Annotated in this window: 74 protein-coding genes and 2 pseudogenes; 43 read left to right on the forward strand and 33 right to left on the reverse strand. The window is 47.7% G+C overall.

The window, feature by feature from the left end; genetic code table 11:
- Positions 1-222 precede the first annotated feature (222 nt).
- The 6 genes from ACQ76X_RS25930 (at position 223) to ACQ76X_RS25955 (ending at position 4,404) form a co-directional block, all read left to right on the forward strand.
- Positions 223-537 (forward strand): PadR family transcriptional regulator, encoded by a 315-nt coding sequence (locus ACQ76X_RS25930; protein ID WP_076114578.1) that lies wholly within the window; start codon positions 223-225, stop codon positions 535-537.
- Positions 538-550: 13 nt separating this feature from the next.
- Positions 551-1,183, forward strand: coding sequence for a DUF2812 domain-containing protein (locus ACQ76X_RS25935; RefSeq protein WP_438496640.1), 633 nt, complete (start codon positions 551-553; stop codon positions 1,181-1,183).
- A gap of 245 nt (positions 1,184-1,428) precedes the next feature.
- Complete coding sequence (locus tag ACQ76X_RS25940; RefSeq protein WP_438496641.1) at positions 1,429-2,310, forward strand: hypothetical protein; 882 nt, start codon at positions 1,429-1,431, stop codon at positions 2,308-2,310.
- Between the two features lie 399 nt (positions 2,311-2,709).
- The gene (locus tag ACQ76X_RS25945) at positions 2,710-3,216 is read left to right on the forward strand and encodes a VOC family protein (RefSeq protein ID WP_438496642.1); all 507 of its coding nucleotides are present in this window, start codon (positions 2,710-2,712) and stop codon (positions 3,214-3,216) included.
- A 305-nt stretch (positions 3,217-3,521) separates the two neighbouring features.
- Positions 3,522-4,070, forward strand: a complete 549-nt coding sequence (locus ACQ76X_RS25950) for a histidine phosphatase family protein (RefSeq protein ID WP_438496643.1) — start codon at positions 3,522-3,524, stop codon at positions 4,068-4,070.
- Positions 4,071-4,143: 73 nt separating this feature from the next.
- Positions 4,144-4,404 carry a hypothetical protein gene (locus ACQ76X_RS25955; RefSeq protein ID WP_438496645.1) on the forward strand — a complete coding sequence of 87 codons (261 nt, stop codon included), beginning with the start codon at positions 4,144-4,146 and terminating at the stop codon, positions 4,402-4,404.
- Between the two features lie 200 nt (positions 4,405-4,604).
- Here ACQ76X_RS25955 and ACQ76X_RS25960 read toward each other — a convergent pair whose 3' ends face one another.
- Together ACQ76X_RS25960 and ACQ76X_RS25965 are read right to left on the reverse strand one after the other, a co-directional pair.
- The gene (locus ACQ76X_RS25960; protein ID WP_438496647.1) at positions 4,605-6,827 is read right to left on the reverse strand and encodes an alpha-galactosidase; all 2,223 of its coding nucleotides are present in this window, start codon (positions 6,825-6,827) and stop codon (positions 4,605-4,607) included.
- Between the two features lie 57 nt (positions 6,828-6,884).
- A complete protein-coding gene (locus ACQ76X_RS25965) occupies positions 6,885-8,399 on the reverse strand; it encodes a peptide MFS transporter (protein WP_038590228.1) in 1,515 nt (504 codons plus the stop codon).
- A 346-nt stretch (positions 8,400-8,745) separates the two neighbouring features.
- Between ACQ76X_RS25965 and ACQ76X_RS25970 the strand changes: the two genes are divergently transcribed.
- From ACQ76X_RS25970 to ACQ76X_RS25990, 5 genes are all read left to right on the forward strand, one after another.
- Entirely contained in the window at positions 8,746-10,440 is a 1,695-nt protein-coding gene (locus ACQ76X_RS25970) for a methyl-accepting chemotaxis protein (protein WP_438496649.1), read from the forward strand.
- Positions 10,441-10,687: 247 nt separating this feature from the next.
- Entirely contained in the window at positions 10,688-10,978 is a 291-nt protein-coding gene (locus ACQ76X_RS25975) for a hypothetical protein (RefSeq protein WP_438496650.1), read from the forward strand.
- 342 nt (positions 10,979-11,320) lie between these two features.
- Positions 11,321-15,184 carry a galactose-binding domain-containing protein gene (locus tag ACQ76X_RS25980; RefSeq protein WP_438496652.1) on the forward strand — a complete coding sequence of 1,288 codons (3,864 nt, stop codon included), beginning with the start codon at positions 11,321-11,323 and terminating at the stop codon, positions 15,182-15,184.
- 282 nt (positions 15,185-15,466) lie between these two features.
- Positions 15,467-16,387, forward strand: coding sequence for a cysteine synthase A (gene cysK, locus ACQ76X_RS25985; protein ID WP_438496653.1), 921 nt, complete (start codon positions 15,467-15,469; stop codon positions 16,385-16,387).
- A gap of 24 nt (positions 16,388-16,411) precedes the next feature.
- Complete coding sequence (locus ACQ76X_RS25990) at positions 16,412-17,404, forward strand: hypothetical protein (protein WP_438496655.1); 993 nt, start codon at positions 16,412-16,414, stop codon at positions 17,402-17,404.
- Between the two features lie 40 nt (positions 17,405-17,444).
- On the opposite strand, the gene ACQ76X_RS25995 is transcribed toward ACQ76X_RS25990, so the two are convergent.
- The 4 genes from ACQ76X_RS25995 to ACQ76X_RS26010 all read right to left on the reverse strand — a co-directional run bounded on the left by ACQ76X_RS25995 (position 17,445) and on the right by ACQ76X_RS26010 (position 20,775).
- A complete protein-coding gene (locus ACQ76X_RS25995) occupies positions 17,445-17,942 on the reverse strand; it encodes a VanZ family protein (protein WP_438496657.1) in 498 nt (165 codons plus the stop codon).
- 38 nt (positions 17,943-17,980) lie between these two features.
- Complete coding sequence (locus tag ACQ76X_RS26000; protein ID WP_438496658.1) at positions 17,981-18,847, reverse strand: M15 family metallopeptidase; 867 nt, start codon at positions 18,845-18,847, stop codon at positions 17,981-17,983.
- Positions 18,848-18,998: 151 nt separating this feature from the next.
- A complete protein-coding gene (locus tag ACQ76X_RS26005; protein WP_438496660.1) occupies positions 18,999-20,087 on the reverse strand; it encodes an ATP-binding protein in 1,089 nt (362 codons plus the stop codon).
- A complete protein-coding gene (locus tag ACQ76X_RS26010; protein ID WP_038590252.1) occupies positions 20,080-20,775 on the reverse strand; it encodes a response regulator transcription factor in 696 nt (231 codons plus the stop codon). The genes ACQ76X_RS26005 and ACQ76X_RS26010 overlap by 8 nt, the downstream gene beginning before the upstream one ends.
- A gap of 271 nt (positions 20,776-21,046) precedes the next feature.
- Here ACQ76X_RS26010 and ACQ76X_RS26015 point away from each other — a divergent pair, with 271 nt between their 5' ends.
- The 3 genes from ACQ76X_RS26015 (at position 21,047) to ACQ76X_RS26025 (ending at position 23,231) form a co-directional block, all read left to right on the forward strand.
- Positions 21,047-21,844, forward strand: a complete 798-nt coding sequence (locus tag ACQ76X_RS26015) for a sensor histidine kinase (RefSeq protein WP_340899853.1) — start codon at positions 21,047-21,049, stop codon at positions 21,842-21,844.
- The gene (locus ACQ76X_RS26020; RefSeq protein ID WP_438496661.1) at positions 21,841-22,512 is read left to right on the forward strand and encodes a response regulator; all 672 of its coding nucleotides are present in this window, start codon (positions 21,841-21,843) and stop codon (positions 22,510-22,512) included. Before ACQ76X_RS26015 ends, ACQ76X_RS26020 begins: the two co-directional genes overlap by 4 nt.
- Before the next feature lie 62 nt (positions 22,513-22,574).
- Positions 22,575-23,231: a YcnI family copper-binding membrane protein gene (locus ACQ76X_RS26025; protein ID WP_438496663.1), complete on the forward strand. Its 657-nt coding sequence runs from the start codon at positions 22,575-22,577 to the stop codon at positions 23,229-23,231.
- A 715-nt stretch (positions 23,232-23,946) separates the two neighbouring features.
- On the opposite strand, the gene ACQ76X_RS26030 is transcribed toward ACQ76X_RS26025, so the two are convergent.
- The 3 genes from ACQ76X_RS26030 to ACQ76X_RS26040 all read right to left on the reverse strand — a co-directional run bounded on the left by ACQ76X_RS26030 (position 23,947) and on the right by ACQ76X_RS26040 (position 27,653).
- The gene (locus ACQ76X_RS26030) at positions 23,947-26,130 is read right to left on the reverse strand and encodes a CotH kinase family protein (RefSeq protein WP_438496665.1); all 2,184 of its coding nucleotides are present in this window, start codon (positions 26,128-26,130) and stop codon (positions 23,947-23,949) included.
- A 54-nt stretch (positions 26,131-26,184) separates the two neighbouring features.
- Positions 26,185-26,844, reverse strand: a complete 660-nt coding sequence (locus ACQ76X_RS26035) for a DUF4956 domain-containing protein (RefSeq protein ID WP_052092536.1) — start codon at positions 26,842-26,844, stop codon at positions 26,185-26,187.
- 95 nt (positions 26,845-26,939) lie between these two features.
- Positions 26,940-27,653 (reverse strand): polyphosphate polymerase domain-containing protein, encoded by a 714-nt coding sequence (locus ACQ76X_RS26040; RefSeq protein ID WP_438496667.1) that lies wholly within the window; start codon positions 27,651-27,653, stop codon positions 26,940-26,942.
- A gap of 278 nt (positions 27,654-27,931) precedes the next feature.
- On the opposite strand from ACQ76X_RS26040, the gene ACQ76X_RS26045 reads away from it, so the two are divergent.
- A complete protein-coding gene (locus ACQ76X_RS26045) occupies positions 27,932-29,182 on the forward strand; it encodes a purple acid phosphatase family protein (protein ID WP_438496668.1) in 1,251 nt (416 codons plus the stop codon).
- Positions 29,183-29,395: 213 nt separating this feature from the next.
- The gene (locus ACQ76X_RS26050; protein ID WP_438496724.1) at positions 29,396-33,037 is read left to right on the forward strand and encodes a X2-like carbohydrate binding domain-containing protein; all 3,642 of its coding nucleotides are present in this window, start codon (positions 29,396-29,398) and stop codon (positions 33,035-33,037) included.
- A 149-nt stretch (positions 33,038-33,186) separates the two neighbouring features.
- Here the strand turns inward: ACQ76X_RS26050 and ACQ76X_RS26055 are convergent, their stop codons facing one another.
- Complete coding sequence (locus ACQ76X_RS26055) at positions 33,187-33,927, reverse strand: SDR family NAD(P)-dependent oxidoreductase (protein WP_438496669.1); 741 nt, start codon at positions 33,925-33,927, stop codon at positions 33,187-33,189.
- Between the two features lie 127 nt (positions 33,928-34,054).
- Here ACQ76X_RS26055 and ACQ76X_RS26060 point away from each other — a divergent pair, with 127 nt between their 5' ends.
- The 4 genes from ACQ76X_RS26060 to ACQ76X_RS26075 all read left to right on the forward strand — a co-directional run bounded on the left by ACQ76X_RS26060 (position 34,055) and on the right by ACQ76X_RS26075 (position 39,613).
- A complete protein-coding gene (locus tag ACQ76X_RS26060; RefSeq protein ID WP_438496670.1) occupies positions 34,055-34,939 on the forward strand; it encodes a LysR family transcriptional regulator in 885 nt (294 codons plus the stop codon).
- Positions 34,940-35,040: 101 nt separating this feature from the next.
- A complete protein-coding gene (locus ACQ76X_RS26065) occupies positions 35,041-35,751 on the forward strand; it encodes an SAM-dependent methyltransferase (protein WP_438496671.1) in 711 nt (236 codons plus the stop codon).
- A gap of 862 nt (positions 35,752-36,613) precedes the next feature.
- Positions 36,614-37,255, forward strand: a complete 642-nt coding sequence (locus tag ACQ76X_RS26070) for a hypothetical protein (RefSeq protein ID WP_438496673.1) — start codon at positions 36,614-36,616, stop codon at positions 37,253-37,255.
- Positions 37,256-37,423: 168 nt separating this feature from the next.
- The gene (locus ACQ76X_RS26075; RefSeq protein ID WP_438496674.1) at positions 37,424-39,613 is read left to right on the forward strand and encodes an alpha-galactosidase; all 2,190 of its coding nucleotides are present in this window, start codon (positions 37,424-37,426) and stop codon (positions 39,611-39,613) included.
- An 81-nt stretch (positions 39,614-39,694) separates the two neighbouring features.
- Here the strand turns inward: ACQ76X_RS26075 and ACQ76X_RS26080 are convergent, their stop codons facing one another.
- Entirely contained in the window at positions 39,695-40,312 is a 618-nt protein-coding gene (locus ACQ76X_RS26080; RefSeq protein WP_438496675.1) for a nitroreductase family protein, read from the reverse strand.
- 327 nt (positions 40,313-40,639) lie between these two features.
- Between ACQ76X_RS26080 and ACQ76X_RS26085 the strand changes: the two genes are divergently transcribed.
- The 15 genes and pseudogenes from ACQ76X_RS26085 to ACQ76X_RS26155 all read left to right on the forward strand — a co-directional run bounded on the left by ACQ76X_RS26085 (position 40,640) and on the right by ACQ76X_RS26155 (position 52,711).
- A complete protein-coding gene (locus ACQ76X_RS26085) occupies positions 40,640-41,077 on the forward strand; it encodes a DUF1641 domain-containing protein (RefSeq protein WP_438496676.1) in 438 nt (145 codons plus the stop codon).
- Positions 41,078-41,117: 40 nt separating this feature from the next.
- The gene (locus ACQ76X_RS26090) at positions 41,118-42,296 is read left to right on the forward strand and encodes an NAD(P)/FAD-dependent oxidoreductase (RefSeq protein ID WP_438496677.1); all 1,179 of its coding nucleotides are present in this window, start codon (positions 41,118-41,120) and stop codon (positions 42,294-42,296) included.
- 269 nt (positions 42,297-42,565) lie between these two features.
- Entirely contained in the window at positions 42,566-43,195 is a 630-nt protein-coding gene (locus ACQ76X_RS26095) for an SGNH/GDSL hydrolase family protein (protein ID WP_438496678.1), read from the forward strand.
- 385 nt (positions 43,196-43,580) lie between these two features.
- Entirely contained in the window at positions 43,581-44,327 is a 747-nt protein-coding gene (gene map / locus ACQ76X_RS26100) for a type I methionyl aminopeptidase (RefSeq protein ID WP_438496679.1), read from the forward strand.
- Positions 44,328-44,359: 32 nt separating this feature from the next.
- Positions 44,360-44,944, forward strand: a complete 585-nt coding sequence (locus tag ACQ76X_RS26105; RefSeq protein ID WP_038590304.1) for a DJ-1/PfpI family protein — start codon at positions 44,360-44,362, stop codon at positions 44,942-44,944.
- Between the two features lie 27 nt (positions 44,945-44,971).
- On the forward strand, positions 44,972-45,787 hold the full coding sequence (locus tag ACQ76X_RS26110) for a hypothetical protein (protein ID WP_438496680.1): 816 nt from the start codon (positions 44,972-44,974) through the stop codon (positions 45,785-45,787).
- Positions 45,788-45,851: 64 nt separating this feature from the next.
- The gene (locus ACQ76X_RS26115) at positions 45,852-46,274 is read left to right on the forward strand and encodes an Rrf2 family transcriptional regulator (protein WP_438496681.1); all 423 of its coding nucleotides are present in this window, start codon (positions 45,852-45,854) and stop codon (positions 46,272-46,274) included.
- Positions 46,275-46,695: 421 nt separating this feature from the next.
- A complete protein-coding gene (locus ACQ76X_RS26120; RefSeq protein ID WP_038590313.1) occupies positions 46,696-46,875 on the forward strand; it encodes a hypothetical protein in 180 nt (59 codons plus the stop codon).
- A gap of 16 nt (positions 46,876-46,891) precedes the next feature.
- Positions 46,892-47,443 (forward strand): GNAT family N-acetyltransferase, encoded by a 552-nt coding sequence (locus ACQ76X_RS26125; RefSeq protein WP_438496683.1) that lies wholly within the window; start codon positions 46,892-46,894, stop codon positions 47,441-47,443.
- Positions 47,444-47,454: 11 nt separating this feature from the next.
- Positions 47,455-47,841: a hypothetical protein gene (locus tag ACQ76X_RS26130; RefSeq protein WP_438496684.1), complete on the forward strand. Its 387-nt coding sequence runs from the start codon at positions 47,455-47,457 to the stop codon at positions 47,839-47,841.
- Positions 47,842-47,883: 42 nt separating this feature from the next.
- Positions 47,884-48,610 (forward strand): annotated as a pseudogene (locus ACQ76X_RS26135) (metallophosphoesterase family protein).
- A 69-nt stretch (positions 48,611-48,679) separates the two neighbouring features.
- Positions 48,680-49,861 carry a PQQ-binding-like beta-propeller repeat protein gene (locus ACQ76X_RS26140; protein ID WP_438496685.1) on the forward strand — a complete coding sequence of 394 codons (1,182 nt, stop codon included), beginning with the start codon at positions 48,680-48,682 and terminating at the stop codon, positions 49,859-49,861.
- A gap of 130 nt (positions 49,862-49,991) precedes the next feature.
- Positions 49,992-50,597, forward strand: coding sequence for a hypothetical protein (locus ACQ76X_RS26145; protein WP_438496687.1), 606 nt, complete (start codon positions 49,992-49,994; stop codon positions 50,595-50,597).
- Between the two features lie 295 nt (positions 50,598-50,892).
- Complete coding sequence (locus tag ACQ76X_RS26150; RefSeq protein ID WP_438496688.1) at positions 50,893-51,768, forward strand: VOC family protein; 876 nt, start codon at positions 50,893-50,895, stop codon at positions 51,766-51,768.
- An 82-nt stretch (positions 51,769-51,850) separates the two neighbouring features.
- Complete coding sequence (locus tag ACQ76X_RS26155; protein ID WP_438496689.1) at positions 51,851-52,711, forward strand: beta-1,6-N-acetylglucosaminyltransferase; 861 nt, start codon at positions 51,851-51,853, stop codon at positions 52,709-52,711.
- 121 nt (positions 52,712-52,832) lie between these two features.
- Here ACQ76X_RS26155 and ACQ76X_RS26160 read toward each other — a convergent pair whose 3' ends face one another.
- Positions 52,833-53,588: an MBL fold metallo-hydrolase gene (locus ACQ76X_RS26160; protein WP_438496690.1), complete on the reverse strand. Its 756-nt coding sequence runs from the start codon at positions 53,586-53,588 to the stop codon at positions 52,833-52,835.
- A gap of 258 nt (positions 53,589-53,846) precedes the next feature.
- Between ACQ76X_RS26160 and ACQ76X_RS26165 the strand changes: the two genes are divergently transcribed.
- Both ACQ76X_RS26165 and ACQ76X_RS26170 read left to right on the forward strand, forming a co-directional pair.
- Positions 53,847-55,868, forward strand: a complete 2,022-nt coding sequence (locus ACQ76X_RS26165; RefSeq protein ID WP_438496691.1) for a Na+/H+ antiporter — start codon at positions 53,847-53,849, stop codon at positions 55,866-55,868.
- A gap of 2 nt (positions 55,869-55,870) precedes the next feature.
- The gene (locus ACQ76X_RS26170) at positions 55,871-56,392 is read left to right on the forward strand and encodes a GNAT family N-acetyltransferase (protein WP_438496693.1); all 522 of its coding nucleotides are present in this window, start codon (positions 55,871-55,873) and stop codon (positions 56,390-56,392) included.
- Between the two features lie 155 nt (positions 56,393-56,547).
- On the opposite strand, the gene ACQ76X_RS26175 is transcribed toward ACQ76X_RS26170, so the two are convergent.
- The 5 genes from ACQ76X_RS26175 to ACQ76X_RS26195 all read right to left on the reverse strand — a co-directional run bounded on the left by ACQ76X_RS26175 (position 56,548) and on the right by ACQ76X_RS26195 (position 60,470).
- The gene (locus tag ACQ76X_RS26175) at positions 56,548-56,970 is read right to left on the reverse strand and encodes a threonine/serine exporter family protein (RefSeq protein WP_076112120.1); all 423 of its coding nucleotides are present in this window, start codon (positions 56,968-56,970) and stop codon (positions 56,548-56,550) included.
- Between the two features lie 24 nt (positions 56,971-56,994).
- Entirely contained in the window at positions 56,995-57,762 is a 768-nt protein-coding gene (locus ACQ76X_RS26180) for a threonine/serine exporter family protein (protein WP_038590337.1), read from the reverse strand.
- Between the two features lie 130 nt (positions 57,763-57,892).
- Positions 57,893-59,155, reverse strand: coding sequence for a DNA polymerase IV (locus ACQ76X_RS26185; protein WP_438496694.1), 1,263 nt, complete (start codon positions 59,153-59,155; stop codon positions 57,893-57,895).
- A 98-nt stretch (positions 59,156-59,253) separates the two neighbouring features.
- A complete protein-coding gene (locus ACQ76X_RS26190; RefSeq protein ID WP_438496695.1) occupies positions 59,254-59,835 on the reverse strand; it encodes a YitT family protein in 582 nt (193 codons plus the stop codon).
- Positions 59,836-59,951: 116 nt separating this feature from the next.
- On the reverse strand, positions 59,952-60,470 hold the full coding sequence (locus ACQ76X_RS26195) for a DUF3231 family protein (RefSeq protein ID WP_438496696.1): 519 nt from the start codon (positions 60,468-60,470) through the stop codon (positions 59,952-59,954).
- A 185-nt stretch (positions 60,471-60,655) separates the two neighbouring features.
- On the opposite strand from ACQ76X_RS26195, the gene ACQ76X_RS26200 reads away from it, so the two are divergent.
- Positions 60,656-60,868 (forward strand): hypothetical protein, encoded by a 213-nt coding sequence (locus tag ACQ76X_RS26200; RefSeq protein ID WP_038599512.1) that lies wholly within the window; start codon positions 60,656-60,658, stop codon positions 60,866-60,868.
- 6 nt (positions 60,869-60,874) lie between these two features.
- Here the strand turns inward: ACQ76X_RS26200 and ACQ76X_RS26205 are convergent, their stop codons facing one another.
- On the reverse strand, positions 60,875-61,747 hold the full coding sequence (locus tag ACQ76X_RS26205; protein ID WP_438496698.1) for a helix-turn-helix domain-containing protein: 873 nt from the start codon (positions 61,745-61,747) through the stop codon (positions 60,875-60,877).
- 170 nt (positions 61,748-61,917) lie between these two features.
- Here ACQ76X_RS26205 and ACQ76X_RS26210 point away from each other — a divergent pair, with 170 nt between their 5' ends.
- The gene (locus ACQ76X_RS26210) at positions 61,918-63,882 is read left to right on the forward strand and encodes a glycoside hydrolase family 127 protein (RefSeq protein WP_438496700.1); all 1,965 of its coding nucleotides are present in this window, start codon (positions 61,918-61,920) and stop codon (positions 63,880-63,882) included.
- A 228-nt stretch (positions 63,883-64,110) separates the two neighbouring features.
- Here ACQ76X_RS26210 and ACQ76X_RS26215 read toward each other — a convergent pair whose 3' ends face one another.
- Positions 64,111-66,546 (reverse strand): GH36-type glycosyl hydrolase domain-containing protein, encoded by a 2,436-nt coding sequence (locus ACQ76X_RS26215; protein WP_438496702.1) that lies wholly within the window; start codon positions 66,544-66,546, stop codon positions 64,111-64,113.
- Between the two features lie 182 nt (positions 66,547-66,728).
- Positions 66,729-67,874, reverse strand: coding sequence for a LacI family DNA-binding transcriptional regulator (locus ACQ76X_RS26220; RefSeq protein ID WP_438496704.1), 1,146 nt, complete (start codon positions 67,872-67,874; stop codon positions 66,729-66,731).
- Positions 67,875-68,399: 525 nt separating this feature from the next.
- Between ACQ76X_RS26220 and ACQ76X_RS26225 the strand changes: the two are divergent.
- Together ACQ76X_RS26225 and ACQ76X_RS26230 are read left to right on the forward strand one after the other, a co-directional pair.
- Positions 68,400-69,295, forward strand: a pseudogene (locus tag ACQ76X_RS26225) (Rpn family recombination-promoting nuclease/putative transposase).
- A 529-nt stretch (positions 69,296-69,824) separates the two neighbouring features.
- Positions 69,825-70,844 (forward strand): ABC transporter substrate-binding protein, encoded by a 1,020-nt coding sequence (locus tag ACQ76X_RS26230; RefSeq protein ID WP_438496705.1) that lies wholly within the window; start codon positions 69,825-69,827, stop codon positions 70,842-70,844.
- Between the two features lie 106 nt (positions 70,845-70,950).
- Here ACQ76X_RS26230 and ACQ76X_RS26235 read toward each other — a convergent pair whose 3' ends face one another.
- Both ACQ76X_RS26235 and ACQ76X_RS26240 read right to left on the reverse strand, forming a co-directional pair.
- On the reverse strand, positions 70,951-71,340 hold the full coding sequence (locus ACQ76X_RS26235) for a hypothetical protein (protein ID WP_438496706.1): 390 nt from the start codon (positions 71,338-71,340) through the stop codon (positions 70,951-70,953).
- Positions 71,337-71,543 carry a helix-turn-helix transcriptional regulator gene (locus tag ACQ76X_RS26240; RefSeq protein ID WP_438496707.1) on the reverse strand — a complete coding sequence of 69 codons (207 nt, stop codon included), beginning with the start codon at positions 71,541-71,543 and terminating at the stop codon, positions 71,337-71,339. The genes ACQ76X_RS26235 and ACQ76X_RS26240 overlap by 4 nt, the downstream gene beginning before the upstream one ends.
- 174 nt (positions 71,544-71,717) lie before the next feature.
- On the opposite strand from ACQ76X_RS26240, the gene ACQ76X_RS26245 reads away from it, so the two are divergent.
- Together ACQ76X_RS26245 and ACQ76X_RS26250 are read left to right on the forward strand one after the other, a co-directional pair.
- A complete protein-coding gene (locus ACQ76X_RS26245; RefSeq protein ID WP_438496708.1) occupies positions 71,718-73,319 on the forward strand; it encodes a helix-turn-helix domain-containing protein in 1,602 nt (533 codons plus the stop codon).
- A 223-nt stretch (positions 73,320-73,542) separates the two neighbouring features.
- Positions 73,543-73,830, forward strand: coding sequence for a hypothetical protein (locus ACQ76X_RS26250; RefSeq protein ID WP_438496709.1), 288 nt, complete (start codon positions 73,543-73,545; stop codon positions 73,828-73,830).
- Between the two features lie 1,442 nt (positions 73,831-75,272).
- On the opposite strand, the gene ACQ76X_RS26255 is transcribed toward ACQ76X_RS26250, so the two are convergent.
- From ACQ76X_RS26255 to ACQ76X_RS26305, 11 genes are all read right to left on the reverse strand, one after another.
- Positions 75,273-76,223, reverse strand: coding sequence for an Ig-like domain-containing protein (locus tag ACQ76X_RS26255; protein ID WP_438496710.1), 951 nt, complete (start codon positions 76,221-76,223; stop codon positions 75,273-75,275).
- A gap of 18 nt (positions 76,224-76,241) precedes the next feature.
- Positions 76,242-76,589 carry a hypothetical protein gene (locus ACQ76X_RS26260; RefSeq protein ID WP_438496711.1) on the reverse strand — a complete coding sequence of 116 codons (348 nt, stop codon included), beginning with the start codon at positions 76,587-76,589 and terminating at the stop codon, positions 76,242-76,244.
- A gap of 76 nt (positions 76,590-76,665) precedes the next feature.
- On the reverse strand, positions 76,666-77,247 hold the full coding sequence (locus ACQ76X_RS26265; RefSeq protein ID WP_438496713.1) for a hypothetical protein: 582 nt from the start codon (positions 77,245-77,247) through the stop codon (positions 76,666-76,668).
- A 24-nt stretch (positions 77,248-77,271) separates the two neighbouring features.
- The gene (locus ACQ76X_RS26270; RefSeq protein WP_438496715.1) at positions 77,272-77,775 is read right to left on the reverse strand and encodes a hypothetical protein; all 504 of its coding nucleotides are present in this window, start codon (positions 77,773-77,775) and stop codon (positions 77,272-77,274) included.
- A 113-nt stretch (positions 77,776-77,888) separates the two neighbouring features.
- Complete coding sequence (locus tag ACQ76X_RS26275; RefSeq protein ID WP_438496716.1) at positions 77,889-78,548, reverse strand: hypothetical protein; 660 nt, start codon at positions 78,546-78,548, stop codon at positions 77,889-77,891.
- A 561-nt stretch (positions 78,549-79,109) separates the two neighbouring features.
- Complete coding sequence (locus ACQ76X_RS26280) at positions 79,110-80,435, reverse strand: phage portal protein (RefSeq protein ID WP_438496717.1); 1,326 nt, start codon at positions 80,433-80,435, stop codon at positions 79,110-79,112.
- Between the two features lie 18 nt (positions 80,436-80,453).
- A complete protein-coding gene (locus ACQ76X_RS26285) occupies positions 80,454-82,034 on the reverse strand; it encodes a DNA packaging protein (RefSeq protein ID WP_438496718.1) in 1,581 nt (526 codons plus the stop codon).
- A 74-nt stretch (positions 82,035-82,108) separates the two neighbouring features.
- Positions 82,109-82,516, reverse strand: a complete 408-nt coding sequence (locus ACQ76X_RS26290; protein ID WP_438496719.1) for a phage holin family protein — start codon at positions 82,514-82,516, stop codon at positions 82,109-82,111.
- Positions 82,517-82,573: 57 nt separating this feature from the next.
- Positions 82,574-82,969 carry a hypothetical protein gene (locus ACQ76X_RS26295; RefSeq protein WP_438496720.1) on the reverse strand — a complete coding sequence of 132 codons (396 nt, stop codon included), beginning with the start codon at positions 82,967-82,969 and terminating at the stop codon, positions 82,574-82,576.
- Positions 82,970-82,972: 3 nt separating this feature from the next.
- Positions 82,973-83,113 (reverse strand): hypothetical protein, encoded by a 141-nt coding sequence (locus tag ACQ76X_RS26300; protein WP_438496722.1) that lies wholly within the window; start codon positions 83,111-83,113, stop codon positions 82,973-82,975.
- Between the two features lie 127 nt (positions 83,114-83,240).
- Positions 83,241-83,683, reverse strand: a 443-nt coding sequence (locus tag ACQ76X_RS26305) for a hypothetical protein (protein WP_438496723.1), incomplete at its 5' end; no start/stop codon positions are given.

An 83,683-nucleotide genomic window follows, 5' to 3' on the forward strand; every position in this document is an offset into this window, starting at 1 on the left:
ATTTAATATTTCGCTCATTACTGTTATTTTATCATTTACTGTCATGTGGAACCGAAGAATTAGTTTTATTGATAATATCATGCTTATGTTTCTGCTGGTTTACAAAAAAAAGGTATTTTTATATTGACTTATACAGTCTGACTATATATAATGACGATATACAGTCAGACTGTACAAGTGAGTTTTTTTAAATGACTAATTAAAGTAGGAGGGACTACAAAATTGAATAGGAATAAAAATCTACCGCTAACTGAAACAGTATATTATATTTTATTGGCTTTAATTGAACCAGCACACGGATATTTGATTATGCAAAAGGTTGAAGAGTTAAGTGAAGGGGCTGTGAGATTAGCTGCTGGAACGTTATATGGCGCAATTGAAAACCTTCTTAAACTCAAATTTATTAAGCCTGTTAAGAGTGAAGATAGTCGCCGCAAGGTGTATGTCATCACAGAAGAAGGAATTGAAATATTACAACTAGATACTGCAAGAATGAATCGTCTGATTGATACTATGAAGAAAGTTTTAAAAAATTAATGGAGGTGTTGAAATGAAAAAATGGATGTTCTTTACGAATTTTGAAAAAGAAGAAAAGTGGTTGAATGAGATGGCTAAGCAAGGTTATCAAATAATAAAAAAATCATTTTATTCTAATATGTACGAGTTTAAAACTATAGAACCGGAAAACTCTATCATTAAAATTGATTATCGCAAATTTAATAAAATGGAGGAATATAAAAATTATCTTACACTCTTTGAAGACAGCGGATGGGAACATCTCGCTGGAATTAAAAAATCGGGCTATCAGTATTTCAAAAAGGTTGACATCAGCGGTAGCGATGATATTTTTTCCGATGTTGCTTCTAAAGCTGGACGATACAAACGCTTATCGGACATGTCAATTACACAGCTTTCGTTTTTACTACCAATATTCGCTATATTAATTGCAACAGACTTAATAGAACCCCTAGCTATTTTGAATCCCAAAGGACTATATTATACACCAGGATTGTGGGAAAGAAGTGGCGGAGATTTTACCAGAGCTTTTCTATTCGAGACACCCTTTGCTTTATTTAGAGGATTTCTCGTGGCGTTAATTCCTGTTACTATTGTAATGTATTTTGTATTTGCAATTAAAGCAAGTAGCGAATATAAGAAATCGATTAATCGGTGGCTCCATTAAGCTAAAGGGAAACGTTAGTTAAAGAGTTCCACATATTAGTCATGTACAGTATGTAGAACTCTTTATTTTATCTGTATTCTTATATTTAGCTCTTGATAAACTGAGGAAAAAAGTACTAGACTGTTGAGGGCATAATACGAATGGCAGGATAGCTTAATAATTTGATGAATACTCTAAAGTATGGGGTGTTTACGAAACTTCGTAAATAAAACGTTATCTGTGACTATTAAAGAAGAGGTATTTTAATGGATAAATTTAAGTATTATAGATTTAAAAATGATGACGAGAAGCCCGATAATTCGACGATTCTGTCGAATCAATTACATAAAGTAACGGGCCACTATTCTAATGATTATATACAGCCAGTTATAAATCCTGGCGGAGATTTATGTACAATTTTATCAGATGAATCAGAATTTAAGGGGCATTATGGGGTTTGTTTAGTTATGATTCCATTTTTGGAGATAAACTTTTTAGAGCAAATAGAAAGAGAACTTGAAGATCTAACATCACAATTCGGAATTGAGAAAATCCATTTCACGGATATTTATGGTTCTAAACAGCTGAAAAATAGAAGAGATGAGTTTATTGCTAAATACGTTAACATTGTAAATCAGATACCTAAATCTGCGCTGTTCATTGGGAAAAATAAAGAAAAATTATTGCTTGAACTGAATGAAGTGGAGATAAGTAATGAAGAGATATATTTTAATTTATTTTGGAATATCTTAGAAAGAGTAATGGCTATTCCAAATACTCAAAATAATATTTATCATATATCGTTCGAACAAGAATATTCTTTAGACGGTAGTTTGGATAGTATTGCCGATATTACTTTTAGAAAATTATATTCTGGGATTGATCAACTATATGAAAGATTTACGGACAAATATATTTCTATATGTAAGCATCCACATTTTCACTCAAAAACCGCCTTACTTTATAGTTCATTAGCCGATCTTGCTGTATATGTTCCTAATAAAATTCAACAAAAAATCGATTCACGTGTGCCTAAGCAAAAAATAATGAAAAATTTCAAGAGCGAATTGAATCTTATAAAAACTACCTTTCAGAATTTTTCAGGCTTAGGAAGTAATGAATTAATACAAATCATTGATGAGTCGTAAATAGTAAGTTTTTTCAAGAAGATATCAACTACAGATAACATAATATTTAAGCAGCGGCTCCATACGTAGCCTTGGTCTGCTGGATGGGTTTCGTAGAAGCGTATTCATATGGGCTTTTTGATAGATTATTGCACTAACGGGAAACGTTAGTTCAATGAAAACAACGACAGTCAAGGACCTTATTTTCTGCTGACACTGGCTACCTCATTAATTAGTGTTATTTCGAATACAGCGATCCATAAGTGGTATGACGGTGTGTCTGATGTTCCTACGAAGGTCATAACGACAGTTAGTTTAATGATTTCGCGAATACTTCAACTATGTAGAATATGCGAAGTTCGCAGATTAGCTGTTAGGCGAATCTTTCGAAAGCATATATTAAAACATGGGAGGAAAAAATTGATTAAATTCATCTCATCAGTTTTATTTGTTAAAGATATAGCAGTTTCACGGATGTTTTATGAAGAGATTTTAGACCAACAAGTAGAGATAGACTATGGTGTCAACATCGGATACCTTGGTGGCTTTTCAATATGGAGGAAGGACGTAGCACATCAAAACATATTTAGAGATAACAAGGCTGAAATCGAATTAATAGGTAGCGGGAAGCAGCAAATTGAACTGTATTTTGAAGTAGAATACATAGATGAGATCTACAAAAAACTTAAAGATCATCAGATTGAATTCGTTCATGACATATTTGAACAACCTTGGGGACAAAGAGTAGTTAGAGTATATGACCCAGATAAATATATTATTGAATTAGGCGAACCGATGAATGTGGTAATCAAGAGATATTATGAGACTGGTATGACATTGGAAGAGGTAGCAGAGAGGTCTTTAACACCAATTAGTATTGTAAGAAGCGTAATTAATAACAAAATAATTAGCACTACAGATTTTTAATGTGCTTATATCTTCTTGGGAAGTCGAGAGCATCGCTTAACACCATATTCACGCATTGCAGGAGCTCCAGGCAAAGCGTAGGCATTCATAAAACATTCAGATCCGATAGGTGTGTGGATCGTTCCACAAACGGGGAAATGTTAGCTTAAAATGAACCATGATTTGGCTAAAGGAGACCCTTTGTTCAATAAACTAATGAAAGCAGCCGGTAAAAACGGGTTGCTTTCATTACGTTAAGGGGCAGGATTGCGTAGTACAAGGGGCGAATAGATTAATACAAAAAGTGGATATGTGGAGGATTTTTAATGACGCAATTTTATCTCATTCGCCACGGTGAACCTCTATGGGACATAAATGAACATTACAAATTAAAGGGACATGGCCGGGACATGGTTCCTCTTACGAATAAAGGGGTTAACCAAGTATATTTGACAGCAAAGGATGAACGTTTAAAAGAAGCTGAAATTGTTGTCTCTTCTCCTTACCCAAGAGCACTTCAAACGGCCGCTATTTTATCAAAGGAACTTGGTTTAGAAATAATGGTTGAATTCGATTTAAGGGAATGGCAACCTGACTTAACATTTGAATATGATTCATTGGAGAGGCTTAAAGAACTGGGGGATGATTATGATGCTAATCATGGAGTCTATCCTCCTGGGGTAACCAAGCTTTGGGAGTCTAAAGAACTACTGAAGAACCGCATGGAGAAGGTAATTAACAAATATCTCGAATTTCAAAAGGTGATAATTACTGGACACGGCATGGCTTTTCGTACCTTGGTAGGAGAGATAGGCGAAATTCCACATGCTTCAATTATCGAGTATTATAAACAAAGCCATGTCACTTTACGCTAACGGGAAACGATAGTTCAAGCAGTTAAGTTAAGTGAGTGATGGCAACTGTATGAGGCTGAAGGGAGAATGATTAATGAAGGGGCGAGTTTATGTAGAGTATAGGCGTTTAGGATTTTTTGCTGTAGAGACCGAAGACAATGATTTCTCCATAATTGAGGTTCGGAGTGGAATCCCTTCTTTAGGAGACGAACTGATTGGGGGGATTAATTCACTTGGTGAAAAGCAACTATACAATGAGACAACTAAAGAAGAATTAGATGTATCTATTAAATCTATACAATTAACCCTGCCCGAAGCGAAGAGCTATATTAAAGATGCTGCAAGAGGGAAATAGTTAGACGATTTAACTAACGGGATACGATAGCTTAATAAACCAGCGGGAGTTCAGGATTTTATTTTCCAGAACAAGACTGCCGCTGGTTTTATATGGGAGTCAGTCTAATACTTCGGACATGTATATGGAAAATATATAGGAGGTCCGGTAAACCAATGATAAGGTTTACCGGACCTCCTTATTGCAGAAGCGGCTGGCTGCTAGTCTGCCTCCAAAATAAAAATGCGAGACAGAAAATCGCCTCTTGGCACCTTGGAATGGTAATCACCAGATGTATGGTCATTTAAAACAATGCCGATCTCCATCAATTCATCCCCGAAATAGCCGTGTTCTCCCAAATGGGCGATGCGATATTTTTTATGAGGGTCCAGTCCGGCAAGCTTCAATCGCCGATAGCCGTCATTTACCTTCGTAAGAATGCGGTAATAGCCGACGATCGCCTGGCTTCTGTCCTCGGATCGAACCATCCATGCTGTTTCATTGCCCTGGAAGGGACTGGCTAGCCGATAAAACGTCCCCCGCGCCATGAGACTACGGTACTTCTTCATAAAGATGATTTGTTCCTGAACGGTTGTTTTTTCTTCATCGGACAACTGGCTGATATCGAGCTCATAGCCAAAAGTGCCAAAATAGGCGACACTGCCTCGGGTATTCAGCGAAACGCTGCGGGATGTCTGGTGATTGGGCACTGCGGAAACATGGGACCCCATGCTGCTGAGCGGGTATACCATCGAGGTGCCGTATTGTATTTTTAACCGTTCGACGGCGTCTGTATTATCGGAAATCCATCCCTGCGGCGAATAATACAGCATCCCCGGATCAAATCGTCCGCCTCCGCTGGCGCATGACTCGAATAAGACCTCAGGAAATTTAATGGTTAACCGTTCGTACAATTCATATATCCCCAGGATGTATTGATGGTAAACCCTTCCTTGAAAATCAGACTCCCTTCCTTGGGAAAACACTTCTGACATAGAGCGGTTCATATCCCATTTCACATAGGAGATATCAGAGCCGGCTAACAGATTGCTGAGGGTCTCATCCAAGTAATCAATGACCTCGGCCTTCGTCAAGTCCAGGACATATTGATTTCGACCCGGACTCACCGGACGGTAGGGGACGGATAATAACCAGTCCGGGTGCTTCTCATAAAGTTTGCTCGCTTTGCTGATCATTTCCGGTTCAAACCAAAGGCCGAATTTCAGCCCCATTGCGGTAATCTTAGAGGCAAGGCCGGAGATGCCATTGGGCAGCTTGGCCTTGTTGGGAAACCAGTCCCCGAGAGAGGTCGTGTCTGTATTGCGTTCGCCGAACCAGCCATCATCCAGAACAAACAATTCGATTCCAAGCTCAGTGGCCGTGCGGGCAAGCCCAAGTATTTTGTCCTCATCAAAATTCATGTAGGTGGCTTCCCAGTTATTGATTAGGATGGGGCGCTCCCTGTCTCTCCAGAAGCCTCGGACCAACCGTGTTTGATACAGCTCGTGGAACGCTTGGCTCATCCTGTTCAGGCCTTTATCAGAATACACCAACACGGACTCCGGCGTTTGAAAGCTATCTCCAGGTTCCAAAACCCAACTGAAGCCATGTGGATGTATGCCCATCATTATACGTGTCACATCATACGTATCCACTTCCGCCTGAGCCAGAAAATTGCCGCTGTACACTAAACTGAATCCGATTGCTTCGCCGAGAAACTCCGTAGTATCCTTTCGCTTCAACCCGATGAAGGGGTTATAGTTGTGGCTGCTGTGCCCCCGCAGACTGTAAATACTTTGAATACCCTGGTGCAGAGGAACATTCTGAATATGCCGCTCCCTCCCCCAAGCACCGGTCAAGGTCAACATTTCATACTCCTTATCCGGAAGCTCTAGATTGAAGCTCATAGCAGTTTCAAGGCGGATTTTCTCTGTGCCTGAATGAATTATTTTCATAGATCGGGTTAATACAGGCAACTGGTTGAAAAGAGTATATTGCAGTTCTACCTGACAGGAGAGAGTCTTGTCAATTAAACAAATACGCACGGTTTCAGCCTCATTGTCCTCTTCGACATACGTTGCGGGCAGGCCTTCAAGTGATGGCTTGCCCGGGAGGATCTGATGACTCAAATACTCAAAATGAGTGGTGCTGCTGCCATCCTGCTGGACCACATGAAGCCCGCAGTTTCTTAAATCGCCTGCACCATAAACCGAAACTTCCTGTTTGACCTGCTCCAGGGAAAACTTGGGGTTTCCTTCAAAAACGCAGGGAGACATATCGCGAAACCCCCATTCCAGCAGGTGGGAGAAATCCTCCTGGTCCTGAATCCTTTTGCCGTAATACAAATGGCCAAGCTGCTGATTCAGCATTACGCAAAAGATGTAACTGATATCATCATTGTACAAGTGAAATTGCTTGGTTCTTTCATGGTAGATCACAGGCATGGGAAAAACTCCTTTCAAAAAAGTGCTGACAATTGAAATTGTCAACACTGGGGTTTATTAGTCCATATCTTTTTCGATATTTTTGGAAAAGAGGAAGATGAGCAGAGCCGTCATGAACAGAAGTCCCGTCATAATAGGAAACAAGTTGACCTGCTCGTCAGCCGTTTGATAGAAGGTGAACAGAATCAAAGCAATTCCGTTGCCAATCGTGCCCGCCTGACCCCAAGCGGTTTGCATCTGCGTATCGTAAGCATCGGGTGACAACTTAGCTACAAGCGATGAACCGATGGGCCAAACCAGATTGTCGGAGAACGTAAGGAACAGATAGTAGAACACCATCCAAAGCAGGTTGTAGGGGGCCTGATCCTTAAACATAATGATCGGTATGGTCAGCAAGCCGAAGCCGCAAGCAGAGAACAATATACCCAATCCGTATTTATAAGTGGTGCGAATATGGGTTGCGCGTGTTTTGGTCCACAGCCAGACAAAGACGGGGGACAAGGCCAAGCCGAAAATGGTATAAATGGTTCCCACTGATCCTGGAGCAATTTCAATTCCGAAAATATGACGGTTGATTTTCTGATCGATAAAAATCGCCACAGTGGAAGTCAGCATGGTTCCGCAAAGCGCCATCACAATCTGGGCTGAGAATAATTTGAGGAAGGGCTTCAACCGTCTTTTGTCCCGGGCGGTTAAATCTTTTTTCCTCATGAGATTGGTCAAGAAAGCAATCGGAATAATAAAAGTGGCTGAAGTGATGATGTTTAATACTCCCTGGAAGGACATCACACCGTTAATGACTAAAACCACAATGGTGCCTATAAAGATAAGCATAATGATCAGGAAACGGGTCAATAATGTTTTGAACTTCCCTTCCTCAAGAGGTTTGATCGGCTTTTCGCCCAAGGGACCAAAATATTTGTGTTGTGTAAAGAAAATCACCGCACCATACAGGAAGGCAGCCGCAGACGCGATCAAGAATCCCAGATGGAAATTTTTCATTCCGATTTGGCCGACCAGAAGTGGAGCAACCAGACCGGCAATATTGTTGGCAATCGTGTGAATGGTGAAGGCGGCGTCCCGTCTTCCGCTGTCGGATTTGCGGTAGAGCTGGCCGGTCAAAGAAGCGTTGCTTGCCCCCATAATTGGAAGCGACATCAAAAACAATGCGATGAATGCAAATATTCTTCCTTGTGTTAGAGAAAATGCCGGAATGGCCAAAACACCAAATGCCATCCCTTTCACTATGTTGCCAATAATCAAAGCTTTGCGCATGCCCAATACCCGGTCAGCCAACCAGCTTCCCAAAATGCCAAATATGGAGTTGCAGGCGCCCATTGCCGCAATCATAGATGCGGCCTGACCCTGTGTGAAGCCTAACCCTTTCATGTATGGACTGTAGAGATAGAAAATTAAAATCGCGTACAAGGCTCCCCAAGCAAATGAATTAAAAAAGTTCCCTGCTGCCAAAGCGCCTACACCTCTTGGGTGGCCCAAAAATTTCTTGTCGTCCAGTACCTCCTCCAACGATTTATTTCTGGGATTCATGTTCGTATGGCTTTCATCGCTCATGGTTCTTCCTTCTTTCTGCGTATTTCTGAGAACGCTTTCCCTTTTAAAATATAGCAGATTCATTTCTGTAAAACGGTAGCGGATAGTTGGGATAGGTGGACATTTATTACCTATCGCGGAGGTATCCGTTTCTCTCTAAGCGGCTGAATCGCAAAATTCAATCCTCTCCGCACTTTAAGCGAACATTCAGTTCAAACTCAGGTCAGCTTAAGGCTGGGGAGATAGGATAAGGGCAGAGGAAATGTTTAGCAGTACATAGGAAGAGGCAGCCCCGAGCTGCTGGTTACATAACAGATTAGTGTGGTTGCTTCAGCAAAGAATACATACGGATATGGAGGAAACACCTATGTTTACAAAAATTCGCGCAAAAATACTACTTGGCTTCGCAGTGGTCATTCTCGTGTTCATCGCCGCAATCGCCGGAAATACCTTGTTTCAAGGCAAGGTTACCATGCTCACCGAGCAGATTAACCGCAATTACAGCAAGCTGTCGCTCGTTCAGCAGCTGACGGACAAGATCCGCACAGCGGACGGGCTCGGCGCCAGATATGTGATGAGTAATACAGACGAGGAAAGAACCACCTATCTGACCGTTTATGAGGCAATGATTCCGGAGATTACCGAGGCGATAACCGTGCTTAAGAATGCGGTCCTCAATGAAGCGGAGCTTGCCGGGATTACGAATCTCGAAAGTGAATGGAGCAATTATTTGACGGTGTTGGAAGGTGCTTTCGCTTTGGCCAAGGAAGGGAATTTCCCGAATGCGCAAAAGGAGTTCACGAATCTCTCGCTGGATACGATTATTGATTCGCAGCTGGTCTTCGAGAATACGCTGAATGAGGAGATTCAGCATGCGCAAAGTCAGTCCGCGGAGCACCGCAGCTCGGCCATGGGCATCAGCTTTGGCGTGACGGGCTTGTCGGTTCTGCTGGCTATCTTCATCGCACTGCTGCTGTCCAGCAAGATTATTAAACCGATCCGTGATGTAAATAAACAACTGCAGGAGATTGCCGAAGGAGATGCCGACCTGACCCGCAAGCTGACAGTCCGGACCAAGGACGAGATCGGTGATCTGGCTCTTGCTTTCAATAAAATGACGGATAATCTCGGTCTGATCATCGGACAGGTGAGCCAGTCAGCGGATGGTCTGGCGGCTTCTTCCGTCAAGCTTACCTACGACAGCGGGCTGACGGCCGAGGCCACGGAACGGATCGCCGGCATTATGGGTACGGTTGCTTCCGGTTCGGAGAGACAAATGAATGATCTGCAGACCAACATGTCGACGATTGTTGAAATGTCGGCCGGCATCCAGCAGATCGCCGCTAGTGTGCAGGATATTTCCGATGCTTCACTGCGTTCTAATGAATTCGCCATGTCAGGCGACAAGTCGCTGCAGGCGGCCGCCCGCCAGATGGCTTCGATTAACCAGTCGATTGGGTCGCTGTCCGAGCAGGTGCTTGGTTTTGCCAAACGGTCCCGGGAGATCGGCAGCATTGTTGGGGTCATCCAAGGCATCGCCTCGCAGACCAATATGCTGGCGCTCAACGCAACAATTGAAGCGGCGCGTGCCGGGGAACAGGGCAGAGGATTCGCCGTTGTTGCCGATCAGGTACGCAAGCTGGCCGAGCAATCCGGAGAATCGGCCAATCTTATTGCCGAGATGGCGGCAGGGATTCAGTCCGATGCCGATGATGCGGTCCTGGTGATGAAGAGCAGCATTGCCGAGGTGCAGGACGGTACGGAAATCATTGAAGAAGCAGGACATTCCTTCGGAGAGATCCGCATTTCGATCGATTCCCTGGCCGGACAGGTACAGGAGGTATCGGGAGCGGTCGAGGAGATCACGGCGGCTACCGAAGAGATTGTGGAGTCGATCCGCACCGTCACACAAATATCGGAAACCACGGCTGCGAATACACAGCAGGTGTCGGCAGCTTCACAGGAGCAGATGGCATCGGTAGAACAAATCGCTTCCTCGGCAGGTGCGCTGAGCACATTGGCGCAAGGGCTGCAGGGGTTGGTGGCAAGGTTTAATGTGTAGCTTGACTGGAAATACGCTCTTCAGCAAATCTTTACCTTCATTTCATTTGGTTTTAAGCTTCAGGCGGTATATTCATCACATGACCCCCATACAATAGACCTTGACCCTGCCGGATGACGGCGGGGTCGCTTTTTTTATATGCTGCTATATATAAATGGAGAGTTTATTCCAGTATCAGGGTAATTTAGAGTAGGTGTGTTTTGGGCATAAACTAGGATCTTTACTATATAACAGGGGATGATTGAAAATGAATGGATTTACTCAGGAGATCACAGGTAAACTTAATCAGCTATCTCTTAAAGAACGAGAAATGATTACAAGTGTGCTATCCACACATTTTGGCAAAGTCTGCGGGCTGTCACCAGCTGCATTGGCCTTGTTAGACTGTTCGGCGCTGGAGATTATTAATTCCACAATTGACGGGCTGATTCTTACCAAAAGTTCGGTTCCAGAATTAGATGAACTTGTTATAGATTCTGATCATCTGAATCTTCCGAGAAAGATTTATTTTGGCCGGGTAGAAAAGAATAACAATTAATGTGAACGTAATATTGCACATACTACGCATAGAAACGGCCATTGGTTAAAATCTAGTTATATCTTATATTATTACCATAATTAGTTGGTTAATAGTCAGTCTCCGAGTTCGGTCAGTGTATCTTGCGATTGCGGCTAGTAGTTCTGCATGTTTGCGCAAGGAGTAGATCGTGCTTTTTGTTGTGGATGTGCAGCATTGGGAGACGCTGCAGCTGGCTAATTGAAATTGGATTTGTGCGGGCAGAAGGGCAGCCTTTGAATCGAGGAGGTGAAGGGAGAAACAAGTTGTTTGTGAATGCGCTTTCTTTAAGAGGCTCCATAACATTATGGAAGGTGGTTGTGTATGTTAACAGGAAACAAGGCATCTGCCAGGAAAACATTTCTCATCTATGGTTTGATTGTTGCGTTGTTTGTAGGCCAATTGGCGCTGTTTCCGGCTGTAAGCTCTGCGGCGGCCAATCTGGCTCAGGGCAAAACAATTACCGCAAGCTCGGTCGGCGACGTTTATGTGGCGGCGAATGCCAATGACGGCAATCAAGGGACGTATTGGGAAAGTGCAAGTAATGCTTTTCCGCAATGGCTAAAGATAGATCTGGGCACAAGCAGCAATGTGAACCAGGTGGTGCTGAGGCTGCCTGCTGCCTGGGAAGCAAGAACGCAGACGTTAGCTGTTCAAGGCAGCACGAATGATTCTGCGTACAGCAACCTTGCGGCATCGGCGAGTTATACGTTTAATCCGTCAAGCGGCTCCAACACGGTAACCATTAATTTTACCGCAGCAAACGCCAGATACATCAAATTAAACTTTACCGCAAATACGGGTTGGCAGGCAGCACAGGTATCAGAGATCGAGGTCTATGGGACGACCCCAACGCCAACCGGCACTTATGAAGCGGAAGCCGCCGCATTATCCGGTGGGGCCAAGACGAACACCGACCATGCCGGCTATACAGGCTCGGCATTTGTGGACGGATATCTCGTACAAGGTGCAACCACAGCCTTTACGGTTACTGCTGCCACTGCAGGCAGCTACAATGTTTCGCTGAGGTATGCCAATGCTTCAGGCAGCACCAGAACATTAAGTGTCTACGTGAACGGAACAAAGGTTAAGCAGACCTCGTTTCCCAATCTGGAGAACTGGGACACTTGGTCCACACAAGATGAAATATTAACTTTGGCTGCCGGCAACAACACAATTTCCTATAAATACGATTCCGGAGATAGCGGGAATGTTAATCTGGATCATCTGGTTCTTACTCCGGCGGCCACACCTACGGCGACACCAACAACCACACCAACAGCAACACCGACAGCTACCCCAACAGCAACACCCTCACCAACGCCTACAGCCACACCAACGGTTACGCCAACACCAACGGCTTCACCTACAGCTACCCCAAGCACAGGTCCAGGATCGAATCTGGCCATCGGCAAAACCATCAATGCTTCCTCATCCATATTTACGTTTGTTCCTGGCCATGCGAATGACGGCGATGTCACCACTTACTGGGAAGGCGGGGCTGCCAGCTATCCGAATACGCTGACGGTCAATCTTGGTGCCAATGCAAGCATTACTTCTGTTGTCGTGAAGCTGAATCCGGCGGCGGCCTGGGCAACCCGTACCCAAACGATTGAGGTATTGGGTCACAATCAGGCAACCTCCACCTTTACAAGTCTCGTTCCGGCTACCCTGTATACCTTTAATCCGGCCAGCGGCAATTTAGTGACCATTCCGGTTACGGCAACGGCCAGTGAGCTTCAACTGAAGATCACCACCAACTCCGGTTCAAATGCCGGCCAGGTTGCAGAATTTCAAATTACCGGCACACCGGCAGCGAATCCTGATCTGACGGTGACGGCAATGTCCTGGAGTCCTTCTGCTCTGGTTGAAACGGATGCCATCACCTTAACCGCAGCCGTTAAAAATGCCGGAACCGCAGCATCCACAGCGACAAATGTCAGCTTTTATCTGGGTACGACCAAGGTAGGGACGACTCCGGTAGGGGCACTTGCCGCAGGAGCCTCAGCCAATGTCTCACTTAACATCGGTGCCCAAGATGCGGCCACCTATGCACTGAGCGCTAAGGTGGACGAGAGCAACACTGTTATTGAACTGAATGAAGGCAACAACAGCTACACCCATCCGTCTTCTCTTACTGTTGCACCTGTATCAAGCTCTGATTTGCTCGCTTCCCCGGTAAGCTGGACCCCGGGAAATCCGGCCGGAGGCAATACCGTAACCTTCTCGGTTGCCATCAAAAACCAAGGGACGGCTGCTTCCGCTGGCGGTGCGCATAACATAACGCTGACGGTGACCGATGCCACCACCAATGCCGTGGTCAAAACCTTAACTGGCTCCTACAACGGAGTAATCGCCAGCGGTGCCACAACGGCTCCGGTCACTTTGGGCACATGGACTGCGGCGAACGGCAAATACACGGTGAAGATCGAAATTGCCGTGGATACCAATGAGCTTCCGGTGAAACGGACCAACAATATTCAGACCCAGCCGCTGTTTGTCGGCCGCGGGGCAAACATGCCTTACGACATGTATGAGGCCGAGGATGGCGTTGTCGGCGGCGGAGCTGTTAAGCTTGCCCCGAACCGCACCATCGGCGATCTGGCCGGTGAAGCTTCGGGCCGGAGGGCGGTAACGCTGAACACGACCGGCAGCTATGTGGAATTCACCACAAAGGCCAGCACCAATACGCTGGTTACCCGGTTCTCCATTCCGGATTCGGCCAGCGGTGACGGAACCAATGCCACACTGAACATTTACGTCAATGGAGTGTTCAACAAGGCGATCAGCCTGACCTCCAAATACGCTTGGCTGTACGGCCCGGAAACCAGTCCCGGCAACTCCCCGGGCTCCGGTTCCCCGCGCCATATCTATGATGAAGCGAACATTATGTTCGACAGCACCATTCCGGAAGGAAGCACGATCAGGCTGCAAAAGGATGCGGCAAACACCTCGAAGTATGCCATCGACTTTATCAGTCTGGAGCAGGTGTCGCCAATAACCAACCCGGACCCGGCTAAATATGCGGTTCCTGCCGGATTCAGCCATCAGGATGTGCAGAATGCGCTGGATAAAGTCCGTATGGATACCACCGGCAACCTTGTGGGGGTATATCTGCCTGCCGGAACTTACGAGACCTCAAGCAAGTTTCAGGTCTACGGCAAAGCCGTGAAGATCATCGGTGCAGGACCGTGGTACACACGGTTTTATGCTCCAGTCAGCCAGTCCAATACGGATGTCGGATTCAGAGCCACCGATTCCGCCAATGGATCGACCTTCTCGGGCTTCGCTTATTTCGGCAATTATACTTCGCGGATCGACGGACCTGGTAAAGTGTTCGATTTCTCCAATGTGTCGAACATTACGATTGACAACATTTGGACCGAGCATCAGGTATGCATGTTCTGGGGTGCGAATACCGACTACATGGTGATCAAAAACTCGCGTATCCGCAATACCTTTGCCGACGGCATTAATATGACAAACGGCAGCACCAACAATCTCGTATCCAACAATGAAGCACGTGCCACCGGAGATGACAGCTTTGCACTGTTCTCGGCGATTGATTCCGGCGGTTCGGACATGAAGGACAATGTCTATGAGAATCTAACTTCGATCCTGACCTGGCGCGCAGCCGGTGTGGCGGTCTATGGCGGTTATGCCAATACCTTCCGCAACATTTACATTGCCGACACGTTATGCTATTCCGGGATTACCATCAGCTCACTCGACTTCGGGTATCCGATGAACGGATTTGGCGCTTCACCGCCGACGAACTTCCAGAATATCTCGATTGTCCGTGCAGGCGGACACTTCTGGGGCAGCCAGACCTTCCCGGCCATCTGGGTATTCTCGGCATCGAAGGTGTTCCAGGGCATCCGGGTCAGTGATGTGGACATTATCGATCCGACTTACCACGGCATTATGTTTCAGACCAACTATGTGGGCTCTTCACCGCAGTTCCCTGTCGCGGATACAATCTTCTCCAATATTACGATTTCCGGTGCGAAGAAGAGCGGGGACGCATTTGATGCCAAGTCGGGAGTGGGCATTTGGGCCAATGAATCGGCGGAAGCCGGTCAAGGCCCGGCAATGGGTTCGGTAGTCTTCAACAACTTGAAGATTACCAATACAGTCACTCCTATTAAAAATAATACGTCCACCTTTACGATCAACGTTAATCCTTAGACAGCCAGCTGAACTGATCCATAGAAACGGAGTGCTGCTGCTTTCATTAGCGGTGCCGTTTCGCTAGCAGGGCCGCCTCCGCCGACACAGGGGGGCGGCCTTTTGCCGCACAATAAAGAAGCGGTATGAGCAGCCCGGATTCCCGGCAATCGACAAGTGCCGGGCCATAGCCTACAATGGGTGTTACAAAGTATAAGGAGTAAAGCCCATGCTTCCGATGCCAGTTTTATTCGAAGAACACTCATGGATGCAGCGCTCACAAAACTGTTAGGAGGATTTACTATGACACCCCTGGTAGTCAATAATATTACGGAACTGATCGGCGATACGCCAGCCCTGCGGTTGAACCGCCTAACCGGCCCGGATGATGCGGAAGTGTATGTGAAGCTGGAAATGTTCAACCCCAGCGGCAGCGTGAAAGACCGGGCCGCGTATAATCTGATCCGGCAAGCTGAGCTTGGCGGCTTGCTGAAACCCGGCGGAACCATTATCGAGCCGACGAGCGGAAATACCGGCATCGGGCTGGCGATGAACGCAGCGGCAAAGGGGTATAAGGCGATTCTCATCATGCCGGATAATATGACGAAGGAACGGATCAATATCCTGAAGGCATATGGTGCTGAAGTGGTGCTGACTCCGGCGGCGGAGCGGATGCCGGGCGCAATTGCTAAGGCGCTGGAGCTTGGCGCAGAAATCGCGGACAGCTTCATTCCCCAGCAGTTTGAGAATAAAGCCAATCCGGACATCCACCGGACGACGACGGCACCGGAAATTGTGGCCCAGATGGACGGCAGGCTCGATGTGTTCGTCGCCACCTCCGGAACCGGAGGCACGATTACCGGAACCGGCGAGGTGCTGCGCCGGGAGCTGCCCGGCATCAAGATCGTTGTGGTGGAGCCGCAAGGCTCACCGGTGCTTTCGGGCGGTAAGCCCGGCCCGCATAAGCTGGTCGGAACCAGCCCGGGATTTGTCCCCGCCATCCTGAACACGGATGTATATGATGAAATCGTCCAAGTGTCCGACGAGGATGCGCTGGAAACAGTCAGAGCGCTGGCCAGCACGGAGGGGATATTGATTGGCCCTTCCGGCGGGGCAGCGGTGTGGACTGCGCTACAGGAAGCGCGGCGTCTGGGAAGCGGCAAGCGTGTCTTCTGCATTGCTCCGGATACCGGTGAGCGTTACCTGAGCATGGGGATATTCTAATACTTCTCTGGGGGGACATGTAGAATGAAGCTTTTTCGGGGTATAGTGATTACTTGCGTGCTGCTGACAGGATGTTCTGCGCAAAATGCGGCTACAGAGGAAGGGACAACGTCCCCTTCATCGCCGACTGCCGTAGTAGCAAGCGAAACGCCGTCTCCAGCGGTTACGGATGAAGCCAGTGCGCCGCCGGTCAAGGGAACCGATGTTGGAACGACTATGAACCCTCCGGCCTCGGCTTCAGCATCGAAGGAGTACATGGAGACTGCCAGGCTGCATCCCACTTTCGGGTTTGCCGATGCAGAAGGGAAGCATATCCTTATGACCCGGGAAGATGACAGTGAGATGGAACAGATGAAATTCCTGAACACGGCTGTCGGCAATAACGGCCAAATTCTCACGTTAACGTTCGAGAAATGGCAGGCTGGGAGCGAGAACAGTAACGGCCGGGAGTCGGCGAATAATTTTGCCAATCTGCAGGGGGTTGTCTATACGGTAGATGAAGGCAACGCGACCCCGGATGAAACCTACTATTTGGCCGATTCCGCTGAGTTTAAGCTTAAGTCGCTGCTTGAAATTCAGCCGACAGCAGAAGGAAGTGGACAGCTCACCGCTGATGATCCTCTGCGAAAGAGCATTTCTGCGTCTAAACAGCGGGAAATCAAGGCCGTCTGGAAGCTGGCGGATTTGCCCCCGGACCGTGGCCTGTACCTGGTGCAATTCGTGAGACAGAACAAGAACATGCTGTTCAGTCTTGTTGTAGAGGATGGCGGGAAGCTCAAGTTCATGGATTATCCCGCCGTTCAGGAGGATGAATATTCAGTATGGCGTGTAGATGACGGCGGTGAGGTCACGCCGGAGATGTTCTCGTTGTTATTTGCTGCCGAGATTACAGATGGACTGCTGCTCGGGCTGAATTGGTGGGGCGCAGAGGGGATTAACTCCTTTTTCCTGTCCCAGGAAGGGGATACCTTCAAAGAGCTGGATATCCAGTACGGCCGTTATACCTCGCCTTTGTAGCTGCTGTAAATGCGTATTTGTGTTACACAAAGTCCAGCCGTCATGATTCTGTGGCGGGCTGGACCTTTTTCTTGTGCGCGAACAGTCGAAGCATACTATAGCCGATCACTCCTCCAAGGGTATTCAAAATGAGGTCGTCGACATCAAAGGTACCGATAGAGAGGATAGCCTGTGCACACTCCAATAGCAGACTTAAACCCAGGGAGCGAATTAACACATGCAATAATGAAATTCTCCGGCCGCTCGACTGGAGCATAAGGAACATGCCATACGGCAGGAATAAAGCGATATTTCCGCCCAGATTGAGCAGTGTGTGACTTGTCAGGTTATCGAGTGTGTTCGATATGGTGGCCAGCGGGATGAAATTGCCCCATTGCATCGCACGGTCGATGTTGTGCGCACTGTGTTGTAATTGTTCCCAGAGAAAGATGAAATTTATGGAGCTGAACTTAAATAAAATGATTTTGAACAATGTATAGATATACAAGGCGAATAAGATCTGCACTGCAATCTCTCTCGTAGCTTGTGTACGCTTCATTTCTTCTCCTCACTTTCTATTGATTACTCCCATGCTCGTCAGGGGAACACGGTCAAAATGACCCCGTCCATATTGTCGCCCGACAGCTCAAAACGGCGGTCAGCCGGCACCGGGATCGGTGTGTTGCCGGTAACGGAATGATACGAAACCTGGTATGGCTCTCCATCCACCGTTGCCGAATAGGTCTGCTGCTCCTTGATGAATTCGAGATACTCTTCCAGTGTAAAATTGTTGTCCTGCATAATTCTGCTGTGCGGCAAACCGACATAGCGGAAATGCCAGGGTTCATATTGAATGCCGGTAATGGCCGTCTTGTCACCCGGGTAGCGTAAAATAAATCCGTATTTCCAGGCATTCTTCTGGAGCCATTTTCCTTCAGGTGCGCTGTTCATCGCCGTCTGTGTAGATCCGATATCCAGCGACAAGCCGAGATTATGCTCACTGTGGCCTGCCGGCAGCGCATATTCGGCACCTTTTTCCTCATAAAGCCGCTTTTGTTCTTCCGTATCCCGGTACCCGCTGCTGATCAGAAAATTCGAAACGCCGTCGGCGGCAGCTGCTTCAATCATCTCTGAGAAGCGCTGCACCACGCTTTGCGACAGCATAATCGTGTTGTCCAGCAGCCCGTATCCTTGCACCAGCTCCTTATGCTCAAACAGGTTGACGATGTCCTTTGTAACTCCTGATTTATGTACTGAATATTTTTTGTTGACGAGTAACAGGTTTCCCTGGTAGATCTGGCTTTTGGAAATAACCGTAAGATCGGTTCGCCCGGGATCCGCTGTGATCACTCTGGACCTCATGTCCTTAAGATCATTTCCTGTGTTTTCTGCTTCCTTGTGGGCAGCTTCATAGCCCAACAGCATCAGGATGACAAGCCAAAAAACCCACTTCTTTTTTTTCATTTCTGTCTCCTCCTTGTGTTCATTCTTTAAGGATAAGAGAGAGCGTTTAAAAAGAAGTGGGGTAAAAATAAAGTTTTTCTTAAATATATACTAATTTATTGCTGAAACGGATAATAAGCATGTTGAAATCCGTGTAACTAAAAGGTTACAGCTACCGTGGCAGCCGAACCTCAAAGAGGGTGCGGATGATGTCACTTTGCGCTGAGATGCTGCCGCCATGCTGTTCGACGATATTTTTGGCAATGAACAGGCCGAGTCCAGTTCCGCCTTCTTGGTGGCTGCGTGCCCGGTCTCCGGTATAGAACATATCGAATAGATGGGGCAGGTGTTCTGCAGGGATGCTGCCGCCATAATTTATCACCTGAATGACGATATCCTCCGCCTGTGGACTGCAGCTGACATCCACATATTTGCCGTCTTTGCCGTACCGGGCGGCATTGGTCAGCAGATTCTCGAAAACGCGTGCCAGCAGCTCGCCGTCGCCCTCGATCTCGATCCGGGGAGGGGTGTTCAGGCGGGCTGTCAGTCCATTGCTCTCAAGGACAGGATATAATTCCTCATTTAATTGGCTCAGCAGTTCGCTTAGATCAAGCGGCCTTTTGTTGATGCTAAGCATGCCGTAGTTCATTCTGGTGATTTCAAACAGCTCATCAATGAGCTTTTCAAGCCGCTGGGATTTGGTATAGGCGATGGTCGTATAATGTTTGATCTGCTCTGCAGACAGCTGTCCTTCCTTTAGCACAAGATCCAGATAACCCAGCACAGAGGTCAGCGGAGTACGCAGATCATGGGCCAAATTCAAGACCAGCTTGTCCTTGCTGTTTTCGGCAAAATCTCCCCGTTCCACCGCTTTCTGCAGCATTTCGCTCGCCAGATTCAGGTCTGCGGCAATGTCCTCGAACTCGTCGTTCGAGGAGAGAGTAAGCCTGCTTTTGAAATCGCCGTTTGCCAGCAGATGAATATGCTTGGAAATCTCCCGGAAATAGGTGGCATAGGGTTTGGTAAAGAGGAAGAAAAAAAGGATGGCCAGCGGAATAAAAAAGATCAGAAAGAAATTGAGATCTCCGACGCTGCCGATCATATACCGGTACCGGACCAGCGGGTCCTCCAGTTTAACCTCTGATTTATAATAAAGCTGAAGCATTTTATACAGCGCAAAGGTAAGGACACCTGAGCAAATCATGCTCATTATCAGCAGCATAATCATTTTAAAGCGGAAGCTACGGATCATTTTAGCCATTGAATGTATAACCTACTCCCCAAATGGTTTTGATCCATTTATTTTTGTTTTGATCTTCGCCAAGCTTTTTGCGCAGGGTACGGATATGCACCATCACTGTGTTCCCGCTCTCAAAATAGGCTTCACCCCACACCTGCTGGAAGAGCTGCTCGGCACTGAAGACCTTCTTGGGGTAGCTGGCCATAAGGTACAGGATATCGAATTCTTTGGGTGTCAGCTCGATGTTGTTCCCGTATAACGTCACGGTGCGGCAGTCAGGATCAACGATCAATCCGCCCGCTTCGAGCACAGCCTTGCTGCCGGAGACCGGCCTGCTCAGCTGCATGGAACGGCGCAGCTGAGCGTTCACCCTGGCGACCAGCTCCATAGGATTAAACGGCTTGGTCATATAGTCATCGGCTCCGATTACGAGGCCGGTGATCTTGTCCAGGTCCGAGGTTTTGGCACTCAGGAAGATGATCGGCATCTGGTGCTGCTCGCGGATCTGCCGGGTGACTTCATGCCCGTCCAGGCCGGGCATCATAATATCCAGAATTGCTAAATCAATGGAGTGGGTCTGGACCGCCTGCACGGCGGCTCGTCCGTCAGATACTTTGATCAGATGGTAGCCCTCTTTTTCCAGGTGCAAGGCAACCAGTCCGGCGATCTCGGCATCGTCATCGGCGATTAGAATCGTAATTCGTTTCATTTCATTTTCGCTCCTGTATAAGTTAACATGTAATGTAGACTTCGATTAACGCTTTGCTCCTAGTTTACCTTATCGGTTTAGCTTTCGCGAGCGGCGATTTTCGGCAATGTTTATATTTTAAATACTTATATTTGTAACATTTCAAAGAGGGTATAGCCCGAAAGAGTCATGCCGGCGCTAGCTTGGGAATGCTATTCTATACATTAAGATTTGGGAGGGGACAGCAACGTATACGAGAATCAAGCTGCTTATTCTGCTGCTTCCGACAGTGATGGTCGGCATTTGGGAGATTGTGCGCCACCAGTTTCTGATGCCTTATATCTCTATGGACATGGGGAATTATCTAACGCCTGTGCTTGTATTCCTGTTCAGCTTCGTGCTGCTGCTGCCGCTGTTCTCGTTATTGGAACGGAACCAGCGGGAGCTGGAGCAGGAACGGGCGGTCAAAACGGCCATGGAAGCCCGTGAGGGTCTGGCCAAAGAGCTGCATGACGGGATGGCGCAGTCGCTGTTTCTGTTGTCCGTGCGGATTGAGCGTCTGGAGCAGAACCGCAGGAATGGTGAGGTGAGCGGAGAAAGCGTTGAGCAGATCAAAAAAACAGTGCATGAGGTCAATTCTTATGTACGCCAGGCCATTGCGAACCTGAAGGTTCCAGTCAGCGTTGTGCAGAACTTCACCCTGGAGCAGTCCGTTAAGGAGCAGCTGGCGCAGATGGCAAGTGAGGTGATGATAGAAGTGTCGCTGGACTGGAGTCTGGATGACGAAGCACTCACTTCCGCTGAAAAGGCAGAGCTGCTGTCCTGCATCCGTGAGGCTATCATTAATGTGCGCAAGCATACACGGGCGGGCAAAGTAGCCATATCCGGGCAAGGCGGCCGGGAGCGTTGGAGAGTAGCTGTCACGGATGACGGTGCAGGTATCCCGCATGAGGACCCTTTTGCAGTGAGCGGAAGTTATGGCCTGCAGATTATGAGAGAACGGGCAGAGCGGATGGGCTGGAGATTATCGCTGGGATCGGATACCGCCGGGACCCTAGTTGAAATAACGAAAGGGGGAGACGCCGAATGAACTGCTGCCGGGTACTGGTTGTGGACGATCATGCTCATGCGCGTGAGGCGATGTGCGAGATTCTGGCGATGGATGAGCGTTTTGAGGTCATTGGCGCAGTGGCGAGCGGAGCCGAGGCCATGATCTGGACCGCACAGTGGATGCCGGATCTGATCCTGATTGACATTGAGATGCCGGGGATGGACGGGCTGGAGACGACGCGGCGGATCAAGCTGGAATACCCTTATGTCAAAATCGTCATCGTGACCGTGTCGGATGAAATCTCCTATCTGTTCGAGGCGCTGAAGCAGGGGGCGCAGGGATATCTGCTGAAGAATCTGGCGCCTTCGACCTGGATCGAATATTTGCTGGCAATTGTCAGTGAGGAGGTTCCGCTGAGCCGGGAGCTGGCTTTTCAGATTCTGAAGGAGTTTGCCGTTGCTTCGGTCAAGGAAGAGCGGGAAGCATTAACGGTGCGGGAGAAGGAAATACTGGGCTGTGTCTCCTCCGGTTCCACCAACAGGGAGATTGCGGCTGAACTCGGGATTTCCGAGCATACGGTCAAAAATCATCTGAAAAACATCCTGCAAAAGCTGCAGCTCCAGAACCGTACGCAGCTGACGCGGTATGCCCTGGAGCAGGGACTGGCCTCGCGGGAGCGGGATTTTCCGAGGAAACTAAAGAGATAACGGTTATTAAGAGAGGACCTGACAGAAACCATAGAAACTGAGAAGAGGGGAAATATACACACATGAATAAAACACTTCGTAAACTGATGACTTTAGCCGCACCTTCCGTGGCAGCACTGATGCTGTTCGCGGCTGTGGCCAGCGCACATGTGACCGTTGCTCCGGCAGAATCCAGTACCGGTGCATGGGAGACCTATACACTGAAAGTGCCGTCGGAGAAGGATATCGCTACCGTTCAAGTGGATCTGCGCATCCCGGAGGGGGCGGAGTTCAAGCAATATGAGGCAACGCCCGGATGGAATGTAACCATCGAAGGCAATAAAGTTAGCTGGACCGCAACCGGTGAAGGCATTCAGGCCGGACAATTTCAGCGTTTCTACTTCACGGCCAAGAACCCGGATGCCGCAGGCGATATTGCCTGGAATGCTTACCAGCATTATGCTGACGGCAGTTTGGTGCAGTGGTCCGGTGAAGAAGGCTCGGAAACGCCGCATTCCGTAACTTCGATTGTGCAGTCTTCCGGCAACGGGGACAGTCACTCCCACGGATCGGCGGACACGGGTGATCATGACTCCATGAGCATGGATGAGCACAAAGCCATTGTGGAGGACCTCGATAAATCCTCAGGTACCTCACCGCTGCTCTATATTGCTCTGGGGATATCATTGCTGTCCTTTTTGTTAGCTGCCATCAGTTTGTTAAGAGGGCGGAAGGAATAAGGAACGACAGACATTTGCGGAATGCAGGTGGAATGTAGCTTCTGTCAAATTTCCAAAGGAATATGCAATTGCAAAGAAGCTCCGCGCATTGACACTTTCTGTCAAAGGCGCGGAGCTTTTTGGTGTGTATGGCCAAGCCGGAGGAAATCCTATAATTTGGCACGAGTCATCATCCATCAGAAATAACAGATAGTACATGCCTTTCAAAGAACGTTTCGCATCACTCTGTGCCCTTGCAGCTGAATATTCAGGATAAGATCTGAAGTGTACGGCATACGGCAGCTAACATATTCTAAAAACAAGAGAGCCTCAGACGATCCCCCGTCTGAGGCTCCACTTGCCTGGAAGTTGTCTTCCACCAGTAATTAGTTGAAAGGCTGCACGGACACATGTCTGAGAGGGTTGCAGAGCCGCGTCCTGCCGAAATAACTGTATTTTGTGCAATAAAAATGGCCCATTTCTGGGGTGTTTAAGTAATAATTGTATTTTGTGCAATTAAAAATATCAAATAATACCCGTTTATTCCAAATGCCTCATTTTAAGTGCACACAGTGCAATTATTCTTCGGTTCGACGCAATATCTTGGATTAGAGCTGTATGAAATACAGTTAAATACAAAGCGAACTTAAGAATCTTTTCCCGTGAACCCAACTAACCTTATTTTATGGTATTCGCCGGTTTACATTACCTAGTTCTTAAGTTCAGCTTGCACAGTTTATAGACGTTTGCGTTTGTAGAAGGTGATAAACGCAGCTGCAAGCAGAAGCACAACGATGGACACGCCGGTTGTGATGGCTTCGCTTGTGCTGCCCTGTTGCTGCTCACCGCCAGCTCCGCCAAACTCGCCGCCGCCCATGCCGCCGCCGCCAAAGCCACCACCACCAAAGCCGCCGCCCATACCGCCACCGCCGAAGCCGCCAGCCATATCACCGCCAGGGCCGTTGCCGCCTTGAGGCATCGCCGGTCCGCCCATGGCACCCGGCGCACCGCCTTGCGCGGCCTGCCCGTCGACGGAGGTTTGTCCGTCTGCCGGAGCTTGCCCCGGAGCCGCCGCGCCGTTGGCACCTTGCCCGGTCGCCGCTGCGCCGTTGGCGTCTTGCCCGGTCGCCGCCGCGCCGTTGGCACCTTGGCCCGGAGCCGCCGCGCCGTTGGCGCCTTGCCCCGTTGCCGCCGCGCCGTTGGCACCTTGCCCCGTTGCCGCCGCGCCGTTGGCACCTTGCCCGGAAGCCGCCGCGCCGTTGGCGCCTTGGCCCGGTGCAACCGCGCCGTTGGCACCTTGCCCGGAAGCCGCCGCGCCGTTAGCGCCTTGTCCCGGAGCCGCCGCGCCGTTAGCGCCTTGTCCCGGAGCCGCCGCGCCGTTAGCGCCTTGTCCCGGAGCCGCCGCGCCGTTGGCGCCTTGCCCGGAAGCCGCCGCGCCGTTGGCGCCTTGCCCGGAAGCCGCCGCGCCGTTGGCACCTTGCCCCGGAGCCGCCACGCCGATGGCGCCTTGCCCCGGAGCCGCCACGCCGATGGCGTCTTGCCCCGTTGGCGCTGCACCAGCGCCATTCGCACCCGGTGGCGCCTGCCCGCCTGCGCCGTCAAAGCCGCCGCCTGGACCACTGCCCATGCCGCTTCCCGTACCGTCACCGGAGGAAGGAATGGTGCCGTCCAGCTGCTGGGAGACCGAACTGGCCATGGTGGACATGAAGGTCTCCACGGAGGTAATTCCACTCTCGTATTGCTCGAACGTGTAGAAGGCGGATGGATCAGCCTTCACGTAGCTGGAGATCATCGTGTCCAGCTCCTGAATCCGCGCCTTGAACGTATCGTTCTGCAGATAACCATCCAGCATTTCGCGGATCATCTCATGATATTTCGTCTTGTATTCCTCGTTCGCCAGCAGCTTGGCTACCAGCGGACGTTCGGCAAGAGCGCCTTGGGTCGGTTCGTCAATCAGCACATCCGAGCCGCCCATCCCGCCAAAAGCCATATTATAATCCCAAGGCAGGATCGAGAAGATTCCCTCATCTTCATAGAGGTAATAATTCTGCTTGTTTCCTCCAAGGTAGCTGTCCATATTGCCGGTTACAGCATTCAGCGCAATATACCCCAAAGCATCGTCGATATCGATATACTTCTCATAGTCGGTGCCGTTGTTCAGTTCATCCAGCATGTCGACCACAATGTCATCGTTTGATTTTTCAGACTTCATTTCAAGTCCCGTGTAGAGTGAAGCATCGTCGCCGAGCCAGGTCAAATCACTGCCTTGGCCGGTCATTACGCCTTTATATAACGCACCATAGGAATTACCGAAGTTGCGCTCCAGATAGGCGTCACCGATCTGTTCCACCGCGAGATAGAAACCCTTCAGTTCATCGTTGACGTAGACGTTGACGAAGGAGTATTTCGGTGTGGGAAGACCGATGCTCTCCGCCAGCTCATAGGTCAGAAACTCCCGCATATAGGAGGCATCGCTGTAATTGTTGTTGAGGTTGATTTTGGTAATGCCGAATAAATTCTGGTTCACATACTCGTCAAAAGAAATCTTGAAGCTGTAACGGTCGGAGTCCGCCATCTGCACAACACTGCGCAGGCTTAAGTTGCCTTTGGTCCGCACGGCCACATTGTCCATTTTGATCCCGTTGTATTCCACGGAGGCTGTCTTGTATTCCTCGGCGCTGGCATTGTCCAGCATATCCTGGAAATCATCCGGGTCCAGTGTGATTTTAACATCAACAACCTTGTCCTTCGGGAACACCTCCGAATCCAGACTTTGTTCCTCGCTTGATACCGCCTTTTCCTGCGTATCCGTAGTACTGTTATTGTCCGCAGAAGGATTTGTAATCTGACAACCCGCCATAGCGATAACCAGCAGCAGGCAACAAAGAATCAGCAGGGTCAGCTTACCGCGTGCTTTCATCTTCAGCACCGCCTTTCCTCATTGAATATTCTGTCGCTTCCATAAAGCCGGGACTTAAGATACATAGTCGCCGCTATAGCTGATCAGCAAGGCATTTTTGACCCCTGCAATATCGGAGACGGTGTTTACGAAGCCGCCTTCCTTGTCGTCCAGACGCAGCTCAAGCGTAAGCTCGATATTGCCTGCGGTCACGGTTTTTTGCTTGATGTTGTAACGTTTTACGGCTTTGTTCAGATGGCTGTGCACCTCGCGTTCGCTGTCATCGCCTTCACAGTTAAGCACTAGCAGGTACGGAGTTTCGACTGAAGAATGTTTAATGAACAGGAAGAGAATCAGACCGATAATGATCGAGCCGATAATCGCCAGCGTGAAAAAGCCTGCACCGGTAACGATCCCTGCAACGGCTGCCCAGAACAGGAAAATCAGATCCGTTGGATCTTTTATCGGCGTTCTGAAACGGACGATGGACAAAGCGCCGACCATACCGAGCGAGAGCACAAGGTTGGAGTTGATGGCGATAATGACAGTTGCGGTGATCATAGTCATGCCCATCAGGGACACGTTGAAGCTTTTGGAGTATAATACGCCGCTGAACACACGTTTGTAGAGCAGGTAGATGAAGAATCCGATCAGAAAAGCGACGCCGAGCGTGATCAGGATTTTGGAGATGCTGATATCGGAAACGAAGTTGTCTACGACCGAATTTTTAATCATATCAGAAAAAGTTGTGGCCGTATCGTTCTCTTGTCCTGCAGTTGCAGCTATAGATTGCGTGGCCGTGGCTGCCCCCAGTGTGGATAAAATGCTCATTAATAATCCTCCCAAGTATTGGTTTTTAGAAATTTGCGGCAAATGACGTATTTCGAAGCGGATTGCCGGTTTAAGCCGTTTAGCTGCAGCGCAATTTTGATGTACTCCGGTATGTATTCATCAAATTTGACCTCGAAAATAATGAAGTTCTCATCAAGCGCCCGGACCGGCTGAAGCTCTTTATTAAAAATATCCGTCTCATGCAGTCCCGTACGCAGCTCCTTGTCGAAAGTGATCCGCACATTGCCGTTATGGCAGACGTAAGGTTCGCGGACATAATCGACGATCACTTTGGGACGCAGCAAATTGTGGCGCATCTGGTTATAGAGCTCCATAAACAAAGGACTTTGCGGAACGTTCAGCACCTTGTAATTGCCGGCCATGATCTGATCATACATTTCGCGGGTCAGCGGTTCCTTGATCTTGGCGATGTAGTCGTCCATTTTGAATTTTTTCTCAAAGTGTATGACATCGTCCTGTACGTTATAGATGCGGATCCGGTATTTGGCGCGTTCTCTAAGTCCGCCCAGCTTGTCCGAAAGGGCCGAATTGTTAATATCATCAAAATACAGGCTGCGGATATGGTACTCCCCGCTGTCGTTGGCGTTCTGATCGGTATCTATCAAGCTCTGCAGCCGCTGCCGCAATATAAGGTATTGATGATAGTTAATGAAAAATTTCAATTCATGCCGGAATTGCAGCTTCTTATTCATCTCACACCCCATTTCTCTCTCAAAAGTTTGGCTTTGATTGCCGCTGCGCCTAAATCTTGCTGCTGAACCCATATTAAGTGACGGACCTTATGATTTTCTTAAATCTGCCTGAACGTTAGCTGAAAGTTTTTACACTGCGTTAACAAATGACGCCGTTATGTGAGGTTTTAGGGAGGGTTATTTGACTTCTGTCTATGAGGGAGGCTATCTTTTATAGACAGAAAGCTAGAATCCGGACTGTTGTTGATTGGAAATCAAGCGATGAGGGAGGGATGGGCATGAAGGATTATAAAGTGTTGATTATTGTTGTAATCATCGTAGCTGTATTGATCTTGCTGGCCCTTGGACTGGAATGGCTTAAATCGGAGCGGACTGCCCGACCTGGAGAAAGCAGTGCTCCGTATGATCTGGTCACTACCTTTAAGGAAGATGCGGAGACCAGCCGTGCGTTCACCTGGTTTACCGGAGCTCCGGGCGCGGAGGGACGGCTTGAGGTTGTAAAAGGAAAAAGTGCCGCATTTACAGCAGGAAATGTTGTCAAGGTGCAGGCCATAGACAGCGTGATCAAAACAGATGATGGCAAAAGAGGCGTACATAAAGCTGAAGTGACCGGGCTTGAGCCGGGAACGTTGTATACTTACAGGGCAGGCAGCGGGAAAGAAGGCGAATGGAGCACAGCAGCTACGTTCACCACGGCAGAAGCGGACAGCGACAGCGTAACCTTTATCAATGTAACCGATTCGCAAGGGGAGACGGCGGCAGATTTCAAATTATGGGGCAATACGCTGGACAAGGCGTTCCAGACCTTTCCGGCGGCAAAGTTTATCGTTCATAACGGGGATTTGACGGAAGAGCCGGAGGATTCGGGTGCCTGGGATGGCTTTTTCGGCAATGTGCAGGCGTGGGTGCCGGGCATTCCGCTGATGCCTGTCACCGGCAACCATGATGAAGTCGAAGGGCAGGCAGCAAGCTTTACTTCGCATTTCAACCTTCCGGATAACGGCGACCCGGAAGCCATTGCCGGAACCTCATATTCTTTTGATTATGGACCTGTGCATGTGACGGTGCTGAATACGGAGAGCCACCTGAAAAGCCAGGCCAAGTGGTTGAAGAAGGATCTGGCCCTTACAGATAAACCGTGGAAAATCGTAGCGCTGCACCGTCCGGCATATGGCGGGAACATGTATAAGAAGCTGGAGGACTGGACAGAGATATTTGACAAGTATGGGGTTGATCTGGTGCTCCAGGGACATAATCATGAATATTCCAGATCGTATCCGCTGCTTGCCGGAAAAGTTGTCCCGAAGGACGGGAATTCTGCCAGTACTGGACGAGGAACGGTGTACGTAGTGACTAACGCCTCCGGCGCAAAATTCAACGAGAAGAAAGAGGATCAGTACTATCATCAGGTTCATTTCCAGAACAATAAGCAGATGTACGCCGGAATTACGGTCAGCGGAAATACATTGACCTACCAGGCCTATGATGTGGACGGCAACAAACTCGACGAGTTTCTGCTGAAGCACTAAGATAGTAAGACTCTTCTGACATTCCTTCAGGAGAGTTTTTTACTATAAATGTAATAATTAGTGTGAAAATGGTACGATAATAGAAGACGGAATTCTCCAAGTTTGAACCATTTTCCCTCACTATGAATCCTGCTTACGCTCTATAATGAAAGCGTTAACAAAGTAAAGCAATCATAGGAGGCGTGGTTCGTGATTCGTAACCGTATCCGAAGAATGGGATTAATTGTCCTGCTGGCCGCGATGTCTAGCTCTTTGTTTACCGCCTTTCCGGCGGCTGCCCATGCTGCTGCAAGTGAAGCTTACAACTGGAAAAGTGTCGTCACCGGTGCGGGCGGAGGGTTTGTGCCGGGCATTATTTTTAACCAAACTGAACCGAATCTGATCTATGCGCGTACCGACATCGGGGGCGCCTACCGCTGGAATCAGGCCACTGGCAGCTGGATTTCCATCAGTGATGCCGTGGGCTGGGTCGACTGGAACAAGAACGGGGTGGATGCGCTGGCTACAGACCCTGTCGATCCGGACAAAGTATACATGGCAACCGGCACCTACACGAACCATTGGGATGACAACGGGCAGATTATGCGTTCCAGCGACCGGGGCAATACGTGGCAGACGACTGCGCTGCCGTTCAAGGTTGGGGGCAATATGCCCGGCCGTTCGGCCGGTGAGCGTCTGGTTATCGACCCCAATAAGAACAGCATCCTGTTCTTCGGGGCACGCAGCGGCAACGGGTTGTGGAAAAGTACGGACTCGGGAGTAACCTGGTCCAAAGTAAGCTCTTTTCCTAACGTAGGCACTTATATTCAGAACCCGACGCTCGATTATGGCAATGACCTCGTCGGATTATCCTGGATTACTTTTGACAAAAGCACAGGCACACCCGGCAGTGCTACGGGAACGATTTATGTCGGCGTAGCGGATACGGCAAGCAGCGTGTACCGCAGCACCGACGGCGGCGTTACCTGGTCCGCGCTTCCTGGACAGCCCACTGGTTTTCTGCCGCATCATGGCGTGCTTTCCTCAACCGGGGATCTGTACATTACGTACAGTAATGGCGTAGGGCCCTATGACGGCAGCAAAGGTGAAGTCTGGAAATTTAATAAAACCAGCGGTTCCTGGACGAATATCAGCCCGACGACCGGAACGGATAATTGGTACGGCTTCGGAGGACTTGCTGTCGATGCCCAGAATCCGAATACGCTGATGGTCTCCAGTCTGAATGCCTGGTGGCCGGATGAGGTTATTTTCCGCAGTACGAACGGCGGAGCGACTTGGAGCCGGATCTGGGATTGGGGCAACTATCCGGAACGGACCTATAAATTCGCAATGAACATTACCGCAGCACCTTGGCTGGATCATGGAACCACCTCCACTTCACTTGATCCTTCACCAAAGCTGGGCTGGATGATGGGAGACCTGGAGATTGATCCGTTCAACTCCAACCGGATGATGTACGGAACAGGAGCTACAATCTACGGCTCGAATAACCTGACTGCTTGGGATACAGGCGGCAAGGTCAATATTTCGGTCATGGCCAAGGGCGTAGAGGAGACTGCTGTGCTCGGACTGATCAGCCCGCCGTCGGGAAGTGCGCATCTGATCACGGCGCTTGGTGATGTCTCGGGCTTCCGGTATGAAGATGTGACCCAGGCGCCGGTCAAGTTCCAAACGAGCCCTTCCTGGGCGACAACGACAAGTATTGATTATGCGGAGCTCAGTCCGGCGTTCGTTGTGCGTGTTGGCGGAGCCGATAAGGAAAAGACACCGAGCATGAAATCGCTTGGGATTTCGAATGACGGCGGCTCTAATTGGTATATGCCGAATGCCGAACCGTCGAATGGAACCAAAACAACGGCAGGACAAGGCCAGGTCGCCGTATCTGCCAGCGGCAATGCCATCCTGTGGAGTACCTCCGATATCGGTGTCTACTACACCAAATCGTCGGGCAACTCCTGGACGGCAAGCAGCGGGGTACCGGCCGGAGCCAAAATCGCTTCCGACCGCGTAAACGCGAACAAGTTCTATGCGTTCTATGCAGGAATATTCTATGTTAGTGTGGACGGCGGAGCTACCTTTACCGCTACGCCGGCAGCGGGTTTCCCGACTAATAATGTAGACGGCCTGCAGCCGAACCAGGCGCAGATCAGCTTGAAGGCAGTGCCGGGCATTGAAGGCGATATCTGGCTGGCCGGAGGCAATACAGTCGAGAACAAATACGGTTTATGGCATTCTGTGAATTCGGGAACCAGCTTCACCAAGTTGTCTAATGTCGAGGAAGCGGATCTGATCGGTTATGGTAAGGCCGCACCGGGCCAGAACTATATGTCACTATATACGGTTGCTCAAATCGATGGCGTCAGAGGGGTCTTCCGCTCCGATGATGTTGGGTCATCTTGGGTACGGATCAATGATGACGCCCACCAGTATGCGAAGATCAACATGGCCATAACCGGTGATCCGCGGATATACGGCCGGGTATATCTCGGAACAAACGGCCGGGGCACACTGTATGCTGATCCGGTGAATCCTCCGGCTGCCGGATCCACCATTACGCCGGTCACGGCCAGCTTCGACAAGAAGACGGCGAATCAGGCGGATGTGGCCGTAACGCTGACGCTGAACGGGAACACGTTAAGCACGATCAAGAACGGAACGGCAACGTTGACTGCCGGAACGGATTATACCGTTAGCGGCACAGCAGTCACGATCAAGAAAGGTTATCTGGCCGCGCAGCCGGTGGGCACAACGACTCTGACCTTTAATTTCAGCGCCGGAGCCGCCCAGTTGCTGACGGTTGCCGTAGTGGATACGACGGCAGCAAGCAATTCGGCAATTACGCCAGTTACGGCCAGCTTCGATAAGAAGATGGCGAATCAGGCGGATGTGGCCGTAACGCTGACGCTGAACGGGAACACGTTAAGCACGATCAAGAACGGAGCGGCAACGTTGACTGCCGGAACGGATTATACCGTTAGCGGCACAGCAGTCACGATCAAGAAAGGTTATCTGGCTGCGCAGGCGGTGGGCACAACGACGCTAACCTTTAATTTCAGCGCCGGAGCCGCCCAGTCGCTGACGGTTGCCGTAGTGGATACGACGGCAGCGAGCAACTCGGCGATTACGCCGGTCACGGCCGGCTTCGACAAGAAGACGGCGAATCAGGCGGATGTGACCGTAACGCTGACGCTGAACGGGAACACGTTAAGCACGATCAAGAACGGAGCGGCAACGTTGACTGCCGGAACGGATTATACCGTTAGCGGCACAGCGGTCACGATCAAGAAAGGTTATCTGGCCGCGCAGCCGGTGGGCACAACGACTCTGACCTTTAATTTCAGCGCCGGAGCGGCGCAGCCGCTGGCAGTTGCCATAGTGGATACTTCTGTGGTTGTGACCGGTGGTCTTAAGGTCCAAATGTATAACGGCAGCACAGCGGCTTCGGCGAATGTCTTGAATCCGCGGATCAAACTGCTGAATACGGGCACCAGCGCCGTTTCGCTGGCGGATGTGAAGATCAGATATTATTACACGATTGACGGCGAGCAGCCGCAAAGCTTCTTCTGCGACTGGTCACAGGCCGGCAGTGCGAATGTTACCGGCACCTTTGTGAAACTCCCGGCAGCCATGACCGGGGCGGATTATTATGTGGAGCTGGGTTTCACAAGCGCAGCGGGTTCCCTGGCAGCAGGGGAGGGCCTGGATATCCAGATGCGGGCATCCAAGGCGGATTGGAGCAATTATACCCAGACCGGAGATTATTCCTTTAACGCGGCAGGTACGGGTTATGCGGATTGGGCTGGCGTTCCGGCTTATCTCTCCGGCAGCCTGGTATGGGGGAATGAACCTTCCTGATCTGATCCGGCCGCAACCCGGATCGGCATAACAGGATTATCCATTATACAATGAGCTGCAAGAAGCCATGAATTTTCCTGAACCAACAGCCTCATCTTCCTTTGTGAATTGGAAGATGAGGCTGTTGGGCGTTTTTTGCTGTGCTGCTGTTATAAAGTCTGTCCGCTGTCAACGGTAATGATCTGTCCGGTTAAGGCCTCCTGCACAACAACCGAGCAGATGAACCGGGCGATATCTTCTGCTGTGGCGATCTGCTGCAGCAGAAGATTGGGAGCCAAGCGCAGCATCTGCGCTTCCCGGCCGGTCCACCATCTCGTCGCGACGGCTCCCGGAGCCACAGCATTGACCCGGATCTCCGGTGAAAGCGCGCGGGCCAGTGACTTGGTAAGTCCATGTACAGCTGCTTTGGACACCGCATAAGGAAGAGAGGAGCCGGAGCCGGTATTTCCGGCAATGCTGCCGAGGTTGACAATGGCTCCCTGCTTGCTTTGCTTCATATAAGGAGCCACTGCCCGGGCGCAAAAGAACATTCCTTTGACGTTGACATCCAATAATTGATCCCAGACTTCTTCTGTAGCTGCATCGAGGTCATCCAGAGGGATGTGCTTTGTAATGCTGGCATTATTGATGAGCACATCCACACGGCCGAATGTTCCCGCGATTTGTTCAACCATCGCCCGGACTTCGACGTCCCGGGAAACATCGGCCTGTACCGCGATGGCCTGTCCGCCTTGATTAATAATCTGTTGAACGGTTTCCAGCGCTTCCTGTTCCGAACGGGAATAATTAACAGCGACCACCGCCCCGAGCCGTGCCAGCTCAAGGCTTGTGGCTCTGCCGATGCCGGTACCCCCGCCTGTTACGAGCGCCACTTTGTTTGTAAGCTCCATCTGCATCCACTCCTTGAATATCTTTTTGGGTTGATACAGACTATTTTATAGAGGATACTTGGTTTTGTATAATTGAACTAATTGAAGTGATGATTCATTAATATTGAATCGTGATGGGGGAATGGAAATGGATTTCAAGGCGCTGATTACCTTTCAGACGATCGTAAGCACAGGAAGCTTTAACCGTGCGGCGGAGGAGCTGAATTATGCCCAGTCGACGATTACAATGCAAATACAGAAGCTGGAATCACAGCTGGGGGTACAGTTGCTCGAACGCGGCAAGGGGATTAGCTTAACGGAAGCCGGGCGGCTATTCCATGAACAGAGTCTGCTCATTGTGAAGGACATGGAACGGTTGCAGAGCAGTCTCGCGGAAATGAAATCTGGCGAGGCGGGGAGTGTCCGTCTGGGTGCAACCGATACGACTGCCAGCTATCGGCTGCCTCGTCTTTTGCAGCAATTCATGAGCCTTTACCCCAAGATTGAAATCTCGGTAGATATCGCCGGAACACCGGCGCTCACCGAGCGGCTGCTCCGCGGGGAACTCGACATGGTGCTATGTTCAGCACCAGAGCTGGGAAAGGAGCTGCACTTTGAGCCTCTGTTCTCGGAGAAATTCGTGCTGTTAATGCCGGAGGACCATCCGCTCGCTGACCTGCCGGAGGTGACTCCAGATCATTTTCGCGGACATCGGCTGCTGATTACGGCCGTCAATTGCCCCTACCGCAAAAAATTGGAGAGCGTACTGCAGGAATTCGCCGGACCACCGCTGAATACCATGGAAGTCGGCAGCATGACAGCGCTGAAATTCTACGTAGAGGCTGGTTTAGGTCTTGCGTTTGTCCCTGAGTCTACGCTTGCGCCCGTACCGGCGGGAACGGCAGTGCGGCAGCTGGCAGGAGGAACTGTAGACATGGCCTGCGGAATCGCCTGCAGAGTGGCTGATTATCCGCTCCGGTCGGCCAGCTTGAGACTGTATCAATTTCTGAAGCGGGAGCTGTCGTTACGCTAACTTTGCAACAAGACAAGACAAGACAAGACAAGACAAGACAAGACAAGACAAGACAAGATAGATGGGATGAGACGAGAAGAGGAAAGGTGAGATGAAATCAGATGAGTGGAGCGAAACTGGATTTGCAGCGGATTGTTGTGATTGGGCGGACCTTTGAGGAATATTTGCGGATGTTCAATTTGCAGCGTGAGGAGCTGGCCGGGCGGAAAATACTCGATTGTCCTGCGGGTGTTTGCTCTTTCACGGCTGCGGCGAATCAGCTCGGCGCTGAAGCCGTCGCCGCTGATATTGCCTACTGCCATTCTGCGGAAGTCCTGATGGAGAAGGGAATCAAGGATATTCAGCACGCTATGCTGCAGCTTGGGAAGGTGCAGCAGAATTTCCTGTGGAATGAGTTTAAATCCATCGAAGAGCTGAAGCAGGCAAGAACCGAAGCGTTAACAGCCAGCACTTTGGACAGACAACAGAATGAGGAGCGTTATATTTCGGCGGTGCTCCCGCAGCTGCCTTTTGCCGATCTAAGTTTTGAGCTTACATTATCCGCGCATTTTCTGTTCATGTACAGTGACCGTCTGGACTATGATTTTCATTTCCAGAGTCTGCAGGAGCTGATGCGAGTGACAAGTGAAGAAATCCGCATCTTCCCGCTGATCGATCTATCCGGCTGCAGATATGAAGAAATGGACCGTTTAATAGAATATATTCACACTCAGGGCTGGAATACAGAAGAGCTTAAGGTCTCCTATGAATTCCAAAAAGGCGCAAACACCATGCTGCGGATGACGAGGACCAGAGGAATGCAGTCTGCATAGAACGCAACTAAAAAAGCAACCAATGGAACCGCATTGCTGTGAGTCGAAATTTCACATCAGCTGTTGCGATATTGCGGTAAAAGTGCCCGCTAATTTTAGCTGCAAACCCCTTTTTGGCATAATATAGGGAATACCGCTAACATGGAGATAAACCCCAATGATCCCTTGTGACATAAAATTAGAGGGCAGGATTCCCGTTAGTTGTTCATTTCTTGGAATAAGGACTATATTAGCGGCAGCATTTCCCGTTAATGAGGATAGGCATCAAAATGAAGCAAGGGTGCTCCCGCATAACACACATAAACCTCTATCATTGATTGTTCATCAACAATAGAGGTTTATGTTGTAAGCACTATACCCATGTTCTTCTCAGACTCCTTATCCTATCCTTTGTTCTCAGCCGGGTAGAAATCGTCCGAGGCGGCAGTGTATTTGCCTATCCTGACCGTTAAATCTTCTCTAATCATCCTCAGGTAACGATTGGATTGATGATCAACGTTTGAGCTTTAAGAAGCTCATACCATTTCGTTCCGGGATAAATTGAAAGCTTTAATGCCAGGATCAAAGATATAGTCTCAAGCTCAGGGATTACAGCTGCAAAAGAATGCTCACGGAGAGATTTTACCTGCCCGCATTAGCGTTCCTTCTAGCAGTGTATGGTTCCTTGAGTTGATGTCTATAGTATAGCCTGATCCCCATAAGCAGTAAAAAGCCGTATCATTTGAATCTGGAACCATTATACATATAACTCTCTTGTAAGCGCTATTATCCTTGCTTATTCTTAGTTTTTCAACTAATATTCCATGGATAATTGCTGCTGCTCTTAATGTATAATTCACTTATGGCATAGGAGTTAGGAAGAATGGAAGGAGTAGCACATATGAAGCTGTTTCAGATGAAGACGGCGCCGCTTGGGATTGAGCGGATGACGGAGTTTGTGCAGGACAATTATGTTTGCGCCGGATATCCCGGCATCGGTGATTTGGAACAGGCAAGCCGCGAAGAAATCGCCAGACGGCTGCATCAGACCTCTGCCTACTACGGGCCGGAACTGGAAAAGGCGCTGGACAGCCTGGACATCTTTGTACATACAATGCAGGACGGAGATTATGTATTGATCTCAGACGGGGAGTGGGCCTACCTTGGCGATCTGGGTGATTATTTCTATGAGGAAGCCTGTGACCATCCGGAAGATGGCCGTTGTCACCGGAGAGGTGTAACCTGGCTGAAGAGCTTGTATAGTGCAGAGCTGAATCCCATGATGGGTGAACTGCTGGCAGATGCCCTGCCAGTCTCGCAGTATATAGGAACACTGCCGCCTGAAAGGCTGGACCTGTGGCTTGCGGATGCGGGTCTTGGAAGCAGTGAGCAAACGAAACACACAGTAAAAGTTGATGAAGAGATAATTGCTGAAGCACTGTCTGTTCTCACGGCTGCGCTGCACAGTGAAGATGCCGAGCGGCGGGAGCGGGCGGCTGCGGCCATTCTCCATTATGCGAAATGAAAGCTAACCAGAGGTGAAAATAAAGCGATTTCACTATATAATAGAGTGATGTTGTACGAAGCCTATTAAGTAAGATGCTACTCTACAAAACTAAGCTGATGCTTCCCAAGCGAGTTTGTACGATGCTAATCAAGGAAGCAGATGCTCACAAACTTTCAGGAGGTTCCAATGGCAATTCAATATTTTTCCGACGAACGCATCTTTCATCTTCAGAGCAAGGCAACCAGCTACGTGATTCAGTTGCTGCCTACCGGAGTTCCGGCGCATGTATATTGGGGCAGAAAAATCCGTTCAACCGGTCTGTCCTCGATTCTACAGCGGGCTGAACGCTGCTCCTTCTCGCCAGCTCCATATCCTGAGGACATGTCTATCTCTTACGATACGATAGCACAGGAGTACCCGGTTTATGGTGTGGGTGATTTCCGCCATCCAGCCTACCAGATCCAGGCTGAGAACGGAACTACGGCTTCCGAGGCGCTGTATGACAAACACCGCATTTACCGGGGAAAGCCTGCTCTTGAGGGGCTGCCAGCTACATATACCGAGCATGAAGAGGAAGCCGATACACTGGAGATCGAGCTGCTCGATCCTGTGGCCGGGCTGCGGATTATCCTCTGCTATACCGTATTTAATGAATTGAACGCCATTACCCGTTCTGTGCGGTTTGTCAATGAAGGCAGCCAGTCGCTGAGGCTGCTGCGTGGACTCAGCATGAGTGTGGATTTCCGTGACTCGAATTACGATATGCTTCATTTGTCCGGGTCCTGGGCGAGGGAGCGATATGTGGAACGCAGAGCGCTTGCTTCCGGCATGCAGGGTATCGAGAGCCGCCGGGGTGCGAGTAGCCATGCGCAGAATCCATTTATCGCCCTGCTGTCCAAAGGTGCGGATGAAGACCATGGCGAGGTATATGGCGTCAGCCTGGTTTACAGCGGCGGATTTAGCGCACAGGCTGAGGTTGAGCCGTACAAGACAACCCGCTTATCCATCGGGGTTAATCCTTTCGACTTCAACTGGCTGCTGGAGCAGGGACAGGCGTTCCAGACTCCCGAAGCCGTACTGGTCTTCTCGGCGGATGGCATCGGTTCGATGTCACGGACCTATCATAAGCTGTACCGTACCCGGCTGAGCCGCGGCACCCACCGCGACCGTACCCGGCCAGTACTCGTCAATAACTGGGAAGCGACTTATTTCAATTTCACCGCCGACAAGATTGAAGACATCGCCCGTGCCGGCAGCGAGCTTGGACTGGAGCTGTTTGTGCTGGATGACGGCTGGTTCGGTCACCGCAATGATGACCGCAGCTCGCTGGGGGACTGGTTCGTGGACGCGAATAAGCTGCCGGAGGGATTGGATGATCTGGCCAAGCGTGTAAACGGGCTGGGTCTACAATTTGGCCTCTGGTTCGAACCGGAGATGATTTCTCCGGACAGCGAACTGTACACCCGGCATCCCGATTGGTGCCTGCATGTGCCGGACCGCCGCAGAACAGAAGGACGGATGCAGCTTGTGCTCGATTTCTCCCGTGAGGATGTCTGCCAGGCGATCGGCGACAGGATAGCCGATGTGCTGCGCAGCGCGCCAATCTCCTATGTGAAATGGGATATGAACCGCAATATGACCGAAATTGGCTCCGCGCTGCTGCCGCCGGAAAGACAGCGGGAAACGGCGCACCGTTATATGCTCGGTCTTTATGGAGTGCTTGAACGGATTACCTCGGAGTTTCCGGATGTCCTGTTTGAGAGCTGCTCCGGCGGGGGAGGGCGCTTCGATCCGGGAATGCTCTATTATATGCCGCAGACTTGGACAAGCGATAATACCGATGCGATCAGCAGACTCAAAATCCAGTACGGAACAAGCATCGTCTATCCGCTCAGCTCCATGGGCAGCCATGTCTCGGCCGTGCCGAACCATCAGGTACACCGCAATACTTCTCTTGAACTGCGCGGACATGTCGCGATGTCAGGCAATTTCGGCTATGAGCTGGATCTGACAAAGTTTACGGAAGAAGAGAAGGAAACGGTAAAAGCACAGGTAGTGCTCTACAAGGAGCTGCGGCCGCTGGTGCAGTTCGGGGAGCAGTACAGACTGCTCAGCCCGTTTGAAGGCAACGAGACCGCATGGCTGATTGCGGCTGAAGATAAATCCGAGGCTGTGGTCGTGTATGCCCGGACACTGGCCGAGCCCAATGATTCGCTGTATTATCTGCGCCTGAAAGGACTGGATCCCGAAGCGGATTATGAGTGGCTGGAAGGCGGAGGCGTGTACGGAGGAGATCATCTTATGTATGCGGGGCTGCCATTGCCGAATCTGCACGGTGATTTCCAGAGCGTGCTCTGGCGTTTCCGCAGAGTCTAGGATTTAACCGGTTGTTATTATCACAAAAGGCCTTGCCGCGATATTGCGGCAAGGCCTTTTTGCAGATTGAAAGGGTCCATTTCAGAAGAATTCAACAAACTCATTCACCGGCTTGCGGTAGCCGCGTGGTCTGATCTTGCGTTGGTAGTCTTTGCCGATGGTTATCATCAGAGCCGGCACAAGATGGTCCGGGATATTGAGGGTGGCCTTGATGGCATCGGGATCAAAGCCGATCATCGGGCAGGTATCCCAGCCTTTATCCTTGGCAATCAGCATGAACTGCATGGCAGACAGGGAGGCGTTGCGAATAGCTTCATCACGCTGGAAAGCATCATTTCCTTCATAAGCATCGTTAATGGATTGAATGGTGTTGTCATATTCCTCCTGGCTCATAGCGCCAAGTAATTTCAGTCCGCTGTAAATTTCCGGTGCCTGCTGATAGGCAAGCTTGTCTCCTAGCACGATAATAACGGCGGAAGCCGTGTGGATTTTATATTGGTTATAAGCACCTTTGCGGATTTCCTCCTTCAGTGCCGGATCGCTGATCACCTTGTAATGTGTATGCTGCAAATTGTAGCTTGAAGGGGCGAGCCGGGTGAGAGAGAACATGTCCTCCAGCTCGTTTTGCGGGATCTTGATCCCTTCCACGAAATTCATAGCTGATCTGCGGGATTGCACCAAATCTGTAAAAGTACTCATGATAAATACCTCCAAATGTTTATAAAATTGATAGTTAATAAATATCAATAACTTATGTAAATAAACTAACTTACTAATGGTTACTAGCTTAAGATAGCACGGCAATTGAGAATCGTCAATGATGTATTACACTAAATCGTGAAATTAAGTTCAAATAGAAGATAATTAATAAAAACGATAGAAAAGAAGTGATTATAATCACAAAATAAGGTTATAAAGGCAAAAAGATTGTGACGTTTATTACATAATGGGTGTTATAATAGACGCATGGGTTATTGAATTGACTATTATCAAGTGTTACAAGCTAATGCAGAGGAGAGTCCAACAATGTCAGAAACAATTACGCAAACCACTCCTGAACAGGAAGCACCGAAAGCCTCTTTAACCAAAGAGGATGTTCTGGATCAGCTTTTGAAGTCGGAAGTTCAGGAATCTTTAACCACCTTGATAGAACAGTTGCCGCAGCTTACACAGCTTGTAGGTGTATTAACGAAGTCTATGGACTTTGTACAGTCGGTTGCATCCGATGAAGTACTTAAGAATGATACAGTGGGCGCTATTAAAGAAATTGCCGAGCCGGTAGTAGGTTCCGTCAAAAATATGGCGGCTACTGTGATCGAGGCGAAAGACCGGGCGAATGAAAGCACCGAGACGATCAGCGTGTTCGGAATGATGAAGATGATTAAGGATCCGCAGGTTCAGAAGCTTCTCCGCTTTATGAATGCTTACCTGCAAGTCAGCGGCGAACGCAGCCAGCAGAAATAATTAATTCTAATCTCATACGTAAGGACGGAGGAAACATCATATGTCAAAACATATCGTTATTCTAGGAGCAGGTTACGGCGGATTGCTGAGTGCCTTGACTGTGCGCAAATATATGAGCAAGGCTGAAGCAAAGATCACAGTTGTCAACCAGTATCCAACCCACCAGATTATTACCGAATTGCATCGTCTTGCCGCAGGCAGCGTGGAAGAGAAAGCTGTTGCTATGCCGCTGGCGAAGCTTTTTGCCGGTAAAGACATTGATCTTAAAATTGCCAAAGTAAAATCCTTCTCCGTTGAAAGCAAACAAATTGCGCTCTCGGATGGCACGAATCTTACTTACGACGCCCTTGTTGCGGGCCTTGGCAGCACGACGGCTTATTTTGGAATTCCGGGACTTGAACAATACAGCATGGTATTGAAATCGGCTGCCGACGCCAATAAAATTCACGGTCATATCGAAGACCGGATCCGTGAGTACGCAAAAACCGGCAATGAAGCTGACGCGACGATTCTAATCGGCGGTGGCGGATTGACGGGTGTTGAGCTTGTAGGTGAAATTGCCGACGTGCTGCCGAAGCTCACCAAACGTTATGGGGTGGATCAAAAAGCGATCAAGCTGCTGCTCGTGGAAGCAGGTCCAAAGATTCTCCCGGTACTGCCCGATCACCTGATCGAACGCGCTACATCAAGTCTTGCTGCACGCGGCGTACAATTCTTGACCGGTCTTGCCGTTACCAATGTGGAGGGCAACACCATTGATCTGAAGGATGGCCAGAAAATTGTGGCCAACACGTTCGTATGGACCGGTGGTGTACAAGGAAATCCGCTGATCGGTGAATCCGGTCTTGAAGTTAACCGTGGACGTGCAACGGTAAATGAGTTCCTGCAATCCACATCGCATCCCGATGTATTTGTTGCCGGTGACAGTGCTGTTGTATTTGCTCCGGACGGCCGTCCTTATCCGCCGACTGCACAAATCGCCTGGCAGATGGGTGAGCTGATTGGCTATAATCTGTATGCTCACCTGAACAATAAATCGCTGGATACCTTTAGTCCGGTCAATTCGGGCACACTCGCCAGCCTGGGCCGTAAAGACGGGGTTGCTATTATCGGCGGCAACTCAACGCCATTGAAAGGCTTGCCTGCAACGATGATGAAAGAAGCAAGCAACATCCGTTATCTGACACATATCAAAGGTTTGTTCAGTCTGGCGTATTAATATTCATTAGCCAGCTTTGCTGGAAGCCAGTTCATAGGATCCCCTTTTAGTTACCCGAAAACACCTGATTTTTTTTGAGGTGCGAGTGCTGGAAGGGGATTTTTTTCTGTGCTGAATTACATAGTTAATAACTGGGAATGAAATTAAATAAGTTCACAATGCGTAGTGCGCTTTGAAATCCTACCATAATTGAGGGTGTCCGGAGAAATTCTATTTGATATAATGGAATATGTTTATACCATTCAGTGGTTTTATAGGAGGATTTAAACATGGGATTTAAAGAAAACGATATCATTTTGTTCCAGGGTGACAGTATCACCGATTGTGGGCGCAATTATGAAGACGCTTCATCACTGGGCGTAGGTTATGCAATGATGGCCGCCGCACGTCTCGGGCTGCAGTATCCGGAGAAGAATCTGACGTTCATTAACCGGGGAATCAGCGGCAACCGCATTACGGATTTGCAGCAGCGCTGGGATAAGGATTGCCTGGACTTGAAGCCGACATGGGTGTCCATTTATATCGGGATTAATGATACCTGGCGCCGCTTTGACTCCGGCCAGGAAACTACTGCTGCCGAGTTTGAAGCCGCTTATCGTGATTTGATCGAGCGTACAATGAGTGCGCTGGATGCCAAGCTGGTGCTGATTGAGCCGTTCGTACTGCCTGTGCCGGAAGACCGCAAGAACTGGCGTCAGGATTTGGATCCCAAAATCCATGTTGTGCGTGAATTGGCACGTGAGTACGGGGCCCCGCTGGTTCCGCTCGACGGCCTGTTCGCTGCGGCTTCCGTTAAAGCGGAGCCAGCGTTCTGGGCAGGGGATGGCGTGCATCCTTCTTCGGCCGGACATGCCCTTATTGCCGAAGCCTGGCTGAAAGCGGTAGGAGCAATTAACTAGAGCGCCTATTTATTTTGTTAAAGCTATCCCATCTGAGCGTGTTCAGGGACCGATCCGTTATTTTATAGCGGACCGGTCTTTTTTTGATGTGCGGAGCTGAAGATTGGATGAGGGAGACCAATGCACGGACATTTCACTCTACACCTGAAGACTGTTATAATTGTAGGGTACATATTATTACCGATACTTCATCTAACAAGCTCATGGCGATGCCTGAATAAACGGAAGAAATCCTCAGAGCCATCGGGCGTCAGCACACACCTCAAGATGAAGCTAGTGTTCGGCGAAGTGTATCAGGAATACATTATTAATGAAGAAGTTAACAATCTATACCGAAATAATAAATATCAAGTACATCTTATAGAGCGAGAGGAATGTTAAAAGAATGACGAGCGATACAGCAGAGGATTTGCAAGGTCTGAAAGCAGCCGGCAAGGTGGTAGGTTACACTATCGCCGAGATGAAGAAACATGTAAAACCAGGTATGACGACCGCCGAGCTTGATGCGGTGGGGGCGAAGATCCTGGAGCAATTTGGTGCGAAATCGGCTCCGAAGGTTACCTATAATTTTCCGGGCAGCACCTGCATCAGCATTAATGAAGAGGTGGCTCACGGCATTCCCGGCTCACGCGTCATTAACCCCGGTGATCTGATTAATATTGACGTATCGGCCGAACTTAACGGTTATTACGGTGACTCCGGCGTTTCTTTTCAACTGCCGCCCTATAACGAGGAGCTTGTACATCTGTGCCGCAGCACGGAGGAAACCATGATGAGCGTAATCAATCATCTTCGAGCAGGCATGAAGGTGAATGAGATTGGCAGAGTGATGGAGAGTGAAGCCCGCAAACGCGGCTACAAAATCGTACGCAATTTATGCAGCCACGGCATCGGCAAATCACTGCATGAGAAGCCTTTCGAAATTCTCCCGTTTTATAATCCGCGGGTAACTACGGTGCTTAAAGAAGGTCAGGTCATTACGATTGAACCGTTCCTGTCTACCGGAGCTGACTTTGTAGAACAGCAGTCGGACGGGTGGACACTGAGTGTGAAGGACAATAGCCGGGTAGCCCAGTATGAGCATACCATTATAGTGACCAAGGGCAAACCGATTATTCTGACAAGCGCATAGAACCCTGCCGAGGGTAAGAGGAGCGAGCGAAGTTGAAGATGGCCTTTATTCTTTTTGATGGAATTACTTTTCTCGATTTTGCCGGATTCTATGATGTTATCTACCGGCTGGGACAATTCGCCCCAGGTGAAGGGCTGGAATGGGATATTTGCGGTGTTGCGGAAGAAGTGACCGATGAGCTGGGGCTTACGGTCAAGATCGGCACAGTATTGCCGGATCTGTCGCAATATGATTTAGTCTTCGTACCCGGCGGGATGGGAACGAGAAGGCTCCGGACCGATGAGTCCTTTATCTCTTGGCTGCGGGGAGCCGCCAATGTGCCTTATAAGGTTTCTGTATGCACAGGCTCTCTCTTGCTGGGAGCCGCCGGATTTCTGGAGGGACGCAGTGCAACGACGCATCCCGCTGCGTACGATCTGCTGGCGCCCTATTGCGGCAGTGTGGTGAAGACACGGATTGTACAGGACGGCAGTATAATTACCGGTGGAGGGGTGTCTGCCTCCATTGATTTGGGGCTGCATGTCATGTCACTGCTTGCCGGTGAAGAGGCCATGCTATCCGTGAAGAAGCAAATTGATTATCCTTATGTGATGCAGGGCATTGTACAGCGGCAATAAGCTGTGCAGGAAAACGGGGGTATTAGGATGACTGTAACTAAGACGGTGCCAGTGCCGATTCGGGAATGGATGGAGACGGAGGAGCAGTGGTCCCTGCTTGCCGGTTATATGCTGGACGGGAGCGGCCTGCCCGGACCACGGGCCAATCTGGAACTGGCAGAGAGCTTCGCGATGTCTTTTGCCCGGCCTTCTGTAACGGAGACCTCATGGGCAATGCTTTCTTCATGGGCGCTTATTTCGGACCACGAGGCTGCTGCTAATGATCCCCGCGAGTTTCTGCCTTTTTGTGCTGTACAGGCCAGCTGCGCGCATTACGGGTATGCTGATGCAGTGCGGCGTACCCTGACAGAAGGCCTGCTGAAGACTGCCATGAATGATTCCAGATGGCGGCTGCGCGAGGCCGCGGCGATCGGTCTGCAGACCATTGGAGAATATGATTTTTCGCTTCTGAAGGGACTGCTGGATTCATGGAAAGCGGAGGCTACACTGCTGGAACAGCGCGCCTTTGTTGCCGCTTTAGCCCATCCGCCGCTGCTCAAGGAGCAGATCAACGCACGGTATAGCCTGGATATGGCCGGCGGCATTATGGAAGGCATCCTCTCCTCTGAGCCGGGACAAGGCGATCGGGAGCATTATCGCGTATTGTCCAAGGGTTTAGAATATAGTCTCAGTCTGTTTGTGGCCAGCGAGCCGGAAGCGGGTTTTGCTATGCTCCGCAGATTTGCACAGAGCGGCGATCCCCGGATGCTGAAGATTGTGAAGAGCAATCTGGGCAAAGCCCGGCTGAGTAAAAAATATCCGGACCAGGTTGCGGACCTCCTCACAGCATTGACAATGTGCTAAAATGTAACTATTATTGTTGCATCCAAAGCATTCTTTTGTTTAGGGCAATAAAGGAGAGATTTCCATGAACATTAGCACCCGGTTTGCGGTGGCTATTCATATTCTTACGTTAATCGACAGCAACAAGGAAGGCAAAAGCACCTCCGAATGGATCGCTGGCAGTGTCAATACCAACCCGGTGGTCATACGCAGAATTACAGGCATGCTGAACAAAGCGGGACTGGTTGATGTCCGTCCCGGTGTGGCCGGAGCCAAGCTGAACCGCACTGCAGCTGAGATCACGCTGCTGGAGATTTATCGGGCGGTTAATGCGGTGGAGGAAGATTCCTTATTCTCCGTGCATGAGCACCCGAATCCCGATTGTCCGGTTGGCAAGAACATCGCCGGTGCCATCGTGCCTGTATTCTCCCTCGCCCAGAGAGCGATGGAGAATGTGCTGCAGGAGGTTACCTTGGACCAGATTATAAATCAGATCCCTGTTTACTGAGCAGGGAAGGGGATTAAGAGTAATTTAAGTAAACTTTTAGCAAAAACTTATGTTTCTTTAAGGTTTCAGGAGTATATTAAAGATCTCCACCCCCCAGTGGATGCATTTTTGCTAGGAGCCTGCCGTGCCTCGGCAGGCTCCAATTTTTTGGGTTTGCTGCAATCCGATGATTCTACAAAATTCAGCAAACCTTTATTAAATTTTCATCCGGATTTAAGCTTTGCCGGTTATAGTAGTCACATGACCCCCTTATAATAGACCTTGACCCTGCCGGACGCTGGCAGGGTCACTTTTTTGTTCCTGTATAAGGAAATGGAGAGCGCGATAACGTAGCAGGAGCTTTACACAATATTCCAAATGAATTAGACTGACACAAGACATGCGAAATGGAATGATTTTTGTGAAAGAGGATGGGATTTGAATGATGACCTTTCTGGCTGTGATTCTAGGCTTGTTAAGCCTCTTGGTATTTATGCTGATTATTAGAAAAGCGATAGATGATTCGAAAACATCGCACAAACTGGATATTTTGATTCAGGAGATCAGGCTGCTGCGCAAAGAAATTAAGGAGAATAAGCATATTATTGATAAACGCCTGTAAAAGGGGGAGCTTTGCAATGATCTTATATCACAATCAGGAACTAAGCGTTAGAAGACTGGCCCCTCCCGATGCGGAGCTGCTTGTGAAATGGCTTTCCGATCCGCTTCTGTTAGAGTATTATGAAGGCCGTGACCGTCCGCATACAATGGCGATGGTGCTGGAGCACTTTTATGAAGAGGAAGCCGGGGAAATCACGCGCGGGATTGTCTGCTATAAATCGCAGGATGTTGGATACATACAGTTCTATCCTATTGATGCTGAAGAGAAAGCGGAGTACGGGTATACGGATTTTGAAGGCAGAATTTACGGCATGGACCAGTTTATCGGCGAAACTGCATTTTGGAATCAAGGAATTGGTTCGCAGCTCGTGGGGGAGACGGTTAAATATCTTACCGAGTCGAAGCAGGCGGACAAAATTGTGATGGACCCGCAATGCTGGAATCACCGGGCGCTGAGAGTGTATGAGAAACTTGGTTTTGTGCGGAGGAAGCTGCTTGTAGAGCATGAATGGCATGAGGGAGAATTCAGGGACTGCTGGCTCATTGAATATGCGGGCAGTACGAAATAAGGGGATACTTTATGAAAAATAACCATTTATCTATACTGGGGGCCAGCCTTATTCTTGGTGTTTGTTTTATTGTCGGCTGCCTGGTCATCAGCCATGAAAAGGCGGGGAGCAGCGGAAGCGCTTTGCAAGCCCAGAATACTCTGCTGCAGCAACAGGACAAGGCATTAATGACGCTTCAGGGGGCCGCATATTTTTTGGGGCTGGAAGAAGAGCAGGTGCTCAATATTATGAAAGCGGAAAATGCAATTCTGAGTAATAATGGACCTTTTACAAAAGCAAAGCTTCCTTATTTTAAAATTGATGACGAGTTCTTGTTCACCAGGGAGGACTTATTGAACTGGATTCGGACAGCCACCGCAGAGAAGAGAATATACAGCGGCATCAAATTGCTGAAATGATTAAGCAAGACAATAAGAATGGACCCAAACGGAGGAACTTCAGTGGAGAAAATTGCAATTATTTCTGATATTCATGGCAATGTGCCGGCTCTTGAAGCGGTACTCGCGGATATACACGGGTAATATCACCCGGATTTTTTGTCTCGGGGACATTGTCGGCAAAGGACCTAGCTCAGACCTGGCAGTTGATCTGGTGAAGAAGCACTGCGAAGAAGTTGTGATGGGCAACTGGGATGAATTCATCGGCCGGCCCAGCGAAATCGCCGTTGTACAATGGCATCGGGAGCTGCTCGGCCAAGACCGCCTGAATTATCTGAACTCCCTGCCGTTCTCGATTGAATTCTGGATGAGCGGAAAGTTCATCCGTTTATTCCATGCCTCACCGCGGAGCTTAAATGAGCGGGTCCAGCCCTGGGATGATTATGAACAGCGTTTATCCCTGTTCCTGCCCTCCGGATTGTGCAAGGAACCAATCATGGCGGATATAGCCGGATATGGGGATGTTCATAATGCGTACCTTCAGCATCTGGACGGAAGGACGTTACTGAACGTAGGCAGTGTAGGGAATCCGCTCGATCTTACCCAGGCCTCGTATTTAGTTATGGAGGGAAGGTATCAAGACCGTGCATTGGCACCGTTAAATCTGCAATTCGTCAGAGTGCCCTACGATATTGAGCTAGCTGTGCAGCAGGCGCAGGCATCGGAGATGCCTGACTTGGAACCCTATATTAAGGAGCTTAGAACTGCTGAATATAGAGGCAAGGGATGAGCTTGAAAACAAAAGACTTCTAGAAAATAATGAGAGTGTTAAACTAAAGAAGATTATTGGGGGAAAACAATGCATAAACCGAAAACAACAACCATGATTTTTAGCACCATTATTGCACTAATCCTTTCATTTAGTGGATGGGCATCTGCAGCTTACGGCGCCTCTTCAAGTAACGATCTCAAGCCTCTATGGAACATCTCACATGATTCGGAGCTAGATATGTTTTTACAAGCCCCTTACCATTTGCCCAATACAAATACAGTTTATATTCATACCAATACCTGGGTTAACTCAGAGACAAAAAGCTGGATGGTTAGTGTAGTTTCTGCGGTCGATAAAACTACAGGCAAGAAAAGATGGTCATTTGAATTTTATAAAAAAGGAATGCCTTATCCTTGGAGTACTTCCGACTTAGCATATAGCAAAAACGGTTCTGTCTACGCCTTGGTGAAAGACGGGAGCGGATCTAAATTATATTCTGTTAATTCCTCCGGGAAGCAGAATTGGGTGATTAACGTTCCCGATGCCGAAGAGTTATATTCGATGAGTGATGGCACTTTGCTAATAGTCAACCCGAGTAAACAAGACTCCAAGGGCAACCGTACGCCCGTATCGTATGCATATGGCCCAGACGGAAAAAAGGTGGGAGAACGCCTGTTAACAGGAATTTACACAATTATAGATGGGCAATACGTTGTCTCTCAAATTGGATCTTTTGGGAAATCTAAGCTTGAAGTGTACGGACCAAAGCTTAATCGATTATTCACCTATACCCCTCCTGCAGGGGCAACGATATATATTAACGAAATGTCTTGGCGGATAAATAAAAGTGATATACTCATCAGAATGAATTTACCTAAAACGGGTAATCAATTATTAGCCATTGATTCAAAAGGGAAGACTATGTGGGTACGGGATATTACTGGAAATGCTTCTGTTCAATCCATCGGCGAAAAATATGCAGTATACGAGAATGAAGAGTTGAGTGTTTTTGGAGAAAAGGGACTCATTTTAAAAAAGGCACTACAGGTCAGCGACCCTATGAATGTAGTTTTGGAGACTTCTGATAACAAAATTATGGTTTACTCGGAAGACTGGAAAAGCGTAATCGATCCAACTACACTAGAGATTATTTATCATGTGCCATATGATGAGAAACAACTAAATTATTACTATGTTGGTGATGGTTATCTGTATTCAGTGAAAAATGGTTACCAATTAGTTCAGTACAAATTAGCGCAGATAAATTAATCAAATGGAAGCAGCTATCGTTATTTATGGTGGCTGCTTTTTTTCGTTCAAATATATGAATTAAACAAGGAGCATAAAAAACAGATCTGTGGAGAATGTAATAATAAAAGTATTTAAAGGAGAATTAGGTATGGCAAGATTCAAAAACCCCTTCGAAGGGGTATCGATTGGTTCGTTAGATGATTTAAAAAGGTTACAAGGAATTGATTTACTCGGTATTGGTCTAGGAAATACGGTTATTCCTAAGTTGAGGGACATGTTAGATGTTTCTAATCCTTTTGAAAATCTTCAAGCTTCAAGAGAAAGTCTAATGGGTGGATTGACCCACTTGCTGAATAATTCAGGAATAGAAGAAGGGCCATATATACTTTCACTTAGAACAAATATGATAGGATTAATGAACAACTTTAAAACCTGGACTTCCGACGTGATTGATTCGTATTTAAAAACTGCTAAAGCTGTTGTAGAAGGTATAAAGGAGCTTGTTCAATCTTTTGCTGATCCTTCAAAGCTGGCTAAAAAAATTGTCGAAGAGACTTGTGTGAAATACAATGAAAATGGAGGAAACAATTATAATGATTGTATTACGGTTTTGCCTATCGTTATAATGGCAATAGCTCTATATATCCATGAAGGACATCCAAGATTATCGTATGCTTTAGGTACTTTCGGACTAACGCTTGTACCAGTTGTTTGCGGAAGAACGTATCCCGATGAACGTCCAGATACTGTGTAATATTTGGTTGCTTCTGAGATGTTGATAACTTATGCTAAATGATTCATAAAAACGGATGGAAACTGCTTCCCATTCAATCGTGCTAATAGCTAACAAAAGTCACTCCCTGGTTTTCAGGTCAGTGGCTTTTCTTTTTGAAAGTAATTGACAAACTTATGGAGCGCTACTATACTAAAGTTAGTTAATGTGTAACGGAAACAGTTACAAGTGTGAATTGCAAAAATGTAAGGTGTAAAGACTAAGCTCCAATAAGCGGCTAGTCACGGACACCAGCATTTATTCAGGAGGAGATATTATGACGGCAACAGCGACATTGCATGAGGGTGTGCAAATTGGTTTAGTTCAGATAAGAGTAAGCAATTTGGAGCGTTCGCTCGCTTTTTACCAGAATGTTGTGGGACTGCAGATCTTGCGCCAGACCGGGCGCCAGGTAGAGATGACGGCAGACGGGCAGCATGTGCTGCTCATCCTGCGGGAGATCGAAGGCGCGCAAATTCTGCGCCGGAATTCGGCAGCGGGCTTGTACCACTTCGCCATTCTGGTGCCTGACCGCCCCAGCCTGGGTCTCACGCTGCGCAATCTGATTGACTCTGGGATTCATATCGGCCAGGGGGATCATCTCGTAAGTGAAGCGCTGTACATTCAGGATCCGGACAATAACGGGATTGAACTGTACCGGGACCGGCCGCGTGATACATGGAAACGCGATGCAGAAGGGGATTATATTATGACTACGGACCCGGTAGATGTCGACGGTCTGCTTTCCGCTGCTGAAGGCTTAACCTGGAACGGCCTGCCTGCTGGCACCGTGATCGGACATGTGCATTTTCATGTAGGTGATCTTGACCAAGCGAAGAAATTTTATGTGGATGCATTGGGCTTTGAGCCAACAACCCATTATGGAGAATCGGCGCTGTTTATCTCGGCGGGAGGTTATCATCACCATATGGGCCTCAATATTTGGGCGGGGCAGGGTGCTCCGGCGGCTCCGTCTGATGCACCCGGCATCGATTATTTTACACTGCTGCTGTCAAGCAGACAGGAGCTGGCGGAAGCGTCTGAGCGTATGCGGGAGGCTGGTTATACAGTAACTGAGGCAGACGGCATCGTATCGCTCAAAGATCCATGGAACATCGGTTTGAAGCTGATGGTGAACTCGCAATCGGAATAATTTGCTTGTCCATCTTCACTCATTCCCCTATAATAATTGGAAATGAATGAGTGAAAGGGTGTAAATTTTGCAGAAATTCAAAATGGCATACGTAATCCTTTGTCATAAAAATCCTGAGCAGATCAATTTGCTGATTGATCGTTTAAGTGATGAACATGTGGATTTTTTCCTGCATGTAGACAAGAAGAGCGGCATAGAAGAGCAAATTGTTCACCGTGAACATATTCATTTTGTAAAAGATCCTGTTGAAGTGCAGTGGGGACATTACAGCCAGATTGAATGCATTCTTAAAGGTTTTGAGCTGATTAAGCAGCAGGGTTACTATAATTACATTCATATCATAAGCGGGCAGGATTTGCCCCTTGTCTCCAATGGAACGATTGTGGAGTTCTTCCAGAAGAACGAGGGGAAGGAATTTGTGAAGTATTTGCAACTGCCTAATGAAGCGGAGATGTGGGGCTGCTACTATCGGGTTTCTGTCTATTATCCAAAATTTCTTGTATCGCGGGTAAAAGCAGTCTCCGAGGTGCGCAACCGGTACATTAATCTGGTGATGTCGGTGCCTTGGCTTAAGCGGAGTCTGAAGCATCTCCCGGATAAACTATATAAAGGCTCAAACTGGATGTCGATGACCGGTGAGTGCATGGAGTATATTCTGGAATTCACCCGTACTTCTCCAGGTTACATCCGTTTGTTTAAGAACTCATTCTGCGGTGACGAAATATTCTTCCATTCGATTATTTTGAACAGTCCGTTTAAGGATAATGTAGTGAATGAAATCAAACGTTATACAGACTGGGAGACCGGACCGGAGTTTCCAAGAACGCTCAGGGCAGTAGATTACGAACGAATCCGCACACAAGGACAGGGATGCTTCTGGGGCCGCAAGTTTGACTTGGACGTAGACCGCAGTATTGTCGAGGATCTTCAGCAAAAGGGTTGAACCTTAGGACCACGGGGTCAAAAGCTCTTCAATCCTGATTCGATTACCGGGAGCGGACGGGATTTCAGCAGGAGGCAAGGCCGGATCTACCGGCCTTGCCTCCTGCTTGTTCTGCATCCAGTTACGCTTCCCCCTGTGACAACGCGGCGATCCGGCGGCCTGCATCGCCGCGGTACAATCCTCCGTGATAGCAAATCACCTGCCGGATCTCCAAATCGGCGAATTTCTGCAAAGAAGCAAGTGCGGTAGCCATGTCGGGTGTCGCCGCAGCATCTGGCCCATACAGTTCTCCGCCGCGCACCGTAAGAGCATCAGCAGCAATCAGTGTGCAGCTAGCCTGGTGATACAGGCTCAGATGCCCGGGACTGTGGCCGGGCGTATGGATCACAGTGATTCCACCGCCACAAGGAAGCCGTTCCCCGCCAATGAGCGTTTGATCGACTCTTCCTTTTGGTGGATGGGCAAGCACGGAGAGAAAGGCATTCCTCCATTCCTCCGGCACTGTAGGCGGCAGCATGGCTTCGGCGGCAGCCAGCGCTTCCGGCGTATGCTTGAGCAGCATTTTATCACCCTCAATATAAGGCTTCTCAATTTCGTGCGCCAGTACGGTCAGCTCGGTTTCAGCCTGCTCCAGCAGAGCGGGCAGGCTCCCGATATGATCGAGATCCTGATGGGTAATCAGGATAGTGCGCAGCTGATTCCAGGGTACAGAGGTTCCTTCCACAGCCTTCCTAAATGTGGACAGCAGCCCCGGGTAACCTGTATCTACAAGAGTGGCGGCTTGTCCGTCCCAAAGCAGGGTGGGGTAAATCGTTTCTGTTTCGCCCATAACTTGAACGGAAATCTCAAGCATGTCTATTCCTTTGGCGATAAGCATAATGTTCCTCCTAAAAAGTTAGTGAGCCCGTGCTCCCATGCTTGATAAGATTCATGCTGTGAGGCTAATGCATATCATACTGAAAACAGAAATATTGCGCAATAGAAAAATATTATATTATACCACAAAAATAATTATTTGTCAATATATAAATCGGTGAACTTTTTCGGCTAAACATAAATATGAGAATTGCATTTTGCCCCTATAGAAACGTTTAGGATATAATAATGGGAAAATCATTTTTGGAGTTGATGCAGCTTGGAGACTTTTCTTGCCGTACTGTTAATTCTGGGGCTGATCGCGGCCTCCAACATCGTGAACCGGTTTATCCCGTTTGTGCCAATTCCGCTGATTCAGATTGGACTGGGCGTTATTGCTGCGCTGATGCCCACGGGAATACATATGACCTTTGAGCCTGAGCTGTTTTTTGTGTTATTCATCGCTCCGCTGCTGTTCAATGACGGCAAGCGGACACCCCGCGATGAACTTTGGAACCTTAGAGCGCCCATTCTGCTGCTGGCGCTGGGCCTTGTCTTTGTCACCGTCTTTGTTGCGGGATATGCGATCCATTGGATGATACCCTCGATTCCACTGGCGGCGTCGTTTGCGCTGGCGGCCATTCTCTCGCCGACTGATGCGGTGGCGGTAGGCGCCTTGGCCGGAAGGGTTCATTTGCCGAAGGGCATTCACCGGATTCTGGAGGGCGAGTCATTGATGAATGACGCCTCCGGTCTGGTGGCCTTCAAGTTTGCCATTGCTGCTGCGGTTACCGGGGTGTTCTCATTGCCCAAAGCAACGTTCAGCTTTATCCTCATTGCGGCGGGAGGGCTGCTGCTGGGGGCGCTGCTGTCATTTTTGCTTATCCGGCTCAGCGTGCTCATCCGCAGATTAGGCATGGAGGATGTTACCGTCCATGTGCTGCTGCAGATTCTTACTCCGTTCATTATTTTTCTGATCAGTGAAGAAGTGGGCGTATCCGGCATTTTGGCCGTTGTTGCCGGCGGTATCGTATATGCCATCGAGAAAGACCGGGCTGTATCTCCGCAATACAAGCTGCAGCTTGTGTCAGCGAGTACCTGGTCGGTGCTGCTGTTTATCCTGAACGGGATGGTCTTCCTCATTCTCGGCATCTCCGTTCCTGATGTTGTTGAAGTCATCTACCGGGATGAAACGCTGAATAACTTTATGGTGGCCGGCTATGTGCTGGCAATTACGGCGCTGCTCATTGTACTGCGCTTCCTCTGGGTGTATGTCTATTCGCTAGTGGAGAGCCGCAGGCTGAAGACGGAAAAGTCACCGCTTAAAACACAGCTGATTATCTCGATCTCGGGCGTCCGCGGAGCTGTAACCTTGGCTGGGGCCTTCTCCATTCCACTGGTTGTTGGAGATGGTTCCCAGTTTCCGGAACGGGATTTAATCATTGCGCTCGCGGCAGGTGTCATTCTCATGTCGCTGGTGATTGCCAGTATCTTTTTGCCTATCCTTGCGGGAAAAGAAGAGACGCTTGACGAAACCGCCCAGCTGCAGAACACGGAGCTTGCAGCCAGATCGGTAGTGATTGATGCAGGAATGATCATGCTGCGGAGCTTGGCGACGGAGAATCCCGGTTCCCCAACGCAGCCTGCATTGCTGGAGTTTACCGACAAGATCGACAGACTGTGCGCTCCCCAACCGGGAAATGATGTGGCCACGGAGCGCTTCCGCCGGCTTGGCGTTGAAGCGCGGCTGAATGGTCTCGATGCGGAACGGGCAGCATTGCGGCGCATGCTGGAGCAGGGTCAGATTGAATCTCCGGTTGCAGTGAAGATGGAAGAGCTGCTGGATCATACAGAGGCCGTTCTGTGCCGGCGGTTCGATACACAGGTCAAATTCTCCCTGACGGAGATTCAACGCTTATTCTCGGGATTGTTCACCGGCAGTTTTAACGGTGAGGAAGGACGGCGGGCGGTTCAGAATGCCGAGAGTGCCCGGAAAGCGAAGATCGCGATGTGCCAGGCCGCCGTCTCAGCGGTCAGCGCCGAGATGAGCGAAGAAAACCGCCAGGCTTCGCAGCGGGTTATTGACAAATATGAGCGGCTGGAGTCACGGCTGGAGCAGGGGGAAGGCTGGAGCAAGGATGGCGTAATCGACGATGAGAAGCTGGAGCTGAAGCTGAAGGCGATTCAGGAGCAGCGCGACACGGTGCAGCAAATGTACCAGAGCGGAGCGATTAATCTCAAGGTCGCCGGCAAGCTGCGCCGGTTTGTGGATCAATTGGAAACATCAATCTGGGAGGATTAACAATGGGCGAAATCACTGCGAGCGGGCTGTTGTTTGAAGAAATCGGGGAAGCGCATTTGGCTGAAGTGCTGGATATATATAATTATTACGTGTTGAACACTACAGTTTCTTTTCATACCGAGCCGCAGAACCTGCCGGAAATGCGCCAGTCGGTGCTGAGCGGCGATCCGCGGTTCAAATCCTATGCAATTATGCAGGACGGCGAAATGGTGGGTTATGTGCTGATTGCCAGACATAAGAATAAGCAGGCCTATGATTCCTCCGGTGAAATCAGCATTTACCTGAAGCCGGACTGCGGCGGCCGGGGATTGGGCGGCCATGCGCTGCGCTTTATCGAAGAGCGGGCCGCGGAGCTCGGGTTTCATGTACTGGTGGCTACGGTGTGCGCCGATAACGAGCCAAGCCGCCGGTTGTTCCTGAAGCATGGATACGAGCAGAGTGCCCTGTTCAAAGAGATCGGCAGCAAGTTCGGCAGATGGCTGGATATTGTCAGCTATCAGAAGATCATTGGCCAGCTGCAGTAAATATCCTATATACCCAAAAGTCCGCCTGCGGCAAGGATGAATTCCTTGCCGCAGGCGGACTTTTTATGCGCTGTAGACCAAGCAGCTCAAGCTGAGGCGCCCCTGTAGTCAAAGCTATAGGTGATCGGTAAGGGGAGCCTCTTTCCTGCGCGTGTCTACTTGTTCTTCCGGCGGAACATTTGTCCAAGCACTTCACTGAGCACAAGTCCCGTGGCGATCGCTCCAGAGAGCAGCAACGCCTGTACGCCGATCTGAATCGCCTGGTTATTGTCGTTCTCCACGAATTTGCGCATAGCGTCATACGCAAGTCCCCCCGGGACAAGTGGAATAATCCCTCCGACGCTGAAGATAATGACCGGCATCTTGAAGGAACGGGCAAAGAATTGGCTGATGACGCCGACGACTACGGTTGCTGCAAAGGTGGCAATAACCGTATCCCATCTTTCATCAAGCTCCAAATACAGGATCCAGCCTACCATTCCGGCCAAGCCGCATTGCAGCAGCGCGCGCCGCGGGGCATTGAACAGAATGCAGAAGGATGCAGCGGCGATAAAGCTGGTTATCAGTTGCAAAATCATGAATTGCTACCTCTTTCACGTGGGTTAAAAAAGCGACAGCACAAGACCGATGCCAGTCCCGATCGCAAACGCGGTCAGGAACGCATCGGCACCTTTGGAGAGGCCGGAAACCAGATGCCCAGCCATCAGGTCACGCACCGCATTGGTAATGAGCAGGCCCGGGACCAGCGGCATGACGGAGCCGATGATAATCTTGTCCATTTCCCGTCCAATGCCAAATTTGACGGAGAAGAACGCGAACAGTCCGATCAGGAATGAGGCGGTAAATTCGGCGAAGAATCGGATCTGTACGAGCCGGTGCAGATAGGTTGCAGCGGCGAAGCCAAGCCCCGACACCAGCAAAGCCGGAAGGGCGTCCCACAGACTCCCCTTGAACATTACTGTGAAGCAGGCTCCGGTGAGGGCAGCTGCGGCGATCTGCAGCCATGCCGGATAGGCATGTGCGGCATCGTCCACGACGCCAAGGCGCTCGCGGGCTTCTGCCGCGCTGAGCTGGCGTTCGCTCAGCCGGCGCGAGATGTCGTTGACCTCTGACACCTTCTGCAAATCGGTCGTCCGCTCGGCAATCCGGAACAGCTTCACCGGTTCGGTTCTGCTGGTTGTGAACATGATGACCGTTGGCGTCACGTAGCTGTGCGCCCCGGGAAAACCGAGTGCCTCCGCCATACGCGTCATGGTATCCTCCACACGGTAAGTTTCCGCACCGCTTTGCAGCATGATTTTACCGGCCAGCAGGCAGAGATCGATAATTTCATGCGTGGAAGTATTGCTGTTATTGCTTGTGCTATCCAACTTCTTTCGATCCTCCCCGGGAATGTTATATATTCGATTGTCGCCGCAATACCTGAAAATATCAACCCTTATTCATTTAATATATTTTTTAAGTACTTTTCCCGTTCAGGCTGTGTAAAAGCCGTACACTTTATTTGTAGTGTCCTCCGATTTTGCCGGCCCGATCCTTAATTTGTCCTGCATCGGTGAAAGACGCAGCCCGGCCGATAATCGTATCTCCATACTTGTTCTTGAGATTGTCGGTAGCCCGTTCAAGCTCGCGGTAGCGGGGGCGGGATTCGAACAGTGTCAGCTGGTACTCACTTTCGTCGGAGAGCGTAGAAAGACTGAGGTTGACCCTGCGTACGGGCTGGTTGTCCCAGTGCCGCTGGAAAAGCTCTACGGCTGCTTCATAGACCAGGTTGGTGGCATTGGTGGGGTCGTTCATTACCGTCTGCCGGGAGAAGCCGGTCGGCATCTCAAAGCTTGCACCCTGGCAGCCGACAGACACGACCGCGCCGTTCACCTTGAGGCTGCGGCAGCGTCTGCACACCAACTCGGATAGCTCCAGCAGAATCGTCTTGATTTCCTTCAGTGTGCGGTAGTCCCGGGGCAGGGTCATTTGGTGCCCGACACTCTTGGGTGGAACCTCGTGGGTATGCGGGTTTACGGGACTGTCGTCAATGCCGTTGGCAATCCGCCAGTACAGCTCAGCGTCTATATCGCAGTTCTTGCGGAATTTCTCGCGCATGCGCCACTTCAGCTCGGCCAGCGGCAGCTGGGCCACATGGCCAATGGTCGTAAGCCCCATGCTATGGAAATGGGCGGACATCCGGCGGCCGACCATGAACAATTGCGAAATCGGCAGCGGCCAGAGCAGAGTGGGCAGCTGTTCGCGGGTGAGTGTAAACCGGCCGCCTTCGTTCTTCTTGGCCCACAGATCGCAGGCCATCTTGGCAGTAACCTTGGTATAGCCGATGCCGATGCGCACATACACGCCTGTCTCCTGGCGGACGGTATCCTGGATCGCGGCCGCGATGGACAGCGGACTGCCGAACAAGGCGGAGCTGCCCGTGACATCAATGAACTGCTCATCAATGGAATAAGGCTCTACGAGATCACTGAAGCTGCGCAGAATATCAGTGATTTGCGAGGAAACGTTGATGTAGTGCTGCATGCGGGGGCGGACGACTACAAGCTCGGGGCATTTCGCCAGCGCTTCCTTTAAGGTCTCGGCGGTGGTAACGCCACGCTCTTTGGCTAAGGGGCAAGCGGCGAGTACAATCCCGCTGCGTCTGGCCGGATCACCGGCAACGACCAGCGGTTCATGGCTGTAGAGAGGATTGGCAGCCTTCTCGACCGAGGCATAGAAGCTCTGGCAATCGGATAGCATAATGACACGATCTCTGTTCATAGGTTCACACTCTCCAGGCAAGCGGCTGAATTTGACCTTATTATAATACGAACATATGATCGTGTATATGCATAGTTATTTCCATTTAGTCAAGAGGCTTATTTATCGAGCGTACATAACCCCGTGGCCACTCCACCCGAAAAGATCGTCAGAATCGAATGCAAGAAGGTTTCCTTGGAGATCAGCAGGCCACCCGCGCCGATAATCAGGAAATCTGTCAGAAAAATAATGACGCCGACATTGAGCGGAATATAGCGTTTCATAAACTTGGCGAGCAGATCCGTTCCGCCTGTGCTGGCCTTGAACCGCAGCATAATTCCGAAACCGCTCCCCATTAGAAAGCCGCCGAGAATGGCGCTGGAGATGGAGCCGAGCTCAATATAGTACAGAAAATGGTACTGGAGCGGTCCGAGGACTTCAATGAAAAACGAGGAGGTGAGCAAACCCAGTACGCTGTTATAGAAGATGTCCCGTTCTTTAAGCCAGGCAAGCAAGAAAATCGGCAGGCTGCACAGGACAATGGCCAGTCCAATTTTTGCGCCGGACATATAGTTGATGATGAGGGCGATGCCGATGATTCCCCCATCGAGAATTTTGTAGGGGACCAGAAAAAAATTAGTTCCTGCAGCAATCAGCAAACTTCCCAGCAAAATAATGGCGTACCTTGTACTTGAGCGCATATTCTTCAACATCTCCACGTTTAGGCATGTCTTAATGAATATGCTTAGAAATGGGAAAAAATAGCTGCAAAGCAAAAAATCCTGCTTGCGCAGGATTAGGCGGAACGGGGATATTACTATACCAAAGCAGGCTCCGGCTTTTTGAGCTGCAGCGGCGGAGGTACCAGCCAGCCCTTCTTTTTATTCAATTTCAGCACAGCCATTCCTAAAGCGGCCATTTGCGCATGATTTTTCATGAACATGGCCCCGATATCCTCACGGATGGAAGTCCCCATAATCTGGCTGCATACGACTAGGCTCAGGGAAACTGCGCCAGCAAGGGAAGCGGCGATTTCCGGATCGGAGAAACGGGCTCCGGCAGGAATATCCTCGAGCTTAACGGAGGGGCGGTCGGGCAGTGCAGGGGGCGGTGTGAAGCCATGGGTTTTCAGCAGCTTGTCGCAATCTTTTATTTCCTGCTGCGACTGGTCCATGAGATCATCAATTATTTTTTTTAGATCCTGATCGCCAGCGTGATAATGAAATGCCTGTAAGGTGGATAATGACATTTTGGCGGTAGCGGAAAATTGCCATAGATTAAATATTTCGCCATAGTGCAGCGGTTCGTCTTTGGGATTGCCGTTTAGAACTCCCATCGTTGCAAAACTCCTTCACTGATAAGGTGGTGAAACGTGAAGTTAGGTTGTCCGGCATCCTCTGTTTTATTCGAAGGAAGGGTTGATTTAAGCAATTAAGACTTGTACAGGAGTGCAAAACAATATATATTAATAGTAAATATTACGATTAAACACATAAAGTCAGCAAGGCGGGTGAAAGTCGGATGGATTATACATATAAAGTGCTGGAGAGCGATATTGATTTGCTGGCGGCCGCGCTGTCCGAAGTCAAAGTGGCGGTCGCCGTGAAAGAAATAAAAGATGATATTCTGGAGTTTGGCGGGCAGATTAGAGAATACACCCCTAATTGTGTCCGTATCGGGGAACTGTCCTACAGCCGGGAGTTGTATGAGTTTCGTGCTCTCGCTAATGAGTGATTCGGCTTACCGTGAATAACGCTTGCGGAAGCGCAGCGGTGAGATGCCGACTTTGCGGGCAAAACGCCGTGAGAAGTAGGCAGCGCTCTCGAAGCCTGTGCGCTCCGCAATCCCGGAAATGGGGACCTCTGTCTTGAGCAGCAGCAGCTTGGCCTGCTCCAGGCGGTAATCCGTCAAATATTCCATCGGCGTCAGGCCATAGACGCGCTTCATGCACCGGGCGAGATAATTATAGTGAAAATGGAGGGCATCCGCAAGCGAGCCATTGGTGAGCGCCTCTGCGTAATGGTTGCGGATGTAGGCTTCCGTCTGCTCCGCAATCTCGGCAGCATGGCTGCCTGCAGCGTCCTGCTGCGCAAGATCCATCATCCGCAGCATCTCCTCAAAGATCCGCTGTTGCTGCCATACCGCGCTTGACCGTCTGTCCCGGCTTAGCTGCAGGAGCAGTTCCGCCTGCCCGCTCCGCTCAAAGGGGTCCGGGAGCGGACCGAATTGCGGTACACGGATCGTGTACGGATGTGTGAGAAACTGCTGGAAATGTGCTTCCCGCCCGGCATACACCGGATCGCCCTCGGCTTCAATCCATTCCCCCACCGTGTGAAAATGGATCCATACAAACGTGGTGATCTCCTCGCAAGGTTTGACAGCGTAGTGATAACGGTCTGGCAGCAGCAGCAAAGTGTGCCCAGCCGCAACCTCCCATTCTTTCTCATCTTCGCCAATGAACAGGGTGCCCTGTTCTACAATAATAAGATCGAATTTCCCCATACGGTTGCGGTTCGGGTGCTGATCCCCCGGCTGATATACGGTGCGGTCGCATTCCAGAAAGTAGGGGAACGGCGGAGCAGCCAGATGGATATAAGAAGGGCTGAATGTCATGATTACTCCTTTCAAAGCGAATTGTCGGCAGCCTGCAGTTCTGGTGTCATTCGCAATCTTGAGTGTGAAATAGTACAAAAACAGGGTTGCTTATGATTGTATTTTTTATTTATTCTACCCTCTATAATTGCAAATAGCGAGAATGAATTATAGCGGAGGGGAAGAGGCAAATGAGCAGAACTATTAAAACGCAGCAGACAGACAAACAGCAATCGGTAAAAATTCAGGATGAATTCTGGGGACGTTACATCAGGCTGGCGCAGGATGTAGTCATTCCATACCAATACGAGGCGCTGCATGACCGGGTACCGGACGCAGAGCCCAGTCATGCGATTGCCAATTTCGAGATTGCCGCAGGAAGAAAGGAAGGAGAGTTTCACGGCTGGGTGTTTCAGGATAGCGATGTGGCGAAGTGGCTGGAGGCAGTAGGTTACTCTCTGAGCCTTAAGCGTGATCCCACACTGGAGCGGCAGGCAGATGAAGTTATCGACCTGATCGGCGAAGCGCAGCAGCCGGATGGATATCTCAATACCTATTTCACAATCAAGGAGCCGGGCAAACGCTGGACCAATCTGCAGGATTGCCATGAGCTGTACTGTGCCGGACATTTTATCGAGGCGGCGGTTGCGTATTACGAGGCTACAGGCAAAGATAAGCTGCTGAATATTATGCGCAGGATGATCGATCACATCGATTCGGTCTTTGGACCGGAGGAAGGCAAGCTGAAAGGCTATGACGGGCATCAGGAAATTGAACTGGCACTGGTCAAGCTCTACCGTCTTAGTGGTGAAGAGAAATATCTGAAACTCAGCAGCTTTTTTATCGACCAGCGCGGCCAGGAACCGAATTTCCTGCGGCAGGAGTGGGAGAGCCGGGGGCGGATCACGCACTGGAGCGGGCAAACTGACCATCTCGATCCAGCCTACAATCAGGCGCATATTCCGGTCCGTGAGCAGAGCGAAGCGGTAGGGCATTCCGTACGTGCAGTCTATATGTATTCAGCAATGGCTGACCTTGCGATACTTAACGATGATCACGCGTTGCGTGATGCTTGTGTGAGGCTGTGGAACAACATGACAGATAAGCAGATTTATATTACAGGGGGAATCGGTTCCACCCATCACGGGGAGGCGTTCACCTTCGATTATGATCTGCCCAACGATACGGTGTATGCGGAAACCTGCGCTTCCATCGGCCTGATCTTTTTTGCCCGGCGCATGCTGGAGCTAGCCCCGGAAGCCCGGTATGCGGACGTGATGGAGCGGGCGCTCTATAATAATGTGCTGGGGTCCATGGCGCAGGACGGCAAGCATTATTTCTATGTCAATCCGCTGGAGGTATGGCCGCAGGCCTGCAGCTGCAATCCGGGCAAACATCATGTGAAGGCGGAGCGGCAGGGCTGGTTCGGCTGTGCCTGTTGTCCGCCCAATGTGGCCCGGCTGTTGACTTCGCTAAACCAATATATTTACACGGTTCACGGGGACACACTGCACACTAATCTGTACATTGGCAGTGAATGGAAGGGCATGCTTGGTGGAACGGAGGTTAATGTTACCCAGGAGAGTAACTACCCGTGGGAAGGCAAGGTGTCGCTGAAGGTTAATCCGGCAGAAGCTGCGGAATTCGGCATTGCCTTGCGGGTCCCTTCCTGGAGCAGCGGCATGGAGATCAGCATCAATGGCGAAGTGCTGGATCCTGCCGCAGGCCGGGAACTGGGATACCGGGTGATCCGCAGAGTGTGGTCTGCCGGGGATACCATAGAGGTAAGCATTCCGATTGAAGCGCACCGTGTCTATGCCCATCCTGAGCTGCGGGCTGATGCGCAGAAAACTGCTATTCAGCGGGGACCGCTTGTCTATTGCCTCGAGGCAACCGATAACAGTGAGCCGCTGAGCTCTATCTCCCTGAACGAGACAGGGGAGTTCACAGAGGTCTTTAAGGACTCGCTGCTTGGCGGAGCCGTAGTCGTTGAAGGAACCGGCTTCCGTGTCGATCCGTCCGGCTGGAGCGGAGGGCTGTACAGCAGGGAGAAAGCACCGCTGGAATCCGTTAAAGTCACAGCTGTCCCTTATTATCTGTGGGGCAACCGCGGCAGCGGAGAGATGAAGGTGTGGATACCGGAGGGCAAGGCTTAAGCTGTAGCACGTTATCAAAAAGGAAAGCAACCCAAATGCATCCCGCAAGTATGGCGGATGCATTGGGTTGCTTTTTTTAGAACATTGTCCTTAGATTGGTGGTATCGGCATAACAGTATCTTTTTGCGAACCGGAAAGTGAGCTTCCCACAAAAAACAGGCCCCGTCTTCTAGCAAAGACGAGACCCGTTTAATAAACAAGCGGTTAACATGTTGTCGCGGCAGCTGTTTAGCCCAGCTCAACTACCACTTGGTGCACTGCACCGTCGCCAACAGGAGCGATGATGTTTCCTTCTACAGCGGCGCCGTCGAGAGTGAGGCTGGCTACGCCTTTAGAGACATGGTTAGGATTCTTAATAGTGATTACATAAGTATCTCCACGGAAGACGCGGGTGATTTCGAATCCGTCCCACTCAGCAGGGATACAAGGATCTACTTTCAGACCGGCGAAATCAGCCTGGATACCGAGAATGGATTGGGTAATGGCTACATAGTTCCAGGCAGCGGTACCCGTCAGCCAGGAGTTTTTCGCTTCCCCGTGGCGTACGGCATCTTTACCAGCGATCATTTGCGAGTACACATAAGGTTCCATCCGGTGAACTTCGCTGATGTCTTCCAGGTAAGCCGGAGCGATTTTCTTATAGATATCGAATGCTCTGTCACCGTGTCCCAGTACCGTTTCAGCAATCATGATCCATGGGTTGTTGTGGCAGAAAATACCGGCATTTTCTTTGTAGCCCGGCGGATACGTAGAAATTTCACCCAGGTTCAGGTAGTACTTGGAGTATGGCGGCTGCTGCAGCACGATACCATAATCTGTGTCCAGACGTTCCTCAACGGAATTCAAAGCTTTGGCTGCTTGACCGTCTTCCACGCCGATACCGGCCATTACGCAAATGCCTTGCGGCTCGATAAAGATTTGGCCTTCTTCGTTTTCTTTGCTGCCGATCTTGTCGCCGTAGTGGTCGTAAGCGCGCAGGAACCAGTCACCATCGAAGCCATGAGTCAGCGTGATTTCACGCATGTTGTCGATCTTGGCTACGGCATCCGCAGCAACATCGTCAAGTCCGCGCATGCGGCAAATTTCCGCATAGTCCGGTCCAACAAAGACGAACAAACCGGCGATGAAGACGGATTCCGCTACGCGGCCTTCGATGTTGGCAGTCGTCTGGAACGATTCGCCTGGCTCGGTAGAGAAGCAGTTAAGGTTCAGGCAGTCATTCCAGTCCGCGCGGCCGATCAGCGGCAGGCCGTGAGGTCCGAGATTGTTGGTGACATGCTCGAAGGAGCGTTTCAAGTGCTCGAACAGGGTAGCAGTGTTGTCCGGGTTGCTGTCGAAAGGAACCTGCTCATCCAGAATGGATGTGTCGCCGGTTTCCTTAATGTAGGCAGCCGTTCCCAGGATCAGCCAAAGCGGATCATCGTTAAAGCCGGTGCCGACTTCGTTGTTGCCTTTTTTGGTCAGCGGCTGGTATTGGTGATACGCGCTGCCGTCTTCGAACTGGGTAGCTGCGATATCCAGAATACGCTCTTTGGCGCGCTCAGGAATTTGGTGTACAAATCCGAGCAAGTCCTGGTTGGAATCGCGGAAGCCCATACCGCGGCCAATCCCGGATTCGAAGTAGGAAGCGGAGCGGGACATGTTGAAGGTAACCATACATTGGTATGGGTTCCAGATGTTAACCATACGGTTCAGCTTGTCGTCGCCGCTTGTGATCTGATATTTGGATAGCAGGTTATCCCAGTGTGCAGCCAGAACAGCCAGAGCAGCATCCACTTGAGCGTCTGTAGCGAATTGCTCGATGACAGCCTGCGCCGGTTTTTTATTGATGACATTCAGGGATTCCCATTTCTCATCTTCCGGGTTCTCGATATAGCCGAGTACGAAGATGAAGCTTTGCTCTTCGCCTGGTTCCAGCGTGATTTCCAGTGCATGAGAGCCGATTGGCGACCAGCCGCTGGCTACGGAGTTGGTTGCTTCCCCGGCAGCTACTGCTTGTGGAGCATCCAGGCCATTATACATACCCACGAAGGATTCGCGGTCGGTATCAAAGCCGGCGATTTCTTTATTTACAGAATAGAAAGCGTAGTGGTTTCTGCGTTCACGGTATTCTGTTTTGTGATAGATTACGGAATCCTTGACTTCAACCTCACCAGTGCTCAGATTACGCTGGAAGTTGGTCATATCATCCTGGGCATTCCACAGACAGAACTCGGCAAAAGAGAACAGCTTCACCGATTTCTTAGCAGATCCGGTGTTCTTCACAACAAGGCGGTGAACTTCGGCATTGTGGCCCATCGGTACAAAAGCGAGCTGGTTTACGGAAATACCGTTGCGTTCGCCGGTGATGGAAGTATAGCCAAGACCGTGGCGGCACTCGTAGAAATCGAGGTCGCGTTTGACCGGCATCCAGCCCGGGGTCCAGAAATCGCCGTCGTCATACAAATAGTAGTAGCGTCCGCCTGTATCCAGCGGAATATTGTTATACCGGTAGCGGGTCAATCTTCTCATCCGGGCATCGCGATAGAAGGTGTAACCACCGGCAGTATTAGAGATAAGGCCGAAAAATTGCTCGTTACCGAGGTAGTTGATCCATGGATAAGGTGTTTTAGGGGTGTTGATTACGTACTCTTTACGAGTGTCGTCAAAAGTTCCGAATTTCATAAGAGAAAAGTCTCCTTTCAATTGTGAACGCGCGTTTATAGAGCTGAGAAAAAATTCCCTCGGGGCAAAGGGATTTTCCTGCAAAACATTATAATAATGATTGCCACTCCTTAAAGAAATGCTGGTACATCCAGCGAAATGGTATACGCTGGACGGATGATGCAGCATTCTTGCAGGGAGCCTTACTTCTTCGGCGGCAGGCAGGAGTCTCTTTCGACCAGCCTGGCCGGGAAGCTGATGGTGCTAAAGGTCGGCTGAACAGAATCGCACAGCTCGATCACTTTCTCGACAGCGGCCTTGGACATTTCGTAAATCGGCAGACGTACGGAGGTCAGCTTGGGATGAATGCGCGAGGCAAGCTGCACATCATCGAATCCGGCAATGGACATATCCTCAGGCACGGATACTCCGTGTTCGGAGAACGCTTCCATCGCTGAAATAGCCATGTCATCATTGGACGAGAAGAAGGCTGTCGGCAATGGGCCGCCGGACTCCAGCAGCTTCTTGACCTCTTCGTAGGCCTTCTCCTTCAGGAAATCACCCTGCAGGATGAAGTTCTCATTGAGCTGCAATCCATGCCGCTTCAACGTATCCGCGTAGGCCATATAACGTTCCCGTCCGGAGTACGTGTTCATTCGTCCGCAGATCATGCCAATTTCTTCATGGCCAAGGCCGATCAAGTACTCGATGGCTTCGACAGTGCCCTCATAGTCCTTGGAGTTCACAATGGCCAGATGATTGCGGTCCAGATGCTCCGATATAATCTCCGAAATGTCATAATCGATCAGCACTAGCGGGGATTCAAGTCCAACCATTTCCCGTACGATATCAATATCCTTCTGGGTGCCGACGATAATGCCGCCGTCAATCCGTTTCTGCAGGAAAGCCTGCTTAACCTTCAGGAAATCGTCGGGAGAGTATACGGTATGAATCAGCACATAACAGCCGCGGGCATTCGACGTGTCGACTACGGCATCGACGAAAGGCGCGAAGTAATTGTTCTGATAGATCCGGGTTGCATTCTCCTTCTCGTTCATGCTGATGGCGAAAAGGCCGATCGTATCGGTCTTCTTGCCAGCCAGAGCCCGGGCAAAGCTGTTTGGCTCGTATTGATGCTGTTCAATAACCTTCAGCACCTTGGCCCGGGTCTCTTCAGGGACATTGGAATAGTTGTTGATCACGCGGGATACCGTACTACGGGATACCCCGGCGAGCTTAGCAATATCTTCGCTGCGCATAGTGCCCCCTTTAAATAAACGCGCGTTTATGAGTTCATTGTAAAATAAATCGCCACAGAAATCAATCACCCGGCTAAAGAATTTTGCCATGCGGGGAAGCTCTTTTTAAGCTAGAACTAATTTGGCAGCTTCAATCAGGAGAATAGGGGGACAGCGAATGCTTTTTAAAGAGATGAATCACGAGAGAAGCGGTGCGAAAGCCGAAGTCGTCGATTCCGTTGGCCTGGTATGATGGGAATCCAATCAGGCATAAAGTAGAGTTCGAATATTCGCTATTGTAGGCGTAGACAGAGAAACATACGGATAAAACAAACTGGATCAACCCCGAGGTTGCTCTATTTGTGTTCAGAATATAGATAGGATAGACGGTTAAGTATCAAGAGGAAAAGTATCCTCAAAACATGCCTTGATATACGAACGTTTGTTTGTTAGTATCAAGATTATATTATATTTAAATCCTAAATCTGTAAAAAAGGGGGGGCTGAACGACCTAGAAGCTGCCGCCATTGAGGGAAGTAAGTACAGGAATACATATGTGGAGATGGTCGGGGATTACATAGAACATGCGCAACTGGAAGCGATAATGTTATAATGAACAAGAACGGAGATGCCAAGATGGAGCTACTTGATCCGCGCAATGATTTTTTGTTCAAGCGTATATTTGGCAGTGAAGAGAACCGTGATGTACTACTCGCTTTCCTTAACCGGACATTTGCTGAGGCTGGGAAGCCGCCACTAAGCGAGATCATTCTACTTAACCCGTACACAGACAAAGATTCTCCTCGCGATAAGCAGTCTATACTGGACATTCGTGCTAGAACAATAGAAGGCGAAATCATTAATATCGAGATGCAATTGTTTAATAAATATGATACAGAGAAGAGAACTTTGTTCTATTGGAGTAAACAATACTCCAGCCAATTACAGGAAAGCCAGTCTTATAGCCAATTGAAGCGTTGTGTGACTATTAATATCCTAAACTATACATTGCTGCCCAATGAGATGTATCATAACGTGTTTCATCTGCGTGAAGACCGGACCGGAATTTCGCTGATTGAAGACATTGAAATTCATTTTTTGGAACTTCCGAAGCTAGATGAGCAAATCGTTTCGCTGGAGCAAGCGGTCTTGCGAATTGGTTGCTCTTTTTGAAAGGCGCAGATCAATCCAAATGGGAGGTGCTGACAATGAATGAGCCTATACTAAAGAAGGCCATGAATACGCTGGAGTTCTTAAGTCAGAATGAGGAAGCCCGCAGACAGTATGAAGATCGCCAAAAATATTTACATGATGAAGCTTCAATGTATGAAACGGCGAAGACCAGAGGGTTCACTGAAGGTGTTGCTGAAGGAAAAGCAAAAGGAAAAGCTGAAGGAAAGGCTGAAGGTGAAGCTCAGGCGAAAAGAGAGATTGCGCGGAAGCTCCTTGGACTCGGCGTTGATCTGCCTGTAATCGCTGAAGCATCTGGCTTGACGGTAGAAGAAATTAAACAACTGAAGCCACTGCAATGAACATCCAGCCAGAGGAAAAAGGTTTGTTCATGGGTCTGACAACAGCGTGCCCCTCCATTTGACCTTTGGAAAAAGAAGTACCCCTGCACACTTTGCCCATTAACTCATCTTGATGCATACGCTCACCCCGAATTCTGTTTATAGTCTACAACGTTTGGTTAGATTTAGAAGTTTCGAAGGATAATTTATCCATTCCGTGATTTCTTCACACACTCTATTAACAATCAGGTGTTAAATTGAAGATATCCCCAGCTTGTATGTAGTATATACGTTCATGAACTCTTGACTCTGCCAGCTGCTGGTAGGGTCGTTTTTTAAAATATATGAATTTATATGCTTCACGCTATAAATTATCCGTTTCCGCTTGTTTATAGCTTAGCAAATCGAGGAGATACTATGCAATTTAGAAGTTTGTATAAGATTGTCGCAGAGAAAGTGCATTGAAAGCTGATAAAGACGTGCTACTATTGTCATTAGGATTATTGAGAATGATAATCAATCACAATGATGTATAGGAGTGAAGAAATCAATGGCAAGTTGGGGTCGAAAATGTATTTGGACAGCTGTACTTGTACTGGCAATGTCCGCTTTGGCGGCTTGCGGCACGAATAATAATGCTGCCGGAGGAAAAAACGTTCAAACAGAGAATGCGGCGAATCCAACCGCAGCAAGCAATACATCCACCGATGCAGGCACCGATACTTCAGCCGAAAATGGCACACGGACTGTCGTCGGGGAATTCGGAGAGGTTGAAATCCCCGTTAGTCCCAAGCGGGTGGCAGGGATCTATGTGGAGGATTACCTGAAGGCGTTAGGCGTTACCCCGGTCGTGCAATGGTATCATCCCAGCTGGGGCAAGCAGGATTATTTGAATCTGGATGTGCCGGAATACGATATTACCGGGAGCATTGAAGCTTTGTTGGAAAAAAATCCGGACTTGATCATTACCGACGGAGGCGTGGATGCAGCAAAATACGAACAATATTCCAAGGTAGCGCCAACCTACCGTCTGCCGGAGAAAGTGTTGCAGGATTCAAGACAAATGCTCACAGCTATCGCAGAGGCGCTTGGCATTCCGGAAAAGGGCGAAGCTGTACTTGCGGAGTATGACCAGAAGGTGGCGGATGGAAAGGCCAAGCTGCAGCAGGCGTTGGGGCAGGAGAAGGTAGCTGTAATCCGGCTTAACGTTGCCGAGAAAACCTTTGCTTTATTTGGTGTCAAAAACCGCTTTACGGGTGTGATCTATGATCAATTCGGTCTGACTCCCGTCCCTATGGCTGCGGAGATGACTGAATTTCAGTCCATTATTTCCGAAGAAGTGATACCAGATCTTGAGGCAGATCATATCATTGTATTCCCTGACAACGGAGGATGGGATTCTGCGGAGAATGGGGAAGCAATCAAAATTCTGGGTGGCCCGTTGTGGAAGAACCTGCCTGCGGTGAAGAACGGGAATATTTACAGAATGGAACGCTCCCACTGGCAGTCCGGCGCGATTACAGCCAATTCGATGAAGCTGGATGATCTGCTGAAAGCAATGGTGAAATAAAACGCCAGGCAAACTGATAGACTAACCCCCATAAAAGAAACCTCGGCAGCCATGGATGAGAAATAAAGTCCTGGACTGCCGCTTTTTTATTGAACTGACGTTCCCGCTAGCGATACTTCTTACTCACTAAAAACTCAACAATGGGTAATGTAATCATTGCTAATCCTAATACCCCTAATAAAAAGATGTTCATTGTTTCATTTACGATTTCATCAGCAACTAAAGCTCCAAGTATAAAAAAAAGAAGAAGAAAGTAACTTATTTTCGAGCTTCTCTCCGTAATCTTTTTTCCTAACTCGTCATCCTCAAATATACCATCTTTGTCTGCCTTGGTTCCCCAGGTGATCATAGGAAAAAACATCATTAATAGCGTTGCGATTGTTATTATTTCGTTAAATCCAACGTCTTTTCCAACAATGACCTTATAGATGGTAAAAACCACCACAATTAGAGTGGCTACCCCTACTGTGATTGCACCTATTTTTCGGGTGTTCATTCCTCTTCTCTCCCTTCTTGTAAGAATAACTTATCGATTCTAACTCCTAAATGTTTGGCAATATCAAAAGCTAATTGCAAACTTGGGTCATATTTGTTGTTTTCAATGGCATTTATGGTCTGTCTGCTAACATTGCATAAATCTGCTAACTTGCCTTGTGATATATCTTTTTGCTCTCGAAATTTTTTGATATGATTTTGCATTAAATTCCACCTTCTTCGTTGTATGGGTGTAAAAAAAGTTTTACATATAGATTTTAAAATAACATGATTAAAGTGTCAAACATATTTTACACTTTTGAACAGCATGGTTGATAGGCTTTCATTTTTGTTTTACACTAAGGAAATGAAAATGATTCTCAATTAGGGGGCGGGAGAATGGCAGAACAGCTCAGTGAAAGCACTGAAAAAAAGCTGTTATACAGCTTGACTAACATAGAAGCAATAGCCCAATCCCCTGCGGGAAACGGACAAATGGCTGTGATTCAGGAGCACACATTAATCATAGTATCGGAAGGGCAGGGCTGGCTCGAAGCGGAGGAAAGGCGTTATCCTTTGGACAAGGGCGCAGGCTTTCTGATTGAGGCTGGATCTATGAACAGAATTCAGGCCGGAGAGCGGGGGCTTAGCTTTTATCAGCTTGCATTTGAGGTTATCGGCACAGGATACGGCAGACATCGCGGAAAGGAAAATTTGCCCGTAAATACCATGCTCCAGCCGGGTCTCTTAAGCTGCAGACCTTTTTCACAATGTGCACTGCTGCTGGATTCCATTCATCATAGCCGCAGGAGCCCCGATGACATCGAATGGTTCGCGGGTCATACCCGCTTTCAGGAGCTGCTGCTGCTGATCATGCGAGCCAATTCCCCGGCAGTTCAGACAAAGAATGATCATGAGGCGGTACAACGTTCCATTCACTATATGCAGGAGCATTACAGTGAACCGGTATCCGTCGACCAACTGGCAGAGATTGCAGGCATTGGGCGCGCGCGTTATACACAGCTTTTTAAAGAGATTACCGGCAAGATTCCCTTGGAGCATTTGAACGGCCTCCGTATCGAACGGGCGCAGCAGCAGCTGCTTCTGACCAAGGACCGTCTGCATGATATTGCACTGACTGTCGGCTATAGCAATGAGTATTATTTTAACCGGCGTTTCAAGGGAGCGGTAGGTGTTACACCCGGTCAATACAGGAGTCTTCATCAGGATGGAGTCCGTGTATTCGCGCCTTTTCTGGAGGATTATCTGCTGGCTTTGGGCATTACTCCTGTGGCTCAATATTGTCATGCCCAGTGGGGCAAGCAAGAGTACCTGGGTCTGGATCAGGTGCCAACGTTTGATATTTCCCGCGGAGATTGGTCAGAGCTTTCCCGTTACACGCCCGAGCTGATTATGCTGGATGACGGCTTTCAGCGCTGGCATTTGGGTGAGTGCCGCCAGATTGCTCCGCTGTTCAGACTCCCGTTCCACCAGGAAGACTGGCGTGCAACACTGCGCTCTGCAGCAGCTGTCCTCGGCAGAACGGAACATGTGCAGGAGGTCATCGGCCATTATGAACAGCAGGCCCAGCAGTCCAAGCGGATCCTCAGCCGCAGCGTCCGGGGACAGACGGTAGCATTACTCCGAATTTCTTCCTGCGGAGTTGCTCTCTATGGATGTGAGGGTCTGGGATATACAGCAAGCGTATTGCATGAGGATCTCGGGCTCCAGCGGCATCCGTTGGTCCGGCAGCTCACCCGGGGACAGAAGCGTGTGAGCCTAACAAGTGAAGAGTTGTCAGGCCTGACGGCGGATCATCTGTTCATTACTTTTGACCGGCAGGAAGGTGAAGGTCGGGAACTGCTGGATACGCCGCTATGGAGAAGCCTGCCCGCTGTGCGCAACCGCAACGTGTACGAGGTGGATTTTATGGCCTGGATGAATTATGGAGTGCTTTCGCATCAGCGGAAGATCGAGGATGTGCTGCGGGTACTGGCGTAAAGAGACGGTTTACCCATGAGGGATAAGTTCATGAATGATTTGACGCTGCCGGATGCCGGCGGGGTCTTTTTTTATATCTAATTACGATTGAATTTAGGCTATAGATGATAGTTTCACCACTATTTAATAATCGTAAAATGTATTTTATTACTGATTCACTTAACTATTACATTTATTCTTTGGAAGAATAGAATACAATATCTAGTTTTAGGAGGTGATTCTTATGTCGATTCTCTTACCTCAGCAGTTTTACTCTCTGGCTGCCAATATTGGTAAATCTTATTTTGAAAACTTGAACAATGGAGCAAATGCTACAATTACCGTTAATAATAACGGTCCGGCTCCGATCAATCTTGTAGTTACACGTGTCAATGCTCCTGTCATCACTTATGTAATACCTCCAACCAATAGCCTCACGTTGGAAGTTGCTTTGCTGTTGGTAGCCGCTCTCCAGACCACAGCTGCTGGTGCTGCTACAGGTACAATTCAAATTGCTACTGCTGATTTCTAGTTTTAAAACGACGGAAATAGATTTTGATGTAGAGCATGTGTATCATAACCCGCCGGGCTTTTTTGAGCTGGCGGGGTTTCTTTGTCTTCAGACGTGTATTCCAGGATATCTTGTACCCTCCGTACAATTTCAAAGTATACCTCTATTTTTGGTCTGCTGACTTACTAAATAATTCAAAAAAACCTATCGGCGGGCATACGCGGGAGGGATAAGGGATATTGAGAGTCAGAACAGAAAGGAGCGAGTATAACGTAACGATCAATTATCATGAGGAAGCGGACCTATTTCGTAGTAAATAAGTAGTATACGGTAACTCTATTTCGGATTTATAATTAATGCATTGAATGAAAATAATGTCAGGCGGTGTTGTGTGTTGCCATGGGAGCCAATGCTTTTCATGTTCTTTTCGACTATTGAACTCATGTCTATTTATTATTTGATTATGTCGCTCTTTAGATTTAAGTGGAAACATCATGCTTGGCAAGCCTTGTTTGTTACTTTAATTATAAATTTGCAGAGTTATTTGGTGAGGAAAGAGCTTGATATGAGCAATATCGCACCTTTAATATTGATAGTAATATTCATATTGTTTTTTGCTGTAGTTGTTAGGATGCCCCTCATACTGTCCGTTATTGCAACTATATCAGGATATGCTATTTTTGCAGTCATACAAACTGTTATTGTACTTATCTTATTCGGTTCAATAGGAGCAATAGAAGGGAATAAAAGCAATGGATACATATTACAAGTACTCACCTCCGTAGTTATTTGCTCCTTTTTTTGGCACTACTACAGAAAAGGAAAAGGCTTTACTTTTGACATAGAGAAGCTTCGATTTAAATTAGAAGATATTTTTTTAACGACGATCATCATAATTTTCCTAATTGGAATCTCAATTCTTTTATATTACAACGAAATTTATTTGAATATATTGTTCTTTTTAGTGATCTCAATTTTCTTCATTTATTACTCATTCGCTTGTTTATAGTGACCAGACAACGGAAGTCCCTTCAACACTTGCAACAATTAGTGTAGATGGTTCAAATGTCGCCACTGTAACCAATGCAAATACTGGTACTGCCACTGAATCTATTTATGTTAAAGCGGTTTTAGATATTGATAATACAGTTGTAAGTTATTACGCTCTGACACTTGATTTCTACGTTCCAGTTGCTAAGACAATCACCATTACGCCAAATAGTGCTACTGAAGTTGAAATTACGATTAACAAAAACAAGATATTCGCGGCAACCGTTTATAGTGGAACCGTTGTATCTCCTGAAGATGTGATTTGGGATATATTTGCAGATGATCGCGTAAGCGCCCCTTGATACGACTACTTATCAAGTCACAAGTCAAACAACAACTCAAATAGCAATTACGGCGTTGAAGGTGACAAAGTATATCCAACTAAAATGTTCCCTAACAAGTGATCCAAGTGTTTATACATAGGTAACAGGTTGAGATACCTCTGAACCGTTCAAGTAGACATGTTTATCAATAACAACTGATTCACTATATACCAAGTCATGATCATTTATGCTGTTATAGAGATTCATTGTGTAGACCTCTGGAGCATAAACGGTAATGGCAACTGTATCATATATGAATCCATTAGTTGCGTTTGATACTTTAATGCTACATGTTCCCTCAGAAACACCTGTAACAAGCCCTGTAGCGCTCATAGTGGCAATTGAAGGTAAAGAGGATTCAAATACAACCGGAACACTGTTTGTACTCGTCCAGGCTAATTGAAGAGTGTTGCCAATTAGGATTGATGTGGGTGGATTTGTAATATCTACAGGACACGCTTTACCTCCAGCAATTCCATTTTGAACATCGTCTAAATCCTTATTAATCTGATCCTTCTCACATGACAAATTAGCAATTCCCTTTTGTGAGAATGTATCTATTCCTGTAATCTTAAACATCTGACCATCAACAAAGAATCTATTACCGATTTCTAACCCCAATTCCTTATAATAATTGTTAGTAAAAACATTGATACTGCCATCTGCTACAGTTATTACCTCCCCCGATGTTACCCCTAAATTTCCAACAGTAATAAAGCAATCCACATGAATAAAACGACATGAGGAATTGACAATTATAGTTTGCGGTAATCTTCGGATGATTCCCTTGTATTTGTTGTAACGCTCCGTGTTTATCTCACCGATTAGCATATATTTATTGCCTTCATAGACAACAACATCACCACGATGAATAGGAGAAAGGGAAGAGATTTTCTTATCGTCATAACCACTATTAAGATTCGTGTTGGTTATGACTACTCGCGTAGGTGTGGCAGAACAGTTTATATAAACATCCGTACCAATTTGGTTCTGGATAAATTCAAAATCGGCTGTATCAGACATATTGAATAAATCAAACATTGGATCACTCCTTTCATATTAAGAGTTGAACAACATAAAAGTTGAACTATTACTGTTCGTATCGTCTGTAACTGCCATCATGCGGATTTTCCGTTCAAGTTGGTCAATACGATTCTGAAGAGAATCAGCAAAATCAGTGATAGTGATATCATCAGATTTGTATGACTTCATTAACGATGGATTATTAGCAATACTATTCAAAACAGACAGCGCTGCTAAGTAAATATTACGTTTTTCTGTAATAGAGGACGGTGAGTATTCCGCTTCAGGATCAATTACTCCTTCTTCAGCAAGATAAACGGACAATTCAGCAGAGGATAAGGTGATACCCTGTGACTCTAATTGAAGGCGTTCCGTGAATTTCATATTGATTGCTCCTTTTGTATAGGGATTTTTGGGTATAGAAAAAGCCCACTGATAAGTAGGCTTGGAATGACCATTTTTATTCTTGTATTGCAGTTACAATTCCATCATCCAGATATACATATTTCCCATCATCATAAACCCATTGCTCGGAGACATTGTCTCCTGTAGTTGTTTTATTGATATCATAAGGCAATCCCCAACTTGAAGTTTTAAGTTGTTCTTTGGTTTCACCAATAACAGGTGGCTTATCTTTATATTTTGTTTTCTCGGCATCGAGTTCTTCTTGAAGGCTTGCAATATATTCTTTTTGTTCTTCCTTCAAAAGTTTACCGTAGTGCTCTTTATATTCTAAAGGTATTTGCTCAAAGTAATAATTCATCATGTTACCATCATTATAAAAGGCATCCATAGTTTGTGCAAAATAGTACATTGCATTTAATTCAGTATTATTGTTCATGTCTCTTACTGTCGCAATTGCTAAAGCATCATAGTCTTTATTTTCAAGTAAAGTATTTAACTCGTTACGAAACTCTGTGCTAATTTCTATTCTATCTTTTAAAACTACTTCCTTTTCTCCACACCCACTAATCCCTATAACACCAACAATTCCAATTAACAATACAATCCCGACCAATAATTTTTTGATTGCATTCACCATTATTTGTCACTCCAAATCGAGAATTTAATAAGTCATCGAGGATACTTTGATACTGTTAATGGAAGCATTTATTTTGGCTGCTTGTTCAGAGTTATCTTGAGTTGGAGCAAGTATTAAGTTACTCACATTTCCTAATTCATCGTAGAATTCAATTCGAATATAACTAGTGTTCTTTTTAAACGCCCATGCCAAAATTCCAACTAACAATATTCTGCCAGCAGTTAAAGATTCTTTGTTCTCAATTGAACATTTTTTAACATTGACTATAAATATTTCAAATAACATTTTTGAGTTGTTAGTTGAATCCATATAAGAAATTTTATCTTGTGATATGTAGAACGTCCCCTCATTAACACTTCCCACGGGTACAAGTGGATGTCCTCCTAAGTAATTCACATCACGATATGTATGTAATATATTGGGCAGTTCATTTTTCCCAGTTTCAGTATTAGCAATCTTTTTGGCAGAGTCGCGCCATGTGATTATTATCATTATTAATAGTACAACCACGAGAAACCCCATTAACATTAGATCATCCCCATTTCACAATTTACCTAAATTCTACCATCAGTTAAGTTGATAGGTCTATAGAATCAGGAAATTATATGGATAGTGGTCTGAAAGTATGGGGGAGGAGGATATTAATCGCCCTCTCTAAAAAATCTTTCTACCACATCCTTGTACTCTTCTCTCACTTTTTTATAACAACCTTCAACAATCCCATACATAAAATCAAATGGAATGTATGTTCTGAACCATCCTTCAGAACCTTCCTTGATATTCCAAGTGTAGGATAGAACTGGCTCCGATATATCTAATCCTAATTCCATTTCATTTCTATAACTGTGAACCGCTAAGTTTCTCAATTCATAAATTTTGTTGAAAAGTGTAATTTCTCTGAAATATTTAATGTGTATTGGATCAACAATATCATCAATATTTAGAAATGAAGATACTGGTAATTCTTCTCCATTCTTGACTCTATTTAAGCCTTCTTTGATCTTAACAAGATATTGCTCATAATCATCTTGTTTAATTTTACCTGTAGATAAATCCTTTAAGAAAATATCTACTTGAATAAACTTCAGAGTCGCTTTACAACCAGAATATTCCGAAAGAAAATACCTGAAATTTGAACCGTTATATCTAGCATCGGTACTTGAATAAGGCTTATCCACAAATTTGCTTAAAAAATCAAGAAAAACGAACATTAGGATACACGCTTCGTCATAATGAACGGATTTAATTTCTAAAATGTTCTTTAATTTTTGGTCGAGAGTATCTAAATAACTATATGACATTTTCAAATCTCCTCAATTAGAATATATATCTTGACTTCGACAAGAGGAGACATTTCCCTTTTTTTATTTTTTATTTCAATGTGTAAATCCATACGATGCAGGATTAATTTCCTGTTTTGGGGTATCGAAACCAATTTTAAGCCGATTCAGCACAGTAGCATATGCACAATAGTACAAATCAGCGTCCAAAATCGTTAAATTGGATAATATTAGTCGATAAATAGACCGCTAACTAGACCAGATAGTGGTTCAAATGGTACGGAAGATATATTCTATACCATCTAGATAGCATACAACTATACTTATGTGCTATCTAGGGCGTATTTCATCATATATCACTCATATATGGTAAATAATAGTATATTTCGATTAAAAATTGAGCGAAAATTTGAATGAAAAATCAGCCAAATGAAACCATATATATAACAGTAGTAGCCAGTAGCAATCTACGCACACTTATAATTGATATATAACGTGTGCGCGAATCACCATTGTTCCACGGGAAATGTTCCACGATTTATTTACTCTTTTATATATTCACCGCCATATCTTTACTTACTATTAGTTAATCACTGTTTTATTGTCATCTTCATTGCTCGTATCATTATTTACACGCTCACCACTTAATCTAACTAATTCGCTGTTTACATCTGTAGTATACGGGCTATGTCCAAGGACAGATTCCACACTAATCGCGCTCATCTCTCTCAACTTACTGAGATTATCAATAATATCCTTCTCAGATTGTGGCATAGCATATTGGAATACAATATCCAATGTATTCCATTCATCATCATTGAATACAATCCCTTGCAACTCAAGCAATCGTCTAACCTTGTTATAGCGCATCTTCATACTGTATTTTATATACTTCTCACTGATCATGGCTTTAAGATTACTCAATGAGAACAGTAGTTTAATACTCACTTCACTCAGATTACTTATGTCTGTCTTACCCAATACGATACCAGGCGTTGAACTGATATCAAGTAAACTGGTCATAAGATGCTTATACAATGTCTCAAACGCTTGATGATCAAATTGATTCTGAACAAATGCAAACTCTGAATCTGAATCTAACACCAGTCCAGCACCAATGATAGATGCAGGGAGTTTATCGCCTGTCAATTGCTGGCCTTTAATTACCGGAATACCTGTTATGTATTTGTAGAAAGCATCTACACTCCGACTAATTAGATCCTCCATTGAATCTAATATACTCTTGTAATCTTCTAAATCACTACGTCCATACACATCATCAATAGGATTATCATTGCGATATAGCACAGGCAATCCAGTTAAATTGTCAAATGTTCCACGACTTTGCAATGTTCCACCGCTGTTACTATACTTCTCAACACGTTCAGGATAGTAGACATTGTAGAATGTAACATTGTTAATCGTATAGGCTTCAACAAATGCGACATAATCATTATCTGCTGTCACAACTGGATAAGAATCCGCTACATCTATCAATTTACTTGTAATCTTGCCATCCTTAACATAAACATATTCATAGGCATTACCGTAACGATTGACACTATGTACTAAATCAAAGTCCAGTTTATCATAACCATTCTTGTAAACAGTTTTAATCGCTTCTACAACCTTCTCATTGCCTGTAAGAGTGACTTTATTACCAATAAGATATGCAGTTCCAAACTCAAGTAAACGCTTGGCATATTGAAGCACAATGCGTCTAGGAACGAACTCTTTCCCGTTAAACATCTCACTCGGCCTAGTGTTAATTAAATGTTTGCCAGATATGTATTCTTTGATATCGAGTATGTTCATGATCCTCATTTGGTTGTTGACTTCATCCACATACTCAACAAACCAAGTGTTACTATATCCGAAATCATTTATAAAGTCATTGATTGTACCCATTTGTACACACTCCTTATATTATACGTACCATTTGTTTGCTTTCATGGCCTGAACACTCAATGCATGGCTAATAACCAAGTCATCATGATTGTTCTTGCCTTTGACATTGCCCATTTTTCCGTCATTCTCCACAAAAATAATCATTTGCTGCAATGTATCTCTGTCTTCAACAAGGATTAGTCCTTTTTCGAATGATTCCTTATAGTCAGATATGAGAGATGCCTTTGTCGCTTCAGTAGTAAGGAATCCAAGTACTAATCTCTTGTTACCTTTCTTATCGAACGATCTATGTTTATATAGATTCATATATCCATGGTCTTCACGTAACCGCTGAATTACAGGAAGCCCATAACTGTTCTTTTCAACCGCCAAGAACGCATAATTATAGAATCTACCAATGTCATTTAGGAATGCTGCAAACTCATATACACTTATTTTATTACTAGCAAATGCCAATACTTGAACTCCATCTGCATCCATCAATGTTAAAGATGAACTATCACCGCCTGAACCACTTGAAACGTCACTGCCACCGTAATACTTAACGTTACGCTTCGGCAAATGGTAGACACTCAAACCTTTGCCTATATATTGGAGTACAGTTTCAGGTAATTCGGTTTTAAGTTGATCCTTAGACATAGGAGGGAGGACGTTTTCTAATCGTTCTAAAACTTTAGTTTGATCAAATACATTGCGTCCGCTCGTCTTGAATGATTCTTCGGGGAACGATGGAAATTCTGTCTGGAAATCTATCAACGACATTGAAGATAGTTTCCATTGCCGCCACATCAACATACGAAGGTTTGCACCCATCTCATGGATACGTTTTTCTTCTTCCGTTAAATCCTTGGTGCTCAAACGTTGTCCCTTATTTGATGCTTTATACCATTCCTCTGCAATATCATGTTCAAATTTAAATTGATCTTTATATGCAGCAGAAGTCCATCCATAGAAGAATGCTTTATAGTTGGTTTTACCTTTCCAACTCTTCATAAACAACTCATAATAATGGTTGCCTGTACCGTTTGAAGTGGATTCGATAACAACCTTACTTTCTGGATTCTTTGCTAATGCTTGTGTAACTGAGGTCAGAAGTTTAGATTGATTTATGTCATAAAATGCAAATTCAGACAACAATACATATTGGAATGTACTACCCCGACCAATATTAATGTTTGGTGGGCTGACCTGAATTCGACTCCCATTAGACAGTACTAATTCATCCCGATTATCTCTAACCGTTTCAGGGAACTTGTATTTTGTTCGTGGTAGATTGTCATTCATCAATTTCAAACGTCCAAATAGTACGCTAACCTGTTTGTTATCCTGCGACACAATCATGTAACTGGAGTTAGGGCGATTTATTGCATTCCAGAGACAGTATGAGAGGGATATAGTTGAAAATCCAATTTGGCGGCTCTTTGCGATTATGTTAAACTTACCCATTAGTTTAACGAATTTTGCTTGCTCCTGATTGAAGACGAAGGGAATAAGATTCCCCAAATTGTCTACGATTTTAACAAAGTTCTTGCTGAACAAAGTGAAATCTTCCATAACCAAATCAAATTTACTTTTCTTTTTCACAGTATCAACAGCCATATATTTTCCTTTCTAGAACGCAAAAAAGGACTCGGCAAAATTACCGAGTCCAATCCATACATTCCTATGTATTTTTATTCTTCATTCTCTTTATTTTTCAGCACAAGGATAATATCTTTCACCTTCTGAGGTAGAGGGATACCTAATTTACCGCCGTTTTCTGTAATCGAAGTAAATTCAATCAAACAAAATGCACCACTAACACCATCAGTCACAATACCATTACCTTTGAGTACAGCAACTTCAATTAAATAAACGGCTCCGATCAAGAGAACAACATACACTTTCCTGATTAGCCCTAACGTTCCGATTCGACTATTTATATTTTTTTGATAAATACCGACCATGAATCCAGTTATAAAATCCAACATCATGAGTCCCAGGAGTACAGTGAATACTAAACCAAATCCTCCAACCATCCATGACACGATTCCTGTCACGGCTCCAATTGCCAATTTAACTACAACATCAACACGTTCCAATTTGACACCTCCTTTCTAATGTACTCACCGTCAACCTGACGGAAAGGTTCTGCAACTCTACATTTCCAAATCGTCTTCTTCATCATCTTTGCCAGTGGCCGAAAAGAAACGTTCCGCTTCCTTATTATGCAGATTGATTTCTTTCATCAGTTTCAACATCATCTCAATATCTTTAGGATTAGGATCAGACTCAACTTTCTTCTTCAGATTCTCATAAATAGTTAACAGGTCATTTGCCTGTTTAGCCGCTAACACAATGGAAACGATGTGTTTATACTCAGGACTTCGCTCCCAACGGTAATATGTTCCCATGCCTTTCAGATCAACCTGCTTAAGGAATTCTTCTTCAGTCATATTCCGTTCATTCTGCATCCAAATATTGAATTTGTACTTTATGTATAGTTGCTTTTTGTATGGCAACTTCTTTAACACATCATAAATGGTCATAGCCATGTCTTAACCTCCCACGCAAATATGATAAATACCTTTGATAACGTCAAAGACAGCAAAAACAAATGTGCTAATCAAATAACCAGCACAAACGTAAACAACGACTTTGACCAATTTATTACCGATTTTCTTCATTACATTATTCATTCGAATTATCTCCTTCGATTTCCTTATTATTGAATAACAAAAAGAAGGGTCAACTACTCACCCTTCCAATCACCCTACCTATATAGTTGATGTTCAAAATCATACAATAACTCTTATGAATTTTTGCTTAAAATGGATTGTCGTCACTCATGTTCTCATACTCATTAATCAATTCATCGTATTCTTGTTCTTCGAGTACAATATCATCAGGATTCAATTCATCATCAATAAATGGGTTAACACTCGCCTTAGCCTTATTCTTTCTTGTAATTTGCTTATCCCATTTGGCTATATTTTTATCAATGGTCGCTTTATGTGCTTCTCTAAATGCATCTATGTTTGAGATATTACCAAATATAGTGTGTTCAAAACGATATGATGGTTTCTTGACACCGTTTATTGTCCGTGTTCCATTTTTTCTATAATCTGAAGCCATTAACCGCATACGATTTAATTTATGAACTATCTTATTAATTTTATCGTTACTGAATCCTAAAGTGTCAGCCATTTTATTAATAGACATCCAACACTTATTTTCTATGTTGTTGCTCCATTTACGAATCAGGCAAT

Source organism: Paenibacillus sp. IHBB 3054, from assembly GCF_051594305.1.
In the GTDB taxonomy this organism is placed as follows: domain Bacteria; phylum Bacillota; class Bacilli; order Paenibacillales; family Paenibacillaceae; genus Paenibacillus_AQ.

Coding starts and splice junctions, on each gene's coding strand:
- ACQ76X_RS25960 (WP_438496647.1), bottom strand. CDS start 6,827: ATGCCTGTGATCTACCATGAAAGAACCAAGCAATTTCACTTGTACAAT.
- ACQ76X_RS25950 (WP_438496643.1), top strand. CDS start 3,522: ATGACGCAATTTTATCTCATTCGCCACGGTGAACCTCTATGGGACATA.
- ACQ76X_RS26025 (WP_438496663.1), top strand. CDS start 22,575: ATGAATAAAACACTTCGTAAACTGATGACTTTAGCCGCACCTTCCGTG.
- ACQ76X_RS26170 (WP_438496693.1), top strand. CDS start 55,871: ATGGGCGAAATCACTGCGAGCGGGCTGTTGTTTGAAGAAATCGGGGAA.
- ACQ76X_RS26190 (WP_438496695.1), bottom strand. CDS start 59,835: ATGCGCTCAAGTACAAGGTACGCCATTATTTTGCTGGGAAGTTTGCTG.
- ACQ76X_RS26060 (WP_438496670.1), top strand. CDS start 34,055: ATGGATTTCAAGGCGCTGATTACCTTTCAGACGATCGTAAGCACAGGA.
- ACQ76X_RS26050 (WP_438496724.1), top strand. CDS start 29,396: ATGGGATTAATTGTCCTGCTGGCCGCGATGTCTAGCTCTTTGTTTACC.
- ACQ76X_RS26185 (WP_438496694.1), bottom strand. CDS start 59,155: ATGAACAGAGATCGTGTCATTATGCTATCCGATTGCCAGAGCTTCTAT.
- ACQ76X_RS26175 (WP_076112120.1), bottom strand. CDS start 56,970: ATGATTTTGCAACTGATAACCAGCTTTATCGCCGCTGCATCCTTCTGC.
- ACQ76X_RS26095 (WP_438496678.1), top strand. CDS start 42,566: ATGGGATTTAAAGAAAACGATATCATTTTGTTCCAGGGTGACAGTATC.
- ACQ76X_RS26145 (WP_438496687.1), top strand. CDS start 49,992: ATGGCAAGATTCAAAAACCCCTTCGAAGGGGTATCGATTGGTTCGTTA.
- ACQ76X_RS26230 (WP_438496705.1), top strand. CDS start 69,825: ATGGCAAGTTGGGGTCGAAAATGTATTTGGACAGCTGTACTTGTACTG.
- ACQ76X_RS26065 (WP_438496671.1), top strand. CDS start 35,041: ATGAGTGGAGCGAAACTGGATTTGCAGCGGATTGTTGTGATTGGGCGG.
- ACQ76X_RS25935 (WP_438496640.1), top strand. CDS start 551: ATGAAAAAATGGATGTTCTTTACGAATTTTGAAAAAGAAGAAAAGTGG.
- ACQ76X_RS25995 (WP_438496657.1), bottom strand. CDS start 17,942: ATGAAGCGTACACAAGCTACGAGAGAGATTGCAGTGCAGATCTTATTC.
- ACQ76X_RS26070 (WP_438496673.1), top strand. CDS start 36,614: ATGGAAGGAGTAGCACATATGAAGCTGTTTCAGATGAAGACGGCGCCG.
- map (WP_438496679.1), top strand. CDS start 43,581: ATGACGAGCGATACAGCAGAGGATTTGCAAGGTCTGAAAGCAGCCGGC.
- ACQ76X_RS26285 (WP_438496718.1), bottom strand. CDS start 82,034: ATGGCTGTTGATACTGTGAAAAAGAAAAGTAAATTTGATTTGGTTATG.
- ACQ76X_RS26220 (WP_438496704.1), bottom strand. CDS start 67,874: ATGGCAAAATTCTTTAGCCGGGTGATTGATTTCTGTGGCGATTTATTT.
- ACQ76X_RS26140 (WP_438496685.1), top strand. CDS start 48,680: ATGCATAAACCGAAAACAACAACCATGATTTTTAGCACCATTATTGCA.
- ACQ76X_RS26090 (WP_438496677.1), top strand. CDS start 41,118: ATGTCAAAACATATCGTTATTCTAGGAGCAGGTTACGGCGGATTGCTG.
- ACQ76X_RS25980 (WP_438496652.1), top strand. CDS start 11,321: ATGTTAACAGGAAACAAGGCATCTGCCAGGAAAACATTTCTCATCTAT.
- ACQ76X_RS26085 (WP_438496676.1), top strand. CDS start 40,640: ATGTCAGAAACAATTACGCAAACCACTCCTGAACAGGAAGCACCGAAA.
- ACQ76X_RS26020 (WP_438496661.1), top strand. CDS start 21,841: ATGAACTGCTGCCGGGTACTGGTTGTGGACGATCATGCTCATGCGCGT.
- ACQ76X_RS26045 (WP_438496668.1), top strand. CDS start 27,932: ATGAAGGATTATAAAGTGTTGATTATTGTTGTAATCATCGTAGCTGTA.
- ACQ76X_RS26035 (WP_052092536.1), bottom strand. CDS start 26,844: ATGATTAAAAATTCGGTCGTAGACAACTTCGTTTCCGATATCAGCATC.
- ACQ76X_RS26015 (WP_340899853.1), top strand. CDS start 21,047: ATGGTCGGCATTTGGGAGATTGTGCGCCACCAGTTTCTGATGCCTTAT.
- ACQ76X_RS26255 (WP_438496710.1), bottom strand. CDS start 76,223: ATGTTTGATTTATTCAATATGTCTGATACAGCCGATTTTGAATTTATC.
- cysK (WP_438496653.1), top strand. CDS start 15,467: ATGACACCCCTGGTAGTCAATAATATTACGGAACTGATCGGCGATACG.
- ACQ76X_RS26205 (WP_438496698.1), bottom strand. CDS start 61,747: ATGACATTCAGCCCTTCTTATATCCATCTGGCTGCTCCGCCGTTCCCC.
- ACQ76X_RS26235 (WP_438496706.1), bottom strand. CDS start 71,340: ATGAACACCCGAAAAATAGGTGCAATCACAGTAGGGGTAGCCACTCTA.
- ACQ76X_RS25940 (WP_438496641.1), top strand. CDS start 1,429: ATGGATAAATTTAAGTATTATAGATTTAAAAATGATGACGAGAAGCCC.
- ACQ76X_RS25970 (WP_438496649.1), top strand. CDS start 8,746: ATGTTTACAAAAATTCGCGCAAAAATACTACTTGGCTTCGCAGTGGTC.
- ACQ76X_RS26250 (WP_438496709.1), top strand. CDS start 73,543: ATGTCGATTCTCTTACCTCAGCAGTTTTACTCTCTGGCTGCCAATATT.
- ACQ76X_RS26270 (WP_438496715.1), bottom strand. CDS start 77,775: ATGTTAATGGGGTTTCTCGTGGTTGTACTATTAATAATGATAATAATC.
- ACQ76X_RS26115 (WP_438496681.1), top strand. CDS start 45,852: ATGAACATTAGCACCCGGTTTGCGGTGGCTATTCATATTCTTACGTTA.
- ACQ76X_RS26295 (WP_438496720.1), bottom strand. CDS start 82,969: ATGGCTATGACCATTTATGATGTGTTAAAGAAGTTGCCATACAAAAAG.
- ACQ76X_RS26300 (WP_438496722.1), bottom strand. CDS start 83,113: ATGAATAATGTAATGAAGAAAATCGGTAATAAATTGGTCAAAGTCGTT.
- ACQ76X_RS26160 (WP_438496690.1), bottom strand. CDS start 53,588: ATGCTTATCGCCAAAGGAATAGACATGCTTGAGATTTCCGTTCAAGTT.
- ACQ76X_RS26265 (WP_438496713.1), bottom strand. CDS start 77,247: ATGGTGAATGCAATCAAAAAATTATTGGTCGGGATTGTATTGTTAATT.
- ACQ76X_RS26215 (WP_438496702.1), bottom strand. CDS start 66,546: ATGAAATTCGGAACTTTTGACGACACTCGTAAAGAGTACGTAATCAAC.
- ACQ76X_RS26055 (WP_438496669.1), bottom strand. CDS start 33,927: ATGGAGCTTACAAACAAAGTGGCGCTCGTAACAGGCGGGGGTACCGGC.
- ACQ76X_RS26005 (WP_438496660.1), bottom strand. CDS start 20,087: ATGGCTAAAATGATCCGTAGCTTCCGCTTTAAAATGATTATGCTGCTG.
- ACQ76X_RS26195 (WP_438496696.1), bottom strand. CDS start 60,470: ATGGGAGTTCTAAACGGCAATCCCAAAGACGAACCGCTGCACTATGGC.
- ACQ76X_RS26040 (WP_438496667.1), bottom strand. CDS start 27,653: ATGAATAAGAAGCTGCAATTCCGGCATGAATTGAAATTTTTCATTAAC.
- ACQ76X_RS26010 (WP_038590252.1), bottom strand. CDS start 20,775: ATGAAACGAATTACGATTCTAATCGCCGATGACGATGCCGAGATCGCC.
- ACQ76X_RS26150 (WP_438496688.1), top strand. CDS start 50,893: ATGACGGCAACAGCGACATTGCATGAGGGTGTGCAAATTGGTTTAGTT.
- ACQ76X_RS26030 (WP_438496665.1), bottom strand. CDS start 26,130: ATGAAAGCACGCGGTAAGCTGACCCTGCTGATTCTTTGTTGCCTGCTG.
- ACQ76X_RS26125 (WP_438496683.1), top strand. CDS start 46,892: ATGATCTTATATCACAATCAGGAACTAAGCGTTAGAAGACTGGCCCCT.
- ACQ76X_RS26155 (WP_438496689.1), top strand. CDS start 51,851: ATGGCATACGTAATCCTTTGTCATAAAAATCCTGAGCAGATCAATTTG.
- ACQ76X_RS26240 (WP_438496707.1), bottom strand. CDS start 71,543: ATGCAAAATCATATCAAAAAATTTCGAGAGCAAAAAGATATATCACAA.
- ACQ76X_RS26120 (WP_038590313.1), top strand. CDS start 46,696: ATGATGACCTTTCTGGCTGTGATTCTAGGCTTGTTAAGCCTCTTGGTA.
- ACQ76X_RS25965 (WP_038590228.1), bottom strand. CDS start 8,399: ATGAGCGATGAAAGCCATACGAACATGAATCCCAGAAATAAATCGTTG.
- ACQ76X_RS25990 (WP_438496655.1), top strand. CDS start 16,412: ATGAAGCTTTTTCGGGGTATAGTGATTACTTGCGTGCTGCTGACAGGA.
- ACQ76X_RS26210 (WP_438496700.1), top strand. CDS start 61,918: ATGAGCAGAACTATTAAAACGCAGCAGACAGACAAACAGCAATCGGTA.
- ACQ76X_RS26200 (WP_038599512.1), top strand. CDS start 60,656: ATGGATTATACATATAAAGTGCTGGAGAGCGATATTGATTTGCTGGCG.
- ACQ76X_RS26275 (WP_438496716.1), bottom strand. CDS start 78,548: ATGTCATATAGTTATTTAGATACTCTCGACCAAAAATTAAAGAACATT.
- ACQ76X_RS26000 (WP_438496658.1), bottom strand. CDS start 18,847: ATGAAAAAAAAGAAGTGGGTTTTTTGGCTTGTCATCCTGATGCTGTTG.
- ACQ76X_RS25975 (WP_438496650.1), top strand. CDS start 10,688: ATGAATGGATTTACTCAGGAGATCACAGGTAAACTTAATCAGCTATCT.
- ACQ76X_RS26260 (WP_438496711.1), bottom strand. CDS start 76,589: ATGAAATTCACGGAACGCCTTCAATTAGAGTCACAGGGTATCACCTTA.
- ACQ76X_RS26075 (WP_438496674.1), top strand. CDS start 37,424: ATGGCAATTCAATATTTTTCCGACGAACGCATCTTTCATCTTCAGAGC.
- ACQ76X_RS25955 (WP_438496645.1), top strand. CDS start 4,144: ATGAAGGGGCGAGTTTATGTAGAGTATAGGCGTTTAGGATTTTTTGCT.
- ACQ76X_RS26245 (WP_438496708.1), top strand. CDS start 71,718: ATGGCAGAACAGCTCAGTGAAAGCACTGAAAAAAAGCTGTTATACAGC.
- ACQ76X_RS26130 (WP_438496684.1), top strand. CDS start 47,455: ATGAAAAATAACCATTTATCTATACTGGGGGCCAGCCTTATTCTTGGT.
- ACQ76X_RS26280 (WP_438496717.1), bottom strand. CDS start 80,435: ATGGGTACAATCAATGACTTTATAAATGATTTCGGATATAGTAACACT.
- ACQ76X_RS26080 (WP_438496675.1), bottom strand. CDS start 40,312: ATGAGTACTTTTACAGATTTGGTGCAATCCCGCAGATCAGCTATGAAT.
- ACQ76X_RS26110 (WP_438496680.1), top strand. CDS start 44,972: ATGACTGTAACTAAGACGGTGCCAGTGCCGATTCGGGAATGGATGGAG.